Annotated in this window: 100 protein-coding genes, 1 tRNA gene and 1 other RNA gene (1 of these 102 running past the window's edge); 72 read left to right on the forward strand and 30 right to left on the reverse strand. The window is 35.8% G+C overall.

Going from position 1 to position 115,343, the window contains the following annotated elements; all coding sequences use genetic code 11:
• Positions 1-5,043, reverse strand: a 5,043-nt coding sequence (locus RMN97_RS01655; RefSeq protein ID WP_409024867.1) for a beta strand repeat-containing protein, incomplete at its 3' end; no start/stop codon positions are given.
• Between the two features lie 160 nt (positions 5,044-5,203).
• On the opposite strand from RMN97_RS01655, the gene folE reads away from it, so the two are divergent.
• The 4 genes from folE to lgt all read left to right on the forward strand — a co-directional run bounded on the left by folE (position 5,204) and on the right by lgt (position 8,664).
• Complete coding sequence (gene folE, locus RMN97_RS01660) at positions 5,204-5,875, forward strand: GTP cyclohydrolase I FolE (RefSeq protein WP_309612784.1); 672 nt, start codon at positions 5,204-5,206, stop codon at positions 5,873-5,875.
• An 82-nt stretch (positions 5,876-5,957) separates the two neighbouring features.
• Complete coding sequence (gene cysS / locus RMN97_RS01665; RefSeq protein WP_309612785.1) at positions 5,958-7,436, forward strand: cysteine--tRNA ligase; 1,479 nt, start codon at positions 5,958-5,960, stop codon at positions 7,434-7,436.
• Between the two features lie 10 nt (positions 7,437-7,446).
• Positions 7,447-7,689 carry a membrane protein insertion efficiency factor YidD gene (gene yidD, locus RMN97_RS01670; protein ID WP_309612786.1) on the forward strand — a complete coding sequence of 81 codons (243 nt, stop codon included), beginning with the start codon at positions 7,447-7,449 and terminating at the stop codon, positions 7,687-7,689.
• A gap of 69 nt (positions 7,690-7,758) precedes the next feature.
• The gene (gene lgt, locus RMN97_RS01675; RefSeq protein WP_309612787.1) at positions 7,759-8,664 is read left to right on the forward strand and encodes a prolipoprotein diacylglyceryl transferase; all 906 of its coding nucleotides are present in this window, start codon (positions 7,759-7,761) and stop codon (positions 8,662-8,664) included.
• Positions 8,665-9,180: 516 nt separating this feature from the next.
• Here the strand turns inward: lgt and RMN97_RS01680 are convergent.
• Complete coding sequence (locus RMN97_RS01680) at positions 9,181-10,236, reverse strand: RluA family pseudouridine synthase (protein ID WP_309612788.1); 1,056 nt, start codon at positions 10,234-10,236, stop codon at positions 9,181-9,183.
• On the reverse strand, positions 10,226-10,843 hold the full coding sequence (locus tag RMN97_RS01685; protein ID WP_309612789.1) for a PASTA domain-containing protein: 618 nt from the start codon (positions 10,841-10,843) through the stop codon (positions 10,226-10,228). Before RMN97_RS01685 ends, RMN97_RS01680 begins: the two co-directional genes overlap by 11 nt.
• Before the next feature lie 93 nt (positions 10,844-10,936).
• Between RMN97_RS01685 and RMN97_RS01690 the strand changes: the two genes are divergently transcribed.
• Positions 10,937-11,920: a D-alanine--D-alanine ligase gene (locus RMN97_RS01690; RefSeq protein WP_309612790.1), complete on the forward strand. Its 984-nt coding sequence runs from the start codon at positions 10,937-10,939 to the stop codon at positions 11,918-11,920.
• Between the two features lie 83 nt (positions 11,921-12,003).
• Positions 12,004-12,465: a pantetheine-phosphate adenylyltransferase gene (coaD, locus tag RMN97_RS01695; RefSeq protein WP_309612791.1), complete on the forward strand. Its 462-nt coding sequence runs from the start codon at positions 12,004-12,006 to the stop codon at positions 12,463-12,465.
• A 155-nt stretch (positions 12,466-12,620) separates the two neighbouring features.
• On the opposite strand, the gene RMN97_RS01700 is transcribed toward coaD, so the two are convergent.
• Together RMN97_RS01700 and RMN97_RS01705 are read right to left on the reverse strand one after the other, a co-directional pair.
• Complete coding sequence (locus RMN97_RS01700) at positions 12,621-13,988, reverse strand: DEAD/DEAH box helicase (RefSeq protein ID WP_309612792.1); 1,368 nt, start codon at positions 13,986-13,988, stop codon at positions 12,621-12,623.
• Positions 13,989-14,138: 150 nt separating this feature from the next.
• Positions 14,139-14,741 (reverse strand): NUDIX domain-containing protein, encoded by a 603-nt coding sequence (locus RMN97_RS01705; RefSeq protein WP_309612793.1) that lies wholly within the window; start codon positions 14,739-14,741, stop codon positions 14,139-14,141.
• Positions 14,742-14,748: 7 nt separating this feature from the next.
• On the opposite strand from RMN97_RS01705, the gene pyrE reads away from it, so the two are divergent.
• Both pyrE and RMN97_RS01715 read left to right on the forward strand, forming a co-directional pair.
• Entirely contained in the window at positions 14,749-15,390 is a 642-nt protein-coding gene (gene pyrE / locus RMN97_RS01710) for an orotate phosphoribosyltransferase (RefSeq protein WP_309612794.1), read from the forward strand.
• A gap of 141 nt (positions 15,391-15,531) precedes the next feature.
• Positions 15,532-15,924 carry an SRPBCC family protein gene (locus RMN97_RS01715; protein WP_309612795.1) on the forward strand — a complete coding sequence of 131 codons (393 nt, stop codon included), beginning with the start codon at positions 15,532-15,534 and terminating at the stop codon, positions 15,922-15,924.
• 142 nt (positions 15,925-16,066) lie between these two features.
• On the opposite strand, the gene RMN97_RS01720 is transcribed toward RMN97_RS01715, so the two are convergent.
• Positions 16,067-17,992 carry a sulfatase-like hydrolase/transferase gene (locus RMN97_RS01720; RefSeq protein ID WP_309612796.1) on the reverse strand — a complete coding sequence of 642 codons (1,926 nt, stop codon included), beginning with the start codon at positions 17,990-17,992 and terminating at the stop codon, positions 16,067-16,069.
• A 119-nt stretch (positions 17,993-18,111) separates the two neighbouring features.
• On the opposite strand from RMN97_RS01720, the gene RMN97_RS01725 reads away from it, so the two are divergent.
• The 3 genes from RMN97_RS01725 to RMN97_RS01735 all read left to right on the forward strand — a co-directional run bounded on the left by RMN97_RS01725 (position 18,112) and on the right by RMN97_RS01735 (position 21,564).
• Positions 18,112-19,890, forward strand: a complete 1,779-nt coding sequence (locus RMN97_RS01725; RefSeq protein ID WP_309612797.1) for a long-chain fatty acid--CoA ligase — start codon at positions 18,112-18,114, stop codon at positions 19,888-19,890.
• A gap of 18 nt (positions 19,891-19,908) precedes the next feature.
• A complete protein-coding gene (locus RMN97_RS01730; protein ID WP_309612798.1) occupies positions 19,909-20,961 on the forward strand; it encodes a proline iminopeptidase-family hydrolase in 1,053 nt (350 codons plus the stop codon).
• Positions 20,962-21,168: 207 nt separating this feature from the next.
• Complete coding sequence (locus RMN97_RS01735) at positions 21,169-21,564, forward strand: hypothetical protein (protein WP_309612799.1); 396 nt, start codon at positions 21,169-21,171, stop codon at positions 21,562-21,564.
• Between the two features lie 126 nt (positions 21,565-21,690).
• On the opposite strand, the gene RMN97_RS01740 is transcribed toward RMN97_RS01735, so the two are convergent.
• Positions 21,691-27,219, reverse strand: a complete 5,529-nt coding sequence (locus RMN97_RS01740; RefSeq protein WP_309612800.1) for a T9SS type A sorting domain-containing protein — start codon at positions 27,217-27,219, stop codon at positions 21,691-21,693.
• A 974-nt stretch (positions 27,220-28,193) separates the two neighbouring features.
• Between RMN97_RS01740 and RMN97_RS01745 the strand changes: the two genes are divergently transcribed.
• The 22 genes from RMN97_RS01745 to RMN97_RS01850 all read left to right on the forward strand — a co-directional run bounded on the left by RMN97_RS01745 (position 28,194) and on the right by RMN97_RS01850 (position 45,523).
• On the forward strand, positions 28,194-28,754 hold the full coding sequence (locus tag RMN97_RS01745) for an AraC family transcriptional regulator (RefSeq protein WP_309612801.1): 561 nt from the start codon (positions 28,194-28,196) through the stop codon (positions 28,752-28,754).
• 105 nt (positions 28,755-28,859) lie between these two features.
• Positions 28,860-29,411 carry an AraC family transcriptional regulator gene (locus tag RMN97_RS01750; RefSeq protein WP_309613022.1) on the forward strand — a complete coding sequence of 184 codons (552 nt, stop codon included), beginning with the start codon at positions 28,860-28,862 and terminating at the stop codon, positions 29,409-29,411.
• Positions 29,401-32,334 (forward strand): ATP-binding protein, encoded by a 2,934-nt coding sequence (locus tag RMN97_RS01755; protein WP_309612802.1) that lies wholly within the window; start codon positions 29,401-29,403, stop codon positions 32,332-32,334. Before RMN97_RS01750 ends, RMN97_RS01755 begins: the two co-directional genes overlap by 11 nt.
• A 97-nt stretch (positions 32,335-32,431) precedes the next feature.
• On the forward strand, positions 32,432-32,866 hold the full coding sequence (locus RMN97_RS01760; protein WP_309612803.1) for a response regulator: 435 nt from the start codon (positions 32,432-32,434) through the stop codon (positions 32,864-32,866).
• A gap of 136 nt (positions 32,867-33,002) precedes the next feature.
• Complete coding sequence (locus RMN97_RS01765; RefSeq protein ID WP_309612804.1) at positions 33,003-33,389, forward strand: hypothetical protein; 387 nt, start codon at positions 33,003-33,005, stop codon at positions 33,387-33,389.
• Positions 33,390-33,397: 8 nt separating this feature from the next.
• The gene (locus RMN97_RS01770; protein WP_309612805.1) at positions 33,398-33,742 is read left to right on the forward strand and encodes a hypothetical protein; all 345 of its coding nucleotides are present in this window, start codon (positions 33,398-33,400) and stop codon (positions 33,740-33,742) included.
• Between the two features lie 242 nt (positions 33,743-33,984).
• Positions 33,985-35,439 (forward strand): OmpA family protein, encoded by a 1,455-nt coding sequence (locus tag RMN97_RS01775; RefSeq protein ID WP_309612806.1) that lies wholly within the window; start codon positions 33,985-33,987, stop codon positions 35,437-35,439.
• A 237-nt stretch (positions 35,440-35,676) separates the two neighbouring features.
• Positions 35,677-36,000, forward strand: a complete 324-nt coding sequence (locus RMN97_RS01780) for a hypothetical protein (protein ID WP_309612807.1) — start codon at positions 35,677-35,679, stop codon at positions 35,998-36,000.
• 15 nt (positions 36,001-36,015) lie between these two features.
• Positions 36,016-37,062, forward strand: a complete 1,047-nt coding sequence (locus tag RMN97_RS01785) for a pesticidal protein Cry7Aa (RefSeq protein ID WP_309612808.1) — start codon at positions 36,016-36,018, stop codon at positions 37,060-37,062.
• Positions 37,052-39,385, forward strand: coding sequence for a glycosyltransferase (locus RMN97_RS01790; RefSeq protein ID WP_309612809.1), 2,334 nt, complete (start codon positions 37,052-37,054; stop codon positions 39,383-39,385). The genes RMN97_RS01785 and RMN97_RS01790 overlap by 11 nt, the downstream gene beginning before the upstream one ends.
• Before the next feature lie 11 nt (positions 39,386-39,396).
• Entirely contained in the window at positions 39,397-39,546 is a 150-nt protein-coding gene (locus tag RMN97_RS01795; RefSeq protein WP_309612810.1) for a hypothetical protein, read from the forward strand.
• Between the two features lie 30 nt (positions 39,547-39,576).
• The gene (locus RMN97_RS01800; protein ID WP_309612811.1) at positions 39,577-40,050 is read left to right on the forward strand and encodes a DNA starvation/stationary phase protection protein; all 474 of its coding nucleotides are present in this window, start codon (positions 39,577-39,579) and stop codon (positions 40,048-40,050) included.
• 11 nt (positions 40,051-40,061) lie between these two features.
• Positions 40,062-40,820 carry an ABC transporter permease gene (locus RMN97_RS01805; RefSeq protein WP_309612812.1) on the forward strand — a complete coding sequence of 253 codons (759 nt, stop codon included), beginning with the start codon at positions 40,062-40,064 and terminating at the stop codon, positions 40,818-40,820.
• Positions 40,821-40,823: 3 nt separating this feature from the next.
• Positions 40,824-41,561: an ATP-binding cassette domain-containing protein gene (locus tag RMN97_RS01810; RefSeq protein WP_309612813.1), complete on the forward strand. Its 738-nt coding sequence runs from the start codon at positions 40,824-40,826 to the stop codon at positions 41,559-41,561.
• Positions 41,562-41,578: 17 nt separating this feature from the next.
• Positions 41,579-42,367: an MlaD family protein gene (locus tag RMN97_RS01815; protein ID WP_309612814.1), complete on the forward strand. Its 789-nt coding sequence runs from the start codon at positions 41,579-41,581 to the stop codon at positions 42,365-42,367.
• Positions 42,368-42,483: 116 nt separating this feature from the next.
• Positions 42,484-43,251: a DUF4382 domain-containing protein gene (locus tag RMN97_RS01820; RefSeq protein WP_309612815.1), complete on the forward strand. Its 768-nt coding sequence runs from the start codon at positions 42,484-42,486 to the stop codon at positions 43,249-43,251.
• 292 nt (positions 43,252-43,543) lie between these two features.
• Positions 43,544-43,762: a hypothetical protein gene (locus tag RMN97_RS01825; protein ID WP_309612816.1), complete on the forward strand. Its 219-nt coding sequence runs from the start codon at positions 43,544-43,546 to the stop codon at positions 43,760-43,762.
• A gap of 33 nt (positions 43,763-43,795) precedes the next feature.
• The gene (locus RMN97_RS01830) at positions 43,796-44,176 is read left to right on the forward strand and encodes a hypothetical protein (RefSeq protein ID WP_309612817.1); all 381 of its coding nucleotides are present in this window, start codon (positions 43,796-43,798) and stop codon (positions 44,174-44,176) included.
• A 196-nt stretch (positions 44,177-44,372) separates the two neighbouring features.
• Positions 44,373-44,525 (forward strand): lmo0937 family membrane protein, encoded by a 153-nt coding sequence (locus tag RMN97_RS01835; RefSeq protein ID WP_309612818.1) that lies wholly within the window; start codon positions 44,373-44,375, stop codon positions 44,523-44,525.
• A gap of 32 nt (positions 44,526-44,557) precedes the next feature.
• Positions 44,558-44,797, forward strand: coding sequence for a YtxH domain-containing protein (locus RMN97_RS01840; protein WP_309612819.1), 240 nt, complete (start codon positions 44,558-44,560; stop codon positions 44,795-44,797).
• A gap of 32 nt (positions 44,798-44,829) precedes the next feature.
• Positions 44,830-45,204: a hypothetical protein gene (locus tag RMN97_RS01845; RefSeq protein ID WP_309612820.1), complete on the forward strand. Its 375-nt coding sequence runs from the start codon at positions 44,830-44,832 to the stop codon at positions 45,202-45,204.
• On the forward strand, positions 45,191-45,523 hold the full coding sequence (locus RMN97_RS01850) for a hypothetical protein (RefSeq protein ID WP_309612821.1): 333 nt from the start codon (positions 45,191-45,193) through the stop codon (positions 45,521-45,523). Before RMN97_RS01845 ends, RMN97_RS01850 begins: the two co-directional genes overlap by 14 nt.
• A 746-nt stretch (positions 45,524-46,269) precedes the next feature.
• Here RMN97_RS01850 and RMN97_RS01855 read toward each other — a convergent pair.
• A complete protein-coding gene (locus RMN97_RS01855; RefSeq protein ID WP_309612822.1) occupies positions 46,270-46,911 on the reverse strand; it encodes a DUF6266 family protein in 642 nt (213 codons plus the stop codon).
• 351 nt (positions 46,912-47,262) lie between these two features.
• Here RMN97_RS01855 and RMN97_RS01860 point away from each other — a divergent pair, with 351 nt between their 5' ends.
• The 8 genes from RMN97_RS01860 to RMN97_RS01895 all read left to right on the forward strand — a co-directional run bounded on the left by RMN97_RS01860 (position 47,263) and on the right by RMN97_RS01895 (position 53,900).
• Positions 47,263-50,139 (forward strand): DNA methyltransferase, encoded by a 2,877-nt coding sequence (locus RMN97_RS01860; RefSeq protein WP_309612823.1) that lies wholly within the window; start codon positions 47,263-47,265, stop codon positions 50,137-50,139.
• Positions 50,140-50,147: 8 nt separating this feature from the next.
• Positions 50,148-50,594 (forward strand): hypothetical protein, encoded by a 447-nt coding sequence (locus RMN97_RS01865; protein WP_309612824.1) that lies wholly within the window; start codon positions 50,148-50,150, stop codon positions 50,592-50,594.
• 6 nt (positions 50,595-50,600) lie between these two features.
• Positions 50,601-50,750 (forward strand): hypothetical protein, encoded by a 150-nt coding sequence (locus RMN97_RS01870; RefSeq protein WP_309612825.1) that lies wholly within the window; start codon positions 50,601-50,603, stop codon positions 50,748-50,750.
• A gap of 86 nt (positions 50,751-50,836) precedes the next feature.
• Positions 50,837-51,226: a DoxX-like family protein gene (locus RMN97_RS01875; RefSeq protein WP_309612826.1), complete on the forward strand. Its 390-nt coding sequence runs from the start codon at positions 50,837-50,839 to the stop codon at positions 51,224-51,226.
• Positions 51,227-51,230: 4 nt separating this feature from the next.
• Positions 51,231-51,968 carry a DUF2071 domain-containing protein gene (locus tag RMN97_RS01880; RefSeq protein ID WP_309612827.1) on the forward strand — a complete coding sequence of 246 codons (738 nt, stop codon included), beginning with the start codon at positions 51,231-51,233 and terminating at the stop codon, positions 51,966-51,968.
• A complete protein-coding gene (locus RMN97_RS01885) occupies positions 51,959-52,711 on the forward strand; it encodes a methyltransferase domain-containing protein (RefSeq protein WP_309612828.1) in 753 nt (250 codons plus the stop codon). The genes RMN97_RS01880 and RMN97_RS01885 overlap by 10 nt, the downstream gene beginning before the upstream one ends.
• A gap of 10 nt (positions 52,712-52,721) precedes the next feature.
• Positions 52,722-53,117: a hypothetical protein gene (locus RMN97_RS01890; protein WP_309612829.1), complete on the forward strand. Its 396-nt coding sequence runs from the start codon at positions 52,722-52,724 to the stop codon at positions 53,115-53,117.
• 393 nt (positions 53,118-53,510) lie between these two features.
• The gene (locus RMN97_RS01895; protein ID WP_309612830.1) at positions 53,511-53,900 is read left to right on the forward strand and encodes a surface-adhesin E family protein; all 390 of its coding nucleotides are present in this window, start codon (positions 53,511-53,513) and stop codon (positions 53,898-53,900) included.
• Positions 53,901-54,150: 250 nt separating this feature from the next.
• On the opposite strand, the gene RMN97_RS01900 is transcribed toward RMN97_RS01895, so the two are convergent.
• The 3 genes from RMN97_RS01900 to RMN97_RS12880 form a co-directional block, all read right to left on the reverse strand.
• Positions 54,151-54,927 (reverse strand): S1/P1 nuclease, encoded by a 777-nt coding sequence (locus tag RMN97_RS01900; RefSeq protein ID WP_309612831.1) that lies wholly within the window; start codon positions 54,925-54,927, stop codon positions 54,151-54,153.
• A gap of 150 nt (positions 54,928-55,077) precedes the next feature.
• Entirely contained in the window at positions 55,078-55,563 is a 486-nt protein-coding gene (locus tag RMN97_RS01905) for a nuclear transport factor 2 family protein (RefSeq protein ID WP_309612832.1), read from the reverse strand.
• A 182-nt stretch (positions 55,564-55,745) separates the two neighbouring features.
• A complete protein-coding gene (locus RMN97_RS12880; RefSeq protein ID WP_409024868.1) occupies positions 55,746-56,033 on the reverse strand; it encodes a helix-turn-helix domain-containing protein in 288 nt (95 codons plus the stop codon).
• A gap of 303 nt (positions 56,034-56,336) precedes the next feature.
• Here RMN97_RS12880 and RMN97_RS01910 point away from each other — a divergent pair, with 303 nt between their 5' ends.
• The 12 genes from RMN97_RS01910 to RMN97_RS01965 all read left to right on the forward strand — a co-directional run bounded on the left by RMN97_RS01910 (position 56,337) and on the right by RMN97_RS01965 (position 77,985).
• Positions 56,337-56,744: a hypothetical protein gene (locus RMN97_RS01910; protein ID WP_309612833.1), complete on the forward strand. Its 408-nt coding sequence runs from the start codon at positions 56,337-56,339 to the stop codon at positions 56,742-56,744.
• Between the two features lie 181 nt (positions 56,745-56,925).
• Positions 56,926-57,357: a MarR family transcriptional regulator gene (locus RMN97_RS01915; RefSeq protein WP_309612834.1), complete on the forward strand. Its 432-nt coding sequence runs from the start codon at positions 56,926-56,928 to the stop codon at positions 57,355-57,357.
• A gap of 65 nt (positions 57,358-57,422) precedes the next feature.
• Positions 57,423-57,725 carry a four helix bundle protein gene (locus RMN97_RS01920; protein WP_409024869.1) on the forward strand — a complete coding sequence of 101 codons (303 nt, stop codon included), beginning with the start codon at positions 57,423-57,425 and terminating at the stop codon, positions 57,723-57,725.
• A 164-nt stretch (positions 57,726-57,889) separates the two neighbouring features.
• Entirely contained in the window at positions 57,890-60,280 is a 2,391-nt protein-coding gene (locus tag RMN97_RS01925; RefSeq protein WP_309612835.1) for a 3-hydroxyacyl-CoA dehydrogenase/enoyl-CoA hydratase family protein, read from the forward strand.
• An 80-nt stretch (positions 60,281-60,360) separates the two neighbouring features.
• A complete protein-coding gene (locus RMN97_RS01930; RefSeq protein ID WP_309612836.1) occupies positions 60,361-61,548 on the forward strand; it encodes an acetyl-CoA C-acyltransferase in 1,188 nt (395 codons plus the stop codon).
• Positions 61,549-61,624: 76 nt separating this feature from the next.
• A complete protein-coding gene (locus RMN97_RS01935) occupies positions 61,625-61,957 on the forward strand; it encodes a four helix bundle protein (protein WP_309612837.1) in 333 nt (110 codons plus the stop codon).
• A 65-nt stretch (positions 61,958-62,022) separates the two neighbouring features.
• Positions 62,023-63,813, forward strand: coding sequence for an acyl-CoA dehydrogenase family protein (locus tag RMN97_RS01940; protein WP_309612838.1), 1,791 nt, complete (start codon positions 62,023-62,025; stop codon positions 63,811-63,813).
• A gap of 112 nt (positions 63,814-63,925) precedes the next feature.
• On the forward strand, positions 63,926-65,698 hold the full coding sequence (locus RMN97_RS01945; protein WP_309612839.1) for a DUF885 domain-containing protein: 1,773 nt from the start codon (positions 63,926-63,928) through the stop codon (positions 65,696-65,698).
• A 97-nt stretch (positions 65,699-65,795) separates the two neighbouring features.
• Complete coding sequence (locus tag RMN97_RS01950; protein ID WP_309612840.1) at positions 65,796-69,098, forward strand: amidohydrolase family protein; 3,303 nt, start codon at positions 65,796-65,798, stop codon at positions 69,096-69,098.
• A gap of 105 nt (positions 69,099-69,203) precedes the next feature.
• Positions 69,204-70,631, forward strand: a complete 1,428-nt coding sequence (locus RMN97_RS01955) for an L-serine ammonia-lyase (protein ID WP_309612841.1) — start codon at positions 69,204-69,206, stop codon at positions 70,629-70,631.
• Between the two features lie 114 nt (positions 70,632-70,745).
• Positions 70,746-75,716, forward strand: coding sequence for a translocation/assembly module TamB domain-containing protein (locus tag RMN97_RS01960; RefSeq protein WP_309612842.1), 4,971 nt, complete (start codon positions 70,746-70,748; stop codon positions 75,714-75,716).
• Complete coding sequence (locus RMN97_RS01965; RefSeq protein WP_309612843.1) at positions 75,709-77,985, forward strand: BamA/TamA family outer membrane protein; 2,277 nt, start codon at positions 75,709-75,711, stop codon at positions 77,983-77,985. Before RMN97_RS01960 ends, RMN97_RS01965 begins: the two co-directional genes overlap by 8 nt.
• On the opposite strand, the gene RMN97_RS01970 is transcribed toward RMN97_RS01965, so the two are convergent.
• The 6 genes from RMN97_RS01970 to RMN97_RS01995 all read right to left on the reverse strand — a co-directional run bounded on the left by RMN97_RS01970 (position 77,982) and on the right by RMN97_RS01995 (position 84,163).
• Positions 77,982-79,286, reverse strand: a complete 1,305-nt coding sequence (locus RMN97_RS01970) for an ABC transporter permease (protein WP_309612844.1) — start codon at positions 79,284-79,286, stop codon at positions 77,982-77,984. The two genes, RMN97_RS01965 and RMN97_RS01970, sit on opposite strands and share 4 nt — an antisense overlap.
• 153 nt (positions 79,287-79,439) lie before the next feature.
• Positions 79,440-80,360 (reverse strand): ATP-binding cassette domain-containing protein, encoded by a 921-nt coding sequence (locus tag RMN97_RS01975; protein ID WP_309612845.1) that lies wholly within the window; start codon positions 80,358-80,360, stop codon positions 79,440-79,442.
• A gap of 294 nt (positions 80,361-80,654) precedes the next feature.
• On the reverse strand, positions 80,655-81,764 hold the full coding sequence (gene dnaJ, locus RMN97_RS01980; RefSeq protein ID WP_309612846.1) for a molecular chaperone DnaJ: 1,110 nt from the start codon (positions 81,762-81,764) through the stop codon (positions 80,655-80,657).
• A gap of 59 nt (positions 81,765-81,823) precedes the next feature.
• Positions 81,824-82,399, reverse strand: a complete 576-nt coding sequence (locus RMN97_RS01985; protein WP_309612847.1) for a nucleotide exchange factor GrpE — start codon at positions 82,397-82,399, stop codon at positions 81,824-81,826.
• 328 nt (positions 82,400-82,727) lie between these two features.
• The gene (locus tag RMN97_RS01990) at positions 82,728-83,633 is read right to left on the reverse strand and encodes a TIGR01777 family oxidoreductase (protein WP_309612848.1); all 906 of its coding nucleotides are present in this window, start codon (positions 83,631-83,633) and stop codon (positions 82,728-82,730) included.
• Positions 83,634-83,668: 35 nt separating this feature from the next.
• Positions 83,669-84,163 (reverse strand): DUF4442 domain-containing protein, encoded by a 495-nt coding sequence (locus RMN97_RS01995; RefSeq protein ID WP_309612849.1) that lies wholly within the window; start codon positions 84,161-84,163, stop codon positions 83,669-83,671.
• Between the two features lie 197 nt (positions 84,164-84,360).
• On the opposite strand from RMN97_RS01995, the gene RMN97_RS02000 reads away from it, so the two are divergent.
• The 5 genes from RMN97_RS02000 (at position 84,361) to RMN97_RS02020 (ending at position 88,714) form a co-directional block, all read left to right on the forward strand.
• On the forward strand, positions 84,361-84,816 hold the full coding sequence (locus RMN97_RS02000; RefSeq protein WP_309612850.1) for a DUF4870 domain-containing protein: 456 nt from the start codon (positions 84,361-84,363) through the stop codon (positions 84,814-84,816).
• Between the two features lie 109 nt (positions 84,817-84,925).
• Positions 84,926-85,267, forward strand: a complete 342-nt coding sequence (locus RMN97_RS02005; protein WP_309612851.1) for a PadR family transcriptional regulator — start codon at positions 84,926-84,928, stop codon at positions 85,265-85,267.
• Positions 85,264-87,012 (forward strand): PspC domain-containing protein, encoded by a 1,749-nt coding sequence (locus RMN97_RS02010; RefSeq protein ID WP_309612852.1) that lies wholly within the window; start codon positions 85,264-85,266, stop codon positions 87,010-87,012. Before RMN97_RS02005 ends, RMN97_RS02010 begins: the two co-directional genes overlap by 4 nt.
• Positions 87,013-87,059: 47 nt before the next feature.
• A complete protein-coding gene (locus tag RMN97_RS02015) occupies positions 87,060-87,758 on the forward strand; it encodes a head GIN domain-containing protein (RefSeq protein WP_309612853.1) in 699 nt (232 codons plus the stop codon).
• A gap of 116 nt (positions 87,759-87,874) precedes the next feature.
• Positions 87,875-88,714 carry a GIN domain-containing protein gene (locus tag RMN97_RS02020; RefSeq protein WP_309612854.1) on the forward strand — a complete coding sequence of 280 codons (840 nt, stop codon included), beginning with the start codon at positions 87,875-87,877 and terminating at the stop codon, positions 88,712-88,714.
• Between the two features lie 95 nt (positions 88,715-88,809).
• Here the strand turns inward: RMN97_RS02020 and trxB are convergent, their stop codons facing one another.
• A complete protein-coding gene (gene trxB / locus RMN97_RS02025) occupies positions 88,810-89,757 on the reverse strand; it encodes a thioredoxin-disulfide reductase (protein WP_309612855.1) in 948 nt (315 codons plus the stop codon).
• Between the two features lie 240 nt (positions 89,758-89,997).
• Between trxB and RMN97_RS02030 the strand changes: the two genes are divergently transcribed.
• The 10 genes from RMN97_RS02030 to RMN97_RS02075 all read left to right on the forward strand — a co-directional run bounded on the left by RMN97_RS02030 (position 89,998) and on the right by RMN97_RS02075 (position 97,661).
• Positions 89,998-90,075, forward strand: a tRNA-Pro gene (locus RMN97_RS02030).
• A gap of 273 nt (positions 90,076-90,348) precedes the next feature.
• On the forward strand, positions 90,349-90,957 hold the full coding sequence (gene udk / locus RMN97_RS02035) for a uridine kinase (RefSeq protein WP_309612856.1): 609 nt from the start codon (positions 90,349-90,351) through the stop codon (positions 90,955-90,957).
• An 11-nt stretch (positions 90,958-90,968) separates the two neighbouring features.
• Positions 90,969-91,322: a septum formation initiator family protein gene (locus RMN97_RS02040; RefSeq protein ID WP_309612857.1), complete on the forward strand. Its 354-nt coding sequence runs from the start codon at positions 90,969-90,971 to the stop codon at positions 91,320-91,322.
• 9 nt (positions 91,323-91,331) lie between these two features.
• On the forward strand, positions 91,332-92,696 hold the full coding sequence (locus RMN97_RS02045; protein ID WP_309612858.1) for a methylmalonyl-CoA mutase subunit beta: 1,365 nt from the start codon (positions 91,332-91,334) through the stop codon (positions 92,694-92,696).
• Between the two features lie 38 nt (positions 92,697-92,734).
• Positions 92,735-92,971: a hypothetical protein gene (locus tag RMN97_RS02050; protein WP_309612859.1), complete on the forward strand. Its 237-nt coding sequence runs from the start codon at positions 92,735-92,737 to the stop codon at positions 92,969-92,971.
• Positions 92,961-93,197 (forward strand): type II toxin-antitoxin system RelE/ParE family toxin, encoded by a 237-nt coding sequence (locus tag RMN97_RS02055; protein WP_309612860.1) that lies wholly within the window; start codon positions 92,961-92,963, stop codon positions 93,195-93,197. Before RMN97_RS02050 ends, RMN97_RS02055 begins: the two co-directional genes overlap by 11 nt.
• A gap of 62 nt (positions 93,198-93,259) precedes the next feature.
• Positions 93,260-95,422, forward strand: a complete 2,163-nt coding sequence (gene scpA, locus RMN97_RS02060; RefSeq protein ID WP_309612861.1) for a methylmalonyl-CoA mutase — start codon at positions 93,260-93,262, stop codon at positions 95,420-95,422.
• Between the two features lie 39 nt (positions 95,423-95,461).
• Positions 95,462-95,965 (forward strand): DNA-deoxyinosine glycosylase, encoded by a 504-nt coding sequence (locus RMN97_RS02065; RefSeq protein ID WP_309612862.1) that lies wholly within the window; start codon positions 95,462-95,464, stop codon positions 95,963-95,965.
• A 164-nt stretch (positions 95,966-96,129) separates the two neighbouring features.
• The gene (gene tnpA / locus RMN97_RS02070) at positions 96,130-96,591 is read left to right on the forward strand and encodes an IS200/IS605 family transposase (protein WP_309612863.1); all 462 of its coding nucleotides are present in this window, start codon (positions 96,130-96,132) and stop codon (positions 96,589-96,591) included.
• 698 nt (positions 96,592-97,289) lie between these two features.
• Positions 97,290-97,661 (forward strand): hypothetical protein, encoded by a 372-nt coding sequence (locus tag RMN97_RS02075; RefSeq protein ID WP_309612864.1) that lies wholly within the window; start codon positions 97,290-97,292, stop codon positions 97,659-97,661.
• A gap of 8 nt (positions 97,662-97,669) precedes the next feature.
• On the opposite strand, the gene RMN97_RS02080 is transcribed toward RMN97_RS02075, so the two are convergent.
• From RMN97_RS02080 to RMN97_RS02095, 4 genes are all read right to left on the reverse strand, one after another.
• On the reverse strand, positions 97,670-98,140 hold the full coding sequence (locus RMN97_RS02080; RefSeq protein WP_309612865.1) for a hypothetical protein: 471 nt from the start codon (positions 98,138-98,140) through the stop codon (positions 97,670-97,672).
• Positions 98,140-98,409 (reverse strand): helix-turn-helix transcriptional regulator, encoded by a 270-nt coding sequence (locus RMN97_RS02085; protein WP_309612866.1) that lies wholly within the window; start codon positions 98,407-98,409, stop codon positions 98,140-98,142. Before RMN97_RS02085 ends, RMN97_RS02080 begins: the two co-directional genes overlap by 1 nt.
• 94 nt (positions 98,410-98,503) lie before the next feature.
• Positions 98,504-99,139: a 2OG-Fe(II) oxygenase gene (locus tag RMN97_RS02090; RefSeq protein WP_309612867.1), complete on the reverse strand. Its 636-nt coding sequence runs from the start codon at positions 99,137-99,139 to the stop codon at positions 98,504-98,506.
• Between the two features lie 68 nt (positions 99,140-99,207).
• A complete protein-coding gene (locus RMN97_RS02095) occupies positions 99,208-100,827 on the reverse strand; it encodes an ATP-binding cassette domain-containing protein (RefSeq protein ID WP_309612868.1) in 1,620 nt (539 codons plus the stop codon).
• 663 nt (positions 100,828-101,490) lie between these two features.
• Here RMN97_RS02095 and RMN97_RS02100 point away from each other — a divergent pair.
• Together RMN97_RS02100 and RMN97_RS02105 are read left to right on the forward strand one after the other, a co-directional pair.
• Positions 101,491-104,964, forward strand: coding sequence for a reprolysin-like metallopeptidase (locus RMN97_RS02100; RefSeq protein ID WP_309612870.1), 3,474 nt, complete (start codon positions 101,491-101,493; stop codon positions 104,962-104,964).
• A 208-nt stretch (positions 104,965-105,172) separates the two neighbouring features.
• Positions 105,173-106,585 (forward strand): thioredoxin-like domain-containing protein, encoded by a 1,413-nt coding sequence (locus tag RMN97_RS02105; RefSeq protein ID WP_309612871.1) that lies wholly within the window; start codon positions 105,173-105,175, stop codon positions 106,583-106,585.
• Between the two features lie 79 nt (positions 106,586-106,664).
• On the opposite strand, the gene fsa is transcribed toward RMN97_RS02105, so the two are convergent.
• From fsa to ffs, 4 genes are all read right to left on the reverse strand, one after another.
• A complete protein-coding gene (fsa, locus tag RMN97_RS02110) occupies positions 106,665-107,321 on the reverse strand; it encodes a fructose-6-phosphate aldolase (protein ID WP_309612872.1) in 657 nt (218 codons plus the stop codon).
• Between the two features lie 145 nt (positions 107,322-107,466).
• A complete protein-coding gene (locus RMN97_RS02115; RefSeq protein WP_309612873.1) occupies positions 107,467-108,270 on the reverse strand; it encodes an SDR family oxidoreductase in 804 nt (267 codons plus the stop codon).
• Between the two features lie 119 nt (positions 108,271-108,389).
• On the reverse strand, positions 108,390-109,388 hold the full coding sequence (locus RMN97_RS02120; RefSeq protein ID WP_309612874.1) for an enolase C-terminal domain-like protein: 999 nt from the start codon (positions 109,386-109,388) through the stop codon (positions 108,390-108,392).
• Between the two features lie 50 nt (positions 109,389-109,438).
• Positions 109,439-109,536: signal recognition particle sRNA small type (gene ffs, locus RMN97_RS02125), an RNA gene on the reverse strand.
• A gap of 85 nt (positions 109,537-109,621) precedes the next feature.
• Here ffs and RMN97_RS02130 point away from each other — a divergent pair.
• Positions 109,622-110,671 carry a glutaminyl-peptide cyclotransferase gene (locus RMN97_RS02130; RefSeq protein ID WP_309612875.1) on the forward strand — a complete coding sequence of 350 codons (1,050 nt, stop codon included), beginning with the start codon at positions 109,622-109,624 and terminating at the stop codon, positions 110,669-110,671.
• 18 nt (positions 110,672-110,689) lie between these two features.
• Here RMN97_RS02130 and RMN97_RS02135 read toward each other — a convergent pair whose 3' ends face one another.
• From RMN97_RS02135 to RMN97_RS02150, 4 genes are all read right to left on the reverse strand, one after another.
• Positions 110,690-112,117: an MBOAT family O-acyltransferase gene (locus RMN97_RS02135; protein WP_309612876.1), complete on the reverse strand. Its 1,428-nt coding sequence runs from the start codon at positions 112,115-112,117 to the stop codon at positions 110,690-110,692.
• Between the two features lie 11 nt (positions 112,118-112,128).
• Positions 112,129-113,184 carry a hypothetical protein gene (locus tag RMN97_RS02140; RefSeq protein WP_309612877.1) on the reverse strand — a complete coding sequence of 352 codons (1,056 nt, stop codon included), beginning with the start codon at positions 113,182-113,184 and terminating at the stop codon, positions 112,129-112,131.
• A gap of 339 nt (positions 113,185-113,523) precedes the next feature.
• Positions 113,524-113,796 (reverse strand): DUF4242 domain-containing protein, encoded by a 273-nt coding sequence (locus RMN97_RS02145; protein ID WP_309612878.1) that lies wholly within the window; start codon positions 113,794-113,796, stop codon positions 113,524-113,526.
• A gap of 46 nt (positions 113,797-113,842) precedes the next feature.
• On the reverse strand, positions 113,843-114,691 hold the full coding sequence (locus RMN97_RS02150) for a class I SAM-dependent methyltransferase (RefSeq protein WP_309612879.1): 849 nt from the start codon (positions 114,689-114,691) through the stop codon (positions 113,843-113,845).
• A gap of 206 nt (positions 114,692-114,897) precedes the next feature.
• Between RMN97_RS02150 and RMN97_RS02155 the strand changes: the two genes are divergently transcribed.
• Positions 114,898-115,343: the 5' end (the start) of a hypothetical protein gene (locus tag RMN97_RS02155; protein WP_309612880.1), read on the forward strand. 583 nt of this gene lie beyond the right edge of the window; 446 of the gene's 1,029 nt are visible here — the first part of the coding sequence; it begins with the start codon at positions 114,898-114,900; the stop codon falls past the right edge of the window.

Genomic DNA, 115,343 nt, shown 5'->3' on the forward strand with positions numbered 1-115,343 from the left:
TACCGTTACTCCTGTTTGTCCATTAGCGATTTCCATACTTTTTGTTCCCAAATTAAACAACTCGATTCCATCACCAGTATTGTTATAATCACATAATTCATAATCCGTAATTACAGGATTGGGTAGTGGAATTGGGTTGACAATTAAGTGGAAGGATGTTGTTGAGTAACATGCCGATGATCCTACAAAATAAGCTCTCACAAAGATTGTCTGGTCGAATGGATTAAGATTACAGTATGAAGTTGGTATCGGTATTGTAGTACCACCAATATCAGCATCTGTTTGTGTTTCGTGATATGTAATCACAACTGTTGGATCTGAGGTTATCTCAACATCTTTAGTTGTCAAATCAAAACCACAATAAAAACCAAGGTTATCTAAGCTGTCATCACAAACAATGAATTGAGTTGGAGTGTTGATTGTTGGTGCATTGTTTACAGTTACAACCGCAGAGCCACTCTGTGTCTGCGAACAAGACGGAGAAGCTCCATCTTGAACGCTTAGTAAAGCATAAGTATAAACACCTTGTGATGCTGTTGGAGCATTAATTGAAATACTATTTCCTACAGTGGTTGAAACTGGCGGTTGTACTAACGTATTAATTGAATACGTAAAGGTATAAGGTGATGTACCGTTTGCACCAGTTAATGTAATTTGTGGTGAAATTGAATTCAAACATACCGCTGTAGTTCCAGAAATTGTCGCGGATGGTAAAAGTTTAACGGTTACAGTTGCTGTACCTGATTGATTTTGAGAACAAGCAGGAACTCCGGAACTCTGAACACTAATTAAAGTATAAGTGAATGCTCCAGCTGTAGCTGTAGAAACCGGAATTGTATAAGTGTTACCAATACTTGGCGGAGTTGTAATCAAAGTTGTCCCGCCATCAGTACTATATGTAAAAGTATAAGGTGCTGTTCCATTGGCTCCCGTAAAAGTAATACTAGGACTTGCTGCATTTCTACAAACCGAAGTCGTTCCTGATATAGTTGCGGTTGGCAATATACTAACCGTTACTGTTGCCGTACCAGATTGATTTTGAGAACAAGCTGGAATTCCAGAACCTTGAACACTAATTAGTGTATAAGTAGTTGCTCCTGATGAAGCTGTTGAAGCTGGAAGTAAATAGGTATTACCACTACTTGGAGGAGTTGTAATCAAAGTTGTTCCTCCATCTGTGCTATACGTAAAAGTATAAGGTGCTACTCCATTGGTTCCTGTAAAAGTAATGTTCGGACTTGCTGAATCTTTACAAACAGTTGTCGTTCCAGAAATAGTAGCAGTAGGTAATGCATTAACTGTTACAATTGCTGAACCTGATTGGTTTTGAGAACAAGCTGGAACTCCAGAACTTTGAACACTAATTAAAGTATAAGTGAATACTCCAGTAGTAGCTGTAGAAACCGGAATTGTATAGGTGTTTCCAACACTTGGTGGAGTTGTTACTGTAGTTATTCCGCCATCAGTGGTATAAGTAAATGTATAAGGTGCTGTTCCATTGGCTCCCGTAAAAGTAATACTAGGACTTGCTGCATTTCTACAAACCGTAGTCGTTCCCGAAACAGCAGCAGTAGGCAATACACTAACCGTTACAGTTGCTGTCCCAGACTGATTTTGAGAACAAGCCGGAACTCCGGAACTTTGAACACTAATTAAAGTGTATGTGAATACTCCAGATGCAGCAGTAGAAACTGGAAGTGTATAAATGTTTCCTGTACTTGGAGGAGTTGTAATCAAAGTTGTTCCACCATCTGTGCTGTACGTAAAAGTATACGGTGCTGTTCCATTGGCTCCTGTAAAGGTAATATTTGGACTTGTCGAATTTTTACAAACCGCTGTAGTTCCTGATATAGTTGCAGTAGGCAAAGCTCTAACTGTTACTGTTGCTGAACCAGTTAAATTTCGAGAACAATTGGTTGCAGGATTCAAAACACTCACTAATTGATAAACAGAAGACAGCGCAAGGTTCGGAGTTGTAACAGTAGCAGTTCCAGCATTTAAAGGAATTTGTGCTGCATTTCCATCAACAGTATAATTGACTGTTGCACCTGGAGTTCCTGTAAAAGTTATAACAGCATTTGTACCTGAACAAATAGTTGTTGTTCCTGAAATTGTAGCGGTTGGTAATGGATTGACAATGAGATCAAAATCTGTTGTATAAAATGTAGTCGGAACAGCATTGCTCTGCATTCGAATGTAAATGGTTTGATTTGTTCCAACAAAACTATTTATTGGATTTATTTCTGTGCCAGGAGTACCTGCATTGGCTGCTGCCAGAGAAGTATAATATGTAAATGTATAATCTGAAGCAGATTGACTACCTAGAGCTATTGCTGTTTGAGGTGTTAAATCAAAAACCGCAGATCCACTTCCAGATGAACTCTCACAAAGAGTCAAATCCGGAACCGGAGATATTGCTCCACAAGAAATTATTAAATTAAAAGGTTTGACAACGGTACATCCATAAGCAGTAACAAAAATTCTCACATAAATAGTTTGTCCAGAACTTACAAAAGCATTTGAATTTATAATCGGATTAGAGCCTGTTGCAGCATCAGCGGCAGTTAAGTGGTATGATATATTATAGCCGGTTAAAGATCCTAAAATAACACCCTCATTTGTTGTTAAATTGAAAGTATTTGTGCATTGAGTAATATCAACTGGTGAATTTGTTAAATCCGGATTTACATTTAATGTTACTGAACTAGTTGCGGTTTGAGGCAGGCCACAAACCTGGTATGTAGCCCGTAATGTATAAGTAGTAGTCAAGTTTGGGCAAACTGTGACAGTTGGTCCGGTTCCTACAACGATAGAACCCTCCAACCAGTCTATTTGAACCGGAACATTAGGTCCGTTTGGTGTAAATCTCCAAGCCTCCTGATTCGCTGACCAATTGCCGGTGTTTCGTCCTGTTGGAGAATATCCTAAAGTCCCAGCCTGATTTTGAATACCAATCACACCCGCACCATTTTGCCAAGCATTAGGCACCCTTCTTTCAACATAAACTTCAATTATATTAGATATTTCATATAACACAATTTGTGATGTCTGCAACCCAGCCGTAGCATTGTAACTGTAGGGGCATCCACCTGCTTCTTCTTCATACATAGGAATATTTGCAAAGTTTAATATAAACTTCCGACAAGGATATGTTCCTATAACTGCATAACTGCACGATATTGGCAATGGTGGTGTTGGACATATTGCTATGTCAAAATTTATATCCTGATAAACACCATAAATGGCGTTTCTTATTAGCGCTGGATTTGGAACAGTTTGGTTGATACTATACTGACAGAAACTATTCAAAACTCTTGGGTCGAAAGTGATTACACCATTACTCCCTACGTTTAAACTACTATAAGCATTTCCAAAGAAGCAAAATTGAAAAGCAGGAGTGTTAGGCCCTGCGCCGGGAAAATTAAAGGGTGCAGACCATTTATCGTCACCAGTTATTTCATTCTGCAGCTGTTGCCAAGGAGCACCAGAATTGACATAAGATGATTGCGGGCAATAGGGAATAGAGCTCAATCCATAGGTAGTGGTGGACGGTATTGGGGAAATATTTGCTTGCAGTGTTCGACATTCTCCCGTTGTACAGAGGGTTAAATCTAGAGCGGCACTTCCCACTGCAGGGTCAGCCTTTACAGTAGCACAACCATTAGGGACAACAGTAATTGTCACAGTTACTCCTGAGTAATTTCTTTGACAACCTGTAGCAAAATTTTTAATACTTTCAAGAGTGTATAGGGTAGTTACATTTAAAATAGGCGTCGTCCATAAAAGTGTCCCTGAAGCAGGAATAAATGGAGCATAAGTATTCCCTAAATTATTCGTTAAAGTAACACTAGAGCTAGGTGTTCCTGTAATAGTAATGACAGCCGTATTTCCAGGACATATCGTTGCATTTCCTGTAATATTAGCAGTCGGTAAAGGATTTACTGTGATGTTAATCGACTTTGTTACGGTACAAGCTCCAATTGTAGAAGATGCGGTGTATGTGTGGACAACTGCCGCTGTTGGAGTAACTGTTGGATTAGGAACACCTGGAGTTGTTAAACCAGCCGTAGCAGCCGGAGTTGCTGTCCATGTATAAGGATTGGAACTTCCTGTAGCAGTAATTGTAGTCGAACTTCCTATACAAACTGCCGAACTGGAAGGAGTTATTGTAAGGCTAGGTCCAACTACAACATTCCCCATTGAAACTGTAGTAGCTGTTGGTAGAGCACTATCTGTAATGGAAACAGTATAAATTCCGGGAGGTACTCCAGTAAAAACACCTGTTGCATTGTTTAATGTTACCGGTCCAGTAATAGTATAATTTGTATAAGGCAATGTACCACCTAAACCACTAACTGTAATAGAACCGTCACTAGCAGTAGCACACAATGCATCTGTAACATTATAAGTAACCATAAGGTCATCAGTAAGCATAAAATCGTCAACCGCAAAGTCATTTCCTGAGGCGCTCGTATTTGTATTCCATAACTCAATAGTGGCTGTAGTAGCGGTAGCAGTAAAAGAATATACTACATGCCTCCATCCCAATGCCGGCAATGGTGCTAATGCGGTTCCTGCTACTAATGTTGCGCTTCCACCTGTTAGTGCTATGTTAATGTCAGCTTGTGATGCCGGACCTGTAACTAAAGTAGAAACTGATTTAATCCAATAACTAAATCTGTAAGTAGTTCCTATTGTGAGTGTTGTAATTCCAGCTCCAGTATTACCTGCCTTCCAAAATCTTGGATTTCCCGCAGTGGTGTTACCATCAATAATCAGCATTTTACCATTGCCGGATGTGTGATCAGAGCTTGGGATAAAATTAGCGTTATTTATTAGATTTGGATTTGTAGTAAAGGCAAAATTTCCTGTAGTCGTTGTACCAGAAAAAGGAGTATTTAAAAGTGTATAACCAGCGCCATTAGTCACAAAACCAACACCAGAACCGCCTATTTCAAAGCCTCCATTGACAATTAAATTTTGGGAAAAAAGTACATTTGTTAATAAAAAAATAAAAAGTAATGGAGTTAATTTTTTTTTCATTTTTGGGAACAATTTTTTAGCTGCGAAATTTAATCTTTTTTGGGAAATAATTATCTTAAAATTTTTAAATTTTTAATTAATACAACTATTCCCAACAGATTAATTATAATTATTTATCTTTGTCCTTTTTATTTTAGAACCCGTATTAACAAAGAATTTAATGATAAATAGTGACCAATTTAATGACGAGTTAGGCGAAAATCATATAGCAACAAGTGCCCAAAATCCTGTAAGAAATGATGCGTTTACTTTGTCCGATGAACAAAAGATTGAACTAATAAAAAAAGATGTTGAAAATATTCTTTATACGCTAGGAATGGATTTAACAGATGACAGCATAAAAGGAACACCCAATCGTGTTGCTAAAATGTTTGTCAAAGAAATTTTTGGTGGCTTAAATCCAAATAAAAAACCGAAAGCTTCCACTTTTGCTAATAACTATAAATATGGTGAAATGTTGGTCGAAAAAAATATCACCCTCTACTCTACTTGTGAGCATCATTTATTACCAATAATTGGTAAAGCACACGTTGCTTATATTTCAAACGGGACTGTTGTTGGACTTTCAAAAATGAACAGAATTGTAGATTATTACTCCAACAGACCACAAGTACAAGAGCGTTTAACGATGCAGATTGTTCAGGAATTACAACAGGTTTTAGGAACCGAAGATGTGGCTTGTGTTATTGATGCTAAACATCTTTGCGTAAATTCTCGTGGTATTCGGGATGTTGAAAGCAGCACAGTAACATCAGAATATGGTGGTAAATTCAACGACGAGCAAACCAGAAGAGAATTTCTGGATTATATCCAATTAGATACAAAATTTTAATAGCCCGGATTCCTTCGGCAGTCGCTTCGCTCGTGTGAAGCGGCATAGCCGCGAAAAGCCGGAAATAGCTCCTAAATAAACTATGCAATTATATAAAAACCATCAACTAAAAATATACAACTCTCTTTCGGGAGAAAAAGAAGTTTTTAAACCCGTGCATGCAGGAAACATTGGAATGTATGTTTGCGGACCAACAGTGTATAGCAATGTACATCTTGGAAACGTTCGTACGTTCATGTCGTTTGATATGATTTTTAGATATTTTTTGCATTTAGAATACAAAGTTCGTTATGTGCGAAACATTACCGATGTTGGTCATATTGTAGATGATGTGGATGATGGTGAAGATAAAATTGCCAAAAAAGCACGCGTGGAGCAATTGGAGCCAATGGAAATTGTACAGCGTTATACGGTAGATTTTCACGATGTTTTGAATCAGTTTAATTTTCTTCCGCCAAGTATTGAACCTACTGCAACTGGCCATATCATTGAACAAATTGAAATCGTAAGTCAAATAATTGAAAAAGGATTTGCCTACGAAAAAAATGGCTCGGTTTATTTTGATGTGGTGAAGTTTAACGAGAACAATCACTACGGAAAACTAAGTGGCAGAAACATAGACGAAATGCTCGCGAATACGCGTGATACTGACGGTCAGAGCGACAAGAAAAACCCACAGGATTTTGCGCTTTGGAAAAAAGCCGAGCCGGAACATATTATGCGTTGGCCTTCGCCTTGGGGTGTTGGTTTCCCTGGTTGGCATTTAGAATGTACTGCGATGAGCACCAAATATCTTGGTGAAACTTTTGATATTCATGGTGGCGGAATGGATTTAAAATTTCCCCATCACGAATGTGAAATTGCACAAAACGAAGCTTGCACAGGTAAAAGTCCCGTGAATTATTGGATGCACGCCAACATGCTGAATCTGAATGGCAAAAAAATGTCAAAATCAACCGGAAACAATCTGCTGCCTGCTGAAATTTATTCAGGCGGAAGTCCATTTTTAAGCAAAGCTTTTTCTGCAAATGTGGCGCGTTTCTTTATGATGCAGGCGCATTACAGAAGTATTCTTGACTTTACCAACGATGGAATTTTAGCAGCCGAAAAAGGCTTTAACCGATTGATGGAAGGTCTTGATATACTAAAAGAATTACAACCAAGCGTTACTTCTACTCTTGATATTGCGACATGGAAACAGAGTTGCTACGCAGCAATGAACGACGATTTCAATACGCCCATTTTGATTGCCAATTTATTTGAAGGAATAAAGTTTGTCAATTTGATAAATGACGGAAAAGAAACGCTTACGGCTGTTGATTTAAAAACACTTTCGGAAACATTAAACACCTTCACTTTTGATGTTATTGGCGTTAAAGATGAAAAATGTGGTGCTGACAATTCAGAAAAATTAGATGGCGTTGTTGAAATGCTAATCGGTATGCGAAATGAAGCCAGAGCCAATAAAAACTTTGCTTTGTCAGACCAAATTCGGGACCAATTATTAGAACTTGGAATTCAATTGAAAGACGGAAAAGACGGCACTACTTTTACTGTATAACAAAAACCGTATGTTAAAGAAAATTGCAATAGCACCATTATTAGTACTGATTTACATTTACAAAGCAGTACTTTCTCCGCTGTTGCCATCAAGTTGTCGATTTCAACCTACCTGCTCCAGTTATTTTGTTGAAGCGCTTAAGATTCACGGGCCATTTAAGGGAACTTATTTAGGTGTTCACCGGATTTTAAGATGCCATCCTTGGGGTAAAAATGGTTATGATCCTGTGCCCGAAAAAAAATGTTCGCATTAAAGTTTCCATAATTTGTATAGACTTTTGGTACAAATTCTTATTTTTACAATCTAACTCATCCAACTAATCATGATCTGGAATCCATCAGAAGGAATAAATATTGGTTTTTTTACTATCCGTTTTTACAGCTTGATGTTCGTCATTGCCTTTGGACTTGGATGGTACATAATGAAACACATTTTCGTTAGAGAAAAAGAACCACTTGAAAAATTAGACACCCTATTTATCTGGACCGTCATTGCAACTTTACTTGGTGCGCGTTTAGGTCATGTCTTTTTCTACGATTGGGAATACTACAGAAATAATTTATTAGAAATTTTACTCCCATTCCGATTTAGTCCAAAGTTTGAATTTACTGGTTTTCAAGGCTTAGCCAGTCATGGTGCAGCTGTTGCTATAATAATTTTTATGTATTATTATAGTAAAAGAGTAATTAAAAGACCTTTGCTTTGGGTTTTAGACAGAGTGGTAATTCCTGTAGCTAGTGGCGCGGTCTTTGTCAGAGTTGGAAATTTTTTCAACTCCGAAATTGTTGGTAAAATAACTGATTCACCATTAGGAGTTCGATTTGTGAGAGATTACTTTTCACCAAAAGAAGTTGTTAATGCAACTAAGATTTCAGATTTAAACGATGCCTATCATGCGCTTGTAAACGATCCAAAATATGCTTCACTTTTAGAAAAAGTTCCTGCAAAACATCCGGCTCAATTGTATGAAGCTATTGCTTATGTGTTTGTGTTTTTAATTCTATTTTTCTTATATTGGAAAACAAAAACAGCAGAAAAACAAGGTTTACTGTTTGGATATTTCCTAATCTTACTTTGGTCTGTTCGATTTGTTGTCGAATATGTAAAAGAAAGTCAGGGCGGAATTGAAGAAACTTTCGGATTGCTATCAACCGGACAATGGTTGAGTATTCCTTTTATATTAGTCGGAATTTATTATTTATTCGTTGCCGAAAAACCGGTTGAATAATTTCAAAAAAAAATTAAAAACCGATTCATTTGAGTCGGTTTTTTAATTTTTAGGAGCACACATTCAGCCTTCCCTGCATGCCGGCAGGCAGGTTTTCACTTCTCTTCCCGCTGTCCGCTATATCTTTTACACCTGTCAGATTTTAAAAACCTGATAGGTGTAAAAGGATGCCGCTCCCACCTGCCTGCCGGCAGGCAGGTCGGGGCTAAAGACACGCAAGGTTTTCACAAGAAACAATCCCGTTAGGGATTAAATCCGGTTAGAAAATGAATATTGAACAATGGAGAAAAATCCCTTTAGGGATGATATAATTTTCATTGGTTCAACGAAATCAAAACATTCCTCTGACAAGATATCATCCCTAACGGGATTGATTAATTTACGTCATCAATTTTCTGCCAATATTAAATCCCTGAAGCGATTTGACTGGTTATGTTGTGCGAATATATAAAACAAAAAGCCTCAATTAAATTGAGGTTTTTTTTATCTATTCCGCTTTGCTCCATACAGTTCGTCCTATGTACTCGTGTCTTCACTTTCTGTCAAACCTGTCTTAGCATAATTGCGCCATTTCTCAATGCAGTCTTGCATGTCTTGTGGCAATTCGGTATTAAATTGCATAAACTCTTTCGTTACCGGATGTGTAAAACCCAATGTTTTTGCGTGCAACGCTTGTCTTGGTAACGTCTTAAAACAATTATCTATAAACTGCTTGTATTTGGTGAATGTGGTTCCTTTCAGAATCAACTCGCCACCATAACGTTCGTCATTGAATAGAGTGTGTCCAATATATTTCATATGCACACGTATTTGATGTGTTCTTCCTGTTTCCAATTTGCAGGATACCAAAGTAACATATCCAAATCGCTCTAAAACTTTATAATGTGTAACGGCGTGTTTTCCAATATCGCCTTCTGGAAAAACAGCCATTTGCATTCGGTCTTTCACATGTCTTGCAATATTACCTTCAATGGTTCCTTCTTCTTCTTTTACATTTCCCCAAACCAAAGCAATATATTCACGTTCCGAAGTTTTATCTTCAAATTGTTTTGCCAAATGCGTCATCGCCTGTTCTGTTTTGGCAACGACTAAAAGTCCTGAAGTATTTTTGTCTATACGATGTACCAATCCTGGTCTGTCGCTTGAGTTCTTTGGCAGATTTTCAAAATGATAAGCCAACGCATTAACCAATGTTCCAGTATAATTTCCGTGTCCGGGATGGACAACTAATCCTGGTGGTTTATTTATAACCAATAAGGAATCGTCTTCATAAACAATATCAAGCGGAATATTTTCCGGAAGGATTAAGTTTTCAAATGGCGGATGCGAAAGCATAACACGAACCACATCAAAAGGCTTTACTCTGTAACTCGATTTTACCGGAACATCATTTACCCATATATTTCCATCATCCGCGGCTTTCTGAATCTTATTCCTCGTAGCATTGGCAACCAATTGCATCAGGAATTTATCGACACGTAACAACGATTGCCCTTTATCAGCAACATGTCGGTGGTGTTCAAATAATTCTTCTTCTTCTAATTCAGGAGTATTATCAGTATTATTGTCCATCTAATGGAATAATTTCAGTAGAATCTACAGCTGTAGAATCAATAGTTTCTTCGTAAGTAATTTTCCCATCGCCAAGAACTAAATCAATTTTGGATGATTTCAAGACTTTATCACCCGCTTTTAATTTCTTTCCGTCCTGGCGCAATTCCAGAACCATGTCTTTACCTAAATACGGTTTATAGGTAATTGTTCCTTCTATTAAACCTATAGCTTCAAGAGTTGGAACAGCTTGTCGATATGTTTTTTCAATCAAATCGGGCACTGTAACCATCGTATATTTTGAAGCATTTATTTTGATGTAAATCTTTCTGCCTTCTTTTACTTTTGCGCCTGCTTTTGGTTCTTGCTCTACAATAGTCAGCTTTGGAAAATCAGGTTTGAAATCAACTGTGTCAAGGATTATATAATCTAAATCGATAGCCGCTAATTTTTCTTCCGCTTCTTCCGCAGAAAGTCGGGCCAAATCAGGAACCGTAATTTCCTGTCCGTGATGTGTGGTATACGTTATCCAATGAAAAAATAAATAGGCGATAGCAGTAAAAATTGCCATGGCGGCAAGAATTTGGGCAAAAAAAACGCGACTGGTTAAATACTTGCGTAAACTCATAAAGAAATTTAATTTGCACAAAGATATAAAAAACATAAAGGTATTTGGTTTCGAAAAAAATGATAATTTTGTTTAACCTAACATTTATTACAAATGAAAAAAATTGCCATCATCATGGGCGGTTATTCCAGCGAGTATAAAATATCGTTAACAAGTGGAAACGTAGTATATCAAAATTTAGACAAAACAAAATTCAAAGGATATCGCATCCATATCTTTAAAGAAAAATGGGTTTATGTCGATGACAATGACGCCGAATTTCCAATCGATAAAAATGACTTTTCGGTTACGGTAAACAATGAAAAAATAATCTTCGATTGTGTGTTTAATGCCATTCACGGAACGCCTGGCGAAGATGGACTAATGCAAGCGTACTTTGAATTGTTAGGAATTCCACAAAACTCCTGCGATTATTATCAAGCGGCATTGACCTTTAACAAACGTGATTTATTATCGGTTTTAAAGCCTTACGGAATAAAATCGGCAACGTCGTATTATTTAAATCTTGGTGATGAAATCAAACAGGATTTGATTCTGGAAAAAGTGGGTTTGCCTTGTTTTGTCAAGCCAAATAAATCGGGTTCCAGTTTTGGAATTACTAAAGTAAAAACCAAAGACGAACTTTTGTTTGCCATTGCTAATGCCTATAAAGAAGACAACGAAATAATCATCGAAAGCTTTCTTGACGGAACCGAAGTTTCTGTTGGTGTGATAAACTATAAAGGAGAAACCGTAGTTTTACCTATCACGGAAATTGTTTCAGAAAATGATTTCTTTGATTACGAAGCGAAATATCTTGGCAAATCTCAGGAAATAACGCCAGCCAGAATTTCTGAAGACATTGCTGAAAAAATTCGGGCTGTTGCCAAAAAAGCCTATACCATTTTAAAAATGAGTGGCTTTTCGAGAAGTGAATTTATCATTGTTGACGGAGAACCCTTTATGTTAGAAATGAATACCATTCCCGGATTAACAACTGAAAGTTTGATTCCGCAACAAGCAAAAGCAGCTGGAATTTCGCTGGAAGATTTGTTTACAAACTCAATTGAATTAGTTTTACAAAGAAAATCGATTTAAGTAAAACATTGTCCGTTATCGGTTCTGAGTTGTCGGTTGGACAGCTTTTAACAGACAACTGACAACAGATAACAGACAAAAAAATGAAAAGAAAAGCCGTTTTCCCAGGTTCGTTTGACCCAATTACTAATGGTCATTATGATATTATAAAAAGAGGCATTTCGCTTTTTGATGAAGTGATTGTTGCCATTGGTATCAATGCTGATAAAAAATATATGTTTTCACTCGAAGACCGAAAAAAGTTTATCGAAGAATCCTTCAAAGACGAGCCACAAGTAAAAGTGATTACCTACGAAGGTTTGACGATTGATTTGTGCCGAAAATTAGACGCCGAGTTTATCCTCCGTGGTTTGCGAAATCCGGCAGATTTTGAATTTGAAAAAGCCATAGCCCATACCAACAGAAGATTGTCAAAAATTGAAACGGTCTTTCTTTTAACGGCTTCTAAAACATCTTATATTTCTTCGAGCATCGTTCGTGATGTTATTAGAAATGGCGGTGATTATACTGTTTTGGTTCCGGAAAGTGTGGTTGTCAAAAAATAAAAAAAATGAAGCCACTAATTACACAAATTTCCACGAATTAATTTGTGCTAATTTGTGTAATTTGTGGCAAATTGATTTAACAGTTCTTTATGTAGAAATAACCGCAGATTCGCAGATTATTAATTATTTTAATCTGCGAATCTGCGGTAAGCATTCTAATATTTTTCAGGTTTAGAGTCTTCTTCTTTTTTAATCACTTTACGCGCGACTTCAATCTTAAACTTCTTACCTTTCATTTTTTCGTCACGAATATTAGAAAGCAAGTCTTTTACTTTTTTAGATTTTACCGCTGCAAACGAAATGAAATCCTTCACTTCTATCAGTCCCAAATCGCCTTTCTCCAGTTTTCCTTTTTGAGAAAAGAAACCTACGATGTCTATTTTATTGAGTTTGTTTTTTTTCCCACCACTGATATAAATCGTTTGAAATTCCGGTGGTTTTGGTAACGTTTTGGAATCCGAAACATTTAAAACTTTCATGCTGTAATCGAGATAATCCATTTTCTTTTCGCTTTCATGCGCAATGATGTAAGCGGTTCCCGTAGCTAACATTCGAGCTGTTCGCCCGTTTCGGTGTGTTAATTCGTCTTCCTTTGAAGGCAAATGATAATGAATGACATGTTTCATTTCGGGAATATCCAAACCACGTGCGGCCAAATCGGTTGTAATCAAATAAGGTATGCTTCCGTTTCTGAACTGAATTAAAGCACGTTCACGTTCGTCCTGATCCATGCCACCGTGATAATACGTAGCATAAATTCCTTTTTCGTTTAACGTATCGCTAATGCGTTCTGCAGCATCACGATGATTACAGAAGATAATCGCCGCTTCCGATTTCAAGGAACAAATCAAATTGAATAAACTTCCAATCTTATCTTTCTCTTTTGAAATGACCATTTTCATATCGAGATTGGTATTCGCTTCGTCATTCGGAATAAAATCTAAAATCGTTGGATTAACTACCCGAGTATATTTTGGAATTTCAATTCCGGCCGTTGCCGAAACCAAAATACGTTTGTTTACTTTAGTCAATCTTGAAATGATAAACGACATCTGCTCGTGAAAACCCAACTGCAATGATTTATCAAATTCATCCAGAACCAAGGTTTCAATATAATCTGTTTTGAAAGTTCCTCTGTCGATATGATCCATAATTCTTCCGGGCGTTCCAATTAAAACCGCCGGAGGATTCGATAAGTTTTTGATTTCGGTTTCAATGGAATGTCCACCATAACAAACATTTACTTTGTAATTGGTACCCATTTTTTTCCAAACCTGCTCAATCTGCAATCCCAATTCGCGAGACGGAACCAATATAAGGCATTGCACTCTGGTATTGATATCCTCGTTAAGCATTTCAAAAATCGGAAGTAAAAAAGCAAGCGTTTTCCCTGAACCTGTTGGCGAAAGCAATAAAACATTGTTGTCGTTTAAAATAGTTTCCTGGGCAGCAACCTGCATTTCTTTTAAGCTTTCAATGCCTAAATTCAATAGCAAATTAGTAGAATGGTGATGGTGTGTCATTTGGCAAAGGTAAAGCCAATTTATGGAAATGCAATTATAAACAAGTGTCAGTCTGTCCCGAAGCTTCGGGAGTCGAAGACCTTCTCTATTCAGCAGAGCTACGATTGCACTTCGACTAGCTCAGTGTGACAATGGAAATCTAATTGTAATTTATTTAAGCAGTCTTTCTTCTTCAAATAATAATTTGATATTCTCATACGAATTTTTCAAGGCTTCTTTTATTTGCTCCGGATTGAGCCAAACTGCTTTTTCGATACCTTCATTGGCTTGCGGAAATGGTGTTCCTTCAAAAGTAGATTGCATTTCGAACCAATGGGTTACTTTGAGTTTGTATTTTCCATTGCGTTTAAAAACGTGATAGGTTTTTTGGAGTTTTCTATTGATGGAAAGATTTCCAACACCGGTTTCCTCTTCTACTTCACGTATTGCCGTGTATTCAATTTCTTCTCCTTTTTCGATTCCGCCTTTGGGCAAATCCCATTTTCCGTTTCTTAAAATGAATAAAACGTCGCCGTTTTTGTTAAAAACCAAACCACCGCCAGCTTTGCAAACCGGAATTTTTTCTTTTAGTTTTTTAAGAATGGCTTTTTCATCAGGATAATACAATGATGCCTTTTGAATTTTGTTTTGAAACATTTTGATGATGAGTTGCTCAATATCAATACTTTCCAATAAAAACAACTGAAAATCGGTCTCTTTCGCGATTTCGTTGGTTAAAAAAAGTGGTTTATCGTTGACAAAAACTTTATACATTTGTACTATGATTATTAATAAAGACACAGCCGAAAAAACAGCCGAATTGCTTTTACAAATAAATGCAATTAAATTGAATCCAAAAAATCCTTTTACGTGGGCATCGGGTTGGAATTCTCCAATTTACTGTGACAACCGACTAATACTGTCTTTTCCGGCGATAAGAAATTTTGTGCGAGAAGAATTTTCTAAACATATTGAGAAAGAATTTGGCAAGCCTGATGTAATTGCCGGAGTTGCAACCGGAGCAATTGGCATTGGAATGCTAGTTGCTGAATACATGGGATTGCCTTTTGTGTATGTTCGACCGGAACCAAAAAAACACGGAAGACAAAATCAGGTAGAAGGCTTTTTACAAAGTGGCCAAAACGTAGTTGTTGTTGAAGATTTAATCAGCACCGGAAACAGCAGTTTGATTGCCGTTGAAGCCTTGAAAGAAGCCGGAGCACATGTTAAAGGTATGGTGGCAATTTTTACTTATGGCTTTGATATTGCTGTTGAGAATTTCAAAAATGCGAATGTCGATTTGCACACCTTGGCCGATTACAATCATTTATTAGAATTGGCTGTTGCCAAAAATTATATCACCGAAAAAGAACTCAAAACACTGCGGGAATGGCGGGAAAGTCCGTCGACGTGGAAAGTTTAAAAAAAAGAAAATAGAATAAAGAGCATAGAAGTTAAATTTAAAAGAGAAAAGTCTATTTTCTATTCTCTATTTTCTATTCTCTAAAAATTAAAATAACAATAATGAGAATGAGATTGCTTCGTTCCTCGCAATGACACAACTATGAACCTAGAAAGCCCAAAAGTTACCGTAGCCAAATCAGCACAACACATCTTTGATTCGTTATCAGATGTAAAAAACTTTGAAAAACTAATGCCCGAGAATATTGCCAAATTTGAAGTTATGGGTGATGATATTTTCAACTTTGGGCTAAAAGGAATGCCGGAAATCAAATTGAAAATGAAAGACAAAACACCACATTCTAAAGTTGTTTTGGCTGCAGCCAGTGATAAATTACCATTTACATTAACTGCTAACATTGATACCATTTCTGATGCTCAAAGCGCAGTACAGTTGCATTTTGAAGGCGATTTCAACCCAATGATGGCGATGATGATTAAAGGGCCAATCTCAAAATTTATTGAGACTTTGGCGGAGAATATGAATAAGCTGTAAAAGAGCAAAGAAGCAAGAGAAAAGAAAATAGAGAATAGACAATAGACTAAAAGCTGCTGAAAGGTGGCATTTTTTATTTCTAAAAAAGCAATTAATAAGTCAAGAGCAAAATTTCTTTACTCTTGCCACTTGCTTCTTTCACCTATTTAACCGTCGTGAGTCGTTTATCAATAACTCGTTCCATATAATCCTGTATAAACGCTTTACACCTTAACTCCTGCAAATCCATCGCAGCATTTCGTTTTGAGATTAAATTATGCTCCATGGCTTTGTCATCCTTATCATAAAACCCAATAGCTTTCTTGCCATCAAACGTGCAGATATAATCGCCACTCATAAATTGGTACATATTGGAACCATATTTAATTACAAAAGGTGCCACCTGTTTTTCGTTAATCAAGCTTCTACCCCAACTTCTAAAAGGCTTCTGATACCCAATCATATCTAAAAGTGTTGGGTAAATATCGATTTGCTGTGCCCAATCCGTATTCACTCCAACGTATTTTTCATTTGGCGAAAAGAACAAAATCGGCACTGTGTTTTTATTAAATTCCTTTTTGTATTCATCATAAGCAATCGTATTTCCATGATCGGCAACGAGAACAAAAATGGTGTTTTTGTACCACGATTGCTTTTTGGCAGCAGCAAAAAACTGTTTGAGAGCATAGTCTGTATAACCAATGCTTTCATTGATATTTACTTTTCCTTTTGGAAATTTACCTTCGCATTTTTCGGGAACTTTATACGGCTCATGCGAAGAAACCGAAAACAAAGTCGCCATAAATGGTTGCTTTTTCTCTGACAAAGTTTTATTAAAATATTGAAAGAAAGGTTCGTCCCAAATTCCCCACACACCATCAAAATCGACATCGTTATTATACTCGGTTTTACCATAATAATGGTCGTAACCCAAAATGTTTCCGAAACCTAAAAATCCCATTGAACCATTTGGCGCGCCGTGAAAAAACGAAGTATCATAACCTTCACTTTTTAAAGTAGAAACCAACGATTCTATTTTTTGCTTCGGATAAGGAGAGGATGTAAACGCATTCTGAAACGATGGAATTCCCGCAATAACAGACGACATTCCGTGGATGGATTTCCAACCATTGGCATACGCGTTGGTAAAAATCAAACTATGCTGCGCCAGCGAATCTACAAATGGTGTGTAGCCTTCATAATCCGGGATTTTTGTTCCTTTATTGAATGCACCATTGTATTCACGACCAAAGCTTTCCAAAATAAAAATAACGATGTTCGGTTTGGTCGATGGATTGTTTTTGTATTGTTTTATTGGCAACAATAAACGATCAACCTGTATCTTGGAAACTAAATCTACTTTTTTAAACGTGTTCGTATTCCAGGTTCTGATAATCGCAAATGGCGTATTCAAAACAATATCCGACTGCGACACATTAGTAACAAATCGGCTCGCATCCAAAATATTAATTGGACGTGTACTCTTCTTAAAATCACCACGGATTCCGCCAATACAAAGCGTTGTAATTAACAGAAAACTAACTACTGAAGTTACGAAATATTTTAAATTTGGTGTTTCTACTTTATGATGTACTTTGGTTTTTTTGTAAAGCAAAATCCAAATAAAAGAAAGTGCAAAAAACAACAAAAAAACATGCCAATAATTGAGTAAAAATTCAAAAAATAAAAGCGTCTTATTACTCTCATTTTCAAGTGTATCAAGAGACGCTCTTGTACTTCTACTAAAAGTATAACGGTAATAAATAAAATCAATAAAATTGGCTGAATACGCTACTAAATTGGGTATGAAATACAAATAGAAAAGTATCTTTTGATAGTTCTTTTTGGAGTTATGCAACGCCGGAATTATGGAACCCAGTATAAACAAACCATTGACATATAAAATGGTTGTGGTATCAAAAGCCAAACCGTGAAAACACAGTTTTAGAAAATCGGTTAGACTGTCAACTTTTATTAAAGAACTATTGTAAACATAGAATAAAACTCTGGCTATGGAGTAAAAAACATAAGCCAATAGAATTCTAATGACTAGCACTTTATACTCTTCAAAACGCGGGTATCTTTTCATATAAAATCAAAAAATCAACAGCGCAAAACTACATATTTCAGTGGTAAATGCTGCATATTTTAAATTAATATTGTGCATCACACTAATATTATTTAATTTGCGTTAAAATTAGCCATACAATGACTCAAATCTCGAGACTTTTTGACTTTCCTTACCATCAGCTTGAAAAATATAATCTTCAGGACGCATTAGTTACTAAACAAAACGGGCAATGGGTTAAAACCTCTACTAAGGAATATCTTGAAAAAGCCAACACTATTTCGAGAGCCTTATTGCGTTTGGGAATTCAGAAAAACGATAAGATTGCCATCATTTCTTCTAACAATAGAACAGAATGGCATATTATGGATATTGGAACTTTACAAACCGGAGCGCAAACAGTTCCGATTTATCCAACCATTTCTGAAGCTGATTATGAGTACATTTTGAACCATTCGGAAGCCATGTATTGTTTTGTTTCGGATGATGAAGTATTGGGAAAATTGAATTTTATAAAAACTAATGTTCCAAAACTTAAAGAAGTGTATTCTTTTAATGAAATTGCCGGATGCAAAAACTGGTCGGAATTACTCGAATTAGGAAAAGACGAAAGCAATCAGAATGAAGTTGAAGAACGAAAAAATAATATTACACCTTTAGAATTAGCTACCATAATTTATACTTCGGGAACAACCGGAAAACCAAAAGGCGTAATGCTTTCGCACAACAATATTGTTTCAAATGTTTTAGATAGTGCTGACAGGATTCCGTTTGATGCGGGAAAAAGCCGTGCGTTAAGCTTCCTTCCTATTTGCCATATTTATGAGCGAATGGTAACTTACATTTATCAGTATTTTGGTGTTGCTATTTACTTTGGTGAATCGATTGAAAAGATTTCTGATAATATAAAAGAAGTCAATCCAACCGTAATGACAGGCGTTCCAAGACTTATTGAAAAGGTTTACGACAAGATTATTGCCAAAGGTTCGGAGCTTACCGGAATTAAAAAGAAACTGTTTTTCTGGGCAATTGAACTCGGATTGAAATATGAGCCTTATGGAGTCAATGGTTTTTGGTATGAGTTTCAATTAAAAATCGCACGCAAACTTATTTTCAGTAAATGGAAAGAAGGCTTGGGCGGAAAATTAGATTTGATCGTTAACGGAAGTGCAGCCTTACAACCTCGTTTAGCCCGAATATTTGCAGCGGCAGAAATCTATGTGATGGAAGGTTATGGTTTATCTGAAACTTCACCGGTGATATCGGTGAATGATTTGCGAAACAGAGGTTTCAAAATTGGAACTGCCGGAAGAATCATCAATAATGTAGAAGTGAAAATTGCTGCCGATGGCGAAATCCTTTGCAAAGGACCGAATGTGATGATGGGCTATTATAAAGACGAAACTTTAACCAAAGAAGCTATTGTCGACGGTTATTTCCACACCGGAGATATTGGAGAGATTGATTCGGAAGGTTTTCTTAGAATTACAGACCGTAAAAAAGAAATGTTCAAAACTTCGGGCGGAAAATATATTGCGCCGCAGTTACTTGAAAATGCAATGAAACAATCGCGTTTTATTGAGCAAATCATGGTCATTGGTGACGGACAAAAAATGCCTGCAGCCTTTATTCAGCCGAATTTTGAATTCGTAAAAGAATGGGCAAAACTGCACAAAACGAATATCGGAACAACCAATGAAGAAATTATAGCAAACGCTGAAGTCATTAAACGTATTCAACAGGAAGTTGATACCGTTAATGAAAAATTTGGTAACTGGGAAAAAATCAAGAAGTTTGAGTTAACTCCCGACTTATGGACTGTGCCTGCCGGACATTTAACACCAACAATGAAGCTGAAGCGTAAGATTGTAATGGAAAAGTACATCAATTTATTTCACAAAATATACGATACAAATTAACCTTTAATCCTTTAGACCATGAAAACAAAATTAATCTTCTGCACTTTGTTATCATTACTTTTATTTTCGGGTTGCAAAGAAAATAAAGTAGCTGAAACTCCAAAAAACGACTATCTCGATTTTTCCAAAAGAGACGATCAAGCAACTGGTGGAATCAAAATGATTCCAATCACTACTCCTATTGGCAAATTCAATGTTTGGACAAAACGTGTTGGAAACAATCCTAAAATAAAAGTGCTATTATTACATGGTGGTCCGGGCGGAACGCACGAATTCTTTGAAAGCTTTGATGGTTATTTCCCAAATGAAAGTATTGAATACATTTATTACGACCAATTGGGTTCTTATTATAGTGACCATCCAACAGACAATAGCTTATGGACTATTGACCGTTTTGTTGATGAAGTGGAACAAGTGCGTAAAGCTTTGAAATTAGATAATTCAAACTTCTATTTAATGGGGCAATCTTGGGGCGGAATCCTTGCTATGGAATACGCTTTGAAATATCAAAAAAATCTAAAAGGATTAATCATTGCCAACATGATGGCAAGCGCTCCGGCTTATAACAAATATGCTGAAGAGGTTCTGGGACCAATGCTTCCCAAAGAAGTATTTGCACAAATAAAAACCTTTGAAAAAAATAAAGATTACACCAATCCAAAGTACACCGAACTACTATTCAAGTATTACTACACCGAACATATTTTGAGAATGCCAATCGACAAATGGCCTGAATCTGTCAATAGAGCTTTTAAGCATTTAAATCCGAATGTGTATGTCTATATGCAAGGTCCGAGTGAATTCGGAATTACGGGTGATGCCACATTAAAGAATTGGGATGTCACTTCAAAACTAAAAACGCTCACGATTCCAACCTTAGTTATCGGCGCAAAATATGACACTATGGATCCAAAACATATGGAATGGATTTCAAAAGAAGTCCAAAACGGGCGGTTTTTATATTGTCCAAATGGAAGTCACTGCTCACAATATGATGATCAGGAACATTATTTTCCGGGTGTAATTTCCTTTTTAAAGGATGTGGACTGTGGTAATTTTAAAAAACAGTAAATACGTCCAAAACTAGAATTTACAAAGCTTCTTAAGTAATTTAGGAAGCTTTTTTTATGGGTAATACTTCTCAAAATTTAGTGCGTTTTTGTGATTTAGGTTATTAACAATCCTCATTTTTAAATAGTTAATAATTAGTTATGGTATTTTTTAACAATTGTTTAATAATGGGTAATTTTATTTCATTAACCAATAAAAACTATAATTATGAATGTAAAAAACTTTATTGTCGGAGGAATTGTTGGAGGAATTGTTGATTTCTTAATGGGATGGCTTGTTTGGGGCATCTTACTTAAAGACACTTTTCCAAAACCGGAAGGCGCTGGTGCCGATAACATGATGTTTATCTTCTTAGGTTGCATGAGTTTTGGTTTCATGTTGTCTTACATTTTTGCGCAAGGCGAAGGTGTATCTCAATGGATGCAAGGCGTTAAAGTAGCAGTCGGTGTGGCATTATTCATGTCGTTAGCAAACAGTTTCTTTGAAAGCATGTACAAAGATAGCATGGATGTTAAAATGGTAGCTATTGGTGTAGTAGCTTCTATTGTAGTTGCTGCCGTCGTTGGTTCTGCCATAGCTGTTACCAATGGAAAAATGAAGTAGTATTTAATATTTTCATAATGTAAAAACGCCTGAGATTAAGTTCTTGGGCGTTTTTGCTTTAGTTAAATTTCTTCAAATAAAAAAGCCTCTCCATTGGAGAGGCTTTAAAGTTAAAAATGTTATTTATTACTGTTGTGAAATAATTACTGATTTGGTTACCACATTGTTGTTTGTGGTTAATTTGAAGAAATAAACTCCAGATTTCATTCCATCAGCATTAAATGACACGCTTTGTTTTTGTCCTGCTTCAGCATTACCATTGAAAATAGTATTGATCAACTGACCTGTAACGTTGTATAATTCTATACTAACAGAAGAGTCATTGTTCAAAGTATATTCTATAGTGGCAAGATCTTTAACCGGATTTGGATAAACCTTATAGGATAACAATGCGGTATCTGGTTTAGTGTTTGTCACAGTTGAACTTCCAGTACATCTTAAGAATTGCTGATCAGCACCTGCTTCATAATTGCCATTAATAGCAATCAAAGCATTGTTGACTTCAGTCATAGTGTATTTTGAATTACCTTTTCCTAAAAGGGTATTGGCAATCGTTAACACCTGACTAACTTTCATTCCTTCAAAAGTTCCAGAAGTAATATACAAGTCTCCTAATGATAATTCATTTGAAGAGAAATCAGCATTTCTACCGAAAGCAATATTCAATCTTGTTGTTAACACTTGAGCAGCTAATCCGTTATTGTAAGCACTGCTTGAAGGATTTAAAATAGTTCCTAAATTAAGTGTTTTTGCAGCTGAATCAGATGGCAAGAAGTTTTTAATCGCTTCAGCTGAAGTGAATTTCAAATATCTTGTACCTGAACCTACTACAATTCCATTCGGGAATGAAGTTGCGAAGTTAGTATTCAAATAACAGCTAGCACTGTCTCCGACACAGTTAGCATTATAGCCACTGTTTGATACGGTTTTGAAACCCACACAATTACCAAACAATAAGACTACTTCTCCTGTGATAATACAACCATTAGCATCGGTAACCGTTACTGTATACCAACCCACTTGCAAACTAGCTGTTTGTGTAGTTTGAATTGGAGTTGAATTCCAACTGTAAGTATAAGGTCCAGTTCCTCCGGTTACAGTAGCTGTTGCTGTTCCATATCCACCACTTGTTGTAATTGGTGTTTGTGACATAGTGATAGCTAAAGCTGTTGCCGGTTGGGTAATAGTAGTGCTCACGTTTGCTGTACATCCGTTGGCACTTGTAATCACTGCAGTATACGTTCCAGCTGACAAATTGTTAACTGTGAATGTAGTACTTCCATTAGACCATAGAATGGTATAAGGTGCTGTTCCGCCTGTTACTGTAGCAGTTACACTTCCGTTTGTTCCTGCAAAACAAGAGACATTGGTATGAGTAGCTGTGGCAACTAAAGCGGTTGGTTGCGTTACTGTAGCACTTACTGTTGCAGTACATCCGTTAGCACTTGTAATCACTCCAGTATACGTTCCGGCTAACAAGTTTGTTAACGTGAAACTAGTACTTCCATTAGACCATAAAATAGTATAAGGTGAAGTTCCTCCAGTTACTGTAGCGGTTACACTTCCGTTTGTTCCTGCAAAACAAGATACGTTCGTTTGTGTAGTTGAAGCTACTAAAGCTGTTGGCTGAGTTATAGTCACACTTACGTTTGAAGTACATCCACGAGCATCAGTGATAACCGCGGTATAAGTACCTGCTGCTAAATTGTTAGCTGTAAATGTAGTGCCACCATTAGACCATAAAATAGTATAAGGAGCCGTTCCACCTGTAGCCGTTACTGTTGTACTACCTGTAGTTCCGCCGAAGCAAGATACGTTAGTAGTAGTGTTAGTAGAAGCTAAAGCCATTGCCGGTTGAGTGATTGTCACACTTACATTTGAAGTACATCCACGAGCATCTGTGATAACCGCTGTGTACGTTCCTGCTGCTAAATTGTTAGCTGTAAATGTAGTGCCACCATTAGACCATAAAATAGTATAAGGAGCAGTTCCACCTGTAGCCGTTACTGTCACACTTCCGTTAGTTCCTGCAAAACAAGATACGCTAGTAGTTGTGTTAGTAGAAGCTAAAGCCATTGCTGGTTGCGTGATTGTTACACTTACGTTTGAAGTACATCCACGAGCATCAGTGATAACCGCGGTATACGTACCAGCTGCTAAATTGTTAGCTGTAAATGTAGTGCCACCATTAGACCATAAAATAGTATATGGAGCAGTTCCGCCTGTAGCCGTTACCGTTACACTTCCATTAGTTCCTGCAAAACAAGATACATTTGTAGTAGTGTTAGTAGAAGCTAAAGCCATTGCTGGTTGCGTGATTGTTACACTTACGTTTGAAGTACATCCACGAGCATCGGTTACAACTGCAGTATACGTTCCGGCTAACAAATTGTTAACTGTGAAAGTAGTACTTCCGTTAGACCATAAAATAGTATATGGAGCAGTTCCACCTGTAGCTGTTACTGTTGCACTTCCGTTGGTTCCTGCAAAACAGTTTACATTGGTAGAAGTAGCAGAAGCTACTAAAACCGGGGTAGCAGTAATAGTTACTGTTCCGTTAGTTTGACATCCATTAGCATCTGTAACGGTATAAGTATAAGTTCCTGCAGCTAAATTGGCAAGCGTAAAAGTAGTACTTCCGTTAGACCATAAAATAGTGTATGGCATTGTTCCGCCTGTGGCAGTAACGGTTACTGAAGCATCATTCCCTGCACAAGTAGCCGGAGTTGTTACCAATGTACTTGCTAAAATAGGCACTGCACGAATAAGGACTGATCCATTAGTGGTACAGCCATTGGCATCAGTAACTACATAAGTGTAGGTTCCTGCAACTAAATTATCAAGCGAAAAAGTTGTGCTGCCATTAGACCATAAAATAGTATAAGGTGCTGTTCCTCCTATCGGAGTTACATTAGCTGTACCATTATTCCCGGTACAACAGGTAGCATTAACAGAAGTATTTGTAGAAGATAAAACTGTTGTTGGCTGAGTTACTGTAGCACTTACGTTTACAGTACATCCGTTAGCATCTGTTACAACTGCAGTATAAGTTCCTGCTGCTAAATTATTAATTGTAAATGTCGTTCCTCCATTTGACCATAAAATGGTGTAAGGAGCTGTTCCTAATGTAGCTGTTGCAGTTACACTTCCGTTAGTTCCTCCAAAGCAGGTAACATTTGTAGAAGTAGCTGACGCAACTAAAGTCTGAAGACTTGTAATAGTTACTGTTCCTTGAGTTTGACATCCATTTGCATCTGTAACAGTATAAGTATAGGTTCCAGCCGCTAAATTAGCAAGCGTAAAATCAGTACTTCCGTTAGACCACAAAATAGTATAAGGAGCTGTTCCACCAGTTGCCGTAACTGTAGCCGTTCCTGTGCCTCCATTACAATTGGCATCTGTGTGTGCAACAGTTGTTACCAATTCAGGTGACTGGGTAATAGTAATTGTTGGGTCACTCGATCCAGAATTTCCTATACTGTCGTTAACTGAAACTGTGTAACCTCCGGCAGCTAAACCTGTAAAGGTATATGATGCATTGTTAGTAGTTGCAATCAAAACACTATTCAAATAATAAGAATAAGGTGCAGTTCCTCCTGAAGGAGTTATTGTAATGCTACCTGTGTTTTGTCCGTAACACAATACGTTAGTGGAAATGATTATGAAATCAAATCGACTACAATTAACCGGAGCTGCAAGCGTTACCAATCCGTTAGTTTGACATCCACTAGCATCTGTAACAGTATACGTATACGTTCCATCCGCTAAAGTGTCAATAGTAAAAGCAGTACTTCCATTAGACCACAAAATAGTATAAGGAGAAGTTCCTCCTGTAGTGGTTACGGTTATAAAACCATTATTTCCTAAACATGTAGGAGGAGCCGAATCATAAGTAGTAGCTATAGTAGACACTGCCTGAATAAGAACAGTTCCATTGGTTTGACATCCATTAGCATCTGTAACTGTATAAGTATACGTTCCACCCGCTAAATTGTTAAGCTCAAAAGCAGTACTTCCATTAGACCATAAAATAGTATATGGAACAGTTCCGCCTGTAGCTGTTACGGTTACAGAGCCATTACTTTCAGTACATGAAGGAGAAGTCGAAACATACGTACTTGTTAAAGTTGGTACTGCCTGAATAGTAACCATTCCATTAGTCTGACATCCGTTCGCATCTGTAATTACATAAGTATAGGTTCCGGCGACTAAGCTATCAAGTGAAAAAGCAGTACTGCCGTTTGACCATAAAATAGTATAAGGAGCAGTTCCACCTAACGGAGTTGCAGTAGCCATACCATTATTCCCTGTACAACATGTTGCATTAGTAAATACATTCGTATTCGATAAAAGCAAAGCTTGTGTAATTGTAGCCGAAACATTGGCAGTACATCCGTTAGCATCCGTAACGACAGCAGTATAAGTTCCTGCTACTAAATTATTAATAGTGAAACTAGTACTTCCGTTAGACCATAAAATAGTATAAGGTGCTGTTCCTTCTGTTACTGTAGTAGTAATGCTTCCATTATTTCCGGCAAAACAAGTTATATTAGAAATTACGTTTGCCGCCACCAATCCACTAGACTGTATGGTTTGCGAAACATTCGCAGTACATCCGTTAGCATCCGTAACAACAGCTGTATACGTTCCGGCTGCTAAATCGTAAACCGTAAAACTCGTACTTCCATTAGACCATAAAATAGTATAAGGAGCAGTTCCACCGGTTGCTGTAACTGTAGCAGTTCCTATATTGGACTGGCAATTACCATTTGTTGAAGTAGCAGTCAAGGCCAGAGCACTTGTTGGTCCGGTAATAGTTACTGTTGGATCGCTTGAACCAGAATTTCCTGCACCATCATTAACCGTCACCGTATAACTTCCGGCGGTTAACCCCGTAAAGGTATAAGTAGCATCATTTGTTGTTTGAATTAATACATTGTTTAAGTAATAAGAATAAGGAGCAGTTCCTCCTGAAGTAGTAATCGTAATTGATCCGGTACTTTGTCCGAAACATGTACCATTAAAAGAAGTAATGACATAATCAAATCGTAAGCAATTTGGACAGGTTACACAGTCTAAGAAACCGCTACCGGAATGTCCCCCATCAAAGTATTCATTGATTGTGCTTGCCGTAGAATTAACCTGAGAAGGTGAATACCCGGTTACCGCACCTCCAATAGTAGCATTTGCCACCACCAGAAATTGGCTAACGGTCATTCCCTGAAAAGGGCCACTCAAAATTGACAAATCTCCCAATAATAATGTATTAGAGGAGAAATTGGCATCGTAAACATCAAAGCCTACATTTAAAGTAAGGGCAACTAACTGACCGGCTAATACATTTCTGTAGGTTTGGCCCGGATCGACTAAAGCACCTGAGTTCAATGCTCTTGGTGTAGTTCCTGATGGTAAAAAATTCCTAACTGCCATAGAGGAAGTTAAAGTAATCGAATTGGTTTCATTTCCAATTCGGATTCCATCAGGAAAGGCTGCATCGAAATTAGCATCTCGATAGCAGCCTGGATTGCCGCCATGGCATTGGGTTCCCCATCCGCCCTGCGTAAAGGTCGTGAACCCTATACAACTTTGAGCTGAACTTTGAAACATTCCAAAAAACATACTTACGAATAAGCAGTAAATTAATTTTGTTTTCATAATTAAACATTTAAAATTAGACATACTATTGACCATCAATAGCAGCATTTGTAATTTCTTTTTTAAGGGAAAAAGGACATATTATCGTTTAAATACATCAAAAATCAGTTAATCAACATGTTTTCAGAAAACCCTTACTATGGATTGCATTTAACATGCTTTTAAGAAGAATACTTGACAAAATTAGAGGGATAAACTTTTAGAATTATTTTAAAAAATATCATAATTCACACGTTGTAAAAATCTGTATATCAATTATTTATAATTTAAAAAAACTGGGAATTATATAATTAAATAAAAATATTATACAAGACTTATTCCATAAAAAAGACTCATCTTTACGCTAGATTATTTAACAACTATCAACCTAAATCAATAAAAATGAATCTTAAAAGAATTTTTGGAGCCATACTTACAATACTTGGAATCGTGAGTCTTATTTATGCCGCACAAGTTTTCCTAACTGCAACGGATAGTACAAGAGATATTAAAACTCTTATTATATATGGTGTATTAGGCTTAGTTTTTTTCGTATCCGGCATCGGGTTAGTGAAAACTACAAAAGACGAGTCTTAGTTTATTTATAAAAACCGTACAAACTTCTCAATTATTACAGAGAATGTGGGAATTATATAAATCATTTATTACTAAGATTGATTTATACGGTTTTAAAGAGTGTACCTTTACTTTTGATTATTTCATTCATTTGAACACTTTAGTTAAATTTTATGATTACCATTTATTTAAACTTGTTAGGTGAAGAAATTATCATTATGGCACATGCGCAACATAGTTTTAATCCCAATGAACAATTTAAAATGATTTCAACTATAATTAAAAGTGGTTATGAAGATTAAGCTACTAAAACCTCATCGATAGGTTTTGCTGACAAAATTATTACTATTAAAAACTGTAAAATCTCGAGTTTACTGTTGAAGACACACTCAAGTGCTTTTCAAATAAACTTCAAAAACATGAAGCTCTATATTAAGCATATGGTCAGTTTACGATGTAAAATGCTAGTCAAAGCAGAACTTAAAAGTTTAGGATTGCATTTTACTACTGTAGAGTTGGGTGTGGTTGAAATCATGGAAGACATTACCAATGAAAAAAGGCTAAAATTAAAAGAAGCACTTTTAGAATCCGGACTCGAATTGATGGATGACAAAAAAGCAAAGATTATCGAAAAAATAAAAATTGTCATCACCGAAATGATTCATTACAACGATGAATTGCCCAAAATAAACTACTCCGAATACATCAGCAAAATAATGGATTATGATTACACTTATTTGGCCAACATTTTCTCTGAAGTACAAGGCATTACCATAGAACATTATATCATTGCCCACAAAATAGAAAAAGTAAAAGAACTGCTGCTCTATGATGAACTCAACCTAACCGAGATTTCTTATAGAATGAACTACAGCAGTGTTTCCCATTTGTCCACCCAATTTAAAAAAGTGACCGGCTTAACTCCAACTTATTTTAAAAACCTCAAAGACAAAAAACGCAACACCCTTGATGATGTGTGAATTATGCAATATATTTCAAGAATTATAACATAGCTCCTTGATTTAATGCTTCACCTTTGACTGAACTTCGTCAAACAAAACACATTGAAACTCTACATAAAATACATGGTCAGCAATCGTTGCAAGATGATGGTCAAAGACGAACTTAAGAAACTAGGTTTGCATTTTATAATTGTGGATTTGGGAGTGGTTGAGATCATGGAAAATATTTCTCCGGAGAAAAGAGCCTTGTTAAAATCCAACTTGAATGAATCCGGTTTAGAGTTGATGGATGACAAGAGAGCCATCCTCATTGAAAAAGTAAAAACTGTAATCATCGATATGATTCACTACGCTGATGCACCAATCAAAGTGACTTTTTCAGAGTATTTGAGTGAAAAACTAAATCAAAACTATACGTATCTCGCCAACTTGTTTTCAGAAGTGCAAGGCATCACCATTGAGCAATTTATGATTTTGCATAAAGTAGAACGGATTAAAGAATTGATTATTTATGATGAGCTGAACATTACCGAAATCGCCTGGAAAATGAACTACAGCAGTGTGGCACATTTATCCACCCAATTCAAAAAAGTCACTGGCTTATCGCCTTCCCATTTCAGATTACTAAAAGACAAAAGACGAAACCCACTTGAAGAATTGGGTAATGAATCTTAATATAAAAAACATGAGCCAGCAAGACATAGTTGATGATAAAAAAAGCAAACCCAACGATTTGTTTTTTGACATGTTTGAAAACAGCGCTATTGGTATGGTTTTAATCGATATTGAAACTTCCGAATTTCAGCATGTCAATAAATCTTTTCTTAACTGCTTTGGGTATACCAAGGACGAAATCATTGGAAAGACTACGAGTCAAATAGGCATGGTCACTCCTGAATTCAGCGATAAAATTTTAATGCAGGGGAAAAAAGAAGAACTAGTCAATAGTATCGAAATTTTACTGCATAATAAAAAAGGAGAACCATCTTGGTATCTCGCCTCCATTCAGTCGATGGAGTTTTTGTGTAAAGAATGTACGCTTACCTCTTTTATTGACATCACAAAGCAAAAGAAAACTACGGCAGAGTTGTTAATTGCTAATAAGGAGCTAGCTTTTCAAAATGAAGAAAAAGAAAAACGTGCCGCCGAATTAGTAATTGCTAATAAAGAACTTGCGTATCAAAACGAAGAAAAAGAAAAACGTTCTGATGAGTTAAATATCGCTAATGTTGAATTGGAACATCAAAACAGTGAAAAAGAAAAGCGCGCTGACGAATTGCAGGTTGCCAATAAAGAATTAGAATATCAAAACAAAGTAAAGGAAAAACGTGCTGCCGAATTAATCATTGCCAACAAAGAATTAGCTTTCCAAAACAAAGAAAAAGAAAAACGTGCAGCCGAATTAATCATTGCCAATAAAGAATTACTATTTCAAACCGGAGAAAAACAAGATCGTGCTGACGAATTAATCATTGCCAACAAAGAATTAGTATTCCAAAAAGACGAAAAGCAAAATCGAGCCAATGAACTAGTCATTGCTGATAAAGAGTTAAACTTTCAAAACGAAGAAAAAGAAAAACGGGTTTTTGAAAACAAAGAACTCGAAGCCTATAATTATTCACTGAAATTATCTTCGCAATATTCGTTAAGTCTTATCGAAGCTAGTCGCGATCCTTTATTTACAATTAGTCCGAAAGGAAAAATTACCGATACCAACCAAGCTTCTGTGAGAGTTACCGAAATATCTAAAGAAGATTTAATCAATACCGATTTCATCAATTATTTCACCGAACCTGAAAAAGCGAAGAAAGGTTATGAAGAGGTATTCTCCAGAGGCTTTGTAGTCGATTATCCTTTAATCTTAAAAGACGGAAAACTTACTGATGTCTTGTTCAATGGTGCTGTTTACAAAGATGAAAAAGGGAATATCATTGGTGCCGTTGTTGTAGCAAGAGATATCTCTGAACAAAAAAAAGCGGAAAAAGAATTAATTGAAGCCAAGATATATGCCGAACTAGCTACATCTATTGCAGAAGAAGCCAAAATTATAGCGGAAGCAGCCACCACCAAAGCCAATGAAGCCGTAAAATCAAAACAACAGTTCTTATCCAATATGAGTCACGAAATCAGAACTCCAATGAATGCCATTATCGGATTTACCAAAGTGGTGCTCAAAACTGAATTGACAGCCAAACAAAAAGAATATCTCACCGCCATTAAAATGAGTGGCGATGCACTAATCGTACTTATTAATGACATCCTGGATTTGGCTAAAGTAGATGCCGGAAAAATGACTTTTGAAAAAACACCTTTCAAATTGAAACTGTCTATCAAAGCGATGCTGCATCTCTTTGAAACCAAAATTCAGGAGAAAAATTTAAAACTGGTAACCCATTATGACAATGATATTCCTGAGGTTTTAGTTGGTGATCCGGTACGTTTGCATCAAATCATTCTGAATTTAGTGAGTAATGCCGTCAAATTTACAAGTATTGGGAAGATTACGGTTACTGTGAAATTAGTTTCTGAAACAGATGATGATGTAGCCATAAGATTTTCTATAGCTGATACTGGCATAGGAATAAGCGAAACTAAAACCGAAAAAATATTTGAAAATTTTCAACAAGCAACGAGCGGAACTTCCAGAATATTTGGCGGAACCGGTTTAGGTTTGGCTATCGTAAAGCAACTCGTAGAAGCCCAAAACGGAACAATTGATGTTGAAAGTACCATTGGCAAAGGTTCTGCTTTTAGCTTTATGCTCTATTTTGATAAGACTCATTTCGAAGCAGTTTTAGAACCCGAAATTCTGGAAATCGATACCGAAATTAAAGACACTAAAATATTAGTTGTCGAAGATATGGAACTGAATCAGTTGTTGATGAAAACCCTTTTGGACGACTTTGGTTTCGAATGTGAAATTGCCGCCAATGGTAAAATTGCCATCGAAAAACTTCAAAAAAGTTCTTATGACATCATTCTAATGGACTTGCAAATGCCCGAAATGAATGGCTTTGAGGCAACCGAACATATCAGAAAAAAAATGAAACTAACGCTTCCTATAATTGCGTTAACTGCTGATGTAACTACTGTTGATGTCGCCAAATGCAAAGCCGTTGGGATGAATGATTATATTTCGAAACCCGTTGACGAACGCTTGTTGTACAGTAAATTAATAAGTTTTATCAAAAAACCGGTCGCCATAATCGAAAATAAAATCAAAGGAAATAATCAAGTGCAGACTATTAAATATGTCAATTTGAGTTATTTGTCACAGCTAACCAAAGCCAATCCGAAATTAATGACGGAAATGATAGAAGTTTATCTAAGACAAACACCACCTTTATTAACCTCTATGAAACAAAGTTTCAAAGACAAAGACTGGAAACTATTAAAAGCAACCGCTCACAAAATAATTCCTTCCTTCGCCATAATGGGCATCAATGTGCAGTATGAAGAACTGGCTAAAAAGATTCAGAATTATGCCGAAAAATTAGAACTGTCGGAAGAATTAAATGACCTGGTTACAGAGCTGGAAAAAGTATGCTTACAATCGTTTGTAGAGTTAGAAAAAGAATTAATTAATTTAAAAAAATAAAGATGAAATCGCTATACACAAAAAGTTTTTTGCAAAAAAACACCAAAAAATAAAAGCGATACCATATATGACCACTAACAAATAAAATTTTACTTATATGAAAACTGAAAATAAAATCAAACTCTTTCTAGTTGATGACGATGCCGTTTTCCTAAAGTCATTGGAAATTCAGTTTATGGAACATGCCGATTTTGAAGTAGAAACCTTTCCTACCGGAGAATTATGCCTTCAAAATTTAAACAAAAAACCGGATGTAATCGTATTGGATTATCATTTGGACGGTGTTGTTAAAGGATCAATGAACGGTATGCAAACCTTAGATTATATTAAAGATAACAATGCCGGAATTGAGGTCATTATACTTTCTAGCCAAGATAAAATTGAAGTAGCAGTGAGTTGCATGCACCATAAAGCTTTTGATTATGTCATTAAAAGTGAAACCTCTTTTTTGCGCTTGCAAAAAGTGATAACCAGCATTTATAAATACCGAAAACTCGAAAAAGAACTTCAATGGTACATTGATAGAATGTAATGTCATTATAATGTGTGAATTTTAAAAAAAAACACATTAATACTGTAACTAATTCATTGCCAAATGTCCGCATCTTTGTATTGATAGAAAAGATAACTTTTATGATTTTTTTAAACCCTAATCAATACAAAATATCATGGCTGTAACTCGAAAAAAAATAGGCGTTTGGATGGATCATTCCATCGCTCACCTCATGGAATTTTCTTCCAATGCGTTTGAAGTTCAAACCATCGAATCCAATTTTACCCGACAACAAAAATTGAACGGCCTTCAAAAAGGAGAGCTTGATTTGCACAACATAGAACAACAAAAACAGGCCAAGTATTATAAAAAATTGATAGATGTTGTTAAAAAATACCAAGAGGTAATTCTTTTTGGACCAACGAATGCTAAAGAAGAACTATTTAATGTACTTACGTCTGATAATCGGTTTGAAGATGTTAAAATTCAAGTGAAGCAAACCGATAAAATGACTGCAAAAGAGCAGCATGCTTTTGTTAGAGATTTTTTTTCCAATAAATAAACTCAAAAATGAAAACGATGATGAAGAATACAGTAACCAATTATCTGACCAAGACTTCTAACAATCAGGTTCAAAGTATAGCCGAAATGAAAAAACATGTCGCTACAGTATCTTTGTGCGAAGAGGCTATGAATGAAATAAAAAAAATCTATTGGCATGAAAAAGAACTTTTGATTGTCGTTCCAATTTTAATGAAAAGTGCCACAACATTTGAATTAGTAGAATCGCTAACAGTACTTTCAGATTATACAAAAGAACATGTTAAATTATTGGAGAGTAAATTTCCAGAGATTAATCAAATGCCAAGTGCAAAAAAAACATACAATGCTGTCACTTATAAAAATATAGTGTGACTATAAAAATACTTCGATGAATACTAAAAGCCACACAGTGCATTTCAAGATTTAGGTTGATTTTTTTGGTTAGTTGATAATAAGTGGGGAACACTTATTATTTAGCCCTGTCGCACTTAACGACAGGGCTTTTTTTTGTCCAATTTTAAAATGTGTGAATAACACAAACTAAAATAATAGTTGTATAACACTATGCAAAGCTATGTTACCAACCTTTGTGCCAAATAATAAAACAATAAAACATGAAAAAATTACTACTATTATATATATGCTTTGCATCTACACTTACAACAAAAGCGCAAACCGAAGACAAAAAATGGAATGTTGGTCTTCACGGCGGAATTATCCAATATAATGGAGACTTAGGCCGCGATTGGTACAAAACCGATAAAACCATGTATGGATTTGGCGGTATAAGTGTTTCAAGATATTTATGGAAATATATAGATGTGAACGTTCTATATACTCGTGGAACGCTAGGATACGATAGCGGTGTTACCGGATTTAAAAGTGATTTCAGTCACGTAACAGCTAATTTAAGATTTAATCTAATCGGACAAGAATATTTTGTCAGACCCTATGTATTTGGTGGTATTGGTGCTATTCTATTTGATAGACAACTTAACTTTCACAAACCAAAAATTGACACTACTTTTCCAGTAGCTGGTGCTGGTATTAATTTTAGATTGTCGCCTGTACTTTCACTTAATCTTCAGGAAACATTTGTATTCACTAATAACGATAGCCGTGACGGAATTGTATCAGGGAAAAAAGATGATTACTTGATGCACATGGCTGGTTTAACTTTCAATTTTGGCTGTAAAAAAGATGCTGATGGAGATGGCGTTTCTGATAGCAGAGACAAATGTCCAGATACTCCAGCAGGCGTTGCAGTAGATTCTAAAGGTTGCCCACTTGACAGAGATAATGATGGCGTAGCCGATTATTTAGATACTTGTCCTGATGTTGCCGGAACAGTACTTATGAATGGATGTCCGGATAGCGATAATGACGGTGTAGCTGACCTAAATGACAGATGTCCTAATGTAAAAGGTACAGTTGCCTTGAAAGGTTGCCCGGATGCTGATAATGATGGTGTAGCTGATTTAGATGATAAATGTCCAAACTCAACTCCAGGAAGTAAAGTGGATGCAACCGGATGTGCTTTGGATAATGACAAAGACGGTGTAAATAATGACGAAGATCGTTGCCCTGATACTTATGGTCTGGTTAGTTTAAAAGGGTGTCCTGATACGGATGGCGATGGTATAGCTGATATTGATGACCGTTGTCCAAATGCCAAAGGAACCGAAGAAAACAAAGGTTGTCCTGAAATTGCTAAAAAAGACGTCGTAAGAATCACTTATATCGGAAGTAAAATTTTCTTCGAAAACAATAGCGATAAATTAAAAGTTGCTTCGTTAGTATTACTTGATGAGTTAGTGAAAATCCTAAATAAATATGAAGCTGCTAATCTAGCTATCGATGGTCATACCGACAGTAATGGTTCTGATGAATTTAATCAGGTTCTATCTCAAAAACGTACTAATTCTGTTAGAGCTTATTTAATGAGCAAAGGAGTTGCTGACTCTCACTTAACAGCAACCGGATTTGGAGAAACCAAACCCATTGCAGATAACAAAACTTCTTTAGGACGTTCAAAAAACCGTAGAGTGGAATTGAGAATTGCTTACTAGCATATAAAAATATCTTTCCCCAATTTTTTAAGAAGGTTGCCTCATTGTAGGCAGCCTTTTTTTTAATTGATAACCTATTGACTGACACTTTACTAAAAGTGTGAATAATACAATTTATTGACAGATTTGTATAACTGTTGTAGTCTGAAATAGTGCGAAATTTATCTTTATAAACAAATCCTTTTTACTAACCAAAAAAGCAAAAGGGAATTTAATTAATCCTTTAAATTTTAAATTATGAAAACAATTTCAAAACTCAGAATGGCAGTGGTACTATTAACTTTAGCTACTACAGCACCAGCATTTGCTAGCCCAACAACACCAGTAACGACAACAGCTCTTGCTACAGCACCTACAGATGATGCTAAAGCTGAAGTCTTATTAAATCGATTAAAAGAAATCAAAGACATGGACAAATCCAATCTTTCCAGAGTCGAGAAAAAAGCATTGCGAAAAGAAGTCAAAGAAATAAAAGCTACAATGAAAGCCAGCAGCAACGGTGTTTATCTTTCTATTGGTGCGATTATCATCATTATTTTATTGTTGATTCTAATTTTATAAAGTCCCAAAACTACCATGATAAATATAATCAAAGAAGGCATATTGCTTAAAAAAACAAACCATGCCTTTGAAAATGAAGGGGTTTTAAATCCGGCAGCCATTAGAGATGGTGATTATGTTCACATGCTTTACAGAGCAGTGAGTAAAGGCAATCATTCTACTGTTGGATATTGCAAACTCAAAGGACCATTATTCATTGAGCATCGAAACGATGAACCCTTACTTTCACCCGAATTTGATTATGAATGTCACGGTATTGAAGATCCCAGAATAGTTAAAATTGAAGACACTTATTATCTCACTTTTACAGCTTATGATGGCGTAAATGCACTAGGTTGTTTGGCAACCTCAAAAGACTTAGTGCATTTTAAACGAAAAGGAATCATAGTCCCGCAAATCACTTATGAAGAATTCAATCGTTTGGCGGAAACCAAAGGAATTATAAATGATAAATATTTCAGATACAATCAGCATGACAACATTCTTGAAAAGGACGGTAAAAAGATGCTGATTTGGGACAAAAATCTAATCTTCTTTCCCAGAAAAGTAAATGGAAAATTATTGTTTTTGCATCGTATCCGACCCGAAATTCAATTGGTTGTTGCTATCGAAAACTTAGAAGGATTAACACCTAAATTTTGGCAGGATTATTTTCTTCATTTCGATGAACATGTAGTGCTCCAACAAAAATATGAACATGAAGTCAGCTATATCGGTGGAGGCTGCCCTCCTATTGAAACCGAACACGGTTGGTTGCTTATTTATCATGGCGTTCATGATTCATTACAAGGTTATGTTTATTCTGCCTGTGCTGCTCTATTAGATTTAGACCATCCACAAAAAGAAATTGCCCGACTGCCTTATCCATTATTTGTTCCCGAGTTTCATTGGGAACTAAAAGGCGAAGTCAATAATGTTTGCTTTCCCACAGGTGCCGCAGTTTTTGATGACGTATTGTATATCTATTATGGTGCCGCTGATGAAAGAATTGCCTGTGCTTCGATGAGTTTATCAGAGCTAGTTGAAGAATTAATGCTTAATAAAATCCCAAATGAAAAATAAAAGCCCTGATAGTACTTCAACTAATAACCTACCCGGTATACTTTGCATTTCCTCCTATCCACCGCGCGAATGCGGCATTGCTACCTATTCACAAGATTTAATGAATGCGTTAAAAAACAAGTTTGGAAAGTCATTCAAAATAAGCATGTGTGCTTTGGAATACAAAAATGAAAATCATTTGTACCCAAAGGAAGTCAAATACGTACTAGAAACTGACAATTCATCCTCTTATGCTGAAATAGCAACTAAAATCAATGAAAACAAGAGTATTCAAATGGTATTAGTGCAACATGAATTTGGGCTATTCAAAAACAACGAAACTGATTTCATTTCTTTTTTACAGCAACTAAACAAACCTATAATACTAGCTTTTCATACTGTTTTGCCTAATCCTGATGAGATGTTGAAAAAGCTGGTTGTCAGCATTGATGATGTCGTGAAATCTATTATTGTGATGACCAAAACCTCAGCTAAAATACTAACTAACGATTACGGAATTACTAGCGCTAAAATTGTTGTAATTCAACACGGAACACATCTTGTTGAACATATAGACAAGTCCGTTTTAAAAGAAAAATACAACTTAACCGGCAGAAAAGTCTTGGCCACTTTTGGTTTATTAAGTTCCGGAAAATGTATAGAAACTACGATTAGTGCGCTACGAATAATCGTAAAAAGATATCCCGACGTGCTCTTTTTGGTCATTGGGAAAACACATCCTAGTGTATTAAAAGAAGAAGGCGAATACTATCGAGATACACTTCAAGCCAAAATTAAAACGCTGAATTTACAACAAAATGTAAAATTCATTAATCAATATCTACCGCTTCCTGATTTATTGGAATATTTGCAATTAACCGACATTTATTTGTTTACTTCAAAAGACAGAAATCAGGCAGTTAGTGGAACATTTTCCTATGCGTTGAGCTGTGGTTGTCCGATAATATCAACACCAATTCCACATGCTACTGAAGTGTTACAGCACGACACTGGTATCATAGTCGATTTTGAAAATCCGAAACAACTTGCGCGAAAAGTAATTGAACTCATAGAAGACGAAGAGTATTGTAAACTAATATCGTCCAACGGAATACATAAATTGGCACCAACCGCATGGGAAAACTCAGCTATTGCACATGCTTTCCTTTTTGATATACTTTCAGAAAGTGATTTAGAATTAGAATTTAAAATTCCAACAATTAATCTCAATCATATAAAAAACCTGACTACCGATTTTGGTATGATTCAATTCTCTGTCATCAACAAACCCGATTTAGAGTCAGGCTATACTCTGGATGATAATGCACGCGCTTTGGTGGCCATGTGTCAACAATATGAAAATACCCATGACGAAGAAGAATTAGCTTATATCAGACTCTATTTCAACTTCATTAAACAATGTTTGCATAGCGAAGGATACTTTTTGAACTATGTAGATAAAAATAAAAAATTTACCAAACAAAACAGTGAAACCAATCTCTCTGATTCCAATGGAAGAGCTATTTGGGCATTAGGGTATTTGATTTCCAATAGTGATATACTGCCGCAAGATTTGATTGACGATGCAAAGAAAGTGATGAAATTGTCCTTGTCGAATGTTTTAAACATACATTCCCCGAGAGCGATGGCATTTATCATAAAAGGCATTTACTACAGCAATACCCATGATATATCGGTTGACAACTTACTCATAACAAAACATTTAGCTGATAAATTAGTACAAATGTACAAGCACGAAGCCAACGAAAACTGGCAATGGTTTGAAAGCTATTTAACTTACGGCAACAGCATATTGTCTGAAGCCATGTTATGTGCCTATCTTAGCTTGGGCACTCCTATTTACAAAGAAATTGCCATACTTTCCTTTGACTTTTTACTTTCAAAAATTTTTACCGAAGACAGCATCAAAGTAATTTCTAATAAAGGTTGGCTTCTCAACAGTGAAATGAAACCTGAGACAAAAATTGGTGGTGAACAACCTATTGATGTGGCTTATACCATTATGGCGTTGAGTAAATTCTATGATGCGTTTGAAGATGACGATTACCGGAAAAAAATTAGAATTGCTTTCAATTGGTTCTTAGGAAAAAATCATCTAAATCAAATTGTTTATAATCCTTGCACTGGCGGTTGTTATGATGGTTTAGAAGAAGATTATATTAATTTAAATCAGGGTGCAGAATCAACGGTGAGCTATTTAATGGCGCGATTGACTTTAGACAACTATTTTAAACCAACGGATAAAACGCTTCCAAAAGTCTATAAAATGAATTCTAACAGAACTTCAAAAACCACGAAACAATCACAACAGGTTCCACTTTAAATTATAAAACGATGACTTTCTTCAAAAAACAAAAACCTACATCTAAAAAAACAACGGCTACTAAAAATGCAACGGTAGCTGACACCAGTAATAAATCACCTTACTCCAAACAAAACATTAAAAAGAAAATCAATGAATTTGGAGACAACGATGCTTTATAACAAAATCTATAAAATTTAACTACCATGATAATGACACCCAAAATAGGAATATCTGAAGCTAACTTAAAAAAGAGCGCTTCAATACTATCCACTTTATTATCAGATGAAATGACACTGTATGTCAAAACAAGAAAATTCCATTGGAACATCACGGGCAACAGTTTCATGGAATTGCACAAATTGTTCGAAGCTCAATATACTGAATTAGAAGAAGTAATTGACGAAGTGGCAGAACGTATCAATAAATTAGGAAGTAAAACTATCGGAACCATGAAAGAATTTAGCAAACTGTCTCGTCTTGAAGAAAACGAAAACAACTATCCGGCACAAAAAGAAATGATTTCAGACCTTTTAAAGGATCACGAAATTCTGATTACCGAAATCAGAAAAGATATTGATGTGTGTGCCGAGGAAAATCATGATGCCGGAACTGCCGATATATTGACAAAAATATTACAGCAACACGAAACAATGGCTTGGATTTTAAGACGCTATTTAAACTAGACTATAAATATATGATTGAAGGACTAAAAAATATTCTCACTAATACTGGCAACATTAGCTTATTTACCGCAAGGTTCTTTAAGGAACTATTCCTGCCTCCATTTCAAATCAATGAGTTCCTGCGACAATGTTATGCCGTAGGCTGTAAATCGGTGCCTTTGATAACCCTTACGGGATTTATTATGGGTTTGGTGCTTACTATACAGTCTCGCCCTACTATGGTAAAGTTTGGTGCTGAGACCTGGCTACCCGGAATGGTAGCGCTTTCGCTCATCAGGGAAATCGCGCCAGTGATAACCGCCTTAATCTGTGCAGGGAAAATTTCATCTGGTATGGGTGCTGAGTTAGGCTCTATGAAAGTTACAGAGCAGATTGACGCTATGGAAGTATCTGCTGTCAACCCCTATAAGTATTTAGTGGTTACCCGGGTTTTAGCCACTACCTTAATGATTCCGCTTCTCGTGGTCTATGCCGATTTAGTTGGTATCCTCGGCGGTTATATCGGATACAATATTCATGGCGCTATGGGTTTGCAACGCTATTTAACAGGTGTTTTTGAAAACCTGGAATTTATTGACATTATTCCGGCTACCATTAAAACCTTTTTCTTCGGATTCTTTATCGGGATGATAGGCTGCTATAAAGGCTTTACGGCTTCCAATGGAACCGCCAGTGTGGGAGTAGCTGCCAATTCAGCCGTAGTAACCGCTTCCCTCGCCATTTTTATTATTGATATGCTGGCCGTTCAATTAACCGACTTATTTTTCTAAGCTATGGAAAACAATACACCTGTTATAGAAATAAAAAACGTTTATAAAGCCTTTGGTGGGAACAAAGTGTTGAATGGGATGAATGCTACGATACATAAGGGAGAAGATGTGGTAATCCTCGGGCGTTCAGGTTCCGGAAAGTCGGTAACCATAAAATGTGTGGTTGGATTAGAGCATCCTGATAAAGGCACAATAAAAGTGTTTGGCACCGATATTACTCAATTAAATAATAAGGAACTAAACGAAATCAGACCGCGTATTGGCTTTATGTTCCAAAACGGTGCTCTTTACGATTCTATGTCAGTCAGACAAAATCTTGCCTTTACCTTGAAACACCATGAAAAGGATATTACTCCCGAAGTCGTTGAAGAAAAAATAACGGAAGCGCTTGAGAATGTCGGGTTGCTGGAAGCTATTGACAAAATGCCTGCGGAGCTCTCGGGTGGTATGCGAAAACGTATAGGAATGGCGAGAACGCTGATCACCAAACCTGAAATCATTCTGTATGACGAACCCACCTCTGGACTTGATACCATAACGGCGCGGGAAATCAGCGAATTAATGGTAGCCATCCAAAAAAAGAACAAAACCACATCGATTGTCATCACCCATGATTTGGCTTGTGCCAAAATAACGGGGGATCGCATTATAGTTTTACAAGAAGGAAAAATCACTGCGGAAGGCACCTATGCGGAGTTGGAAAAAAGCAAAGATCTTTCGGTACGATCATTTTTTATATAATTTTAAAAACAAGAGCTATGAATAAAAATTCTCAAAATACATGGAAAGTAGGACTGTTTGTAGTGGTAGGAATCCTGCTCTTTATGGTAGCGGTATATCTAATTGGACAAAACAAAAATATGTTCTCTAAAACCTTTCAGCTTAGGTCTACTTTCAAAAATGTCACCGGACTGACCATGGGTAACAATGTCCGATTCGGAGGTATTAACGTAGGTACAATAAAGTCCGTCGAATTTGTCTCAGACAGTTCTGTAGTAGTACTGGCGGAATTACAAGAAGAGGTACATAAATACATCAAAAGCGATGCAACGGCAAGTATTGGCTCCGACGGATTGATGGGCGACAAAGTCCTAACCATTTCTCCGGGAACTAAATCAAAGCAGCTGGTAAAAAATAACGGCTTCATTGCTTCTACCGAAGCCATAGAATTAGAAGACATTATGGAGAGCGTTAAAGTAAGTGCCGATAATGCACAATACATCACCTACAATCTGGCTGAGTTTACCGATAAAATGAATAACAAAAACAGTATGCTTTCTAAGTTGGTTAACGATGATAAAATGGGTAAATCGCTTGATGCTACTCTTAACAATATGCAAAATGCTACCAAAGGACTAAACGAAAACATGGAAGCCGCTAAACACAACTTCTTGTTGAAAGGTTATTTCAATAAAAAGAAAAGAGCAGAAGAGAAAAAGAAAGAAGAAGCAAAAGAAAAAGCAGAAGACGCAGCAAAACAGAAAGCAGAAGACGCTAAAAAGAAAAAAGAAGCCGAAGCAAAAAAGCTTGAAAGCAATAAAAAATAAGTTGATTGTAATATAGGATGTGAATCTTGCAACTTTCCATTGATATTTTGTAACGAAGTAGCCTTTAACTTTATTGAAATTTGTAATGTAATTAATATCAACTAAATACTTTAAAAATGAAAAAGTTAATTCTAATACCGCTCATGATTGCCCTTGTAACTTCATTGAACTCTTGTAGTAGTGACAATTCTTCTTCTGAAAATTATCCTTACAAAGTTCGTATGACAGATGATCCGGGACCTTATAGTGAGGTAAATGTAGATATTCGAAGTGTTCAAGTAACTGGAGCTGGCGGTCAAACCGTTACTCTAAATACGAATGCCGGAATCTATAATTTGTTAGATTTCGCTAACGGTGCCGATACACTTATTGCATCCAGTACCTTACACGATGCTGACGTAAGTCAAATTAGATTGATTTTAGGGTCTAACAACACTATAGTGCTCGATGGTGTAACCTATCCGCTAAGTACTCCTAGTGCCGAACAATCAGGTTTAAAACTACAAGTACATCAAACGTTGATGGCCGATATTGACAACAGTATCCTTATCGATTTTGATGCTAATCGTTCAATAGTGCAAACCGGAAACGGAACCTTTAAACTAAAACCGGTATTGAGAACAGTCGTAGCTGCCATATCAGGAAATATTGAAGGAAGCATTACTCCTGCTGGTACATTAGCAATGGTAAGTGCTGTTTCAGCAACTGGTGTCGTATATACCAGTAATGCAGATATATTAACCGGAGGTTTTAGAATCACAGGATTGCCACCCGGAACGTATACGCTTACAATAACGCCAGTATTGCCGTTCCTACCGGTAGTTCAAACTGATGTTGTGGTACAGGCTGGTGCTAGTACCAATATTGGAGTGGTTGTTTTTTAGAGTTTACGAACTCATAACAATACTCATTTTGTTATTGAATGTTGAAAAAGAGATTGTCGGATATACTTGGTACTAAGAGGAAAAGTAAGCTATAGCTGAATGTAATATCCTCAAAGATTAAACAAGTTATGAACTGCAATAAGAATTAGCTACCAACTATTACTGTCACAATCTCTTTTTTTTCTCAAATCGAATATTCAAAAGCAAAATAAAAATGCTGTTTGCCTCAAACGACAATAGCAAAAAAGCACCAAGACTTTGGTGCTTTTTTTAACCCTAAAAACGAATTATCATGAAGTTAGAAAACGACCTTAATGAAGCCATTCTAAAAATTACAATGAAAATTAGAAATGATTATCCTGAATTGTCAAAGTATTTGAATGAAATGGTGGTCACCATCCCCGATGTAGCCACTCCAGAAATGACAAATAAAATATTGCTAGACTATTACAATTCGTTGGACTCGATGCTGAAAGAATATAATGCTACTCATGAAGCGATAGTAAACTAATTTTAGAATCCTTACTATTATATTGAAAAAACTATGAAAAAGTTAGGTATTTATATGGAAAGCAAATCGGCAAACCTGATTGAATTTACACTTGATCTTTTAAAAGTGAAATTTGTGAATTCCTCTTTTAATTTGTTTGAACACAAGGAACTTAAGCAACAAGATATAAACCATATTGAATACACAGAACCGTATTTACAAAAGGATTATTTTAATAAGCTTAGTGAAAGTATATTGTATTATAATGAAGTACTTCTTTTTGGAAAACCAAAAGTTGCAAAAGAATTATTTGACTCAATAGCAAATGATAATCGATTTTATAATATCAAAATTGTTATCAAGAAAACCCATAAAATGACCTCTAATCAGCAAAATGATTTTGTTTCTAATTATTTCTTATTAGAACATTTATAAAAAAGATTTACGCTAATGAATTAAACTTTGAAAAAGTAAATTCTATAGCCATTAATCCCAATACTAATACACAAACTAACAGGTAATCAGATAAGTGTGAATAATACAAGTTTAACTGCTAATTGTATAAAACGTATTGACTGCTACTATATTATCTTTATAATATATCAATTTAACTATAATACCTAACATTATCATGAACAATTTACTTTACACTGTTGCCGTTATTCTTATTATTTTATGGGCTGTTGGATATTTTGCCTACAGCGCCGGAAACATTATTCACATTTTATTAGTGATAGCAATCATTGCTATTCTATTAAAAGTCATACAAGGAAGAAGACTTTAAAAAAATTAAATAATCAATTAAAATCAAAAATTATGAAGACTAGTAATGTCATACTGGGTGTTTTAGGTGGCGTAGCTGTAGGAGCCATAGCCGGGATTCTTTTTGCCCCTGCAAAAGGAACTAAAACCAGAAAAAAAATTATGAAAAAAGGGAATGATTATACCAAAGACCTGAAAACCAAATTTGGTGATTTTTATGATGGTGTTACTACCAAATATGAAAATATTGTGGATGACGCTAAAGAGTTTGCCACTGATCATAAGGAAAAATAGCATCTTCATTCTGAACATTTTTTACACTAATTATGGGAAATAGCGCCGCTACGATTGAAAAGCTCTTCGAAAGAATAGAACAGTACAGCAAGACTTCGTTCGAACTCTACAAGTACTCAGCCATTTATGAAACAGCAGCGCTATTCTCCTCTTTAGCAGTAAAACTAATAATGACCTTAATTGTTTTCATCGTTGTTTTACTCTTTACAGTAGCCTTATCTCTTTGGATTGGCGATATGTTGGGAAATACCGCTTACGGGTTTTTAATTATGGGGATGTTTTATATTGTTGTTGGCACCGTCATCTATATTTTTAGAAAAGAATGGATTGAAACACAGGTCAGTAACTCAGTTATCAACAGTTTTAATATCGAAAAAACACCAAAAAGTACAGATGAAAACTATTGATAAAAAGGATGTATTGAAAGAGCGCATCACAGCATTAGAAATCCAACAATCCGAAGAATTGAGAGTACTCAAGCTTGAATTTCACAGTATAGCGGAGAAGTTAGATCCGTTATACTTAATAAAAAATACATTTAAAAACCTAACGGCAGACCCGGAAATAAAATCAAATTTACTCCATAGTGCAGTTTCAATGACATCACACTTCATCGCTAGAAGTACGTTCTTAAGTAGGTTTCAAACTCCTATAAAAAATATAATAGGAAACGTTTTGCAGACTGTTTTGAATAAAATAAGTCCAACAAACCCAAGATTATTATAAGCGTCTGTATCATGTTACAACCCAAAAAATTTATATCGAATGTAGAAAAATACGAACAAAATAGACTGGATTTATTCTATTGTATCGTATTTCTCATTTCCTATCTTTCTTTAAAAGCCTTAATCGATGGCAACCATTTTGTATGGGCAGCATTCACACAGAAGACAAATACTACTATATGATAAGCTCCTCAGCAATGGGGAGTTTTTTTTAGAAGAAAGAGAAAAGAAAATAGACGAAGAGATAATAGATAATAGACCATTTACGTACTGTCTATCATCTATCCGTCTCTCATCTATCCGTCTCTCATCTATAAGTCTTAAAAAAGTATGGAAAATAGAACATAGAACATTAATAACTGAATATTTTTTTAGGGCGTAAACCTATTTTTATCTTCTATTCTTCTATACTTTTTTATATCAATCAGCGTTGTAACATACAAATACCACTATATTTTGAAAACCGCCTGTGAAGTAATTTGCAGGCGGTTTTTTTTAGAAGAAAGAAGAGAAAAGAAGAGAAAAGAAGAAAGAAGAAAGAAGAAAGAATATAGAATAAAGAATATAGAATAAAGAAGAAAGAAGAAATAATATAGAATAAAGAATATAGAATAAAGAATATAGAGACTCTACTTTAAAGGGGACTGTCTATTTTCTATTCTATATATTCTATGTTCTTTTTTACAGCAACAAGTAAAGATTAGTGCCATTTTAAACTTTACCCATCTTGCTTCTTGCTTCTTTCTTCTAACCTATAGCTACCGCCCCCAAATACACACTCGTCGCATAACTCTTCCCCGTTGCCGAGGCAAATGTAATCCAAGCTTGTACTTCGAGCCGTGCGAAATAAGTAGGTAATGTTAGTGTAACCCTAGCCGCATCTCGGGTAGCGGCATTGCCGTTGGTATAATAAATATCCTCCAACGGAGAATACAGCACCACGATCAGTTGGTCCGTATTCTTAGCACTACCCTGCCCTGAGTTGTCCTCCCAGTTAAAACGGATATCACCCGCTGCCGGACTCGAAGCCCTAGGGTTTTGAATTCCCAATAAATCCCCTTTGCTGATTTGCACCTTGTCGAACAGGATTTCAAAGTTGGGGTTCACATAGGTTACGGCTTCCTTCATATGATAGGACATCGCCTGGTTTCTGCGGGTGAGTTCTCCGCTACCCGACCCATAATACAACGATACCACATTGCTGATGGGAGTTAAAAAATTACTTACCGCAGTAAACTTTTCGCGCTGTAGTAGCTGCGTTTCTGTTGGAGTGCGATCTGTCTTTTTTGGCAGTGAACGCATCACGTCTTTACCACGCCAGTTGGCACCCACCACGGTACCAACTTTTCCTGAAAATGGGCCTAAGATGCCCTTGTTATAAGTTCCCATACTATTTGTTTTTTAGGGATTACTAAATAATTTCCTCAGCCCTATTGGTAACTGATTGGAACAAAACTATAGCAGCACTTTCACCACCACAACCCCCTGACACCTAGTGAACCGTATTGACACCTTGTGAGTCTTTTTGACACCTTATGACACCTAGTGACACCTTATGACACCTCAAAACGCTCATTTTGATATCGTTCTTCGGGTGTTGTTCGGATATCGTTCGGGTGTTGTTCGCAAAATTGGTGGTTTTTGCGAACAACATATGGACAAAGGTGGAAGGAAAATGAAGATTTTGCTTTGTAAGAAATATTTTGTACGTTTGAATGACCTACCCTTTTATAAAACACCATGGCATTAAGTTGGAACGAAATCAAAGACCGCGCTCTTAAGTTCTCTAAAGAATGGGCTGATACTGTTAATGAAGAAGCCGATGCCAAGTCGTTTTTAGATGCTTTCTTTGATGTCTTTGGTATCTCACGAAAAAAGACCGGAACCTTTGAACACCGCGTAAAAAAAATATCGGATGCTGATGGTTATATAGATTTACTTTGGAAAGGCACTATCCTTATTGAGATGAAGAGCCGAGGCAAAAACCTTGACAAAGCTTTTGAACAAGCCAAAGAATACACCCACGGACTAAAACAAAACGAACTGCCTAAATACATACTCGTTTCTGATTTTGAAGACTTCCGCTTGTATGATACCGAAGAACAAAAGACCGTAACTTTTAAGTTAAATGAGTTAGTTCATAATGTACAAAACTTTGGTTACTTACTTGGTTACCAAAAGAAAGTGTATAAAGAACAAGACCCTGCCAATATTAAAGCGGCAGAGCTCATGGGTAAACTGCACGACCGATTAGAAGAAATTGGGTATGAAGGACATCCTTTAGAAGTGTATTTGGTTAGAATACTATTCTGCCTTTTTGCCGAAGACACCACTATTTTTGACAAACAACAGTTTCAGGATTATATAGAATACAGAACCGCCGAAGATGGAAGCGACTTAGCTGCCAAGATACAAGAACTGTTTCAGGTGTTAAACACTGACAAGGACAAACGCTTTAAAAATCTTGACGAACAGTTAAACGATTTCCCTTATGTAAATGGCAAACTGTTTGAAGAAGTATTACCTACTGCCAGTTTTGACAGCAAGATGAGACAAGCCTTGCTTGACTGTTGTTATATAGACTGGAGCAAGATATCACCGGCTATTTTTGGCTCGATGTTTCAAAGTGTTATGAATCCTAAAGAACGTAGAAATCTTGGAGCCCATTACACCAGCGAAACCAATATCCTAAAACTCATAAAGCCTTTGTTCTTAGATGACCTTTGGGCAGAGTTTGAAAGTATAAAAAGCAATAAAAACAAACTAGCCGAGTTTCATAAACGTATTAGTACCCTTAAGTTTCTTGACCCGGCTTGTGGTTGCGGAAACTTTTTAGTGATTACTTATAGAGAACTGCGCTTGTTAGAATTAGAAATCCTCCGCGCTACCTACAAATCAGGGCAAGGTGTTTTAGATGTTCGTGAGATTATGTGGTTGGATGTAGACATGATGTGCGGTATAGAGTATGAAGAATTTCCTGCTCGTATTGCCGAAGTAGCCATGTGGCTGATTGACCACCAAATGAACATGATGATAAGCAATGAGTTTGGACAGTATTTTGTGCGATTGCCGTTAAAGAAAGCTGCAAGAATAGTGCATGGTGATGCTCTAGAAACTGATTGGCAAAGTTTATTAAACCCAGTTAATTCAATTGATGTGGTTGCCTCTCATACCAATATCTATGTAGTTAATGAACCCGTTATAGAATATAAAACAGTAAATGTCCAAACTAAATCATTTCAAGTTCATAAGGAGAAAAAAGTAAATAAAAGTGAAGATATAAAGTATGATTACATAATAGGTAATCCTCCTTTTATTGGTTCTAAAATAATGACGCAAGTTCAAAGAAATCAAATAGTAAAGGAATTTGATAACAGCAAAGGCTCGGGCGTTTTAGATTATGTAACAGGCTGGTATTTAAAAGCTGCCAAATATATACATGGCACTAAAATTAAAGTAGCCTTTGTATCTACTAACTCAATTGTACAGGGAGAACAAACCAGTATTTTATGGGGTCAAATGCTCAACAAATATGGTATCAAAATACATTTTGCACACAAAACGTTTAAATGGAGTAACGAAGCCAAAGGCAACGCAGCTGTATATTGTGTGATTATTGGCTTTGCTAATTTTGACACCACTAATAAAACGCTTTTTGAATATGAAGACATCAAAGGTGAACCTCATGCTATTAAAGTAAAAAATATCAATCCATATTTAGTGGATGCTAAAGATATATTTATAGAACAAAGGTCAAACCCATTGTGCAATGTGCCTAAAATGAATTTTGGCAATATGCCTTTAGATGGTGGATATTTATTACTATCTGATGAAGAAAAAGATTTGTTTTTACAAAAAGAACCCAATGCCATTAAATACATAAAACCATTAATATCTGCCTATGAGTTTTTAAATGGTAAAAAAAGATGGTGTTTGTGGCTAATGGATTTTAAGCCGGATGACATTAAAAAATTTCCTGAGATAATAAAAAGAGTTGAACAGGTTAAAAAGTTTAGATTGGATAGTGTAGCTCCATCTACCCAAAAATTTGCCAATACACCTTATTTGTTTAGAGATACTAACAATCCTAAAACGTATATTTTAATTCCAAGCACTACTTCTGAAAATAGAAAATACATTCCGATGGGATTCTTCGATAACGAAAGTATTCCTAATAATAGTTGCCATATCGTACCAGAATCAAATCTATTTCACTTTGGTATTTTAATGTCAGAAATGCATATGGCATGGGTAAAAAATATGTGTGGTAGGTTAAAAAGTGATTATAGATATTCAAAAGATATAGTTTACAATAATTATCCTTGGCCTGAAAACCAAACAGAAAATCAGCTAAAAGCAATTGAGACTGCTGCTCAAAAAGTGTTAGATGTAAGAGCTAGTTTTCCCAATAGTACTTCTTTATCTGATATGTATCATCCAACCATGATGCCTCTTACATTAATAAAAGCCCATAACGAATTAGACAAAGCGGTAGATGCTGCCTATAGCAAACATGCCTTTACCAGCGAAGCCAAGCGAATGGAGTTTTTGTTTGAGTTGTATGAGAAATACACGGCAGATTTGTTTAGTAAAGAGAAGAAGATTAAAAAGAGATAAATATAATTATGAAAGAAGATGACAAAATTTATGTAAATAAGTTAAATACTCATGTTGACAATGCTAAATTAAGAGCAAAATATGCATTAGAAAGATTTGATATTTTAATTATTTCATTATCAAGTGGAGGTATAGCTTTATCTGCAACATTTTTTGAAAAATTTGAGGATATAGACAAATTAAATGTTTTTTGGGCTTGTATATTTTTTTCAGTTTCTTTAGTTATAAATCTTCTTTCTCAAGTCAATGGATACTATGCAAATAATTATGATATAAAATATACAGTGGAAGAAATAAGAGAAACAGAAAAGAAAGATTTTTATAAAAATTATAAAGTATATGATTGTTTTAAAAATGTATTTGATGTTCTAACCACTCTATTCAATCTAATATCCCTTTTAAGTTTTATAGTTGGAATTATATGTTTGTTACTATTTATTAATAATTTAAAATAAGAAGTTATGACTGAAGATGAAAAAAGAAAATTACAAGAGCTAAAAAGAATAACAGATCAAGCTGAAAAACAAAGACTTGAAAGAGAGAGGCAAAAAATTGAACTTAATGAGCAAATTAAGAAAGGAATAGGCTCTGATAATAGGCCGAAGAAATAATTAATATTTGACTGATTAGTTATCCCCCCGCTACCGCACGAATCCTTTCGTGTGGCATCACTAATCGCAAAACTATAAAACCAACAATGACAAACAAAACGATTCATAACATACTGACCTATTGTATTGCGGCGGTTTGGATTGCAAATGGTCTTTTTTGTAAGGTTTTGAATTTTGTTCCAAGACATGAGGAAATTGTAGAAAGAATTACAAATGTTGACAGGGCTTCTGCTGCCTATTTAACTATTTTAATCGGGATTTCAGAAATCATTATGGCACTATGGATTTTAAGTGGTTATACATCAAAACTAAATGCTATTGCGCAAATCACACTAGTAGCGACAATGAATACCCTTGAGTTTTTACTTGCCCCTGACCTATTACTTTGGGGAAAACTAAATGCAGTCTTTGCCTTTTTGTTTATGGTAGTGGTGTACTATACCGAATTTAATCTTCACAAAAAAGAACACCCATAAAGCGATGCTACAGTTTTTAAAAAATCATCCGTTTGCCGTTGAGGCGTATTTTGAAAGTTCGCTTGTTTTGACATTTGCAGTGCCAAAAGAAGCATTACAAAACCTTATCCCCGAATGTTTAGAGTTGGACACTTTTCAAGATAAATGGGCATTTGTAGCCGTGGCGATGGTGCAAACAAAAGACCTGAGACCCAAAGGATTTCCTAAGTTTATGGGCAATGACTTTTTCCTTATTGGCTATCGCGTGTTTGTACGGTACACCAATAAAGCAGGCAAACGTTTGCGTGGTTTGTATATCTTAAAATCAGAAACAGACAAAAAGAAAATGGAGTTAATGGGAAATCTGTTTACGCAGTATAACTACACCACTACAGACATCACGCAAATTGAACACCAAAACACAAAAGAAATAGTTTCCCTAAATTCAAAGTTCAAAATAACACTAGACAAAACAGAAGAAGAAATTGCTTTGCCACCACAGTCCCCTTTTGAAGATTGGAAAGAAGCAAGAAGATATGCAGGGCCTTTGCCTTTTACGTTTACCTATAACAATGAAACCAAAGAAGTTTTAATTATTGAAGGTGTCAGACAAAACTGGACACCAAATCCGGTAAAAGTACTCGATTATCATTTTGATTTTTTGAGTTCACTCCAACTGGAATCCCCAGTCTTGGCAAATGCATTTATCATTAAAAACATTCCATACTACTGGAAAAAAGGCAAAAAAGAAGTATGGAAATAAAGCGACGTAAATTTCAGGGAGTACTTAATATTTTAAGTTTTAATCGGCATTTTTATTATTTTGGTATAGCCGTTTTGGCATTACTCATCGCAAGCCATCAGCTATTTAATTGGTCTACTATAGCGTATTGGATAATCGTATTGGCTTTTCTATACGGTTTACTGATGCCTTTAGTTGTTTCGGCTTATGTTTATGATTTTTCAGGCTATTATGATTTTAACTGGTTAAAAAAAATCAATATTACAGATTCAAAAGAGAATCAATTCTTAAATATAAACGCTGGGTTTGACGAAACCAGTTTTATCATCAAAGACCGATTTCCACTAGCCGATTTAAAAGTATTCGATTTTTATAATGCAGAGCAACATACAGAACCCGCAATTATAAGAGCCCGAAAAGTGAGTTTAGTATACCCAAATACACAACAAATAAAAACTAACACTATCCCACTAGAAGACAATACCGTCGACATCATATTTCTTTTGTCGGCTGCCCACGAGATACGATCATTTGAAGAAAAAGTACAGTTTTTAACCGAATGCCATCGTTTGTGCAAACAAGATGGTACCGTAATTATGGTCGAACACTTACGTGATTTCCCAAACTTTCTGGCATTCTCAGTTGGTTTTACACACTTTTTCACTAAGAACGTTTGGAAGAAAGCATTTAAAGAAGCTGGTTTTTCGTCTTTCGAAGAAACCAAGTTTACGCCTTTTATGTCTATCTTTAACTGTCAAACTTAATTACTGGTAAATGGAAGTTCATCTAAAAATAATTGGCGTTCTATTAATTGTATTGGCTTTGGTTCACATCGTTTTTCCGAAGTATTTTAACTGGGGAGAAGAACTTAAATCATTGAGTTTAATCAACAGACAAATGATGACGGTGCATACCTTTTTTATTGCATTGACTGTGTTTCTTATGGGTGTTCTATGCTTGACATCTTCAACCGAAATACTAGAGACTAATCTTGGCAAGAAAATAGCGCTTGGTCTTGGTATATTTTGGACCGTTCGACTGTTCATTCAGTTCTTTGGATACTCTAATGAACTTTGGAAAGGAAAGAAATTTGAAACCTCAATTCATATCCTTTTTTCGTTTCTTTGGACCTATTTAAGCATAGTGTTTTTGACAGTGTGTTTCAATTGACAAAGACAATAAACAGCGCAATTTGTTGCTGCGGATGTATTTAAAAAACATAACATATAAAAGTTTCCCTCGGTGCCGCACGACTAGAGCGAAGCGACTGGCGAAGCAATCTTTTCGTGTGGTATTACTTAAGATATACTTAGTAGTTTCTATTAATGTTCAAAAAAGCTAGTAATGATTGTATTTTTATTTATGACTTAAATGCCACATGAAAGGATTCGTGCGGCAGCGGTGGGAATCGATATTCAAAATGAAACAATTCTATAACTTTTTCCTTTTTTTCTATAAGAGCCCTCGTTCTAATTTTTTTTAACTTTATAGGAGTCAAATAATGATAACGATTCACCTGCGCTCTATGTGGATTAAATCGTTTGCTCAACAAATCAAAAAGTTATGAAAAAACAATTACTTCTTCTATTATTGTTTATTGGTTCTGTCTGTTCCGCCCAGGATTGGCAGTATTTAATGGAATCCAATAACAATGTATACTATTACAAATTAAACAGCGGCACCACGGCCTGGGTTAAGGTTGTGTCGGACACGACCAATTATTATGCATCCGATGATGATATAAAGCCAACCACTATTGACGGCTATACCGTGTACCTTTATAAGTACAGCTGTTCCTCAAAAAAAATAGGCGTACTGAAAACCATCGTGTATTCCAAAGACGGTAAACCGTTAGACACTAAAAATACCGACGAGTTTTTGGCAGATATGGTGGCTGTAAAACCGAATTCCGTGGGCGAAGAAATGCTGTTCCAGTTTTGCTACGGGAAATAGAAAAGTAAACCGTAACTTTCTCATTTTAGCATGGATAAAGAATCTTTAATTCCTTTCCATGAAGCGCATTTCACTTTTACTCCTCTGCTTCTCATCCTCTGCTACCGCGCGAAAACGAAGATTCGACGAAGTCAATCATTCTATTTGGTACGTTAATGACAGGAATCCCCTCCGCTGCCGCATGAAATGCAATAAGTTATACTAAGCGAAAGACTTGTATCTTTCGCTTTTTTTGATATTCTAATCACAATTAAGCGCTCGCCTTAAAATAGTGTTCCAATACACTTGCCAAACGAATACCGGCATCCAATAACTGTGTTTTGATAATAGGATATACAGCATCTACATAGTTGTCGTCTGCCTTATTGTTTCTTACCGTATAGGCATCCTTTAGATACCCTCTCGATTGTTTTGCCCAGCCTATTATATCTATTTTTTGTACGGCTGCCAATGCCTCCGAATCGCATGTTTTGCTGTTCAGCACATCCGATAAGGTAGTTGCCTTGTATTCAATAATCTTTGAATCCCACGTAGCATGAAGGTTGGTTCCCTGGCTTCCCATAAAGTTAAGCTGTACGGTATTCCCACCCTTATCAGAAGGATACCCCACATGTAGCGGCTGGTGTAAATCGCCTATAAGATGAAATAAAATCAACATCCTTCTTTTGATTTCGTCATGCGATAAGGTTTCCTTGTGGTCGAGTTCCTTTAGAGTACGGTTTAGGATGATGACGATGTTGTCGCCTTCAGCCGGTGTGGTAGACCCTTTTTCAAAATCGATATAATGCCAGGGTTTCATAAAATCGTTGGCAGGGTCACTCTTGATCGCATCCATCCAATTACCGGCGTCTTCCATGCTCATTCCGTCAAGGTATTTCAGTACGTTCTTTTTGGTGGCTTCATCCATATAGTTAAAGGCGACTTCGGCAACGAGTTTGTGCCCTTCGTGACCCCAGGCAAATAGTTGGGTACTGCCCAAAAGCAGTACAACGGTCAGAACCGTTGTGGTGTAGAATGTATGTCTCATAAATTGTGGATTTACGAGGGTAAAAGTAACGCAATTAGCTATTGCTAAAGTTAGTATTATGTTAAAAAACTCTTGTTACCTTAATCTTTACCAACAAAAAAAGGCTGTCTCAATATAAGAGACAACCTTTGTTAAAAAAACTGGTATTGTTTAATCATTTGGTTTTGGGTCGGGAGCAAAATTAGCATGCACTAATTTCCATTTACCACTGAGCTTAACATATATCCGAGTTGACTTGGCTCTGTTGGTTTTGGTTTCGCCGTCTTTGTTTCTAGAAACCCCTGCAAAATTGTAAGTCAGTATAGCGGTGTCGCCATAAACCTGAACTTTAGGGTTTAACATTTCTCCTGCTGCAGATCGGTTAGGGTCTTTACCACCAGGTTCTGCTAATCGCATCGCCACTGCTTTTCCATCAAGACGTGTAGAATAGTCTGAATTAAATTCAGTGTAATCATCAGCAATGTTTTTAAACTGCTCAGTAAGATTACCAGGATCAGCTGCTTCTGCTGCCCATTGGGCTTTAACGATGGCAATAATTTCATCACTAACTTGTTGATTGCTGCCTTGTGCATAAGCAGTCGAAGGCATGATCGTTATGCAGCAAAGCATAAGCGATCCAAAAAGTACTTTTTTCATTTTAGTTTGGAATTCGTTGTTGCCTACTCTGTTCGGTTTTCGGCGTATCCGTAATGTTAGGATAGCATAGCTAAATTAGCTGTAGGATGGATAACGGTGTAAGGATGGGACTAATAACTATTTATTAGTTTGAGGAATACCAATTTACAAAATAAATAAATACCATTAATATAAACCGGCTTTTATTTATCATCAAACCGCTTCGACGGATCTTCTCCCTTAATTATACTATTTATAAATTCCTGTGTAAAAAAACTCTTTGGATAAAAGCACCTTCTGCCAACCTTGTTGCAAGGTATGTCTCCATTGTTACGTAGCCGTTGTAAAGTCGACTTGCTACAGCGGAGCAGTTGCTGCATATCGAGACTATCTAGTAAAACCTCTTCTGGTTTAGTGTTGTTTAGGGATTCAATGCGGGCTTCCAGCTCGGATAACTTCCCCATAATCATGATAACGTACTTTTGGTTCATAAGCTAAAGTGTTAATCAGGCTACTGGGGCTGCAGTCCGGTGGTTTCTTACATAACAACTTACAAAAGCTGTGCCTTTGAGTTTTGGTTTTCTGTAGGTTTTTTCAATCTTAAGCTAATCTTAATGGAAGAAGAAAGAAGCAAGAGAAAAGAATATAGAATAAAGAACATAGAGGTTATACTTTAAAGAGAACCGTCTACTCTGTTCTATTTTCTTTTCTCTATATTCTATGTTCTTTACTTAAAAACCTAAAGTTTTCCTATACTGCTACTAATTAGAGTACCTTTATAAAAACCCAATAAAATGAAAGAGAAAATCTTAACCTATGCCGTAATTAGCTTTGTACTATTAAACATTTGGACATTGTACTTGTTCTTTGACTATTTCACCGAAAAGGATGAGATAATGCATAGTTTGGGCTTATTCCTCAATTTTGTTTATACCGCAGTGGGGGCTGTAGTACTTGGTGGTCTCCTTTTACTCATTAGGTTGATTTTTCACTTCAGAAAAAAAGCAAACCCTTTACAAGCTAATTTCTTTTATATCCTTTGTGGTATTTTCAACTTAAACATCTTTATCATTTGGTTGATTAGTCTGTCGTTAAAAATTCTTGAACTCGGAAGTGGAAGATTACAAGTCTGTGCTTTTTTATCACTATTACTTTCTGTCGTTATCCTTTCCGATGTATACAAATCATTTCTAAAACGCTAAAAAAGGTCACACTACCCTAGCCAAACTAATTCTTTGCTCTTTCTTCTTGCTTCCCTGTCTGCAGGCAGGCAGGTTTTCTCTTTTTTCTTTCCACTTCACATAAAAATTTAACATATATACTATGCGTGCATAATAAATTTTTTGTATATTTGAACTTCCAAAGAAATCGTTATAGTAAAAAATGAAAGATAAAACCATAGATTATATCCTCCGCGCTACTTGGCAAGCCGTTGCCAGAATGTATAATGAAGAAGCTTCAAAGTTTGAAGGTTCTATGGCCATTGGATTTGCACTGTTAAGCATCGATAAAGAAGACGGAACTCCGTCAACAGCTATAAGCACCCGAATGGGAATGGAACCCACAAGTTTAACAAGAACTCTAAAAACTCTTGAAGAGAAAGGATTAATCATAAGAAAGAAAAATCCTGATGATGGTCGTGGTGTCTTAATATACTTAACCGATTTTGGAAAAGAGATGAGAGCACAATCAAAAGAAACCGTATTAAAATTCAATGACACTATCCGAAAGAATATACCGGAGGAAAAACTTCAGAATTTTATGGAAGTGGCTGATGTGATTAATGAGTTGATTGCTGAGAAGAAGATTTTTTAGAGAAAAGAAGCAAGAGACAAGAGCAAAGAATATAGAATATAGAGAATAGATTTGATTGTATAAAAATGAGGCATAATTATAAGAACTTGAAGATTTGGCAACTTGGGATTGAAATTACAAATGATATTTCAGATATCTTGTGGGAATTTCCTAAACATGAAAGATATGATTTGAGTTCACAATTGAGTAGATGTTCAGTTTCTATTCCAAGTAATATAGCTGAAGGTTCATCAAGAACTGACAAATCTTTCAGTCATTTTATTGATATTTCACTAGGCTCTTCTTTTGAATTAATTACACAACTAATAGTTGCAAAACACAGAAAATATATAAACGAAACAACTTTTAACCAATTAGAAACAAAATAGAAGAATTTCAAAGAATGACAATGTCTTTCCAAAATGGACTACAGTAGAGTCTATTATAAAAAGAACAAAGGATATAGAATAAAGAACATAGAAGTTAAACTTTAAAGAGAGTAATCTATATTCTATTCTCTATATTCTATTTTCTTTCCTTAAACAAACAACATATGAAAAGAATAATCAAAAAAGTGGCAGTAGTCGGATCCGGAATCATGGGTTCAGGCATTGCGTGTCATTTTGCTAACATCGGTTTGGAAGTGTTGCTTTTGGATATCGTTCCGAATGCTTTAACTGAAATTGAAGAAAAGAAAGGATTAACGCTTGAAAGCAAAGTCGTTCGGAATCGCATTGTGAATGAACATTTAGCTAATGTGTTGAAGTCGAACCCTTCCCCTATTTACAGTCAGAAATTCGCAAGCCGCATCACAACCGGAAACACTACGGATGACATGGCTAAAATAACCAATTATGATTGGATAATCGAAGTGGTAGTAGAACGTTTAGACATCAAAAAGTTGGTCTTTGAACAAATAGACAAATTCAGAAAACCGGGAACTTTAGTGACTTCAAATACTTCGGGTATTCCAATTAAGTTTATGAGCGAAGGTCGCAGCGAAGATTTTCAGAAGCATTTCTGTGGCACGCACTTCTTTAATCCGGCGCGTTATTTAAAACTATTCGAAATCATTCCGGGCCCACAAACTTCACAAGACGTTTTAGACTTCTTATTTGACTACGGTTCAAAATATTTGGGTAAGACTTCGGTCGTAGCCAAAGATACTCCGGCTTTTATCGGAAACCGAATCGGAATCTTCGGAATCCAGAGTTTGTTCCATTTGGTAAAAGAAATGGGATTGACCATTGAAGAAGTAGATAAGTTGACCGGACCGGTTATAGGCCGACCAAAATCGGCTACTTTCAGAACCGTTGATGTAGTGGGTTTGGATACACTGGTTCATGTAGCAAACGGTTTGTATGAAGGTTGTCCAAATGATGAAGCGCACGATTTATTCAAACTTCCGGATTTCATCAACAAAATGATGGAAAACAAATGGCTCGGAAGTAAAACAGGACAAGGTTTTTACAAAAAAGTCGATAAGGATATTTTGTCTTTGGATTTAGATACGATGGAATATCGTCCGGCAAAAAAGGCATCATTCGCAACCTTGGAACTAACAAAAACCATAGACAAACCTATTGACCGATTTAAAGTTTTAGTAAAAGGTAAAGATAAAGCAGGTGATTTTTACAGAAAGAACTTCGCTGCGATGTTTGCGTATTGCTCTAACCGTGTTCCTGAAATAACTGACGATTTCTACAAAATTGACGATGCTATGAAAGCTGGTTTCGGTTGGGAAAACGGTCCTTTTGAAATATGGGACGCCATCGGAGTTCAAAAAGGAATTGAGTTAATGGAAGCCGAAGGATTAAAACCATCAGCTTGGGTAAATGAAATGATGACTTCAGGTAATACTAGCTTTTATACTGTTAAAGAGGGAAATACGTATTACTATAACATCACAACAAAATCACAAACCAAAGTTCCAGGACAAGACAGTTTTATAATATTGAACAACATCCGCGAGAGCAAAAAAGTATGGAGCAACAGCGGTGTTGTAATTGAAAATTTAGGTGATGGAATCTTAAATTTAGAATTCCAATCCAAAATGAATACCATTGGTGCTGACGTTTTAGTCGGAATCAACAAAGCCATCGACTTGTCCGAAAAAGAATACAATGGTTTGGTTATCGGAAATCAGGGAGCCAATTTCTCTGTTGGAGCCAATATCGGTATGATATTTATGATGGCAGTGGAACAGGAATACGAAGAACTAAACATGGCAATCAAAATGTTCCAGGACACGATGATGCGTGTGCGCTACTCTTCTATTCCAGTTATTGTTGCACCTCACGGAATGACCTTAGGTGGTGGTTGCGAAATGACATTGCACGCTGATAAAGTGGTCGCTGCAGCAGAAAGTTATATCGGTTTGGTTGAGTTTGGAGTTGGAGTAATTCCGGGCGGCGGAGGTTCTAAAGAAATGGCATTACGCGCTTCTGATTTATTCCGCAAGAATGATGTTGAGTTGAATGTGTTGCAGGAATATTTCTTAGCAGTAGCTATGGCAAAAGTATCGACATCGGCGTATGAAGCCTTTGATACCGGAATCCTTCAAAAGGGAAAAGACATCATCGTAGTCAACAAAGACAGACAAATTGCCGAAGCTAAAAAACACGCATTGCTAATGGCAGAAGCCGGTTACACCCAACCTATAAAAAGAACGGATGTCAAAGTTCTGGGTAAACAAGCTTTAGGAATGTTCTTAGTTGGAACCGACCAAATGGTAGCCGGGAAATACATTTCGGAACACGATCAAAAAATTGCTAACAAGCTGGCATATGTAATGGCTGGTGGTGATTTATCAGAACCAACGTTAGTATCAGAACAATATTTACTTGATATTGAAAGAGAAGCGTTTTTGAGCTTATGCACTGAGCGCAAGACTTTGGAAAGAATTCAGTTTATGTTGACAAAAGGAAAACCACTAAGAAACTAAGTCCCGTAGGGACTACATATAGGTAGACTAAAAATAAATAAAGACAATAAAGTTCCGTAGGAACGACATAAAATAATACGATGAAAAATACAACAGCATATATAGTTTCTGCCTATCGCACAGCGGTAGGAAAAGCACCAAAAGGAGTTTTTCGTTTCAAGCGACCAGATGAATTAGCCGCAGAAACTATTGAACACATGATGGCTCAGTTCCCTGATTTCGACAAAACACGTATCGACGACGTAATGGTTGGAAACGCCATGCCCGAAGCCGAACAAGGATTAAACGTTGCCCGTTTGATTTCATTAATGGGATTAAAAGTAACTGATGTTCCGGGTGTAACTGTGAATCGTTATTGCGCTTCCGGATTGGAAACGATTGCAATGGCAACAGCCAAAATCCAAAGCGGTATGGCAGATTGTATCATAGCAGGTGGCGCCGAAAGCATGAGTTTTATTCCAATGGGAGGTTACAAACCAACTCCGGATTATGCAGTCGCAGCCGAAGGTCACGAAGATTACTATTGGGGAATGGGTCTAACTGCGGAAGCTGTCGCCAAACAATTTAACGTCTCTCGTGAAGACCAGGATGAGTTCGCTTTCAATTCACATAGAAAAGCTTTGCAAGCTCAAGCTGATGGTAAGTTTGACAAACAAATTGTTCCGATTACAATCGAGCAAACGTTCATCAATGAAAACGGGAAAAAAGAAACCAAATCCTATACTGTAACTAAAGACGAAGGACCAAGAGCCGGAACTTCTACAGAAGCTTTAGCTGGATTAAAACCAGTTTTTGCTGCTGGCGGAAGTGTAACGGCAGGCAACTCCTCTCAAATGAGTGACGGTGCTGCTTTTGTATTAGTCATGAGCGAAGACATGGTAAAAGAATTAAAACTCACTCCTATTGCGCGTATGGTCAGCTATGCCGCAGCGGGTGTTGAACCAAGAATCATGGGAATTGGTCCGGTAAAAGCCATTCCGAAAGCGTTAAAACAGGCTGGATTAACATTAAACGATATCAACTTAATTGAACTGAACGAAGCATTTGCTTCTCAAGCTTTAGCAGTTACAAGAGAATTAGGAATCAATCCGGATATTATCAATGTAAATGGTGGTGCGATTGCGTTAGGACATCCTTTAGGCTGCACTGGAGCAAAATTATCGGTACAATTATTTGACGAAATGAAACGACGTGGCGATAAATACGGAATCGTATCCATGTGTGTCGGAACTGGTCAAGGTGCTGCGGGAGTTTATGAATTGTTGTAAAAGAAAGACGGATAGATGATAGATGAATAGATAATAGACAAAAAAGGAGTATTTTAAAAGACATAATTTTAAGAAATTGAAAATTTGGCAAATGGGAATGGATTTAGCTAAACTTAGCTTAGACCTTACTGATACTTTTCCGGTTTCTGAAAAATATGGTTTAAAAAGTCAAATGGATAGATGTTCAATCTCAATACCTTCTAATATTGCTGAAGGTTCAAGTAGAACAAATAAATCATTTTGCCATTTTTTAGATATTTCTCTGGGTTCATCATTTGAGTTACACACTCAACTACTATTGGCTCATCATAGAAAATATTTATCTGCCGAAGACACAAATCAAATTGAAACAAAGATTGAAGAATTTCAAAAAGCAACAATGTCATTTCAAAATACATTAAATAACTAATTATTAATATTTAGGCGTCTATTATCTATTCGTCTATTATCTATCATCTTAAAAAAAATAAAAAAATGAGCGATATAACTAGAGGAGGACAATTCCTCGTAAAAGAAACAAAATGTGAAGACATCTTTACTCCAGAGGATTTCTCGGAAGAGCAAATCATGATGCGTGACAGCGTTAAAGAATTTGTTGACAAAGAAATATGGCCTTTCAAAAATCGCTTTGAAGCTAAAGATTACGCTTTCACCGAAGAAGTGATGAAGAAAGCGGGCGACATGGGATTCCTCAGCGTTGCCGTTCCTGAAGCTTATGGCGGAATGGGAATGGGATTCGTGGACACTTGCTTGGTTTGTGACTATATTTCAGGAGCAACAGGTTCGTTTTCGACTGCCTTTGGTGCACATACCGGAATCGGAACGATGCCAATTACTTTATACGGAACCGAAGAACAAAAACAAAAATACGTACCTAAATTAGCTTCTGGAGAATGGTTTGGAGCGTATTGCCTTACTGAACCTGGTGCTGGTTCTGATGCTAACTCCGGAAAAACAAAAGCTGTGCTTTCAGCTGATGGAAAATCATACAGTATTACAGGTGGAAAAATGTGGATTTCAAACGCAGGTTTCTGCTCAGTATTCATAGTGTTTGCCCGAATTGAAGATGATAAAAACATTACCGGTTTCATCATAGAAAATGATCCAAGCAACGGAATTACTATGAACGAAGAAGAACATAAATTAGGAATTCGCGCTTCTTCAACGCGTCAGGTTTTCTTTGCTGACACTAAAGTTCCTGTAGAAAATATGTTGGCTGGTCGTGGTGAAGGTTTCAAAATTGCAATGAATGCTTTGAATGTTGGTCGTATCAAATTGGCTGCCGCTTGTTTGGATGCCCAACGTCGTGTAACTTCCAATGCAGTGAATTATGCTAATGAAAGAATACAGTTTAATGTTCCGATTTCGAGTTTTGGAGCCATCCGTTATAAATTAGCCGAAATGGCGACTTCGGCCTATGCCGGTGAAAGTGCAACGTATCGTGCTGCCAAAGACATTGAAACACGCATCAAATTACGTGAAGCTGAAGGCACTTCACACCAAGAAGCCGAACTAAAAGGCGTAGAAGAATTTGCTATTGAATGTTCGATTTTGAAAGTAGCGGTTTCAGAAGATGTTCAAAACTGTGCTGATGAAGGGATTCAGATTTATGGTGGAATGGGATTCTCAGAAGACACTCCAATGGAAAGTGCGTGGCGTGATGCGCGTATCGCTCGTATTTATGAAGGGACGAACGAAATCAACAGAATGTTATCGGTGGGAATGCTAATCAAAAAAGCAATGAAAGGCCATATTGATTTGCTTGGACCAGCATCAAAAGTACAGGAAGAATTAATGGGTATTCCATCATTTGACACACCTGATTACTCCGAATTATTCTCTGAAGAAAAAGAACTTATCGGAAAATTGAAAAAAGCATTTCTTATGGTTGCTGGTGGTGCCGTTCAAAAATACGGACCTGATTTAGATTCACACCAACAATTATTAACCGCCGCTGCCGATATTTTAATCGAAATCTACATGGCCGAAAGTACCATTTTGCGCACAGAGAAGTTAGCTAAAAAAGAAGGCGAAGCCAACGTGAAAGAGCAAATCGCCATGGCGAAATTATACTTATATAAAGCCGTAGATGTAGTTACCCAAAAAGGAAAAGAAAGCATTATCTCTTTTGCTGAAGGTGATGAGCAACGCATGATGCTAATGGGATTACGCCGTTTTACAAAATACACCAACATGCCAAACATCGTTGGTTTAAGAGAAACTATTACTACCAAGTTAGTGGCGGAAAATAGTTATTGTTTTTAGTTTAAAGTTAAGTTAATTGTTTGGGAAGACCAGCTGTTAAATCAGTTGGTCTTTTTTTGTACATTAGCGCAACAAGAAAAATCACCTCCTGATTCTAATGCTTTTCTTTATTATGAAACAAACTATTCTATTGACCTCGCTCCTCTTTATCGCTTTTGGAACAAAAACTATTGCTCAAACAACTGTGAAAAACGCAGAGTTGAACCAGCTATTTGAAAACTATTATCAAGACAGATTAAAGCTCTATCCTTTATCAGCGACAGCTGCCGGAGATGATAGGTATAATGACCAATTGTATAACGATGGTTCGCAGGAATTCCTGAAGATGACACATGAGCTCTATTCTAAATACCTCAGCGCACTCAATAGATTCAAACTGCAAACGCTAAATACTGATGATAGAATATCATATTTAATCTTAAGAGAGATGCTCAAAAGAGAATTGGATGCAGAGCAATTTCATAGAGAAAAAATGCCTTTTGCACAGTTCTACTCGCTTCCACTCACTATGGGACAATTAGGAAATGGTAAAGGAAATCAACCCTTTAAAACCGTTAAAGACTATGACAATTGGTTAAAACGTATTGACAAGTTTACGGTTTATACCGATACTACTATTGCTAATTTCCGCAAAGGAATGAAAGATGGCATGGTATTACCCAAAGCATTAGTAGTAAAAATGGTGCCTCAAATGGAAAGCTTAGCGCAATCCGACGAAACTAAAAGCATCTTTTATGGACCAATACAAAATTTCCCTGCTACTTTTTCAGCCGAAGATAAGGAAAGGTTAACAGCTGCTTATAAAGAAGCTATCAACACTAAACTTATTCCTTGTTATAAAAAACTGGCAAATTTCTTTGGTGGCGATTATCTTAATGCTGCCCGAACTACTAGTGGTATTAATGTTTTGCCAAATGGGGATGCAATGTATCAAAATTACATCAACTACTTTACCACAACAAAAGTGACAGCAGCAGAAGTTCACCAAACGGGATTAAATGAAGTGCAACGCATTACTACCGAAATGGAAGCACTGAAAAGCAAAATGGGTTTCAAAGGCACACTTAAAGAACTCTTTGCCTATATGCAAACCGACCAGAAGTTTATGCCTTATAAAACCGCGCAAGAAGTATTAGACGCTAACAATGCGGTGTTGAGCAAAATCAATCCGTATCTAAGTAAGTATTTTAGTGTAGCACCAAAAACACCTTTCGAGATTAGAGAAGTAGAAGCTTTTAGAGCCGCAGCTGCTGCACCTCAATATAATGCTAGTTCGGCTGATGGAAAACGTCCTGGTATTTATTACATTCCGATAGTGGATGCTACAAAAGTAAATACAACCAACTTTGCACTGGAGGCCACTTTTATTCATGAAGCTATTCCTGGCCATCATTATCAGATTTCTTTAATGCAGGAAAACAAATCATTACCGATGTTTAGACGCTTTGCTTCTTTCCCTGTTTTTTCTGAAGGTTGGGCGCTCTATGTAGAGTCATTAGGTGATGAATTAGGATGTTATATGGATCCTTATCAAAAAATGGGAGCTTATGGCAATGAAATTCACCGAGCTATTCGATTAGTGGTGGATACCGGATTACATACCGGAGAGATGACACGCGAAGAAGCTATCAAATATATGATGGATAACGAAGCTATAGCCGAAAAAACAGCAACCGCAGAAATTGAGCGTTATATGGCTATGCCAGGACAAGCTTTAGCCTATAAAACAGGGGAATTAAAAATCAAAGAACTACGTGATAAATACAAAATGAGATTAGGTGCTAAGTTTAGCCTGAGAGCTTTTCATGATGCATTATTGCAAGGCGGAAGTATGCCACTAAGTATTTTGGAACTTTATATGGAAGATTGGGCAAAAATGCAATAATCCTCAGAAATAGAATTTATATGAAAAAGCTATTCGTTTATACGTGTGGCTTTTTTATTCTTATATTTAGCGTGAAATATACAAAATCAACTTCTCAATGAATAAAAGAATATCCTTTTTACTCGCGCTTTCATTTATTTCCTTTAACATAACAGCTCAAGAGGAAAGCAAAGAACCAAAAGAACCAAAATGGGATGTTGCCAAACCGGGTGACAGCTTTAACTACAAAAAACAAAATTTTACTACTACAGAAGGTACTTGGATGAACCTTGATGTTAGTCCCGATGGGAAAACTATAATATTTGATATGCTGGGTGATATCTATAGCATGCCTATTGCTGGAGGAAAAGCCACTGTGATTCGTTCCGGAATTCCGTTTGAAATACAGCCGCGCTTTAGTCCGGATGGTAAACATATTTCGTTTACCAGTGATGCTGGTGGTGGCGATAATATTTGGGTTATGAAAGCCGATGGTACTGATGCCAAACAAGTAACCAAAGAAGATTTTAGATTGGTAAACAATGCTTGTTGGATGCCTGATGGAAATTATTTAGTAGCCAAAAAACACTTTACCTCACAACGTTCTTTAGGTGCAGGTGAAATGTGGCAATACCATATTTCGGGTGGTAGTGGAGTACAATTAACAAAGCGTAAAAATGACCAACAGGATGTGAATGAACCAGTAATTTCTCCGGACGGAAAATACATGTACTACAGCGAAGATGTTTATCCTGGTGGTTTCTTTCAATACAATAAAGATCCAAATAGTGAAATCTTTGTTATCTACCGCTATGATTTTGAAACCGGAAAAACAGACCGGGTAACTGGTGGTCCCGGAGGTGCAGCGCGTCCTCAGATTTCTCATGATGGTAAACTGTTGGCTTTTGTAAAACGAGTACGCACAACAACGGTTTTATATCTACATGATTTAGAAACAGGAGAAGAATGGCCAGTCTATGATAAACTGGATAAAGACCAACAAACCGCTTGGACACTATTTGGTGTTTATCCCAACTTTAGTTGGATGCCCAGCAATGATGCTATCGTGTTTTGGGCTGCTGGGCATATTCAAAAGATTGACATTAAAACCTTAGCGGTTACGCCTATTCCTTTTACAATAGATGTTGCTATCGATGTTGCTGACAGAGTGCATTTTGATACCCGAATTTCAGATGAAGATTTTACCGTAAAAATGATACGCGACGCTGTGACTTCCCCTGATGGAAAAACAGTAGTCTTCAGAGCATTGGGCTATTTGTGGACAAAGGCGTTACCAAACGGAACTCCGAAACGATTAACTACAGGAACCGACTTTGAAGCGGAACCAACATTTTCGGCAAACGGAAAAGAAATATTTTATGTAACGTGGAATGATGCTAACCTTGGCGCTATTAGAAAAGTAGGTGTCGATGGAAAAAATCCAGTAAAACTAACTACCGAAAAAGGTATTTTTAGAACACCGAATCTTTCGCCTGATGGTAAAATGATAACCTATCTTAAAGAAGATGGTAACATTGATCAAGGCTTTGCTTTTTGCAAAAAACCTGGTATTTATACTATGAATGCTACAGGTGGAAATGTAAAATTTGTTTCTGCCAGTGGCGAATATCCTGTGTTTACCAAAGACAGCAAACGTATTTTCTCCCAAACAGGTGGTGTCTTTTTTGGCGATTTAACTAAAGAACTAAAAAGTGTTGACCTTAACGGAAAAGACGAACGCAGTCATATCAAATCAAAATATGCCAATCGTTTAGTACCCAGCCCAAATAATCAATGGATCGCTTTTACGCTATTGCACAAAGGTTATGTGGCACCATTAAATATCAACGGTCAAACAGTTGATTTGGATGATAAATCTACAGCAGTCCCTGTTTCTCAATTGACAAAAGATGCGGGTATCAGTTTGCATTGGTCACCTGACAGTAAAAATATGATGTATACACTTGGAGAAACTTATTATAACTCTGCTTTGAAAGACCGTTTTACCTTTTTGGAAGGTTCACCAGTTAAAGTTGATCAACCAAAAGATGCCGGAATCAAAATTGGCTTAACATCTAAAACAGATAAACCAAAAGGACGCATTGCATTAACTAACGCACTTATCATCACCATGGAAGGTGATAAAGTTATCGAAAAAGGAACGCTAATCATCAACCAAAATCGTATTGAAGCTATTGGTAAAACAGGAGAAGTAGCAGTTCCGGCAGATGCTCGTGTGTATGATATGACTAATAAAACCTTGATGCCCGGAATGGTTGATGCACACGCGCATGTAGGCGCCTTCCGATACGGTTTGACTACACAGCAAAACTGGCAGTTTTATGCAAATTTGGCATTTGGCGTGACCACTTCGCATGATCCATCCTCTAATACAGAATCAATTTTTACACTTTCAGAAATGGTAAAAAGCGGTGCTTTGGTTGGTCCAAGAGTTTTCTCAACTGGTTATATTTTATATGGTGCTGATGGCGATTTTAAAGCTGTGATTAACAAACTGGATGATGCTCGTTCTTCAATTAAACGTACCAAAGCGTTTGGTGCACTATCGGTTAAAAGTTATAACCAACCACGCCGTGAACAACGGCAACAAGTATTACAAGCTGCACGCGAAGAAGGCATTAATGTTGTGCCTGAAGGTGGTTCTACCTTTTTTACTAACATGAGTATGGTCATTGACGGCCACACTGGAATTGAACACAATATTCCGATCACACCTGTTTATAAAGATGTTTTAGAATTGTGGGGCAAAAGCAGTGTTGGTTATACGCCTACTCTTATTGTTAACTACGGTGGTTTGAATGCCGAATACTATTGGTATCAAAAAACCAATGTTTGGGAAAACAAAAAACTATTGCAATTCACACCAAGAGGTATCATTGATTCTCGTTCGCGTTACCGTATTATGGCTCCGGAAGAAGATTATCAAAACGACCATATTTTGACTTCAAAAACGGCAAAAACATTAGCCGATAGCGGCGTAAAAGTAAATATGGGTGCTCACGGACAATTGCAAGGCATGGGAGCGCAATGGGAATTGTGGAGCATTAATCAAGGTGGCATGAGTAATATAGAAACCTTGAAAACGGCAACTATTAACGCTGCTAATTATATTGGTGCCGGTAAAGACATCGGTTCACTGGAAGTAGGCAAATTAGCCGATGTTTTAGTATTAGACAAAAATCCATTGGACAACATACAAAACTCAAATACCATTATTTATACTATTGCCAACGGAAGAATGTATGATACCGAAACAATGAATGAAGTAGGCAACGAACCTAAAAAACGCGGCAACTTCTATTGGGAGAATTCAAAATACAATGCGGCTTTTCCTTGGCATGAAGAAAGCGATAGCTTTATGCACCAACATTGTTGTGGTGCAATTCATGAGAAAAATTAAAATTCTATTATATAAAAATCTCTTGTTTAGGCAAGGGATTTTTATTTCCGATAAATTCATAATCTGTAATTGGCTATATTTGCCCAACTAAATCGATATAGTTTTATGGAAGAATGCATCTCCGTATTTGATATGCTTAAAATTGGTGTTGGACCATCAAGTTCACACACACTTGGTCCATGGCGTGCCGCAGAACGTTTTTTATCCGAATTACAAACAGAAAATATACTCGATAAAGTAACTCGTGTCAAAGTTGATTTGTATGGGTCGCTTTCCTTAACGGGAAAAGGTCATGCTACCGATTTGGCGATTATGCTTGGACTTAGCGGACAAGATCCTGAGTATATTCCTGTTCAAGACATTGACGGAATTATCAAAAATATCGAGAATAAAAACGAAATCAATTTAGCCAATAAAATAGTTATTCCATTCTATTTTCTGCAGGATATTGTTTTCAATAAAAACTTCCTTCCTTTTCATGCAAACGGTCTATTATTTACAGCTTATTTAGAAGATGAGACTGAATATGCCTCTACCTTCTACTCCATCGGTGGCGGATTTGTGGTGAAAGAAGAACGTATAAATGCTAAAAAGAAATTAGCCATCAAATGTGCATTTCCGTTTCAAATCCAAAATGCGGATGAGTTACTACAATATACAATTACACAAAACAAATCGATTTCTGAAATCGTGTACGAGAATGAAAAATCAATGCGTTCAGAAGCAGAAATTCATCACGAATTAATGCGCATTTGGAAAACGATGCTTGAATGCATGTATATTGGTTGCCACTCGGAAGGTATTTTACCCGGAGGTTTAAATGTAAGACGACGCGCTTTTGATATGCATCAAGGACTTATTGGTTTAGCCAATTATAACAATCCACAAGAATGGTTAGAAACCATTCGACAGACCGAAGTTAAATTCCGCCAAATATTAAAATGGGTTTCTTGTTTTGCTTTGGCCACGAATGAAGTAAATGCCGCTTTAGGTAGAGTCGTAACCGCACCAACCAATGGAAGCGCTGGAGTAATTCCATCCGTTTTGATGTATTATTTAGTTATCGAAAATCATCAAGCAGGCGAAAAAGAAATCAAACAATTCCTTATGGTCGCCGGAGAAATAGGAAGCATCTTCAAAAAAGGATCAACTATTTCCGCAGCAATGGGTGGCTGTCAAGCCGAAATCGGAGTATCATCAGCGATGGCAGCAGCAGCTTTGTGTGAAGTGATGGGTGGAACTCCAGACCAAGTATTGATGGCAGCAGAAATTGCAATGGAACATCATCTCGGATTAACCTGTGACCCAATTGGTGGTTTGGTTCAGATTCCGTGTATTGAGCGCAATACTATGGGAGCAATCAAAGCAATTCATGCCGCAGAACTTGCTATGGAAACCGATGCTAAAAATGCTAAAGTTCCGTTAGATAAAGTAATCGAAACCATGTGGAAGACTGCCAAAGACATGAACTCAAAATATAAAGAAACTTCCGAAGGAGGCTTAGCAGTAGCGGTAAATATGGCAGATTGTTAATGTAATTTTATAATTTTTTGTGATAATTATATAAAGGTTTTACGCAATAAAACTTCCATCTTTGAAGTGAATAAGAGTAAAACAAACCTACTTGTTTTGAATTAAATATTTGATTTGAAAAAGTACTTTATAAGAGGATCAAAAGTTATCCTATGGATTCTACTATCACTCATAGGATTAATCCTGTTGTTTATTATTGCCCTTCAAATTCCAGCAGTTCAACGATTTTCCAAAAACAAAGCTGTCACCTATCTCGAAGGAAAATTAAAAACAAAAGTTGTCGTTAACAAGATTCAAATCGGGTTTCCTAACGATGTAATTCTCGAAGGAGTTTATTTTGAAGACCAAGAAAACGATACACTTTTATCCGGTAAAAAAATCGCTGCAAACTTAAATATGTATGGATTGTTTACCAACAAAATTGAAATCACTTCGATTAAATTAGACGGCATCGTTGCAAACATCAACAGAAATAAAGAAAATAAATTCAGTTTTGACTACATAGTCGAGGCTTTTAAATCTCCCGAAAAACAAGATGACAATTCTCCTCCAATGGAGTTTTTACTGGATAAAATTGAGCTGAATAATGTTAGGGTTCGATTTCATGATATTTACAACAATAATGATTTGCGACTCAGTTTAAATCATCTGAAAACCCGAATCAAAACATTCGATTTAGAACAGATGAATTTTGAAATCCCAAAGTTTACAGTTGATGGATTGCAGTTTTCTTATAAACAAGGATTAGTCGGAAATTCCAGAAATACCAAATCAGAAAACTCAAAAAGTCCCGATTTAAAATTGAAATTAGAAACCCTTGATTTGTCCAAAATTAAAGGTTCATATGTGGATGAGAATTCAAAGATTACTATGAATATGGATTTTGATAAACTGTTGGCAAAAGTCAACATTTTTGATTTTAAAAATAACATAATCGACTTAGACCGAATAGCACTTTCTGATGCAACCTATAATTTGACTATGGGTAAAATCGTAAAAGAAAAAGATGGTAAATCTTCTGCAGAATCAAACAATTGGATAGTAAAATCGAATGAAGTTGCTTTCAAAAAAGTTAACTTCAGTTATAACAATGATAATTCAGCTCCAATCTCAAGAGGTATGGATTACCAACATCTAAACTTAAAAAAACTGAGTGTTGATGCCAATAATTTTGCTTACAATTCGGAGTCTATTTCAGGAAAAATCAATGCCCTGAAAGGCGAAGAGAAAAAAGGTTTAAAAGTAGAATCCTTAAAAACAAACTTTTATTACGGTCCGAAATCAGCGTATTTTAAAAATTTATATTTAAAAACAACGCAAACATTCTTGCGAAATGAAATCAGTATTGGCTATCCTTCAATTGAATCGTTGGCTGAAAATCCAGGGACACTTGTTATTAATGCACATCTCAATCAAAGTACGATTGCATTCAAAGACCTTTTACTTCTTGCTCCGCAGCTGTATGAAACTGATCTTTTTAATTCCAATCAAAATGCGGTTGTGTATGTCAACAGCACTATTTCAGGGAAATTGAGCAACTTGAATATTCCAAATTTGCAGCTTACTGGTTTTAGGAATACAAAAGTGAACGCCAGCGGAAGGATTATTGGTTTGCCTGATTCGGAAAAAGCGCATTATGATTTGAACATCAAAAACTTTGAATCGAATGCAAAGGATTTCTATAGTTTTCTGCCCAAAAATACGATTCCGAACAACATTCAATTGCCTACACAACTTGCTGCCAAAGGCACTTTCAAAGGAACTATCCAGAATTTCATTACCAATATGAGTTTTGCAACGAGTTCCGGAAACGGTAAAATAAAGGGAACTTTGGACCGAAGAGTAAAGGACAAGGAAAACTATAATCTTGACGCATCGCTTGATAATTTTGAGTTGGGTAGAGTATTGAAAAACGATTCCATTGGAAAAATTACACTGAAAACAAAAATAAAAGGAACAGGTTTTAATCCGAAAACTGCGAATGCCATTGTCAGCGCTACTATATTAAAAGCAAATTACAATCACTATACGTATCAGAATTTGGTTTTTGATGGAAAAATAAACCATAGCCTTTTTGATGTTACTGCTTTTACAAAAGACCCAAATTTGAAATTTGATTTGGTTTCTAGTGGAAGCTTTAAGGATAAACATCCTGCCGGAAAAATCCATTTGAATGTTGACATTGCCGATTTGGATAAACTCAACCTGCATGCCGGACCATTAAAACTAAAAGGCGTTTTGGATGCCGATATTCAATCGGCAAATCTGGATTACCTTAACGGAAATGCGAGTGTTCATCATTTGATTATTGCCAACGACAAAGAACAATATGCAACAGATTCTATCAGTGTAGTTGCCGTTTCCACATCGGAAAAAAATTCGATTGTATTAAATTCTCAATTTTTGGATGCTGAATTTATTGGAAAATATAGATTGTCAACCATAGCCAATTCGGTAAAAAACAGCATTTCAAATTATTATAATTTAAAGTCCAAATCCAAAAATGTTCCTTATGGCAACCAACAATTAGCCTTTAAAGTAAATGTTAAACCTACTCCTATTCTGCTAAAAATGGTTCCTGATTTAAAAAATATTGAACCTATTTTAATTACAGGAAGATATAATTCGGTGAATGATACCCTAATTGTAAATGGTTCAATTCCGAAATTAGTTTATGGCACAAATATTATTACAAATGCGAATCTAAAAGTAGATACAAAAGACAAAGCGTTGCTATTCAATTTTAGTGTTGACGAAATTAAAGATAGTCAGTTTCAGCTTCTTCGCACAAGCTTCAGCGGACAAGCCAAAGATGATGTTATTGATTATACGCTGCTTTTAAAAGACTTTAAAAATAAAGACCGTTATCTTATTGTCGGGAATTTAAAAGCAAAAAACGGCGGTGATGAAATTTCACTTAATCCTGAAAAATTAATGCTGAATTATGATCCATGGAAGATTTCTGAGGATAATAAAATTCGTTTTGCCAAAAACGCAATCTATTTTGACAATTTTGAATTGAGCAACGATAAAAGCAGCATTAGTCTTCAATCACAATCGAAAGGTTCTAATCCGCCATTGGCTGTTGAGTTTAAAGATTTTAAAATACAAACCCTTACCAATATTGTTCAGATGGAAAATATTGAAATGGATGGAAACATTAATGGAAAAGCGGTATTTAAAGACCTGATGTCAAAAGTGCTTTTCACTGCTGATGCAACGATTGATAATTTCACGTTCAAAAAAGAAGCCGTTGGTACAATTTATATAAATGTCGATAATTATACTGCGAACACTTACACTGCCAGAATAGAGCTAACCGGACTGGAAAATCAGATGAATCTTGACGGAACCTATAGATCCAGCGATGATAATCTGAATATGAACTTGGATATTCAGAAACTAAACCTAAAAAGTATTCAGGGTTTTTCTATGGATAATATTACCGATGGAACTGGCTATTTCTCTGGGAAATTCAAGGTTTCAGGCAATACTGGAAATCCAAAACTACTTGGTGATTTACAGTTTAATGATATTGGATTTAAAGCGACAAAGCTAAACGCGAAATTCAAATCGATGAATGATAAAATGACTTTTACTGATAATGTTATCGTTCTAGACAACTTCACTATATATGACGAAAAGAACAACGATTTGATCATTAATGGGAAACTCAATAATGCTAATTATCTCAATTTAGGATTTGATTTGACTGTGGATGCCTATAATTTCAAAGCCGTAAATTCAAAGGCAAAAGACAATGATACTTTTTATGGCGAATTGTTTTTAGACAATCATCTGATAGTAAAAGGAACAATGGAAAGTCCAAATGTGGAAGGAAATATCAAAGTCAACAAAGACACTAAATTCACTATTGTCTTACCGCAAGATGATCCATCAATAGCAGACAGAGAAGGAATCGTCGAATTTATAGATCAGGATCAACCCCCATTATTCACAAAACTTGCTGATGAAAATTTAAGTGAAACCGAAATAAAAGGAATTGATGCTTCAGTAAATATTGAAGTTGATAAAGATGCTGAATTATCATTAGTTATTGACAAAGCCAATGGTGACTTTTTAAAATTAAAAGGTGAAGCGCAACTTACAGGAGGTATTGATCCATCAGGAAAAACAACCTTAGTTGGTCGATATGAATTGGAAGAAGGAACTTATGAAATGAGTTTTAATTTGGTTAAAAGAAAATTTAACATCAAAAAAGGAAGTTATATTCTTTGGACTGGCGAACCAACAACTGCAGATATCAGTATTACAGCCTTATATAAAACAGAAGCCGCGCCATTAGATTTGTTAGATAATCAATTGACAAGTCTCACACCTGAGGAAAGAAATACATATAAACAAAAAATTCCTTTTGAAGCCGAATTGAAAATGAAAGGAGATTTGATGAAACCAAGTATCTCATTTGACATTATTTTGCCTCCAGGTAACAACTCTGTTTCTGGCGATATCATTACTAAAACAGAAGCAAAATTGGCACAATTGCGACAAGAGCCGGATGAATTAAACAAACAGGTTTTTGCTTTACTCTTGTTGAACCGATTCGTGGGTGAAAATCCTTTTTCGAGTGAAAGTGGCATTAGATCGGCTTCCTCATTTGCAAGAGAAAGTGCCAGCAAAATACTTTCGCAACAACTTAATAATCTAGCCGGCGATTTGATTAAAGGTTTTGAATTGAATTTCGATTTAGATTCTTCTGAAGATTTCACCACAGGTCAAAAGGAAAATAAAACTGATTTGAACGTTGGGCTTTCCAAAAAATTGTTGAATGACAGATTAAAAGTTACGGTTGGAAGCACATTTGGAATTGAAGGTCCGGAACAGAAAAACAAAGAAACTAATACCATTGCCGGAGATATTTCTGCCGAATACCAACTTTCAAAAGACGGACGATACAAACTTCGAGCTTATAGAAAAAACCTGTATCAAGTAGCATTACAGGGGCAAGTTATTGAAACCGGAGTTGGGTTTATTATCACATTGGATTATAATAAATTCAAAGAATTATTTCATTCAAAAAAGGACACAGCTAAACCAAAAGCTAAAAAAAAATCTAATGATTAAGAACTTAGTTATAGTATTCCTTCTTGCGTTATTTGCAGCAGCTTGTAGCGGTACCCAGAAATTGCCCGAAGGCGAACTATTATACGTTGGCGGAAAAGTTACCGTTAAAGACACGAGTGTTTCCCGAAAGGAACGCAAGGCATTGCAATCAAAATTGAAAGAAATAATTCGCCCTCTTCCAAACAAAAAGTTTTTGGGTATGCGCCCAAAATTATTCTTCTACAACCTTGCCGGAGATGTAAAAAAAGAAAAAGGATTTCGTCATTGGCTAAAATATACTGTCGGTGAAGCGCCGGTTTTATTTAGTGAAGTCGATTTGGAATACAACCGAAGCTTGTTGCAGAATTTCTCAGAAAACAATGGCTATTTCAATACAAGAACAAGCGCCGATTCTACCAGACATGGTAAAAAAGCAACTGCTGAATACATAGTAACTCCGGGAAAACAGTATAAAATTAAATCGATTCAATTCCCAACAGATTCATCTGCTGTTGGTTCAGCCGTTAGACTAACACAGAGACAAAGTTTACTGAAAGTTGGCGCAGGTTATAACCTAGATGTAATAAAAGCCGAAAGAGTCAGAATCGATGCGCGTTTGAAGGAGAACGGTTTTTATTATTTCAATGCCGAATATTTAAAAGTCCAGGTTGATAGTACTGTTGGAAAATATGATGTTGATTTAATCCTTAAAGTAAAAGACGAAACTCCAGTTGCAGCAAAAACAGTTTATAGAATCAATAAGATTGTCATTTACCCGAATTATTCGATTAATAATGACACCCTAAAAACATTCGAAAAATATCAAGATTTTATCATTGTCGGAAATGATAATTTATTCAAACCTCGTATTTTTGACCGAACCTTATACTTTAAAAAAGACGATTTATATAATAGAACTAATCATAATTTGTCGTTGAACAGACTGGTAAATCTAGGAACCTTCAAGTTCGTTAAAAATCAATTTCGGGTTTCTGATACGATTGGAAATTATTTGGATGCTTATTATTATCTAACGCCATTGCCACAAAAATCTATTCGTTTTGAAGTATTGGCAAAAACCAATTCGGCCAATTATACCGGAACCGAATTAAAAATAAACTGGAGCAACCGCAATACATTTCATGGTGCCGAATTATTGAGCATTTCAGTTTTTGGTGGACTTGAAGTACAATTAGGCGGAAAAAATAATGGCTTCAATGTCTATCGAGTTGGTGGTGAAGCAAGTTTGGTATGGCCAAGATTTATCGCACCTTTCAAACTTAGATCATCCAGTGGTTTTGTTCCTAGGACAAATACAACTATTGGTTACGAATTTCAAAACAGACAAAAACTGTATTCGTTGCAAACCTTCAAAGCTTCTTTTGGATATGCCTGGAAAGAAAACCTTCGTAAGGAACACTTGTTGAACATTACCGAAATTACATTTGCAAGTCCGGAAAACGTAACCGATTTATATAAGGAACAAGTAGCTTTAAATCCGTCGTTAAAAAATGTAATAGAAAAGCAACTCATTTTTGGACCAACATACAGCTACACTTATACTAATGAGGTAAATCAAAGAAAGAAAAACACTTTCTATTACAAAGGAGGCATCGACTTATCAGGAACAATTGCCGGTTTGATTACCGGTGCAGATATTAATAAAAAAGATCCTGTTGAAATTTTAGGGATTCCGTTTAGCCAATTTGTCAAAGTTCAAAGCGAGTTCAAGCATACGTATAAATTCAGTAAACAATCACTTTTAAAAAGTCGGATAATCGCTGGTGCCGCTTTCGCTTATGGCAATTCTGATGAAATTCCGTTTAGCAAACAATTTTTTATAGGTGGAACCAATAGTTTGCGTGCTTTCCGTTCCAGAGCTTTAGGTCCGGGAACTTATGATGGCTCGAATGAGATAAGTCAATTTATTCCCGATCAATCAGGTGATGTTAAGTTAGAATTCAATACCGAATACCGAACCAATATCTATCGCTTTATAAACGGTGCACTATTTATGGATGCCGGAAACATTTGGCTTTTAAACAAGGATGAAAATAAACCGGGTTCCCAATTTACTAAAGACTTTATGAATGAAATTGCTGTTGGTGTTGGTGCCGGACTTCGATTTGACTTCAGCTTTTTAGTGCTTCGAACTGATTTGGCTTTTCCAATACGAAAACCTTATTTACCAAATGGACAGCGCTGGGTCATAGACGAGGTCAATTTCGCAAGCGGTCCTTGGCGAAGCAGTAATCTTATATTCAATTTGGCTATTGGGTATCCATTTTAATATTTCAACCATTTTATAAGTTCTCTCCAAGTTGGTTTTTTACCATACATTAGAATTCCGACACGGTAAATCTTAGCTGCAAACCAAACGACTCCAAGGAAAGTACTGAATAGAATTACCATTGATACGATAATCTGCCACATCGGTACTCCAAACGGAATTCGCATCATCATAACTATTGGAGACGTAAGTGGAATCATTGAGAAAACTGTTGCCACTGTCCCGTTTGGGTCATTCATAACGGTAAAAAATCCAATATAAACACCTAAAATTAAAGGCATAATGATTGGCAACAAGAATTGTTGTGAATCGGTTTCGTTATCAACAGCAGCACCAATTGAGGCATAAAAAGAACTGTATAAAAAGTAACCGCCTATAAAATAAATGATAAAAGAAATCAGGATGGTTGCAATTGGTAAATTCCACAATTCCTTAATATACATTCCAATATTACTACCAGCAGCTTGTTGTGCAGTCTCCATTGCTTGAGCCTGCGCTCCCGCTGTAGCTCCCATATGAACTCCGAACATACTTGACACAATAAACATAGCAGACATACCTAATATAGCCCAAATCAGAAATTGTAGAATTCCCGCTAAAGAGGTTCCAATTATTTTTCCCATCATCAATTGGAATGGTTTTACGGATGAAATAATAACTTCAATAATTCGGGATGTTTTCTCTTCAATAACGCTTCGCATTACCATGTTTCCATACAAAATGATAAACATCATAATAAGATATCCAAAGGCGCCACCAATTATGATTTTGATTTCGTTTAAACCTTTAAGAGCTTCTTCGCCAGATGCCTTTACCAAGTTAATAGAAACTTCTGCTTTAGAATTTTTAATCGCCAATGTATCCAAGCCGGCTTTCTGGAAATTTTCTGCGGTGATTTTTTTGGCAATAACATCTTCTAAATCTTCCGTAAAAGAAACACTTGGACTGTCATTAGAAACATATTGAATTCCTTTTTGGAGTTGGGCATTGTCTTCGGCTTTAGGAATAATTATAAGACCTTCATAGCTTTGACTTATAATACTGTCTTTGAGTATTTTTAAATCGATTGTAGATAAATTGACGTATTTGTATTCCTCATCGTTTTTGAATTCATTTACAAATCTTCCGGTTTCATCATGAATGGCGATGGTTTTTAATTCCGCTTTCATGGTACTTAAATAGCCCACAAAAACACCAATTCCGACAAACAATAACGGACTTAAAAAAGTCATTACAATGAACGATTTATTACGCACTTTGGCAATAAATTCTCTTTTTATGATAAGTGGTAATTTGCTCATATTTTTTCTTAAATTCCAATATTTTAAAATCTAAATTCCAAATAAAATTCAATTTTCAAATTCAAAATTCAAAACATTCAATAATATATAGTTTGAAATTTGATTTTTAGTTTTTGCTATTCGTTTGTCTTTTGGGATTTTATTTTTGTTATTTTATTTTGTTACCGTTTGGATAAAAATATCATTCATGCTTGGGATTTTTTCCACAAAATGAGTTACTTGTCCTCTTTGAACTAAAGTATTCAATAAATCATTTGGTGTGGCATTTCCTAGATTAATTTCTAATTTCAATTCGTCATTTAACGATTTAAAATCAGTTTGAGATAAGGTAAATTTTTGTGATAAATCATACATCAAACCTTCAATGTTATCGCTCAAAATTCCGACTTCATAGCTGTTGGTTCTAAACTGTTTTTTTACATCAGAAAGTTTACCTTCAATCAGTTTATTCGATTTGTGAATTAAGGCAATGTAATCACACATCTCTTCTACACTTTCCATTCGGTGAGTAGAAAAAATGACTGAAGTTCCTTGTTTATTTAACTCGATAATTTCATCTTTAATCAAATTGGCATTTACCGGATCAAAACCAGAAAACGGTTCGTCAAGAATAAGCAACTTTGGTTTGTGCAAAACGGTAACCACAAACTGGATTTTTTGTGCCATTCCTTTAGAAAGCTCTTGAATTTTCTTGTTCCACCAACCCTGAATTTCCAAGCGTTCAAACCAATAATCCAATTGCTGCTTTGCTTCCTGCTTTGACAATCCTTTAAGTTGTGCCAAATACAAACACTGCTCGCCGACTTTCATGGTTTTATACAAACCTCTTTCTTCGGGCATATAACCAATTACGGCAACATCTTCAGGCTTTAGTTTTTCGCCATCCAGAAGTATTTCACCGCTATCGGGTAACGTAATTTGATTAATAATTCGGATTAAGGAAGTTTTTCCGGCGCCATTTGGACCGAGAAGTCCGTAAATACTGCCTTTGGGAACGGTTAAAGAAACTTCGTTAAGCGCGGTATAATCTCCATATTGCTTAACTACTTTGTTTACTTCAAGTATATTGCTCATATTTTTTAAATAAATTTCAAAAATTAAAAAACAAAAATCAAATAAATTTCAAATTCCAAAATAAAAACATCAATAGCAAAATTTGAAAATTGAATTTTGATCTTTGAAATTTATTTGTGATTTGGTTTTTTGAATTTGGTATTTAATTTCTGTAAAAGTAACGAATAAGTATGCAAGTCGAATTTTTTGTTACAAAAAACCCACCCTAATTTTTACAAAAGGATGGGAAAAATTGCTATGAAAAAGAAGTTACCTGTTTCCAAGTAACTTTCAAATATAAAAATATTTTTTTAACTATGAAAACATATCCTTTACTTTTTCAAAAAAAGATTTATCTCCCTTTTCAGGTTGTGGAATAAAGTTTTCATCTGTCAACGATTTTTCAAAAAACTGACGTTGCTCTTTACTTAGGGTTTTTGGTGTCCATACGTTGATATGAACCAATAAATCTCCGTTACCATAACTATTTAGACTCGGAATTCCTTTGCCTTTTAATCTTAAAATTTTTCCGGATTGAATACCATCTTCTAGTTTAATTCTTACTTTACCATTAACAGCATCAATATCTTTTGAAACTCCGAGTGCTGCTTCGGCAAAGCTGATGTATAAATCAAAGTGAAGATTTTCGCCTTCACGCTTTAAAAATTCATGTTCCAGTTCTTCTATGGCAACAATTAAATCTCCCGGAACTCCATTTCCCGGAGCATCATTTCCTTTGCTGGAAACTTTTAATTGCATTCCGTCAACTACTCCGGCCGGAATTTTAATAGAAACCGTTTCGTCTTCCAATATCATTCCGTGCGCATCGGCATTATTGGGTTTGCTTTCAATAGTTTGTCCTGAACCTCCACAAACATGACAGGTTGTAGCTGATTGCATTCTGCCCAAAATGGTATTGGTAACTCTCAAAACCTGACCTTGTCCGTTGCAAGTAGAACAAGTTTTATATTTTACGCCAGCGGCTTGAACTTTACGTTTTACTTTGACTTTTTTCTCAACACCATTGGCAATTTCTTCTAAAGTCAATTTTACTTTGATACGAAGATTGCTTCCTTTAACTCTGCGTTGTCCTCCTGAATTTCCACCAAATCCACCAAATGCACCACCAAAAATATCACCAAACTGACTGAAAATATCATCCATATTCATGTGATGTCCTCCACCATAACCACTGGAAGCATCAAAAGCAGCATGACCATATTGATCATATTTTGCTTTTTTATCAGCATCGCTTAATACTTCATAAGCTTCGGCAGCTGTTTTGAAGTTTTCTTCGGCTTCTTTGTTTCCTGGATTTTTGTCTGGATGGAATTCAATCGCTTTCTTTCGATATGCTTTTTTTATTTCTTCAGTAGAAGCGCTTTTTGACACGCCTAATATTTCGTAAAAATCTTTTTTGCTCATAATTTTTTTATAAAATTTAAACGCGATAAATCGCGTTTCTATTCAGTTATAATTAGAAATTAATTTCCAATTACAACCCTTGGAAAACGAATTATTTTGTTGCCCAATTTATATCCTTTTTCAATCACATCTACAATTTTACCTTTCAAATCGGCTGTTGGTGCCGGAATCTGAGTAATCGCTTCTGCAAAATCAGCATTAAAAGCATCACCAGCTCTTACTTCAACTTGTTCTAAACCTTTTGAAACAAGTGTGCTTTTTAATTTCTCGTGAATCAATTCGACACCTTTTAGTAATACTTCATCTTCCGATTTTGCAATTTCGGTCATTGCTCTGTCAAAATCATCTAATACCGGCAACAAAGCTTGTAAAACGTCTTGATTGGCAGTTTTAAACAAATCTATTCTTTCTTTAGCTGTTCTTCTTTTGAAGTTTTCAAATTCAGCAAAAAGGCGTAGAAATTTATCTTTTTCATTGGCTAAATCTTCCTGAAGCTTTTCTTCAACGGTTAATTCGGTTACTGATTCAATTTCATTTACAATGTTATCTGATGTATTTTCATCAATAATTATTTCTTTTTCTGTATTTTCAGTATTCATCGAGTTTTTATTTTTAAAAATATTTTTCATATTCATTTTTTTCGCTACACTCCAATTAATTAATTTTTCTTAATATCAAATGCCTCGAGTTATGATTTTCGGTTTGCAAAAGTACTGCCATTTCTTTAAAAATGTCAAATTGTCATTCAATTTTGTTTCAAAAAAAATATTTTAAGTTGGAAATAAACACCAAATTTTAATAAAACTTTAATAAAATTTTAAGACTATTACGATTTCGTTTAGATTAAATTTGTATCTCTAAACTGATTAAGTATTCAATTTAGGTTAGCTTATCGCTGTAAAAAATTATTAATTCAAGAATCTTTATAGTAAAAAAAAGTGCTGTTAAACAACAGCACTTTTTTTATGAATATAAATCAGCAATCGCATTCTTTATCTCGGGAAATTGAAATTGAAAACCGTTATCCATAATTTTTTGAGCAGATAGATTTTTACTGGAAAATAGCAGGTAACTCATTTCGCCAAGTATCAGCTTCATTACAAATTGTGGAATATTGGGTAGAAAAAGTGGTTTTTTTAGTGTCTTTGCAATAACAGTTGTTAACTCTTGATTGCTTATCGGATGTGGAGTTACCGCATTATAAACACCTTCCAGTTGATTTTCTATAGCAAACCAATACATAGCAACCAAATCATTGATATGTATCCAAGATTGGATTTGTTTCCCATTTCCCATTGCTGCACAAAAACCTATTTTTATAGGTTTCACCATTTCCGGTAAAGCGCCACCAGCATTAGAAAGTACAATCCCAGTTCTGAGTCTACAAACTTTTAAACCTAAAACTTGAAAACGGTTGGCACTTTCTTCCCATTTTTTAACCACATTAGAAAGAAAGCTATCTTCTGTCTCTGTTGTGGTTTCATCATAAACAGTATCAAAACTTTCAGGATAGATAGCCGTTCCTGAGGCGGAAATAAATTGTTTTATTTGGTTTGGATTTTTTTTAACTAAATTATAAAGTAGTTCACTCGATAATGTTCTGCTTTCTATTATTTCCTGTTTGTAGTCATTTGTCCAACGTTTTGCAATATTGGCTCCAGCCAAATGAATAATAACGTCAACTCCATAAATACAATTTTCGTCAATTTTACTTTGCTCCGGATTCCAGTAAAAGCCTTGGTAGTTAGGTTTGCTTTCAATCTTAGAAAGCGAAGTAGTCAAGTAATGCACAGAATGATTTTTGGCTAACAATAGTTTTACCAACTCATTACCTATTAAACCTGTGGCACCAGTTATAAGAATCCTCATTTTTGAAATATTTTATCAAAGTTACAATCAACATCTCATAAATAAAACCCAATTATAAAGGGTTTAACTTTTGTCAATGCTTTCAATTTAATACTCCATTCAAAATTTAATTCAGAAACTTGTTCTCCTTTTTCATTTAGGCCAATAGATTTCATCCAAATTGTTTGTCCTTCACCAGTCGCAATTGTTTTTTTGATGGCATCCTCAATTAAATGACCATCATTACATATGAATGTTATTCGCCCTGTGGCTTTTTTTGAGAAGTTTCCATTGTTATTGGCGACCAACATTGAGATATTCTTGCCACTATTTTTGATTTGCATCATTACTAAAGCTCCAGTTGTTAATTCTGCTGCCATGGCTTGTACCGCAAAATACATTGATTTAAAAGGGTTTTGATTAAACCATCTGTGCTTCACTGTTACGACACATTGTCCCTCTGAAATAGACTTTACTCTAACGCCACTCCAAAAAGCAGACGGTAATTTTAAAAATAAAAAGGCATTCAATTTTGCAGGTGAAAATTCCATAAGAGCTTGATTTTACTGTAAAAGTACAATAAAATTGATTGATTATAGCTTTTAACGAAATGTTAATTTTTTGTTAAATGTTAGTACTTTGTATTGCATAGTATCTTTTTTTGATTGTATCTTTGTATAAGAAATTAATAGTCTATCTATAGTATTAAAAGTTTCGCTCATCAATCAACAACTTAAAAAACAAAATCATGACAACAACTAATGACAAAAACATCGCTACCGTTTTGCACCTTAGCACATTGACACAATATATTATTCCGTTTGGAAATTATATTTTTCCGATTGTCATCTGGAGTTCAAAAAAAGGAGAATCAGAATTTATTGATTACAACGGAAAACAAGTGTTGAATTTTCAGTTGAGCATCTTTATATATAGTGTTGTGTTATGCTTAATCGCCATACCTATATTTATATACACTATTTTTCAAAATGTTCCTTTTGATGCTTGTTTTGATGATCACAATTTTGTCATTAATAATTTAAAAACAGGTCACCTAACCGGAGCGGTAATAATTGCAATTGCTGCCGTGCTCCTATTCATCTTTATAAAAGTTGCAGAATTTGTACTAATCATACATGCTGCAGTTAAAGCGTCAAACGGAGAAGAATATAAGTATCCTTTAAGTATTCCGTTTTTTAAATAAAATCACTCATCATCAATCAAAATCATCAATCAAAATTATCAGTTTCAATCATCAGTTTCAATCATCAACAAAAAAGAATTAGTAATCAGAAAAAATTAAATCATGTATTATGAACATTGAAAACACAAAAGCCCAGATGCGTAAAGGTGTTTTAGAATTTTGTATCTTGTGTGTCTTAAGAGACAAAGAAGCATACACTTCTGAAATATTAGACACTTTAAAAAACGCTAAACTGCTTGTGGTAGAGGGAACAGTTTATCCGCTATTGACAAGACTAAAAAATGACGGTTTGCTCAACTACCGTTGGGAAGAATCAACTTCTGGACCACCAAGAAAATATTACGGTTTGACAGAAATAGGAAAAACATTTTTAACTGAATTAAATGGCACTTGGACTGAATTGTCTGATGCTGTAAACATCATCACAACTAACAAATCAAAGAAATCATGAACAAAACAGTAAATATTAATATAGGTGGTTTAATTTTTCACATAGATGAAGATGCATACCAAAAATTGACTCGATATTTCGAAGCAATAAAAAGATCCCTTTCTAATTCTTCCGGTCAGGATGAAATCATGAAAGATATTGAAATGCGTGTGGCCGAATTGTTAACTGAAAAACAAAAAAGCGACAAACACGTAATCAACAATAAAGATGTTGATGAAGTAATTGTAATTATGGGACAACCTGAAGATTACCGAATTGACGACGATTCAGACGATAAAGCTGCATCGGAACCATTTTATCCATATACAAAATCTAAAAAATTGTATCGTGATAAAGACAGAGGAACAATTGCAGGAGTTTGTACAGGTTTAGGTCACTATTTCGGAATTGACGCCGTTTGGTTAAAAATCTTATTCTTGATATTATTCTTCGGATTCGGAACCGGATTTATTGCTTACATCATCCTTTGGATAGCAATGCCAAAAGCAGTAACTACTTCTGAAAAACTAGAAATGACTGGTGAACCGGTTACTATTTCCAATATCGAAAAAAAAGTAAGAGAAGAATTTGAAAGCGTTTCTAACAAGTTTAAAAATGCTGATTATGACAAAATGGGAAACGAAGCAAAAGCCGGAGCGACAAAAGTAGCTGATGGAATTGGCGAAATCTTCATGAATGTTTTCAAAGTATTTGCAAAAATATTAGGGGCAATAATCGTAATTTTCTCTTCATTTGCCTTATTGGGAATATGCTTTGCTTCTATCTTTATGATCTTTTCATCCTCAATGCCGGATAATTACATTCTGAATCATATCAGCACACCAATTGGTTTAGAAACACCTATTTGGGCTCAGGGAGTATTATTCCTTCTAGCTTTTGGAATACCAGCGTTTTTCTTCTTAATGCTTGGATTAAAATTATTGGTAACCAACTTAAAATCGATTGGCAATATTGTTAAATTCAGCTTATTGGGTATATGGATAATTGCAGTTGGAATCTTAATTTCATTAGGAATAAACGAAGCTACACAAATAGCTTTTGACGGAAAATCGGTGAAAAAAGAAACTATCAATATAGCGCCAACAGATACTTTGTATGTGAAATTTAAAAACAATGATTTTTATTCAAAAGATATTTACCATAACACCGATTTCAGATTAACACAAGACGAGAAAAACAATGAAATAATTTATTCTAATAATGTGACAATTGAAATTATGAAAACGGAAGAAGCACTGCCATATATCCAAATTGAAAGATTGGCAGTAGGAAAATCGGCCGTTGAAGCTCGAAATCGTGCAGAAAAAATCAAATACGGTTATAAAATTGAAGGAAATCAATTAATTTTAGATAATTATTTACTGACCGATATTCACAATAAATTCAGAGGTCAACAAGTAGAATTGTTCTTGTATTTACCAAAAGGAACCATATTCAAAGCCGATCAAAATGTTCAAGATTATGATAGAACAAGTAACGACTTTTTTAATTTACACTTTAGCTCAAGTGACTATATATATAAAGTAGGAGATACTCAGGTAAAATGTTTGAACTGCCCATCTGACGAAAATGAGTATAACGATGTTGAAGACGGCACAACTGAAGTTATTACAAATGAAAATGACAGCACAGATGTGGTAACCGTAAAAGTAAATGGTAAAACAGTCATTGAAACCAAATCAGGAAAAACAAAAACAGGAAAACTTACTGTTGGCGAAAACGGAGTAATAATTAAATCTAACTAATCATGTTGAAGTTCGTAGTGTTTTGCACCAAAATAATTGTAGTAACAATGGCAGCAGTATTATTTAGCTCATGTCATGTAAAAGATATTGATTTCGGTCCTGGTATAGATGGAAACGGAAATGTGACAACACAAAAACGTAACGTTGAAGGTAACTTTACAAAAGTTGATGTAAGTCGCGGTTTAAACGTTACATTGGAGCAAGCGGATACCTATTTTGTAGAAGTAGAAGCCGATGAGAATTTGCAAGAACACATTTCTGTTAAAGTTGAAAACGGAACACTTTTCATCTCTACAGATGAAAATATTGATGAAGCAACAGCTAAAAACATTCGAGTTAAATTGCCTTCATTAACCGCGCTTGAAACAACCAGTGGTTCATCAGTAAGTACAAAAAACACCTTTAGCGGAACCGATATTGATGTAAAAATCAGTAGTGGAAGCGAAGCCGATTTAAGCTTAGAATATGATGTAATAAAATGTGAAAGCACTAGCGGAAGCAGTATAGCTGTAAAAGGAAAAGCACTACAACTAAATACACATTCTTCTAGCGGAAGCGAAATTGATGCTCAAGGTTTATTAGTTAACGATGTCGTTTCGGAATCATCAAGCGGCAGCTCAACTGATGTACATCCATTAGTGAGTTTAAATGCTAAAGCATCCAGCGGAAGCTCTGTAGATTATCACGGTTCTCCCAAAACTGTTAGTAAAGAAGAAAGTTCGGGCGGAAGTGTTTCCAAAGAATAAGTTAATAAAACATCTCAATGAAAATTGAGATGTTTTTTTTTCTATTTTTGACACTCGAGGCTTAAGCCGAATTGGCGAAGCAAACTGTACGAAGTAAAAACATAGATGCTACATTCATGAAAAAAATAATTACACTAAGCTTTCTTTTTCTCACTATTCTAACTTTTGCACAAAAGAAAGAAAAAGTAAAAGGTTCCAAAATCGTTAAACTTGAACAAAAACAAGTAAACGACTTTGAATCTCTTGAAGTAGAAGACAACTTGGAAATATTTTTGATTAAAGGAAATGAATGCAGCATCGAAATAGAGGCCGATGACAACTTGATAGAATTTGTTGAGTATAAATTGGCTGGTAAAAACCTCCGAATTTCGACTTCCAGAGATATATCAAGTTATAAAAAACTAAGTGTTCGTGTTACCTATACAGACAAATTTAATTTGCTCAGCGCCAAAGACGAAACTAATGTAACTGCGCTATCCGATGTAGTTTTAGACAATATAACCTTTAAGTGTTATGACTATGCCAAATTGTTTTTAAATGCCAAAACAAAAAGCTTTACTTTGATGGCAAACGATAGATCAAAAGTAGAACTCAATTTAAAATCTGAAAAAACAGCCATTGACTTGAGTAAAAGTGCTTATGTAAAAGCGCTTATTTCTTCGGGTGAAATGAAATTTGATATGTATCAAAAGTCATCTGCCGAAGTCGAAGGCGATGTATTAGATTTAAAACTGCGATTAGATAACAACACAGATTTCACAGGTAAAAAACTAACTGCAAAAAACGCTTTAGTAGAAGTTAGTGGTTATGCTAACAGTAGCATCAGCATTAGTAACATTGCTACTATTGATGCTTCAGGAAATAGCGAAATTGCTTTGTTTGGAGAACCTGTTAAAATTGAAATCAAACACTTAGTCGATAGTGCCACACTCCGAAAAAAGCCAACAACAAAATAAAAAATCCCTTCTCGTTTTTGGAACGAGACGGGATTTATATTAACTATAATACTTAAATTAACGTATCAATCAAATTCGTAATTCGTAATTATTATTTACTCTAAAGATGCCAAATAACGTTCTGCATCCAAAGCTGCCATACAACCCGTTCCCGCAGCAGTTACCGCCTGACGGTAAACATGATCTGCCGCATCTCCACCAACAAAAACACCTTTTACATTGGTTTTAGAAGTTCCCGGTTCGTTAATGATATAGCCTGTTTCATCCAAATTTAAATAGTCTGAAAAAATATCCGTGTTGGGTTTGTGACCAATGGCTACAAAGAAACCCGTTGCCGGAATATCAAAAATAGTACTAGTCGTTTTATTTTTTGCTTTAACTGCAGTCACCACTTGCCCATCGCCCAATACTTCAACAGTATCATGGTTCATCAATATGGTAATATTCTCTGTTTTGCGAACACGCTCTTCCATGATTTTTGAAGCTCTGAATTTCTCACTTCGCACCAACATTGTAACTTTTTTACAAAGCTTTGATAAGTAATGTGCTTCTTCGCAAGCCGAATCTCCGGCTCCAACAATAACAACTTCCTGATTTCTATAAAAGAAACCATCACAAACCGCACAAGCAGAAACACCACCACCCATTTGCAAATAATGTTGTTCCGAAGGCAATCCTAAATATTTAGCCGAAGCGCCGGTCGATATAATCACGGTTTCAGCATGAATTTCTTTAGTGTCGTTAATCCATACTTTATGAATGCTTCCTGAGAAATCTACTTTGGTTGCCCAGCCATCGCGAACATCTGTTCCAAAACGTTGCGCCTGAGCTTGAATATTAATCATCATTTCAGGACCTGTAATACCTTCAGGATTCCCCGGCCAATTTTCTACTTCATTAGTTGTGGTTAATTGTCCACCAGGTTGCGTTCCTTGATATAAAACCGGATTCAAATTAGCTCTGGCAGCATAAATGGCAGCAGTATAACCCGCAGGCCCTGAACCTATAATTAAGCATTTTATTTTTTCAATTGTATCTGACATGATTTGAATTTATTTTGGTAGCAAATGTAAACTTTTCAGTCGAAAATAAATCCGTAAACCAATCGCTAAATGCAATTTGTGAATAAGATTAGATTATTGTTAAAAAGAAAGAAAATAGAGAAAAGAAAAAAGAGAAAAGATGGATTCAATTGATTGATAAACCCGTAAAATGATTCACGGGATAAAAAAAATAAAAAGCTTTTGTTTCCTAATTAATAATTATATATTTGCACTCGCTTTCGGGGTGTAGCGTAGCCCGGTTATCGCGCCTGCTTTGGGAGCAGGAGGCCGCAGGTTCGAATCCTGCCACCCCGACCAGTAAATCCTTTCTGTTGCAAACAGAGAGGATTTTTCATTTTAAAATAGCCAAGCTCGCTTGAGGTATTTTAAAATGAAAAAGGTTTTGAATGTGAAACAGTCAAAAGGATTTACTTGTAATAGAGCCCAAAATCAGGATATCCAATCCTGCTTCTTACTTCTTTTCTCTTTTTTCTTTTCTCTATTTTCTTTTTTCTTGCTTCTTGTTTCTTTTCTCTAAAAACTTCCGATATAATTTCTATTTTTGTTGAAACTAAATCAACACAACTTTATATGCTAATTATCGGAATTGCAGGCGGTACCGGAAGTGGAAAAACAACTGTTGTACAACAGATTATTAATGAATTGCCCGAGACCGAAGTTGGGGTTATTTCTCAAGACTCTTATTACCGAGAAAACAATAACCTAAGTTTTGAAGAAAGAGCACTAATCAATTTTGATCATCCTCGTGCCATTGATTTCGAATTGTTAGTCCAACATCTTGCTGCATTAAAAAAGGGTGAAATCATCGAGCAACCCGTTTATTCTTTCGTAACACACAATCGCACAGACGATAGTATTATCACACATCCCCGAAAAGTAATGATTGTGGAAGGAATTTTGATTTTGGCAAACCCGGAATTAAGAGAAATGTTTGATGTCAAAATATTTGTTAATGCCGATTCTGATGAACGTTTGATTCGTCGTTTAAAAAGAGATATTGCCGAGCGTGGTCGTGATATGGAAGAAGTTTTAAATCGTTACCAAACGACTTTGAAACCAATGCACCAACAATTTATTGAACCAACTAAAGGATTTGCTGACATCATTATTCCAAATGACAAATACAATACCGTGGCTATCGATGTGGTAAGAGCCGTTATCAACCAAAGAATTACCTAAATTTTCTTTTCATGAGTTACTTTAAAAATCTAACGAATGCCTATCCTATTCTAAAAATTCTCGGAAACAGATACGTTATTGTGTTGGCTTTTTTTATCGTATGGATGCTGTTTCTAGACAATACTTCCTATCTGGAACACCACATTTTAAACAAGCAGCTCAACGAACTCGAAGACAATAAAAAATACTATCAAGACGAAATCAGGAAAGATAGCGAAAACATCAAACAACTGAAAAATCCGGACCAAATAGAAAAATACGCCCGCGAAAAATATTATATGAAACGCGACAGCGAAGACATCTACATCATCGAATTTGAGGGAGATTCTATCAAGGATGAAAAAACAGATTCAAAATCTTTATAAGATAAAATTATGGCTGAAAATTTATTTGATGCTTTCGAACCCGTTTCTTCCAAACAGTGGAAACAACAAATTCAGTACGAACTCAAAGGCGCGGATTATAACGACACTTTGGTTTGGGAAAGTCTGGAAGGCATTAAGGTAAGACCATTTTATCACGAAGATGAAACATATATAAAATATACCCTAAAAGAAAATACCGAGCCGTTTCAAATCCTGCAAAACATCTACGTTCACGATGTTAACTTATCCAATAAAAGAGCTTTAGATAGTTTAAACCGTGGTGCTGAAAGCATTCGTTTTACAATTGAAAACGAGAGTGTTATCCTAGCTGACTTAATGCAGAATCTTCCTTTAGAAAACGTAAATTATTTTTTTTATTTGCCTTTCCTTTCAATCGATTTCGTAAACAAAATAAATGAATTTGCTACTAAAAATAATGCAAAGTGCTTCATCCAGCTCGACCCAATTGGGCAACTAACCAAAGACGGAAACTGGTTCGAAAACCTTGACAAGGATTTTGAAAAGCTGAATGCAATTAGTAGCAAAACTTCTGTTCCTTTTATAACTATTCAATCAGGTCTTTATCAAAACGCCGGAGCCAATATGGTGCAGCAACTCGCCCATACTTTAGCTCACGTCAATGAATATTTTAATCGAATAAAAAGTATCAACCAACCGATAACTATTGAAATTGCTGTTGGTACCAATTACTTTTTTGAGATTGCCAAACTAAGAGCGTTGCGTTTATTATTCAACACCTTGGCATCCGAATACAATCACCCTTTCAATTGCCACGTCATTGTTACACCAACCAAACGTAACAAAACGCTATACGATTACAATGTCAATATGTTGCGCACCACAACCGAATGCATGAGTACAATATTGGGCGGAGCCAATAGTATTGCCAATTTACCTTATGATGCCTTGTATCACAAAGACAACGAATTTGGCGACCGAATTGCACGTAACCAATTATTGGTTTTAAAACACGAAAGCTATTTTGACAAAGTCAGTAATCCGGCTGACGGAGCCTATTATATCGAAGCCTTAACCGAACAACTAGCCGAAAAAGCATTGCTGCTTTTCAAAGAAATCGAGGAAAAAGGCGGTTTTATTACACAACTCATCGAAGGAAATATCCAAAAGAAAATTAGCGAAAGCGCTGCAAAAGAGCAAGAACTTTTTGATACCGGAAAAGAAGTTTTGTTAGGAACCAACAAATACCCAAACAAAAACGACAAAATGAAACACGATTTGGAATTGTTTCCATTCTTAAAACAAAAGCCACGCAAAACGCTTATCACACCAATCATAGAAAAGCGATTGGCTGAAAAAATAGAACAAGAACGTTTAAAGTCAGAAGAAAACTAATTAATTTCGCTACTTTTGAATATAAAAATAAAGGAATTATGGAAGCAATAAGACAAACTGTTAAAGTTAAAAATCATACGATTAGCATCATTTTACCTGATAATTTTAATGCTGAAGAAGTAGATGTCATCATTTTACCATCTGAAAAGAAAGAATATTCAATTCCACAATGGCAAATCGATGAAGTAAGAGATCGAACTGAAAAATATTTAAAAAATCCGGAAAGTGCAACAAACATTGATGATTTTTTAAAAGAAATAGAAAATGAACTATAAAATAGTTATAGTTGATGAAGCTAAAATTGATTTTAGAAAGTCTATTAATTGGTACAAAGATATAAACCCAAAATTAGCTAAAAGATTTCTGGTATCATTCAAAGATGGTCTTGCCATAATAAAAAATAATCCATTACATTTTCAAACCCGTTATGATGATGTTAGAATAATAATGTTAACTACATTTCCTTATCTAATTCATTATTCAATCGATAAAATACCATAATTATCAAAGCCATTTACCATTCGTCGAGAGATAGCGAATTAAGTATTTTATAATAAATAACCTTGAGAAAAAACATTCAACATATTCAATTAGGGAATAGCCAAAAGGCAAAAGGCAAAGGTTTAGAAATTACAAATTTCCTAACCGCAGAAGGCATCGAACTAAAACCTTCCTATTCAGAGGCAGACATCGAGAACCTCGAACACATTGTTTTCGGAGCAGGCTTTGCCCCTAACCTTCGCGGTCCTTATGCCACGATGTATGTGCGTCGCCCTTGGACAATCCGTCAATATGCTGGTTTCTCTACTGCCGAAGAAAGTAATGCCTTTTACAGAAGAAATCTGGCTGCTGGCCAAAAAGGATTATCGGTTGCTTTTGATTTGGCTACACATAGAGGTTACGATTCAGACCACGAACGTGTAGTTGGTGATGTTGGAAAAGCAGGGGTAGCTATCGATTCGGTTGAAGATATGAAAGTCTTATTCGATCAGATTCCGTTGGATGAAATGTCGGTTTCTATGACGATGAACGGAGCGGTTTTACCAATCATGGCTTTCTATATCGTCGCTGCCGAAGAACAAGGTGTGGCTACTGAATTACTTTCAGGAACCATCCAAAATGACATTCTAAAGGAGTTTATGGTGCGTAATACCTATATCTATCCGCCAACGCCATCGATGAAAATCATTGCCGATATTTTTGAATATACCAGCAAAAAAATGCCGAAGTTTAATTCGATTTCTATTTCGGGTTACCATATGCAGGAAGCTGGAGCCACTGCTGATATTGAATTGGCTTACACTTTGGCTGACGGTCTCGAATACATCCGAACCGGTTTAGCAACAGGCATGAAAATCGATGAGTTCGCTCCACGCCTATCGTTCTTTTGGGCGATTGGTATGAACCATTTTATGGAAATAGCCAAGCTCCGTGCGGGTCGAATGTTATGGGCAAAACTATTAAAACAATTCAATCCCAAAGACGAAAAATCATTAGCGTTGCGTACACATTGCCAAACTTCGGGCTGGAGTTTAACCGAACAAGATCCCTTTAATAACGTAGCACGAACTGCCATCGAAGCAGCGGCTGCAGCCTTTGGCGGAACGCAGTCTTTACATACCAATGCCTTAGACGAAGCCATTGCGTTGCCAACGGATTTCTCCGCACGTATTGCAAGAAATACACAAATATTTTTACAAGAAGAAACCAAGATTTGCAAGACAGTCGACCCTTGGGCCGGCAGTTATTATGTAGAAAGCCTTACGGCAGAAATCACTAAGAAAGCTTGGGCATTAATTGAAGAAGTCGAAGAATTAGGCGGAATGACCAAAGCCATCGAAGCCGGAATCCCGAAACTGCGTATTGAAGAAGCAGCCGCACGTAAACAAGCACGCATCGATAGCTCACAGGATATTATTGTAGGTGTCAACAAATACCGTTTGGACAAAGAAGACCCTTTGCATATTTTGGATGTTGATAACCAAATGGTGCGTAAACAGCAAATCGAACAATTACAACACATAAAAGCCACTCGAGATGATGCTAAAGTGAAAGCATCTCTCGCTAAATTAACGCTGGCCGCCAAGGCCTGTATTGCCCCTGACATAAGTCAGGGAAATAAAAAAGATGAGAATAATTTATTATCTTTAGCCGTAGAAGCAGCCAAAAACCGAGCGACACTGGGTGAAATCAGTGACGCACTAGAAACAGTTTTCGGACGCTATAAAGCACAAATCAGAAGTTTCAGCGGTGTGTATAGTAAAGAAATCAAAAACGACGAAAGCTTTGAAAAAGCCAAACAATTAGCCGACGCTTTCGCGAAGAAAGAAGGCCGTCGACCACGTATTATGATTGCAAAAATGGGACAGGATGGTCACGATCGTGGTGCCAAAGTAGTAGCAACAGGATACGCAGATGTTGGCTTTGACGTTGATATTGGTCCACTTTTCCAAACCCCGCAGGAAGCAGCCAAACAAGCGGTTGAAAACGATGTACACATACTCGGAGTTTCTTCTCTCGCTGCCGGACATAAAACTTTAGTACCCCAAGTAATAGAAGAACTCAAAAACTATGGTCGCGAAGACATTATGGTCATCGTTGGCGGAGTAATCCCTGCCCAAGACTACCAATTTCTTTTTGATGCCGGAGCTGTTGCCGTCTTTGGTCCCGGAACCAGAATTAGCGATGCGGCGATTAGTATTTTGGAGGTGTTACTACAAGACTAAACCTGACAGGTTTAAAATCACGAGTGACTATCAAAACTTATGAAAATCCAATCCTTCCCTTCTATCTCTGACTCCAATGCTAAAATCCTGATATTAGGCACTATGCCGGGAGCACAGTCATTAGCGGTAAGTGAATATTATGGAAACCGGCGGAATCATTTTTGGCAACTATTGTTTACCCTTTGTAACGAGACCTACTCTACCGATTATCAGACAAAGAAAAACCTCATCCTCAATAATCATATCGCCTTGTGGGATGTCTTGCAGGCTTGTGAACGCGAAGGCAGTTTGGATAGCGCCATACTAAAAGAAGTTCCCAATGATTTTGTGGACTTCCTTAAAGCCCACCCACATATTACTCATATCTTTTTTAATGGGCAGCAGGCAGCCAAGTTTTTTAAAAAGTATGTCGCAGTTGACAGTAATTATACTTTAGTGACTTTACCTTCGACCAGCCCAGCGAATGCCGGAATTAATTTTGAAGGAAAATTAGCGACGTGGAGACAAATCTTTCAGGTTAAAATAAGTACACAAAAAGTGTAATACCGTTTAAAAATTCATTGCTATTTTCGCTTATATCTTACACATTTCAAAAAACCTATAATGAAACAATCCCGTCAGGGATGAAATATGGGTAGAAAAAAACAATCAACCAAACATCAAAATCCCTTTAGGGATGATATGCGGGTAAAATAAAATAAGCAATGATGGCCAACACCTACAACCAAATCCATATTCAATTTGTTTTTTCGGTAAAACATCGAAACGGATTAATCAATACCTCCTTCAAAGAAGCGCTATATCAATATATCGCCGGAATAATAAAATTCCATAATCATAAATTATTGGCGATAAACGGAATGCCGGATCATCTACACATACTAGTTGGAATGCGACCAACACAATCTATTTCCGACCTAATGCAGGATATAAAAGGAAGCTCTTCAAAATGGATAAATGAAAAGAAGTTTTTAAAAGTAAAATTTGAATGGCAGGAAGGATATGGTGCATTTTCTTATTCCAAATCTCAGGTTAACATAGTAATAGATTACATCAAAAATCAGGAGCAACATCATGCCAATAAAACATTTCAGGAAGAGTATTTAGAATTTTTGAAAATATTTGAGGTTGAATATGATGCAAGGTATATTTTTAAAGAACCAATATAATCATCCCGTTAGGGATGGAATAGGGGCTGATCAAATGCGACCAACAAATAAAATCCCGTCAGGGATGAAATCCGGGTAGAAAAAAATAATCAACCAAACGTCAAAATCCCGTAGGGATGATATATTATTAAACACACAACGATATGTTTTTATAAGCCGATACAGATTATATCATCCCTAAAGGGATTTCTCCTAAATACTAACCGTCCTACCCGGATTTCATCCCTAACGGGATTAATCACATTAGCATTATTCAAACCTGTCAGGTTTAGAAAACCCGCTAGGGATTTCTCCTAATACTAACTGTACTTTCCTGAAAAAGAGAAATCACTTTAAAAATGGCACAAAAATTAAAAATTTATTTTGGTTTACCTGCTGATGTTTTTCTTCACAGCGCTTGATGTATAAAATAAGCGCTTGTTTTCAAACTTGTTACTCCCTCTTTTTTATTAGCCATAATTGTTACCCTTACGGTGGAGAAGTTCTCGAGGCTGCGTCGACAAAATGTTGAAGCCTTATCAACAAAAACCTGAGGCTGCCTCGAGAGACGCAGGAGTCTTTGCAGGTTTAGGATTGAGTACCAAGGTAAGCGGTGCGGCGAGTAGTATTTTGGAGGTTCTGTTTCAAGAGTAAAACATTCTCGACAATCCTGTCATACCTCCCATTTGTCTTTCCCGCGAAGGCGGGAACCTATTTTGATGAACGCAACAATAAGCACTCACTTTTTGTGGGTGTTTTTTTTATTTAACCCATCTGATAACTTGTTGACAAGTACCTTTCGTTTGCTTACAATTGTAGGCGGGTCTATTCAAAAAAAAATAATAATTTTGAATATGACAATTGAAAAACTAATTTTAATTCTAGAAAAAAAGCCCAATTGCGGGTTCGAAATAACCAAACGAAAAGGTGTATTGACTAGTACTTGGGAAATTTATAGGAAGAAAAATTCCTTTTATTTTTTTGATGTCAATGAAAAAATAATTTTCGATGAAAACCATAAATATTCAAAAGAAGAACTTATTGAAGAATTTAAAAACTCACACTTCAAAATTGATTATGAGTTTGAATAAAATAATTTCTATAAATTAATTTGATATTGAATTCTTCTGTTTTTAATCCTCTCTTCCAATTCATCTAATGTTAAAAAAGCATATGAAGAACCTTTTTCATTTAGACTTACAAAGCAGAATCTAAATCTAGAACCAAGAATTTTACCAAAATTAAATTCATTTTCTGTGGCTCCAAAAAAGAACCCTTTTGGATTTTCAGGTAAATATTTTTTTGTTGTTTTCAATTCAATTAAAATGATATCTTCTAAATATGTTTGAATAAAACCTGTATCAACAACTTTACCTAGCATTTCTGGTATATAAATCAAATCAAAAGCTTGAAGAAATCTATGCTCAATTTTTAATGAGTCCAATAACTCTTTTTTAGTTATTAAATCGATTTTGAAAAAACCCGTATAATTTTCAATAAGATAATTAACTCCTTCTTTTTCGGTAACATTATTTGATAATGTCAATACAAATGAGTGCTTTCTTGACATTATTTTTCAGATTTTATTTCGTAATCACTATAACTAAGATTAGGGTTAACTATACTTAAATCCAATAATGCCGAAAGACTAATTTCAAAAACTTTAGCAAATACGGCTATGTTAGATAAAGAAATATTTCTTTCACCTCTTTCTATCATTCCAATATAAGTTCTATGAAATCCTGTTAAGAAAGATAATTTTTCTTGACTATATTCTTTTTGAAGCCTTAATTGCTTAATTCTATTGCCAAATTCTTTGAGTAGAAATTCATTTACCATTAAACAAAACTATACTTATTGTATTCAACGATCAACATACAATAAGTATCATATTTAAACTTAAGAATACAACCATGCATAACATTTAGTAATACTACCCTTTTTTCAACCATCCCGCAACACTCATTCTCCTCCCATTCGTAACCAAAACTTCATGTTCGAGCGCACTGCTTTTAAAGAAAACCGTTTTCCCTTGAGTGGGTGCAATCATTTGGTTGGCATTGGTTTGATAGACTAGTAGTTCTCCTCCATCCTTACCAACCCAATCCGGATTTAAATAACTAATCATCGAGTATTGTCGGCTGGCATTATCTTTAAATTGGTCGAGATGTTTTACATAAAAATCGCCCGCTTCGTATAGTGAGTAATGAAATTCATAACTCTGAATGTTGGCGTAACAAGTGGCGTTTAAGTGGGCCACAAAAGCATCCATCTTTTCAAAGAATTGGTTTTCATAAGGGTCATTGTGGGCTTTATCGAGCCAATAAATCCGGTCCTTGCGTATTAGCTGGCTATGCTTTAACAAACTATCATTACCAACACCTGCAGGCTTTAGTGCGTCATCCTCATGCAGCAACAATAAATTAGAAGCCAAGTGCTCACACAAGCCGTCACTTAAAAAGTGTTCAGAGATACCAATACCATTTGCCAAAAATCCTGCAATCAAGTCTTCAAAATCCGCTTCCATACTTCCACACCTGAATTGACAAGTTGTGGCAAGGTAGGTCAATTAAAAGCAGAAGTCTCACAAGGAACTAATAAAAAACTCCCAAGCGTTAACTTGGGAGTTTTCATATACTAGGTATACATCTTCTTTCTCATTTCCTGAATCTTCTCATCATCAAGATATTCATCAAAAGTCATATAACGGTCGATAACGCCGTTTGGTGTAATTTCTATAACCCGATTCGCAACCGTTTGTGCAAACTCATGGTCATGTGTAGTAAACAATACCGAACCTTTAAAGTTTTTAAGTGAATTGTTAAAAGCTGTAATCGATTCCAAATCTAAGTGATTGGTTGGCTCATCCAGCATCAAAACATTGGCACGTATCATCATCATTCGGGATAACATGCAACGCACTTTTTCACCTCCGGATAATACCGTACATTTTTTCAAAGCTTCTTCACCCGAGAAAATCATTTTCCCTAAGAAACCTCGAACATAAACCTCATCGCGCTCTTCCTCGGTTTTTACAAACTGACGTAACCAATCTACCAGATTCAGACTTCCGTCGGTAAAAAAGGGGCTATTATCATTTGGCAAATACGACTGATTAGTTGTAATTCCCCAATCAAAAGTTCCGGCATCCGCTTTTTGATTTCCATTTAATATTTCATAGAAAGCGGTCGTAGCACGTGAGTCTTTAGAAAACACAACTACTTTATCGCCTTTCGCCATATTCAAATCGACATTCTTGAACAATACATCGCCATCCGCTGAGGCAGCTAAGTTTTGCACATGCAGAATCTGGTCACCGGCTTCTCTTTCAACATCAAAAATAATCGCAGGATATCGACGACTTGAAGGTCTGATTTCGTCTAAGTTCAATTTCTCGATCATCTTTTTACGCGAAGTAGCTTGTTTCGATTTGGCTACGTTGGCACTAAAACGACGTATGAATTCTTCAAGCTCGGCTTTCTTTTCTTCTGCTTTTTTATTTTGTTGCGCTTTCTGTCTGGCGGCTAACTGACTTGATTCATACCAAAACGTATAGTTTCCTGAGTAATGATTGATTTTTGAAAAGTCAATATCCGAAATATGGGTACAAACCGAATCCAAAAAGTGACGGTCGTGAGATACCACAATTACAGTGTTTTCATAATTCGCCAGGAAATTCTCCAACCACGAAATCGTTTCAAAATCAAGGTCATTCGTAGGCTCATCCATTACTAATACATCAGGATTTCCAAACAACGCTTGCGCCAAAAGTACACGAACCTTTAGTTTTCCTTCCACTTCACCCATCAAAGTATAATGCATATCGGCAGGAATTCCAAGATTTGAAAGCATCGATCCCGCATCAGATTCGGCATTCCAACCGTTCATTTCCTCAAACTGTACCTGCAACTCTCCTATTCTATCAGCATTCGAATCATCATAGTCAGCATACAAAGCATCCATTTCTGATTTCACGGCAAACAACACTTTGTTCCCCATCATCACAGTTTCCAAAACAGTATGCTCGTCAAACATATTGTGATTTTGATTCAAGACCGACATACGTTTCCCTGGTTCAAGAAAAACTCTTCCTGATGTTGGGTCAATGTCGCCGGCAAGAATTTTAAGGAAAGTAGATTTACCCGCACCATTAGCGCCAATCACACCATAACAATTTCCTTGTGTGAAAGTAGTATTTACCTCGTCAAACAATATTCTTTTACCAAACTGAACCGATAAATTATTTACAGTTAACATGAATTATATTTATAAAATTTGGTGCAAAAGTAGTGAATAGTGTTTAGTTTTCAGTAGCAGTAATCCGTTTTTTGAAAGATGACCCATTCAGTTATGCCATTTCTGTCAATGAACGATTACAAATTTAAAGTTAAGTAAGAGGTGTATTTTTCATATTGTAAAGAAAGACCTGCTTTATTAAAAACAACTTTTAAATTAATTGTAGTAATAGTAATGTGAATTTAATCAAAAATTGAATTACAACGAAAATTTATGCAGTTCAACGAATAATTCTTTTGATAAGTCACAAGTCAAACAAAGTCAATCAGGCATTGGCTTATCCGTGTAATTATTTGTTTATGAAGTGTTTAATTTTATGGTAAATCACTTATCAACACTAATTTCTTCAAAAATAAATACGTTAAAACTTGTTTGTTTTTTCATTACTCATATTACATTCGCAATGGTTAACAACCCAAATTTATCATTTAAGCCATACCGCTAATTTTCAGCAACTTATTATCTTTAAAACCCTACAAACGTGAAATTGTTATAAATTCTACGCTAGGCTTTTTATTACATCATTTGCAAAAATTATGCATTTCATCGATTATTTTATGTTTTTTATCGATAAGATTGTTGTAGCCCCTAAATTTGAAATCTATTTAACCTAACTAATGTATTATGAAAAGATTTGTCTCCTTTACCTTACTAGTAGTCAGCAGCATGGCCATAGCGCAGAACGGAAATTCATTATGGAAAAACAACACAATAACAGCTAAAGCAAAAACCATTGGTGGTGCAAAATTGCCACAAAAAAATCTTTATGATTTAGACTTAAATGCATTACACCAAGTTTTGATGACCTCACCAAAACGAATGTTTAATGCACAAAAATCGAACACGCTGATAACACTCCCAAATGCAGAAGGTTCTCTCGAAGCATTCCGTGTGTTTGAAAATCCGGTTATGGATCCCGTATTGGCGGCAGAATACCCTGAAATTAAATCGTATGTTGCCGAAGGCGTTGAAAATCCTGGTACCAGAGTATATTTTAGTTTATCTCCGTTAGGATTTAAATCAATGACTTTAAAACCGGGAAAACCAATTGTATTTATAGAACCGGTTACCGCCGATATGAAAACGTACTCAGTATACAGTAAAATAGATTATAAAACCGCATTAACTACTATTGAATGCAGCGTAATTGACGAGGCTGTCAGCACTATTGGTAACACGGCATATGCCCGTCCAAATGCTGATGATGCTAAACTAAGAACATTCAGGTTGGCTTTATCGTGCACAGGAGAATACACCACCTACTTTGGAGGTACCAAAGCATTGGCCTTGGCCGGAATGAATAATACCCTAACGAGATGCAACGGAATATTTGAAACCGATTTTGGTTTGCGATTAGTCCTTATAGCTACAAACGATAATGTGATTTACACAAGCTCGACCACTGATCCCTATTCCGATTCCACCAGTATGTCGAATTGGAATTCACAGTTACAATCGACCTTGACCTCTGTTATTGGTGAGGCCAATTATGATATTGGTCACTTATTGGGCGCTACCGGTGGTGGTGGAAATGCAGGGTGCATTGGCTGTGTATGTATAAATGGTCAAAAAGGCAGCGGTTATACCTCGCCATCAAGCGGTATTCCGGCAGGAGATAATTTTGATATTGACTATGTTGCACATGAAATGGGACACCAATTGGGAGCCAATCATACGTATACACATATTACTGAATCAGGTACTGGTGCCCAAATGGAACCAGGAAGTGGTTCAACGATTATGAGTTATGCGGGAATAACAACAAAGGACATTCAACGTCATTCAGATCCTTATTTCCATGCCATAAGTATTCAACAAGTAACCAATAACATCAAAGCAAAAACTTGTCCTACGCTTACTAGTACCGGAAATGCTATTCCAACCGTAAGTGCCGGTTTGGATTATACTATTCCAAAAGGCACCCCTTTTATGCTTACCGGAACAGCTTCAGATGCTAATGGCGATGTGTTAACCTATGCTTGGGAGGAAATGGATTTAGGTTCGGCAACAACAGCTACGCCAACAGCAACAGCCACTTTAGGTCCCGTTTTCAGATCCTATACTCCTACTACTTCACCTACTCGCTATTTTCCAAGAATGGCAACTGTTTTAAGCGGTCTGACCACTACAGCGGGAACTGAAATTCCGTGGGAAGTAATGCCAACTGTGGGACGTGCTTTAAACTTCAGATTAACAGTTCGTGATAACAGAGCGGGTGGCCCGGCAAATAATAGTGATGATGTTATTGTAACGGTCAACGGAACTGCAGGACCATTCACAGTTAGTTCACCAAATACTGCCGTAAGTTATTCAGGAGGAAGCACACAAAGCATTACCTGGAATGTGGCAGGAACAACAGCAAATGGTGTGAATTGTGCCAATGTGGATATAGTATTATCAACTGACGGAGGATTGACTTTTTCAACCACTTTACTTTCAGGAACTGCCAACGATGGAGCTGAAAATGTTGTAATCCCAAATCTAGCTGGAACAACAAACCGTATTATGGTTAAAGGAAGTAATCATATCTTCTTTGATGTATCTGATGTTAACTTCACCATTACAAATGGTACCGCTGTTGCGGACACAATACCTCCAGCGGTTATTACAACACTTACAGCTTCAGGAACAACAGCAGTTTCTACAAATCTTTCTTGGACACCAACTACAGATAATGTTGGAGTAATAAGTTATGAAGTATATCAAAACGGTGTATTGAAAACTTCTACTACTACAACCACTGTTTCTCTGACCGGTTTACTATCGGCATCAACCTATACCTTTTATGTGGTTGCCAAAGATGCGGCCGGAAATACTTCGTCCGCGAGTAATATTGTTACTATAACAACACTTCCGGGTAGTGATACAACAGCACCATCAGCTACTACGCTTACAGCATCGGGTACTACAACAACTTCCACTAATCTTTACTGGACAGCAGCTTCTGATAATGTGGGTGTTACAGGTTATTCTATTTATCAAAATGGCGTCTTCAAAGCAACCATAACAGCAACAGCTTATGCAGTTTCGGGTTTATCAGCGTCCACCAACTATACCTTTTATGTGGTTGCCAAAGATGCGGCCGGAAACGTTTCACCTAACAGTAATATTGTTACTATAACAACACTTCCGAGTAGTGATACAACAGCACCATCAGCTACTACACTAACAGCATCGGGTACTACAACAACTTCCACTAATCTTTACTGGACAGCAGCTACTGATAATGTGGGTGTTACAGGTTATTCTATTTATCAAAATGGCGTCTTCAAAGCAACCATAACAGCAACAGCTTATACTGTATCGAGTTTGTCAGCGTCCACCAACTATACCTTTTATGTGGTTGCCAAAGATGCGGCCGGAAATACTTCGCCTGCAAATAATACGGTAAGTGTGACTACTTTAGCAAATGGCAAAACTTATTGTACGTCAACTGGAAGTGGTCGGGAATATATTAACGCATTACAATTGGGTTCAATTAATAACGTCTCTGGCAACAATGGCGGTTATGGAGACTTCACTTCGATGTCAACTAATTTATCTATAGGGACAAGCATTCCATTTTCTATAAGTCCGGCTTCGACAAGTTCAATGTATTTTGGAGCCTATTGCATTTGGATAGACTTTAATCAGGATGGCGATTTTGCAGATAACGGTGAACAGGTTCTAAGCGAATCTAAAACTAAAACAAAACTTATCAGCGGAAGCATTTTTGTTCCTACTAACGCATTGCCTGGTTCTACGAGAATGAGAGTGAGTATGAAAAATAATGCTTACCCAACAGCGTGTGAATCCTTTTCCTATGGTGAAGTGGAAGATTATACAGTAACAATTACAAGTTCGTGGAAAGCTGAAGAAGAAATCATTACAAAGTTGGATTTTAAATTATATCCAAATCCTGTGATAGGAGAGATACTAAATATTTCATCTTCTGACAATCTGACTGAGTTTAGGATTTTTGATATGATGGGAAAGGAATTAATCAAAAATCATTTAGAAGATAATTCTGTTTATGTTGGTACACTCCCATCCGGAATCTATTTAATAGAAATCACTGACGGTACTTCAACAAAGACAAAGCGCTTTATCAAACAGTAAGACTGCTTCATAAAACAACAAAGACCTCACCATAAGTGAGGTTTTTGTTTTAAAATCAAATTATGTTTTACTGATATCCTTAAGGAAATTTGCCTGAAAAAATGTTGGATAATTACTAAGAAAACAGCATATTTATCAGGGTTTAACTTTAACGATAGCTTAACAGTAAAATCCATTATATAGAAATATTTTTGTTTACTACTTTCGAATGATGCACAGTTATAGAAATATAAAGATTTTTACTTTTGTTCTCCCCTTGATTGCTCTTTTGAGTTCGTGTAAAAGCGAGTTTAAAGGTTGCGAAAATGTCGCTTATTTTGGTGGTGAAGTAGTAAATCCGAATAATCCTTATGTACTTTTCTGTAAAGACAATGAAGTCATTGACACCCTAAAACTTGACGAAAAAAATCGCTTTTTTACGCAATTCGACTCTTTGGCTCCCGGACTTTACACTTTTAAACACGAACCCGAATATCAATATGTATATTTTGATAAGAATGATAGTATAATGGTTCGTGTGAACTCAAAAGACTTTGACGAGTCGATTGTTTTTTGTGGTCGTGGCGAAGAAAAAAATAATTTCTTAATGGAAATGTATTTGAAAAATGAAAAGGACAAATACAAAATGTTTGAGTATTTTGATGATACTTTTGAAGACTTTTCCAAAGAAATAGATTCAACGTATGCCAAAGCAACTGCCTTTTATAATACAAAAAAGCAAGAAATTAAATGGAGCGATGATTTTGATCTTTTTGCCAAAGCTTCTTTAGATTTTAATTATTATTCCAAAAAAGAATTATATCCGTTGGTTCATAAAATAAGAACTGGCGAAGATATGATTGAAAAAATACCTGCTAATTATTACGATTACAGAAAGAAGATTGATTTTAATAATGCAGCACTTTCAAATTATGCTCCTTATGTGATGTATTTGTCACATATGCTTAACAATATGGGAACCATAAATTATCACAATCATTTTAGCGAAAAAGATTTGGCCTTGAAAACCAATATCAATAAAATGACCATAGCCGATACTTTGATTAAAAATGAAATGGTAAAAAACAATATTCTCAACAATATTGCTTTTACCTATTTGCTCGAAGATCAGAATATGGCTAACAACAATACCTTTTTAGATACCTATAAAAAACTTTCTACAGACAAGAGCCAAAAGAATGAAATAACAGCCATTTGCAACGCAATTCAAATGTTGAAAGTTGGTAATTCATTACCTGAAGTTCCTCTAATTGATTCAAACGGTATGCAAGTTTCGTTATCCAGTTTAACGAAACCAAATACTATATTTTTCTTATGGACTGAAAAGGCCAAGTCGCATTTAGAAGCGGTTCACATTAAAGTCATGGCACTAAAATCTAAATTTCCACAATATAATTTTGTGGCTGTAAATATTAATGACAGCAAAGAAGATTGGAAAAAAACCTTAGATAAATATAAATTCAAAGGCGTTACCGAATTGCATTGTTCCGATTTTGAAACGATAAAAAACAAATGGGCAATCAACAAAATACACCGCACCATAATTCTGGACAACAAAGGAGTAATTAAAAATGCATTTGCAAATATATTCGATTCGCAGTTTGAGGAGAACTTGAAGTAGATTATTAGATAAGTTAGATTATTAGAAATAAAAAGTCCCGATTAAATCGGGACTTTTTATTTTAGATATAGTAATCTGATTACTGATTCCCTTTAGCATAATCTGCTAAGAACTGAGCTAAACCAATATCAGTTAAAGGATGTTTTAATAATCCTGTGATTGATGATAATGGTCCGGTCATTACATCAGCACCAATTTTGGCACAGTTTACAACGTGCATCGTGTGACGAATAGAAGCTGCTAAAATTTGAGTTTCAAAAGCATAGTTATCATAGATATCACGGATTTCCTGTATCAATGCCAAACCATCTGTAGAACAATCATCTAATCTTCCTAAGAATGGAGAAACATAAGTTGCTCCGGCTTTAGCTGCCAATAATGCTTGTCCAGCAGAGAAAACTAAAGTTACATTCGTTTTAACTCCTTTATCTGAAAAATATTTACAAGCTTTTACTCCTTCTTTGGTCATTGGCAATTTTACTACGATTTGTGGATGCAAATCGGCCAACTCTTCACCTTCTTTAATCATTCCGTCATAGTCAACTGCATTAACTTCAGCACTTACATCTCCATCAACAATATTGCAAATGTCAACGTAGTGTTTCAGGATATTGTTTTTTCCTGTGATTCCTTCTTTTGCCATCAACGAAGGATTTGTCGTCACGCCATCAAGTACGCCAATTGCTTGCGCTTCTTTGATATCGCTTAAATTGGCGGTGTCAATAAAAAATTTCATAGTTTGATTTGTTTATATATATAATTGTTGTGTTTCCTAAATTGTAGTGCAAAGTTACAATTAATTTTAAGTTGCTGAGTTACTGAGAACCTAAGTTTCTGAGTTTTTTTTACTCAGTTACTAAGCCACTCAGCTACTAAGGCACTCAGAGCTTATAATGATTCATCAACATACTTTCGTAAATTCTATCAGGCAAAATTCGTTTTAAAACGATAGAAAACTTTTGCATAAAAGCTCCAATTTTATAATGCAACTTTGGGTTTTTATCTTCAATGATATGATACACTTCTTTGGCAAAATCATTTGGATCATCACCGCTATGCAAATGGGAATTCATCATGCCGAGTGTATTCTCATAAGCCGTTTTATAAACAGAACCTTCCAGTAATGGTGCATGATAACGATGAGCCGCAATATCTGTAGCAAATTCTCCTGGTGCAATATTGACAATGTCTATCCCGAAAGGTTTTACTTCAATGCTTATCGCTTCCGAAACCAATTCGAGTGCCCCTTTTGAAGCCGAATAAATACCGCGATAAGGCAATCCCATATAACCCGCAATAGAAGTAATGTTGATTATCAAACCTGATTTTTGTTCACGCATTTGTGGTAAAACGGCCTTAATCACTTCAATCGGCCCAAAGAAATTGGTTTCGAAATTATTTCGCATTTCATCCGTTGGTGTTTCTTCTATTGGTCCCGTAATCCCAACACCGGCATTATTGATGACTATATCAATTCTTTTAGAAATGGAAATTACTTTGGCAATCGCATGCTGAATACTTTCAACGCTTCGAACATCCAAAGCAATCAAAGGAAATACAGAATTCGTGATTTTCGCCGGATTACGACTCGTACCGTAAACTGTAAATCCTTTATGAAATAAAAACTCGCCTATGGCTTTCCCTATTCCGGAGGAACCGCCTGTGATTAATACTACTTTGCTCATTTTTAAAAAGATAAAAGAGAATAGAATATAGAGAATAGACTGTTTATCTTAAGCTGAATCTCTATGCTCTATTATCTATGTTCTATATTCTTATTTTTTGATGTTAAAGATAAAATGTTTTACCTCAATTTTATACCTAATCCGTAACTTTCGCTGAGAAGAATTTTACCATTTACTATTTCACTTCCTTTAGCAATGTCATTCGCAATTAAATTGGCTCCATCCAAATCGGCATAATCACAAAATGGAGCTAAAGTTGCTCCTGCGGAAATTCCAATGGTAGATTCGGTCATACAACCAATCATAATTTTATAACCCATTTCTTTGGCTATAGAGATCATTTCCACAGCTGGTGTCAATCCACCACATTTTACTAATTTGATATTGATGCTTCGATAATGTTTTTTCAAATCTTTTAAAGCAGAAATATCCTGGCAATCTTCATCCGCCATCCAATTGGCAAATTTATCAACATGCAAAACCTGATAATTATCCAATCCGGTTTTCATTGGTTGCTCCAAATAAGCAAATTTTGAAATAGCTTCGTTGTTTTCTAGCCAAAGGCAATTTTCTTTGGTGAAACTTCCGTTTGAATCAAGCGCAATAGTTGCATCCAATTCTAATAATTTAGAAATAGTATTTTCATCAAAATGATTGCATTTGACTTTAAATTTTGTCCAAAAAGATTTATCAATTTTTTTGATTTGATTTTCAACAGTATCTACGCTAATGGTAATCGAAGATTCTGGAAGTTTATTGAAATCGATTTTATTTAATTCCAAAAAGCTTTTCTTTTCAAGTTTACCAAACAAATCCCAATAAGCGCAATCTAATGCCGAACGCAAAAAACTTGGTAAATCTAATTTCAAAAGGAAAGCATAAAAATCGGCTGGATGTATTATATTTTGGCTTTTAATCTGTGATTTTATTTTGGATAAAATAGCTTCGAAATCCGCAAGACTGATGTGATAATAATCTATAGATGTACATTCGCCAAAACCTTTACTCCCAGTCTTTTCAAGTGTTACGATTAAAGCTTCTCGGTGTGAATAATTTCCATAAGCAATGGCGAAGGTTTCCTTGAGTTGAAATCGTAATATTTGCCATGATAAAATCATATGGTGTAAAAATAAAAAATCCCGATAACTTCGGGATGCTTTTTTAAAAAAAATGGCAAGCGACCTACATCGCACCGCTCAACCACATACCTTTGCTATGTTCCCATCCTGGAGGATTTTGCAGGAGCTGGTCGTGTAGGACTTGCCGGTGCAAATATACAATCTTTTTATTTTTTTGCAAGAATTTAAAAGCTTTATAAATATATTTGTGAGTGAAAAATTAATAATACCAAATGAAACTTTATAACCCGTTAATTACCATTTTATTAGCTATAAGCATTGCCGGTTGTGGCGATAGTCAAAAAGATAAAGAAAACTATTTTAGCTTTGATGAAGGCAATTTAAAACCTATGTATCAGGCGACAGACAAAGTCGATTTGACATTGGTAAACAATAAAAACAAAACCATTGACAGCGTTGCTTATTTTGTAAATGATAAAAGAATTTCATCTGTGAAAGGCAGTGTAAAATTCACTTTGGATTTGAGTGGCAAAAAATTAGGTTATCAAAATGTGAAAGCTTTGGTTTATTTTGAAGGCGATACGGTATCCACCAAAACCCGAGTTGAAGTGGCTTCGGGAATTGTTCCGAAATTATTGAAATATACCGTCGTGAACACCTACAATCACGATGTGAATGCTTTTACAGAAGGATTTGAATTCTTCCGTGACACTCTAATAGAAAGCACAGGACAAAATGGTAAATCGTATTTTGCCAAAATTGACTATAAAACCGGAAAAGTTTATAAAAAAGTGGACATTGACCAGCAATATTTTGGTGAGGGAATTACTGTTATCAACAACAAAATCTATCAATTAACTTGGCAAAATGAAACGGGTTTTATTTATGATGTCAACACCTTGAAAAAGCTAAAAACCTTTACGTTTGATAAAAAAGTAGAAGGTTGGGGAATGACAAATGACGGCAAAAACATTTATCATTCGGACGGAACGGAAAAGATTTGGACAATGGATCCTGAAACGCAAAAGCTCACTGATTTTATCAACGTCTATACAAACGACAGTAAAATTAAAGCTGTCAATGAACTGGAATGGATAAATGGCAAGATCTATGGAAACATTTGGCAAAAAGACGCTATAGCCATCATCAATCCGCAAACCGGAGCTGTTGAAGGCGTATTGAATTTAACAGCTTTAAAAGCTAAAATAACCAATAGTGGAGCAGATGTTCTAAACGGAATAGCTTATAATAAAAAAACAAACACCATATTCGTAACCGGTAAAAACTGGAACAAAACTTTTGAACTTAAGGTTTCAGAATAACTATTTAAATTTACTTTTCTAAAACTGAAAATAGATAAACGAACTGCCGCTTTCTTGTGCCCAAATAAGCAATAACAACATTCCTGACCAAACAATGCTAAGCCAAAACCACGAGAGTTTGTAAGCAACATCGAGTACTTTGGTGTTTCGTAAAAACCAATGAAACAATACTATAAAAGGGATGATAATGGCCACTTTCAAAATGGCTAAAGTGGTTAACAATGGTTTTCCATCAGCCATTCCAAACATAGATTGCAGTAACGCCCATGAACCTATAAAAGTTTTAGAACGAAAGAATACCCATGTAATATTGACTAACATAAAGGTTAGCATCGCATAACAAAAGTTGGTTAACGTGTTAGCTGATGTATTGCTTTCAGGCTTCACTCCTTTTCTATCTTTAAAGAATTTTTCCACCCAAAGATACAAACCATGTAATCCGCCCCAAACTACAAAAGTCCAATTGGCACCATGCCATAAACCCCCCAAAAGCATCGTCATCATTAATGCAAAATACATTTTAGCTTTTCCGTTACGACTTCCTCCTAACGGAATATATAAATAATCTCTTAGCCAACTCGATAAAGTAATATGCCAACGACGCCAAAAATCTGTAAACCCAATTGCTGCATAAGGATAGTTAAAGTTCTGAGGCAATACAAATCCAAGACACAACGCCACGCCAATAGCACAAGTAGAATACCCTGCAAAGTCCAGAAAAATTTGCCCTGAAAAAGCAAGAACGCCAATCCATGCATCTAACATGGGTAACATATCATGGCTATCAAAAACCGAATCAGCTGTGGATGACAACATACCATCAGCTAAAACTACTTTCATAAACAAGCCTAAAGTCAACAGCAGTAAACCATCCATCATTTGCTTGCGCGAAGCCACTCTTGGGCTTTCAAACTGTGGTACTAATTGTGGTGGTCTAACAATTGGACCGGCAACCAAGTGTGGAAAGAAAGTCACAAACAAAGAGAAATCCAATAATGATTTAACAGGTTTGCTTTCTTTTTTATACATATCAATAGTATAACACAAAGTGGTAAATGTATAAAACGAAATCCCTGCAGGAAGAATAATATTTGGTTTAGCCGGATTGAAATCAAATCCAACTACATGACTCAATGCCACAAAATTGTCTAACAAAAATGTTCCGTATTTGAAAAAGCAAAGCATTCCCAAATTACCAATCAAACTAACGACTAATAAAAGTTTCTTTTTATGTGGATTCTCTTGGGTATATAACGCTCTACCAACATAAAAATCAATAACGGTGGACATCCATAACAGCAAGATAAACGGTGGATTCCATGCAGCATAGAAAATATAACTGGCTAATAATAGGTTTACTTTTTTGGTTTTCCAGGGAATTGGCAAGTTGTGCAGAAAAAGTATCAGTATAAAGAAAGCGACGAATGTATAAGAATTAAATACCATAATTGCTCGGGTTAGTTAGTTTGTGAATTTTTAGATTGCAAATCGGTAAAGCCTTTCTGTTTACCCAATTCATTAAAAAATGCTTTGGTAAAGAGTACAGCATCTGAAAGTTTCAAATGCGAAAATTCCGGACAATCAAAATGATCCATTGCCGGATAACCCATAAAATGAATTCCCTGACAATCTGTTTCTTTTAGTAACCTTTCCCAAAACTTGTCTCTTGGGAAACCCATACTTTCACCTTTATAGTAATCACCGCTTGATGGCGTTCTCACAAATACTACTTCTCCTCCACGCGCTTTTATTTTATTGATATTTTCGGTAACCGATTTAAAGATGGCATCATAGACTTTTGGTGGCGTTGGTGGTGCGCTCATCGCCATTTTGGCGAAGAAAACCCAATTGCTTTTTACCTGATTAATTTCAGCAGTGTTTGCTACAAACTCATCAGTCATATAGTGTTGTCTATCAAAAGTAATCATAGAAAAATTTCTTGGAAAATAAGGCATCATAAAAACCCCAGGCCTGCTTTGTATCCCCAAGCCATCAAGTTGTGCGTTAAGTGAAAAATAATCCTTGTTTAAAAACACAAACTGCGACTCGAGGACTTTGTTTAACTCAAAACTGGCGAGTTGGGCAGGAGTCCGGTCATGAAAATATTTTATACGTTCAATAGCTGTTTCCAAATTTGGCGGCGCCATAGAAAAAAACAAACCTTCAGTCACATCTATAACTAACTTTCCTTTAAAGTTTGGGTCGTTAGCTAAATCTTCTAAAATAGGTCGAGGACAACTTCCTTCAATTGCTAATTGTATCGGATGCACATTGGTCAAACTCTTCCATGTAGCCATATCAAGGTCATACTTGATGCGTGACGAACCAATAAAAACAATAGCTTTATCTGATGGTTCATAAACCATCGCACGCTTGTCTGACCAAAGCGGTGGCCCATCATCATAATCTATGACGACGCCTTTATTCCGCAAATAAATTTCAAAGCTTAAGACAATAGTGACTACAATAACTAAAGTTAAAATAGCCGATTTGAAAAGAGATTTTTCGTTCATAATGTTACAGTTGATTTGATACAGCGTTATAAAATCTAATCAAGTGGGGAAATGATTAGTATTGATTTTATTGCAATCTGTATCAAATTTAACAATTTAATTATTTGATAAATTAACAGTTAACTTTATTTATGAACTATTTTCTTGTTAATAAGTTGGTTTTCGTAATATATTAACCACTACTTGTATTCATTAAGTAGACAAAATCTGCATAATTGAATTGCAAAATAATTAGTAAAATTTAGCCACAGATTCTCAGATTAAAAAATGATTTAAAATCTGTGAATCTGTGGCAAATAATAAAAACACTGCTTTTGCTCTACGGTTTCGCTATTGGAATTACTCGGCTGAAACAGGATTGATTATTGCTGTGATTTTCGAAATGCTATTGGCAGGAAATCCACCTTGGCTAGCATGTTCTTTTATTAGTTGTTCGTTTGGTGCAATGTAGACACAGTAAATTTTATCACCGGTAACAAAACTTTCCACCCATTGGATTTCTGATCCTAATTTACTTAAAACACCGCAAGAGGTTTGTGAAATTCCTTTTAACTGCTCTGGAGTTAAATTACCCGCACCTGGAATTTCTCTTTCAATAACATACTTTGTCATAACTTTTTAGTTTTAAATTAATATTGAATTATTGTTTTGATTTTAATTACCCTTTTTCACCATAAATAACCAAGGCACTCGAGTCAATTTGAACATTCCCATCGGGATATCTTTCATTGACAAGATGATACACTTCTTTTTTGATATTTTCTTTCATGGCATCGTCTGCCTTACTTAGCGCGGCAACTATAGGCGCAGCTACTTCGGTCATCATATTCCAATAAACATCTGTAGTATTGCTTTTTAATTTTCCTGTAACCTCTGTTTGAGAAACATTGGTAAATCCTGCTTGTTGAAATAATTTAACAATAAAATTGTCTTTGGCACAACGAAACATTCCCGGTGAACCCGGAGGTGGAGTTGGTAATTCCATGTTTCGGTTTATGGTTCCCATTGCTGCAGTTACCCAAAAGTTCTTTTCCGGACGATTCCAAACCGAAGTTGCTATTCTTCCTCCGGGTTTCAGAACACGTTGCATTTCCTTGGCAGCAAGAAGCATATCTGGGAAAAACATAAAACCAAATCGACAACTTATGGCATCAAAGGTGTTATCTGCAAAAGGCAATTCGCAAACATCACAAGCTTGAGTTTCAATATTGGTTATACCTTTAAGCATCGCATTTTCACGTGCTATTTCGAGCATATCATCTGATAAATCGGTGATTACTACTTTTCCATTAGTAACAATTTTGGCTATTGTTAATCCGGGCTCACCTGTTCCGGCAGCTATATCCAAAACGTTATCGGCGTCATTTAACCTCAATAATTTTATGATTTCATCGCCCATTGGCTGTAGAAAATCCATCATCAGGTCGTCCCATTTTTTCCATCCCGGAGAAAATTTGTTCCATGAAGCTTTTTGTTGCTCACGGATTTCTTCTAATTGTTTTTCCATACTATTGGTATTTTTAATTTGTTAGTAAACCAGTAGGAAGTTAGAGCGGTCAAGCAACTTGATTTGCCAAATAGGCTAAGAAATGGGGAGTTTTATTTCTTTCAAACGTAAAGATACTAAATATTTAAATTGAAAATCAATGGTTTACAATTGTTTATTTTCTTTGTTATCTTTGAAGAACAGAATGAACTATTTTGCTTAATGTAATGACTAAAAACAATATGCTTCAGAAACAATTAGAATTAACGAACGAGCAAACTTCTCCACTATTTAGGATTATGTGGGTGCAAAATAGCAACGAACCACACAGAAGACATTTTGAAAACAACATTTGTGCGTTTCACATTGGCAACGGCTATATATTATCAGTAGCGCATAATCTGAAAACAGAAGCCAGACATTTTAAATCGATTGATAATGGTATTTACCTAACCAATATTTTCCCTTATCTGAATTCAGAGCAAACTCAACTATTTGAAACCTCTTATCCATTGGACATTACTACTGGAAAAAGATATTGGAACAGTAACAATCCAAATGAATTTCAATTAGTTATCGATACACTAAGGGAAATCAATTTTGATACACGTTGGATAACAATGACGGAACGTCAGATTTGTAAACCGCATTTAGTAGTGCAATTCAAAGACAA

Source organism: Flavobacterium sp. (assembly GCF_031381455.1).
GTDB lineage: Bacteria > Bacteroidota > Bacteroidia > Flavobacteriales > Flavobacteriaceae > Flavobacterium.

Bases quoted from the DNA above. Each gene is read 5' to 3' on its own strand.
- RMN97_RS01850 (WP_309612821.1), top strand. From the start codon at position 45,191: ATGAAAACTATTGATAAAAAGGATGTATTGAAAGAGCGCATCACAGCA.
- RMN97_RS01815 (WP_309612814.1), top strand. From the start codon at position 41,579: ATGAATAAAAATTCTCAAAATACATGGAAAGTAGGACTGTTTGTAGTG.
- RMN97_RS01995 (WP_309612849.1), bottom strand. From the start codon at position 84,163: ATGGAATTTTCACCTGCAAAATTGAATGCCTTTTTATTTTTAAAATTA.
- RMN97_RS01755 (WP_309612802.1), top strand. From the start codon at position 29,401: ATGAATCTTAATATAAAAAACATGAGCCAGCAAGACATAGTTGATGAT.
- RMN97_RS01900 (WP_309612831.1), bottom strand. From the start codon at position 54,927: ATGAGACATACATTCTACACCACAACGGTTCTGACCGTTGTACTGCTT.
- RMN97_RS01805 (WP_309612812.1), top strand. From the start codon at position 40,062: ATGATTGAAGGACTAAAAAATATTCTCACTAATACTGGCAACATTAGC.
- RMN97_RS01765 (WP_309612804.1), top strand. From the start codon at position 33,003: ATGGCTGTAACTCGAAAAAAAATAGGCGTTTGGATGGATCATTCCATC.
- RMN97_RS01690 (WP_309612790.1), top strand. From the start codon at position 10,937: ATGAAAAAAATTGCCATCATCATGGGCGGTTATTCCAGCGAGTATAAA.
- pyrE (WP_309612794.1), top strand. From the start codon at position 14,749: ATGATTATTAATAAAGACACAGCCGAAAAAACAGCCGAATTGCTTTTA.
- RMN97_RS01885 (WP_309612828.1), top strand. From the start codon at position 51,959: ATGGAAATAAAGCGACGTAAATTTCAGGGAGTACTTAATATTTTAAGT.
- RMN97_RS01910 (WP_309612833.1), top strand. From the start codon at position 56,337: ATGAAAGAGAAAATCTTAACCTATGCCGTAATTAGCTTTGTACTATTA.
- RMN97_RS01945 (WP_309612839.1), top strand. From the start codon at position 63,926: ATGAAACAAACTATTCTATTGACCTCGCTCCTCTTTATCGCTTTTGGA.
- RMN97_RS01875 (WP_309612826.1), top strand. From the start codon at position 50,837: ATGACAAACAAAACGATTCATAACATACTGACCTATTGTATTGCGGCG.
- RMN97_RS01745 (WP_309612801.1), top strand. From the start codon at position 28,194: ATGAAGCTCTATATTAAGCATATGGTCAGTTTACGATGTAAAATGCTA.
- RMN97_RS02080 (WP_309612865.1), bottom strand. From the start codon at position 98,140: ATGTCAAGAAAGCACTCATTTGTATTGACATTATCAAATAATGTTACC.
- trxB (WP_309612855.1), bottom strand. From the start codon at position 89,757: ATGTCAGATACAATTGAAAAAATAAAATGCTTAATTATAGGTTCAGGG.
- RMN97_RS02140 (WP_309612877.1), bottom strand. From the start codon at position 113,184: ATGAACGAAAAATCTCTTTTCAAATCGGCTATTTTAACTTTAGTTATT.
- RMN97_RS02145 (WP_309612878.1), bottom strand. From the start codon at position 113,796: ATGACAAAGTATGTTATTGAAAGAGAAATTCCAGGTGCGGGTAATTTA.
- udk (WP_309612856.1), top strand. From the start codon at position 90,349: ATGCTAATTATCGGAATTGCAGGCGGTACCGGAAGTGGAAAAACAACT.
- RMN97_RS01685 (WP_309612789.1), bottom strand. From the start codon at position 10,843: ATGAGTTTACGCAAGTATTTAACCAGTCGCGTTTTTTTTGCCCAAATT.
- RMN97_RS02095 (WP_309612868.1), bottom strand. From the start codon at position 100,827: ATGTTAACTGTAAATAATTTATCGGTTCAGTTTGGTAAAAGAATATTG.
- RMN97_RS01860 (WP_309612823.1), top strand. From the start codon at position 47,263: ATGGCATTAAGTTGGAACGAAATCAAAGACCGCGCTCTTAAGTTCTCT.
- cysS (WP_309612785.1), top strand. From the start codon at position 5,958: ATGCAATTATATAAAAACCATCAACTAAAAATATACAACTCTCTTTCG.
- RMN97_RS02045 (WP_309612858.1), top strand. From the start codon at position 91,332: ATGGCTGAAAATTTATTTGATGCTTTCGAACCCGTTTCTTCCAAACAG.
- RMN97_RS02105 (WP_309612871.1), top strand. From the start codon at position 105,173: ATGATGCACAGTTATAGAAATATAAAGATTTTTACTTTTGTTCTCCCC.
- dnaJ (WP_309612846.1), bottom strand. From the start codon at position 81,764: ATGAGCAAAAAAGATTTTTACGAAATATTAGGCGTGTCAAAAAGCGCT.
- RMN97_RS01795 (WP_309612810.1), top strand. From the start codon at position 39,397: ATGACTTTCTTCAAAAAACAAAAACCTACATCTAAAAAAACAACGGCT.
- RMN97_RS02150 (WP_309612879.1), bottom strand. From the start codon at position 114,691: ATGGAAAAACAATTAGAAGAAATCCGTGAGCAACAAAAAGCTTCATGG.
- RMN97_RS02065 (WP_309612862.1), top strand. From the start codon at position 95,462: ATGAAAATCCAATCCTTCCCTTCTATCTCTGACTCCAATGCTAAAATC.
- RMN97_RS01840 (WP_309612819.1), top strand. From the start codon at position 44,558: ATGAAGACTAGTAATGTCATACTGGGTGTTTTAGGTGGCGTAGCTGTA.
- RMN97_RS01865 (WP_309612824.1), top strand. From the start codon at position 50,148: ATGAAAGAAGATGACAAAATTTATGTAAATAAGTTAAATACTCATGTT.
- RMN97_RS01965 (WP_309612843.1), top strand. From the start codon at position 75,709: ATGATTAAGAACTTAGTTATAGTATTCCTTCTTGCGTTATTTGCAGCA.
- RMN97_RS01810 (WP_309612813.1), top strand. From the start codon at position 40,824: ATGGAAAACAATACACCTGTTATAGAAATAAAAAACGTTTATAAAGCC.
- RMN97_RS01855 (WP_309612822.1), bottom strand. From the start codon at position 46,911: ATGGGAACTTATAACAAGGGCATCTTAGGCCCATTTTCAGGAAAAGTT.
- RMN97_RS01780 (WP_309612807.1), top strand. From the start codon at position 35,677: ATGAAAACAATTTCAAAACTCAGAATGGCAGTGGTACTATTAACTTTA.
- RMN97_RS02000 (WP_309612850.1), top strand. From the start codon at position 84,361: ATGACAACAACTAATGACAAAAACATCGCTACCGTTTTGCACCTTAGC.
- RMN97_RS01735 (WP_309612799.1), top strand. From the start codon at position 21,169: ATGAATGTAAAAAACTTTATTGTCGGAGGAATTGTTGGAGGAATTGTT.
- RMN97_RS02130 (WP_309612875.1), top strand. From the start codon at position 109,622: ATGAAACTTTATAACCCGTTAATTACCATTTTATTAGCTATAAGCATT.
- RMN97_RS02050 (WP_309612859.1), top strand. From the start codon at position 92,735: ATGGAAGCAATAAGACAAACTGTTAAAGTTAAAAATCATACGATTAGC.
- RMN97_RS02100 (WP_309612870.1), top strand. From the start codon at position 101,491: ATGAAAAGATTTGTCTCCTTTACCTTACTAGTAGTCAGCAGCATGGCC.
- RMN97_RS01990 (WP_309612848.1), bottom strand. From the start codon at position 83,633: ATGAGGATTCTTATAACTGGTGCCACAGGTTTAATAGGTAATGAGTTG.
- yidD (WP_309612786.1), top strand. From the start codon at position 7,447: ATGTTAAAGAAAATTGCAATAGCACCATTATTAGTACTGATTTACATT.
- RMN97_RS01785 (WP_309612808.1), top strand. From the start codon at position 36,016: ATGATAAATATAATCAAAGAAGGCATATTGCTTAAAAAAACAAACCAT.
- RMN97_RS01915 (WP_309612834.1), top strand. From the start codon at position 56,926: ATGAAAGATAAAACCATAGATTATATCCTCCGCGCTACTTGGCAAGCC.
- RMN97_RS02115 (WP_309612873.1), bottom strand. From the start codon at position 108,270: ATGAGCAAAGTAGTATTAATCACAGGCGGTTCCTCCGGAATAGGGAAA.
- RMN97_RS01880 (WP_309612827.1), top strand. From the start codon at position 51,231: ATGCTACAGTTTTTAAAAAATCATCCGTTTGCCGTTGAGGCGTATTTT.
- RMN97_RS02075 (WP_309612864.1), top strand. From the start codon at position 97,290: ATGAACGCAACAATAAGCACTCACTTTTTGTGGGTGTTTTTTTTATTT.
- RMN97_RS01925 (WP_309612835.1), top strand. From the start codon at position 57,890: ATGAAAAGAATAATCAAAAAAGTGGCAGTAGTCGGATCCGGAATCATG.
- RMN97_RS02120 (WP_309612874.1), bottom strand. From the start codon at position 109,388: ATGATTTTATCATGGCAAATATTACGATTTCAACTCAAGGAAACCTTC.
- RMN97_RS01770 (WP_309612805.1), top strand. From the start codon at position 33,398: ATGAAAACGATGATGAAGAATACAGTAACCAATTATCTGACCAAGACT.
- RMN97_RS01775 (WP_309612806.1), top strand. From the start codon at position 33,985: ATGAAAAAATTACTACTATTATATATATGCTTTGCATCTACACTTACA.
- RMN97_RS01700 (WP_309612792.1), bottom strand. From the start codon at position 13,988: ATGACACACCATCACCATTCTACTAATTTGCTATTGAATTTAGGCATT.
- folE (WP_309612784.1), top strand. From the start codon at position 5,204: ATGATAAATAGTGACCAATTTAATGACGAGTTAGGCGAAAATCATATA.
- RMN97_RS01725 (WP_309612797.1), top strand. From the start codon at position 18,112: ATGACTCAAATCTCGAGACTTTTTGACTTTCCTTACCATCAGCTTGAA.
- RMN97_RS01705 (WP_309612793.1), bottom strand. From the start codon at position 14,741: ATGTATAAAGTTTTTGTCAACGATAAACCACTTTTTTTAACCAACGAA.
- RMN97_RS02005 (WP_309612851.1), top strand. From the start codon at position 84,926: ATGAACATTGAAAACACAAAAGCCCAGATGCGTAAAGGTGTTTTAGAA.
- RMN97_RS02135 (WP_309612876.1), bottom strand. From the start codon at position 112,117: ATGGTATTTAATTCTTATACATTCGTCGCTTTCTTTATACTGATACTT.
- RMN97_RS01970 (WP_309612844.1), bottom strand. From the start codon at position 79,286: ATGAGCAAATTACCACTTATCATAAAAAGAGAATTTATTGCCAAAGTG.
- RMN97_RS01830 (WP_309612817.1), top strand. From the start codon at position 43,796: ATGAAAAAGTTAGGTATTTATATGGAAAGCAAATCGGCAAACCTGATT.
- RMN97_RS01895 (WP_309612830.1), top strand. From the start codon at position 53,511: ATGAAAAAACAATTACTTCTTCTATTATTGTTTATTGGTTCTGTCTGT.
- RMN97_RS01920 (WP_409024869.1), top strand. From the start codon at position 57,423: ATGAGGCATAATTATAAGAACTTGAAGATTTGGCAACTTGGGATTGAA.
- RMN97_RS02085 (WP_309612866.1), bottom strand. From the start codon at position 98,409: ATGGTAAATGAATTTCTACTCAAAGAATTTGGCAATAGAATTAAGCAA.
- RMN97_RS02040 (WP_309612857.1), top strand. From the start codon at position 90,969: ATGAGTTACTTTAAAAATCTAACGAATGCCTATCCTATTCTAAAAATT.
- lgt (WP_309612787.1), top strand. From the start codon at position 7,759: ATGATCTGGAATCCATCAGAAGGAATAAATATTGGTTTTTTTACTATC.
- RMN97_RS01790 (WP_309612809.1), top strand. From the start codon at position 37,052: ATGAAAAATAAAAGCCCTGATAGTACTTCAACTAATAACCTACCCGGT.
- RMN97_RS01905 (WP_309612832.1), bottom strand. From the start codon at position 55,563: ATGAAAAAAGTACTTTTTGGATCGCTTATGCTTTGCTGCATAACGATC.
- RMN97_RS01680 (WP_309612788.1), bottom strand. From the start codon at position 10,236: ATGGACAATAATACTGATAATACTCCTGAATTAGAAGAAGAAGAATTA.
- RMN97_RS01720 (WP_309612796.1), bottom strand. From the start codon at position 17,992: ATGAAAAGATACCCGCGTTTTGAAGAGTATAAAGTGCTAGTCATTAGA.
- RMN97_RS01975 (WP_309612845.1), bottom strand. From the start codon at position 80,360: ATGAGCAATATACTTGAAGTAAACAAAGTAGTTAAGCAATATGGAGAT.
- RMN97_RS01845 (WP_309612820.1), top strand. From the start codon at position 44,830: ATGGGAAATAGCGCCGCTACGATTGAAAAGCTCTTCGAAAGAATAGAA.
- RMN97_RS01950 (WP_309612840.1), top strand. From the start codon at position 65,796: ATGAATAAAAGAATATCCTTTTTACTCGCGCTTTCATTTATTTCCTTT.
- RMN97_RS01870 (WP_309612825.1), top strand. From the start codon at position 50,601: ATGACTGAAGATGAAAAAAGAAAATTACAAGAGCTAAAAAGAATAACA.
- RMN97_RS01940 (WP_309612838.1), top strand. From the start codon at position 62,023: ATGAGCGATATAACTAGAGGAGGACAATTCCTCGTAAAAGAAACAAAA.
- RMN97_RS01825 (WP_309612816.1), top strand. From the start codon at position 43,544: ATGAAGTTAGAAAACGACCTTAATGAAGCCATTCTAAAAATTACAATG.
- RMN97_RS01730 (WP_309612798.1), top strand. From the start codon at position 19,909: ATGAAAACAAAATTAATCTTCTGCACTTTGTTATCATTACTTTTATTT.
- RMN97_RS01740 (WP_309612800.1), bottom strand. From the start codon at position 27,219: ATGAAAACAAAATTAATTTACTGCTTATTCGTAAGTATGTTTTTTGGA.
- RMN97_RS01930 (WP_309612836.1), top strand. From the start codon at position 60,361: ATGAAAAATACAACAGCATATATAGTTTCTGCCTATCGCACAGCGGTA.
- RMN97_RS01760 (WP_309612803.1), top strand. From the start codon at position 32,432: ATGAAAACTGAAAATAAAATCAAACTCTTTCTAGTTGATGACGATGCC.
- RMN97_RS02020 (WP_309612854.1), top strand. From the start codon at position 87,875: ATGAAAAAAATAATTACACTAAGCTTTCTTTTTCTCACTATTCTAACT.
- tnpA (WP_309612863.1), top strand. From the start codon at position 96,130: ATGGCCAACACCTACAACCAAATCCATATTCAATTTGTTTTTTCGGTA.
- fsa (WP_309612872.1), bottom strand. From the start codon at position 107,321: ATGAAATTTTTTATTGACACCGCCAATTTAAGCGATATCAAAGAAGCG.
- RMN97_RS02015 (WP_309612853.1), top strand. From the start codon at position 87,060: ATGGCAGCAGTATTATTTAGCTCATGTCATGTAAAAGATATTGATTTC.
- RMN97_RS01715 (WP_309612795.1), top strand. From the start codon at position 15,532: ATGAACCTAGAAAGCCCAAAAGTTACCGTAGCCAAATCAGCACAACAC.
- RMN97_RS01750 (WP_309613022.1), top strand. From the start codon at position 28,860: ATGGTCAGCAATCGTTGCAAGATGATGGTCAAAGACGAACTTAAGAAA.
- RMN97_RS12880 (WP_409024868.1), bottom strand. From the start codon at position 56,033: ATGAACCAAAAGTACGTTATCATGATTATGGGGAAGTTATCCGAGCTG.
- RMN97_RS01820 (WP_309612815.1), top strand. From the start codon at position 42,484: ATGAAAAAGTTAATTCTAATACCGCTCATGATTGCCCTTGTAACTTCA.
- RMN97_RS01835 (WP_309612818.1), top strand. From the start codon at position 44,373: ATGAACAATTTACTTTACACTGTTGCCGTTATTCTTATTATTTTATGG.
- coaD (WP_309612791.1), top strand. From the start codon at position 12,004: ATGAAAAGAAAAGCCGTTTTCCCAGGTTCGTTTGACCCAATTACTAAT.
- RMN97_RS02010 (WP_309612852.1), top strand. From the start codon at position 85,264: ATGAACAAAACAGTAAATATTAATATAGGTGGTTTAATTTTTCACATA.
- RMN97_RS01955 (WP_309612841.1), top strand. From the start codon at position 69,204: ATGGAAGAATGCATCTCCGTATTTGATATGCTTAAAATTGGTGTTGGA.
- RMN97_RS02055 (WP_309612860.1), top strand. From the start codon at position 92,961: ATGAACTATAAAATAGTTATAGTTGATGAAGCTAAAATTGATTTTAGA.
- RMN97_RS01800 (WP_309612811.1), top strand. From the start codon at position 39,577: ATGACACCCAAAATAGGAATATCTGAAGCTAACTTAAAAAAGAGCGCT.
- RMN97_RS01890 (WP_309612829.1), top strand. From the start codon at position 52,722: ATGGAAGTTCATCTAAAAATAATTGGCGTTCTATTAATTGTATTGGCT.
- RMN97_RS01985 (WP_309612847.1), bottom strand. From the start codon at position 82,399: ATGAATATGAAAAATATTTTTAAAAATAAAAACTCGATGAATACTGAA.